At 41.6% G+C, this 83,520-nt stretch carries 70 protein-coding genes, 1 tRNA gene and 1 pseudogene; 29 read left to right on the top strand and 43 right to left on the bottom strand.

The annotated features are described in order from the left end of the window. Positions 1 to 94: 94 nt before the first annotated feature. The 8 genes from BXY_RS05755 to BXY_RS05720 are packed head-to-tail and all read right to left on the bottom strand — an operon-like array spanning position 95 to position 13,663. A complete protein-coding gene (locus BXY_RS05755) occupies positions 95 to 2,470 on the bottom strand; it encodes a GH92 family glycosyl hydrolase (protein ID WP_015531414.1) in 2,376 nt (791 codons plus the stop codon). Beyond that, a complete protein-coding gene (locus BXY_RS05750) occupies positions 2,467 to 3,666 on the bottom strand; it encodes a glycoside hydrolase family 76 protein (RefSeq protein ID WP_015531413.1) in 1,200 nt (399 codons plus the stop codon). Before BXY_RS05750 ends, BXY_RS05755 begins: the two co-directional genes overlap by 4 nt. 3 nt (positions 3,667 to 3,669) lie before the next feature. Then, positions 3,670 to 4,896, bottom strand: coding sequence for a glycoside hydrolase family 76 protein (locus BXY_RS05745; protein ID WP_015531412.1), 1,227 nt, complete (start codon positions 4,894 to 4,896; stop codon positions 3,670 to 3,672). Between the two features lie 12 nt (positions 4,897 to 4,908). Then, positions 4,909 to 6,048: a SusE domain-containing protein gene (locus tag BXY_RS05740; protein ID WP_208946771.1), complete on the bottom strand. Its 1,140-nt coding sequence runs from the start codon at positions 6,046 to 6,048 to the stop codon at positions 4,909 to 4,911. Between the two features lie 29 nt (positions 6,049 to 6,077). Next, positions 6,078 to 7,700 carry a RagB/SusD family nutrient uptake outer membrane protein gene (locus BXY_RS05735; RefSeq protein WP_015531410.1) on the bottom strand — a complete coding sequence of 541 codons (1,623 nt, stop codon included), beginning with the start codon at positions 7,698 to 7,700 and terminating at the stop codon, positions 6,078 to 6,080. Positions 7,701 to 7,711: 11 nt separating this feature from the next. Next, complete coding sequence (locus tag BXY_RS05730; RefSeq protein ID WP_015531409.1) at positions 7,712 to 10,759, bottom strand: SusC/RagA family TonB-linked outer membrane protein; 3,048 nt, start codon at positions 10,757 to 10,759, stop codon at positions 7,712 to 7,714. A 39-nt stretch (positions 10,760 to 10,798) separates the two neighbouring features. Next, positions 10,799 to 11,899 (bottom strand): ROK family protein, encoded by a 1,101-nt coding sequence (locus BXY_RS05725; RefSeq protein ID WP_015531408.1) that lies wholly within the window; start codon positions 11,897 to 11,899, stop codon positions 10,799 to 10,801. 33 nt (positions 11,900 to 11,932) lie between these two features. Then, the gene (locus tag BXY_RS05720; protein WP_134993143.1) at positions 11,933 to 13,663 is read right to left on the bottom strand and encodes a class I mannose-6-phosphate isomerase; all 1,731 of its coding nucleotides are present in this window, start codon (positions 13,661 to 13,663) and stop codon (positions 11,933 to 11,935) included. 142 nt (positions 13,664 to 13,805) lie between these two features. Here BXY_RS05720 and BXY_RS05715 point away from each other — a divergent pair, with 142 nt between their 5' ends. Beyond that, the gene (locus BXY_RS05715) at positions 13,806 to 14,534 is read left to right on the top strand and encodes a GntR family transcriptional regulator (RefSeq protein ID WP_008024915.1); all 729 of its coding nucleotides are present in this window, start codon (positions 13,806 to 13,808) and stop codon (positions 14,532 to 14,534) included. Positions 14,535 to 14,555: 21 nt separating this feature from the next. Here the strand turns inward: BXY_RS05715 and BXY_RS05710 are convergent, their stop codons facing one another. From BXY_RS05710 to BXY_RS05700, 3 genes are all read right to left on the bottom strand, one after another. After that, positions 14,556 to 15,821, bottom strand: coding sequence for a type II toxin-antitoxin system HipA family toxin (locus BXY_RS05710; RefSeq protein WP_015531406.1), 1,266 nt, complete (start codon positions 15,819 to 15,821; stop codon positions 14,556 to 14,558). Beyond that, on the bottom strand, positions 15,818 to 16,147 hold the full coding sequence (locus BXY_RS05705) for a helix-turn-helix domain-containing protein (RefSeq protein WP_032811209.1): 330 nt from the start codon (positions 16,145 to 16,147) through the stop codon (positions 15,818 to 15,820). Before BXY_RS05705 ends, BXY_RS05710 begins: the two co-directional genes overlap by 4 nt. 134 nt (positions 16,148 to 16,281) lie before the next feature. Then, the gene (locus tag BXY_RS05700; RefSeq protein WP_203462475.1) at positions 16,282 to 17,067 is read right to left on the bottom strand and encodes a hypothetical protein; all 786 of its coding nucleotides are present in this window, start codon (positions 17,065 to 17,067) and stop codon (positions 16,282 to 16,284) included. A 606-nt stretch (positions 17,068 to 17,673) separates the two neighbouring features. Here BXY_RS05700 and BXY_RS05695 point away from each other — a divergent pair. Continuing rightward, positions 17,674 to 18,273, top strand: coding sequence for an HU family DNA-binding protein (locus BXY_RS05695; protein ID WP_015531404.1), 600 nt, complete (start codon positions 17,674 to 17,676; stop codon positions 18,271 to 18,273). 37 nt (positions 18,274 to 18,310) lie between these two features. On the opposite strand, the gene BXY_RS05690 is transcribed toward BXY_RS05695, so the two are convergent. Genes BXY_RS05690 through BXY_RS05680 form a run of 3 tightly spaced genes read right to left on the bottom strand, consistent with a single transcriptional unit; the run spans position 18,311 to position 19,278 of the window. Next, on the bottom strand, positions 18,311 to 18,514 hold the full coding sequence (locus BXY_RS05690) for a DUF3791 domain-containing protein (RefSeq protein WP_004299389.1): 204 nt from the start codon (positions 18,512 to 18,514) through the stop codon (positions 18,311 to 18,313). A gap of 9 nt (positions 18,515 to 18,523) precedes the next feature. After that, the gene (locus BXY_RS05685; protein WP_004313519.1) at positions 18,524 to 19,015 is read right to left on the bottom strand and encodes a DUF3990 domain-containing protein; all 492 of its coding nucleotides are present in this window, start codon (positions 19,013 to 19,015) and stop codon (positions 18,524 to 18,526) included. After that, a complete protein-coding gene (locus tag BXY_RS05680; protein ID WP_004313517.1) occupies positions 19,012 to 19,278 on the bottom strand; it encodes a DUF3791 domain-containing protein in 267 nt (88 codons plus the stop codon). Before BXY_RS05680 ends, BXY_RS05685 begins: the two co-directional genes overlap by 4 nt. A 330-nt stretch (positions 19,279 to 19,608) precedes the next feature. On the opposite strand from BXY_RS05680, the gene BXY_RS05675 reads away from it, so the two are divergent. Then, a complete protein-coding gene (locus BXY_RS05675) occupies positions 19,609 to 20,088 on the top strand; it encodes an HU family DNA-binding protein (protein WP_015531402.1) in 480 nt (159 codons plus the stop codon). Positions 20,089 to 20,230: 142 nt separating this feature from the next. Next, complete coding sequence (locus BXY_RS05670; RefSeq protein WP_004299385.1) at positions 20,231 to 20,476, top strand: DUF4248 domain-containing protein; 246 nt, start codon at positions 20,231 to 20,233, stop codon at positions 20,474 to 20,476. A gap of 23 nt (positions 20,477 to 20,499) precedes the next feature. On the opposite strand, the gene BXY_RS05665 is transcribed toward BXY_RS05670, so the two are convergent. From BXY_RS05665 to BXY_RS05655, 3 genes are read right to left on the bottom strand one after another with little or no spacing between them, the layout of a single operon-like run. Continuing rightward, positions 20,500 to 21,870, bottom strand: coding sequence for a TolC family protein (locus tag BXY_RS05665; protein WP_015531401.1), 1,371 nt, complete (start codon positions 21,868 to 21,870; stop codon positions 20,500 to 20,502). Then, a complete protein-coding gene (locus BXY_RS05660; protein WP_015531400.1) occupies positions 21,867 to 25,004 on the bottom strand; it encodes an efflux RND transporter permease subunit in 3,138 nt (1,045 codons plus the stop codon). Before BXY_RS05660 ends, BXY_RS05665 begins: the two co-directional genes overlap by 4 nt. After that, on the bottom strand, positions 25,001 to 26,071 hold the full coding sequence (locus BXY_RS05655; RefSeq protein WP_022275942.1) for an efflux RND transporter periplasmic adaptor subunit: 1,071 nt from the start codon (positions 26,069 to 26,071) through the stop codon (positions 25,001 to 25,003). Before BXY_RS05655 ends, BXY_RS05660 begins: the two co-directional genes overlap by 4 nt. 179 nt (positions 26,072 to 26,250) lie before the next feature. Between BXY_RS05655 and BXY_RS05650 the strand changes: the two genes are divergently transcribed. Then, positions 26,251 to 27,111 (top strand): AraC family transcriptional regulator, encoded by an 861-nt coding sequence (locus tag BXY_RS05650; protein ID WP_015531399.1) that lies wholly within the window; start codon positions 26,251 to 26,253, stop codon positions 27,109 to 27,111. On the opposite strand, the gene BXY_RS05645 is transcribed toward BXY_RS05650, so the two are convergent. Then, positions 27,101 to 28,453, bottom strand: coding sequence for an MATE family efflux transporter (locus tag BXY_RS05645; RefSeq protein ID WP_015531398.1), 1,353 nt, complete (start codon positions 28,451 to 28,453; stop codon positions 27,101 to 27,103). The genes BXY_RS05650 and BXY_RS05645 overlap by 11 nt on opposite strands. Positions 28,454 to 28,558: 105 nt before the next feature. Here BXY_RS05645 and lysS point away from each other — a divergent pair, with 105 nt between their 5' ends. Genes lysS through BXY_RS05630 form a run of 3 tightly spaced genes read left to right on the top strand, consistent with a single transcriptional unit; the run spans position 28,559 to position 32,664 of the window. Beyond that, entirely contained in the window at positions 28,559 to 30,286 is a 1,728-nt protein-coding gene (lysS, locus tag BXY_RS05640; RefSeq protein ID WP_004306657.1) for a lysine--tRNA ligase, read from the top strand. Between the two features lie 26 nt (positions 30,287 to 30,312). Further along, entirely contained in the window at positions 30,313 to 31,308 is a 996-nt protein-coding gene (locus BXY_RS05635; RefSeq protein WP_004299378.1) for an NAD(P)H-dependent glycerol-3-phosphate dehydrogenase, read from the top strand. Between the two features lie 18 nt (positions 31,309 to 31,326). Next, positions 31,327 to 32,664, top strand: a complete 1,338-nt coding sequence (locus tag BXY_RS05630) for a glucose-6-phosphate isomerase (protein WP_008650174.1) — start codon at positions 31,327 to 31,329, stop codon at positions 32,662 to 32,664. Positions 32,665 to 32,821: 157 nt separating this feature from the next. On the opposite strand, the gene BXY_RS05625 is transcribed toward BXY_RS05630, so the two are convergent. Beyond that, positions 32,822 to 33,328, bottom strand: coding sequence for a DUF5035 domain-containing protein (locus BXY_RS05625; protein ID WP_008650173.1), 507 nt, complete (start codon positions 33,326 to 33,328; stop codon positions 32,822 to 32,824). 190 nt (positions 33,329 to 33,518) lie between these two features. On the opposite strand from BXY_RS05625, the gene BXY_RS05620 reads away from it, so the two are divergent. From BXY_RS05620 to BXY_RS05605, 4 genes are all read left to right on the top strand, one after another. After that, the gene (locus BXY_RS05620) at positions 33,519 to 34,340 is read left to right on the top strand and encodes a hypothetical protein (protein ID WP_134993144.1); all 822 of its coding nucleotides are present in this window, start codon (positions 33,519 to 33,521) and stop codon (positions 34,338 to 34,340) included. Between the two features lie 23 nt (positions 34,341 to 34,363). Continuing rightward, a complete protein-coding gene (locus BXY_RS05615; RefSeq protein WP_004312359.1) occupies positions 34,364 to 35,047 on the top strand; it encodes an HAD family hydrolase in 684 nt (227 codons plus the stop codon). Between the two features lie 122 nt (positions 35,048 to 35,169). Then, positions 35,170 to 38,022, top strand: coding sequence for a bifunctional fucokinase/fucose-1-phosphate guanylyltransferase (locus BXY_RS05610; RefSeq protein WP_015531395.1), 2,853 nt, complete (start codon positions 35,170 to 35,172; stop codon positions 38,020 to 38,022). A 545-nt stretch (positions 38,023 to 38,567) separates the two neighbouring features. Beyond that, positions 38,568 to 38,987 (top strand): hypothetical protein, encoded by a 420-nt coding sequence (locus BXY_RS05605; RefSeq protein WP_004306649.1) that lies wholly within the window; start codon positions 38,568 to 38,570, stop codon positions 38,985 to 38,987. Between the two features lie 53 nt (positions 38,988 to 39,040). Here the strand turns inward: BXY_RS05605 and BXY_RS05600 are convergent. After that, positions 39,041 to 39,113, bottom strand: a tRNA-Arg gene (locus BXY_RS05600). Between the two features lie 221 nt (positions 39,114 to 39,334). Here BXY_RS05600 and asnA point away from each other — a divergent pair. Beyond that, positions 39,335 to 40,372, top strand: a complete 1,038-nt coding sequence (asnA, locus tag BXY_RS05595) for an aspartate--ammonia ligase (protein WP_004299370.1) — start codon at positions 39,335 to 39,337, stop codon at positions 40,370 to 40,372. Positions 40,373 to 40,378: 6 nt separating this feature from the next. Next, positions 40,379 to 41,041 carry a uracil-DNA glycosylase gene (ung, locus tag BXY_RS05590; RefSeq protein ID WP_008776256.1) on the top strand — a complete coding sequence of 221 codons (663 nt, stop codon included), beginning with the start codon at positions 40,379 to 40,381 and terminating at the stop codon, positions 41,039 to 41,041. A 155-nt stretch (positions 41,042 to 41,196) separates the two neighbouring features. Here ung and BXY_RS05585 read toward each other — a convergent pair whose 3' ends face one another. Both BXY_RS05585 and BXY_RS05580 read right to left on the bottom strand, forming a co-directional pair. After that, on the bottom strand, positions 41,197 to 43,911 hold the full coding sequence (locus BXY_RS05585) for a putative LPS assembly protein LptD (RefSeq protein WP_015531394.1): 2,715 nt from the start codon (positions 43,909 to 43,911) through the stop codon (positions 41,197 to 41,199). Between the two features lie 89 nt (positions 43,912 to 44,000). Continuing rightward, positions 44,001 to 44,537, bottom strand: a complete 537-nt coding sequence (locus BXY_RS05580) for an HDIG domain-containing metalloprotein (protein WP_004312347.1) — start codon at positions 44,535 to 44,537, stop codon at positions 44,001 to 44,003. A 69-nt stretch (positions 44,538 to 44,606) separates the two neighbouring features. Between BXY_RS05580 and BXY_RS05575 the strand changes: the two genes are divergently transcribed. Further along, positions 44,607 to 45,773 (top strand): exo-beta-N-acetylmuramidase NamZ family protein, encoded by a 1,167-nt coding sequence (locus BXY_RS05575; protein WP_208946770.1) that lies wholly within the window; start codon positions 44,607 to 44,609, stop codon positions 45,771 to 45,773. A 132-nt stretch (positions 45,774 to 45,905) separates the two neighbouring features. Here BXY_RS05575 and BXY_RS05570 read toward each other — a convergent pair whose 3' ends face one another. Then, positions 45,906 to 46,769 carry a BRO-N domain-containing protein gene (locus BXY_RS05570; RefSeq protein WP_015531392.1) on the bottom strand — a complete coding sequence of 288 codons (864 nt, stop codon included), beginning with the start codon at positions 46,767 to 46,769 and terminating at the stop codon, positions 45,906 to 45,908. A gap of 42 nt (positions 46,770 to 46,811) precedes the next feature. Beyond that, on the bottom strand, positions 46,812 to 48,896 hold the full coding sequence (locus BXY_RS05565) for a BT4734/BF3469 family protein (RefSeq protein WP_121960330.1): 2,085 nt from the start codon (positions 48,894 to 48,896) through the stop codon (positions 46,812 to 46,814). Positions 48,897 to 49,294: 398 nt separating this feature from the next. Between BXY_RS05565 and BXY_RS05560 the strand changes: the two genes are divergently transcribed. From BXY_RS05560 to BXY_RS05550, 3 genes are all read left to right on the top strand, one after another. After that, positions 49,295 to 49,903: an HU family DNA-binding protein gene (locus BXY_RS05560; RefSeq protein WP_015531390.1), complete on the top strand. Its 609-nt coding sequence runs from the start codon at positions 49,295 to 49,297 to the stop codon at positions 49,901 to 49,903. A 181-nt stretch (positions 49,904 to 50,084) separates the two neighbouring features. Next, positions 50,085 to 51,431: a TPM domain-containing protein gene (locus BXY_RS05555; RefSeq protein WP_015531389.1), complete on the top strand. Its 1,347-nt coding sequence runs from the start codon at positions 50,085 to 50,087 to the stop codon at positions 51,429 to 51,431. 142 nt (positions 51,432 to 51,573) lie between these two features. Continuing rightward, positions 51,574 to 51,939, top strand: a complete 366-nt coding sequence (locus tag BXY_RS05550; RefSeq protein WP_015531388.1) for an MmcQ/YjbR family DNA-binding protein — start codon at positions 51,574 to 51,576, stop codon at positions 51,937 to 51,939. Between the two features lie 13 nt (positions 51,940 to 51,952). On the opposite strand, the gene BXY_RS05545 is transcribed toward BXY_RS05550, so the two are convergent. From BXY_RS05545 to BXY_RS05520, 6 genes and pseudogenes are all read right to left on the bottom strand, one after another. Then, complete coding sequence (locus BXY_RS05545; protein WP_015531387.1) at positions 51,953 to 52,438, bottom strand: hypothetical protein; 486 nt, start codon at positions 52,436 to 52,438, stop codon at positions 51,953 to 51,955. A 102-nt stretch (positions 52,439 to 52,540) separates the two neighbouring features. After that, the gene (locus BXY_RS05540) at positions 52,541 to 53,593 is read right to left on the bottom strand and encodes a hypothetical protein (protein WP_015531386.1); all 1,053 of its coding nucleotides are present in this window, start codon (positions 53,591 to 53,593) and stop codon (positions 52,541 to 52,543) included. 264 nt (positions 53,594 to 53,857) lie between these two features. Next, positions 53,858 to 54,130: pseudogene (locus BXY_RS05535) on the bottom strand (PDDEXK nuclease domain-containing protein); the annotation flags it as partial. Between the two features lie 202 nt (positions 54,131 to 54,332). Next, the gene (locus BXY_RS05530; RefSeq protein ID WP_004299353.1) at positions 54,333 to 54,800 is read right to left on the bottom strand and encodes a hypothetical protein; all 468 of its coding nucleotides are present in this window, start codon (positions 54,798 to 54,800) and stop codon (positions 54,333 to 54,335) included. A gap of 16 nt (positions 54,801 to 54,816) precedes the next feature. Beyond that, positions 54,817 to 55,512, bottom strand: coding sequence for a tetratricopeptide repeat protein (locus tag BXY_RS05525; protein WP_015531384.1), 696 nt, complete (start codon positions 55,510 to 55,512; stop codon positions 54,817 to 54,819). A 46-nt stretch (positions 55,513 to 55,558) separates the two neighbouring features. Continuing rightward, positions 55,559 to 56,521: a Predicted Na+-dependent transporter gene (locus BXY_RS05520; RefSeq protein WP_015531383.1), complete on the bottom strand. Its 963-nt coding sequence runs from the start codon at positions 56,519 to 56,521 to the stop codon at positions 55,559 to 55,561. A gap of 81 nt (positions 56,522 to 56,602) precedes the next feature. Here BXY_RS05520 and BXY_RS05515 point away from each other — a divergent pair, with 81 nt between their 5' ends. The 3 genes from BXY_RS05515 to dnaA all read left to right on the top strand — a co-directional run bounded on the left by BXY_RS05515 (position 56,603) and on the right by dnaA (position 60,529). Beyond that, complete coding sequence (locus BXY_RS05515) at positions 56,603 to 57,862, top strand: N-acetylmuramoyl-L-alanine amidase family protein (RefSeq protein WP_015531382.1); 1,260 nt, start codon at positions 56,603 to 56,605, stop codon at positions 57,860 to 57,862. 9 nt (positions 57,863 to 57,871) lie between these two features. After that, positions 57,872 to 58,765 (top strand): MlaD family protein, encoded by an 894-nt coding sequence (locus BXY_RS05510; protein ID WP_015531381.1) that lies wholly within the window; start codon positions 57,872 to 57,874, stop codon positions 58,763 to 58,765. 351 nt (positions 58,766 to 59,116) lie between these two features. After that, a complete protein-coding gene (gene dnaA, locus BXY_RS05505; protein ID WP_004299347.1) occupies positions 59,117 to 60,529 on the top strand; it encodes a chromosomal replication initiator protein DnaA in 1,413 nt (470 codons plus the stop codon). 111 nt (positions 60,530 to 60,640) lie between these two features. Here dnaA and BXY_RS05500 read toward each other — a convergent pair whose 3' ends face one another. Further along, positions 60,641 to 61,384: an NADPH-dependent oxidoreductase gene (locus BXY_RS05500; RefSeq protein ID WP_022199219.1), complete on the bottom strand. Its 744-nt coding sequence runs from the start codon at positions 61,382 to 61,384 to the stop codon at positions 60,641 to 60,643. Between the two features lie 284 nt (positions 61,385 to 61,668). Here BXY_RS05500 and BXY_RS05495 point away from each other — a divergent pair, with 284 nt between their 5' ends. From BXY_RS05495 to folB, 4 genes are all read left to right on the top strand, one after another. After that, a complete protein-coding gene (locus BXY_RS05495; protein ID WP_004299345.1) occupies positions 61,669 to 64,212 on the top strand; it encodes an adenosylcobalamin-dependent ribonucleoside-diphosphate reductase in 2,544 nt (847 codons plus the stop codon). 131 nt (positions 64,213 to 64,343) lie between these two features. Further along, complete coding sequence (locus BXY_RS05490; RefSeq protein ID WP_015531380.1) at positions 64,344 to 67,025, top strand: 4-alpha-glucanotransferase; 2,682 nt, start codon at positions 64,344 to 64,346, stop codon at positions 67,023 to 67,025. A 302-nt stretch (positions 67,026 to 67,327) separates the two neighbouring features. Continuing rightward, positions 67,328 to 68,380 carry an acyltransferase family protein gene (locus BXY_RS05485; RefSeq protein WP_134993488.1) on the top strand — a complete coding sequence of 351 codons (1,053 nt, stop codon included), beginning with the start codon at positions 67,328 to 67,330 and terminating at the stop codon, positions 68,378 to 68,380. Further along, the gene (gene folB, locus BXY_RS05480; protein WP_004299342.1) at positions 68,364 to 68,735 is read left to right on the top strand and encodes a dihydroneopterin aldolase; all 372 of its coding nucleotides are present in this window, start codon (positions 68,364 to 68,366) and stop codon (positions 68,733 to 68,735) included. Before BXY_RS05485 ends, folB begins: the two co-directional genes overlap by 17 nt. Positions 68,736 to 68,866: 131 nt before the next feature. On the opposite strand, the gene BXY_RS05475 is transcribed toward folB, so the two are convergent. From BXY_RS05475 to mtaB, 4 genes are read right to left on the bottom strand one after another with little or no spacing between them, the layout of a single operon-like run. After that, the gene (locus BXY_RS05475) at positions 68,867 to 69,391 is read right to left on the bottom strand and encodes a methylglyoxal synthase (RefSeq protein ID WP_004306620.1); all 525 of its coding nucleotides are present in this window, start codon (positions 69,389 to 69,391) and stop codon (positions 68,867 to 68,869) included. Then, positions 69,375 to 70,424, bottom strand: a complete 1,050-nt coding sequence (locus BXY_RS05470) for a glycosyltransferase family 2 protein (protein WP_015531378.1) — start codon at positions 70,422 to 70,424, stop codon at positions 69,375 to 69,377. Before BXY_RS05470 ends, BXY_RS05475 begins: the two co-directional genes overlap by 17 nt. Positions 70,425 to 70,426: 2 nt before the next feature. Next, positions 70,427 to 71,350, bottom strand: coding sequence for a lysophospholipid acyltransferase family protein (locus tag BXY_RS05465; protein WP_120079307.1), 924 nt, complete (start codon positions 71,348 to 71,350; stop codon positions 70,427 to 70,429). Positions 71,351 to 71,353: 3 nt separating this feature from the next. Further along, entirely contained in the window at positions 71,354 to 72,673 is a 1,320-nt protein-coding gene (mtaB, locus tag BXY_RS05460) for a tRNA (N(6)-L-threonylcarbamoyladenosine(37)-C(2))-methylthiotransferase MtaB (RefSeq protein WP_015531376.1), read from the bottom strand. A 110-nt stretch (positions 72,674 to 72,783) separates the two neighbouring features. Here mtaB and BXY_RS05455 point away from each other — a divergent pair, with 110 nt between their 5' ends. Beyond that, positions 72,784 to 74,457, top strand: coding sequence for a long-chain fatty acid--CoA ligase (locus BXY_RS05455; RefSeq protein ID WP_004299337.1), 1,674 nt, complete (start codon positions 72,784 to 72,786; stop codon positions 74,455 to 74,457). Between the two features lie 159 nt (positions 74,458 to 74,616). Further along, positions 74,617 to 74,838, top strand: coding sequence for a hypothetical protein (locus tag BXY_RS05450; RefSeq protein WP_004306615.1), 222 nt, complete (start codon positions 74,617 to 74,619; stop codon positions 74,836 to 74,838). 96 nt (positions 74,839 to 74,934) lie between these two features. On the opposite strand, the gene BXY_RS05445 is transcribed toward BXY_RS05450, so the two are convergent. From BXY_RS05445 to rpsF, 8 genes are all read right to left on the bottom strand, one after another. Continuing rightward, positions 74,935 to 75,843 carry a sugar phosphate isomerase/epimerase family protein gene (locus BXY_RS05445; protein WP_008641009.1) on the bottom strand — a complete coding sequence of 303 codons (909 nt, stop codon included), beginning with the start codon at positions 75,841 to 75,843 and terminating at the stop codon, positions 74,935 to 74,937. Between the two features lie 145 nt (positions 75,844 to 75,988). Next, positions 75,989 to 76,852, bottom strand: coding sequence for a 3-keto-disaccharide hydrolase (locus tag BXY_RS05440; protein WP_015531375.1), 864 nt, complete (start codon positions 76,850 to 76,852; stop codon positions 75,989 to 75,991). 44 nt (positions 76,853 to 76,896) lie between these two features. Continuing rightward, positions 76,897 to 78,384 carry a Gfo/Idh/MocA family oxidoreductase gene (locus BXY_RS05435; protein WP_009040855.1) on the bottom strand — a complete coding sequence of 496 codons (1,488 nt, stop codon included), beginning with the start codon at positions 78,382 to 78,384 and terminating at the stop codon, positions 76,897 to 76,899. Between the two features lie 12 nt (positions 78,385 to 78,396). Then, on the bottom strand, positions 78,397 to 79,509 hold the full coding sequence (locus BXY_RS05430) for a Gfo/Idh/MocA family protein (protein WP_004299332.1): 1,113 nt from the start codon (positions 79,507 to 79,509) through the stop codon (positions 78,397 to 78,399). A gap of 239 nt (positions 79,510 to 79,748) precedes the next feature. After that, positions 79,749 to 81,413, bottom strand: a complete 1,665-nt coding sequence (locus BXY_RS05425) for a DUF6377 domain-containing protein (protein ID WP_008776247.1) — start codon at positions 81,411 to 81,413, stop codon at positions 79,749 to 79,751. Positions 81,414 to 81,494: 81 nt separating this feature from the next. Beyond that, a complete protein-coding gene (gene rplI / locus BXY_RS05420) occupies positions 81,495 to 81,938 on the bottom strand; it encodes a 50S ribosomal protein L9 (protein ID WP_004299330.1) in 444 nt (147 codons plus the stop codon). Between the two features lie 14 nt (positions 81,939 to 81,952). Then, on the bottom strand, positions 81,953 to 82,225 hold the full coding sequence (gene rpsR, locus BXY_RS05415; RefSeq protein WP_002562536.1) for a 30S ribosomal protein S18: 273 nt from the start codon (positions 82,223 to 82,225) through the stop codon (positions 81,953 to 81,955). Between the two features lie 2 nt (positions 82,226 to 82,227). Next, entirely contained in the window at positions 82,228 to 82,572 is a 345-nt protein-coding gene (rpsF, locus tag BXY_RS05410; protein WP_004299329.1) for a 30S ribosomal protein S6, read from the bottom strand. A gap of 160 nt (positions 82,573 to 82,732) precedes the next feature. Here rpsF and BXY_RS05405 point away from each other — a divergent pair, with 160 nt between their 5' ends. Further along, complete coding sequence (locus BXY_RS05405; protein WP_004299328.1) at positions 82,733 to 83,179, top strand: MarR family winged helix-turn-helix transcriptional regulator; 447 nt, start codon at positions 82,733 to 82,735, stop codon at positions 83,177 to 83,179. A gap of 140 nt (positions 83,180 to 83,319) precedes the next feature. Further along, positions 83,320 to 83,496, top strand: coding sequence for a hypothetical protein (locus tag BXY_RS05400; protein WP_004299327.1), 177 nt, complete (start codon positions 83,320 to 83,322; stop codon positions 83,494 to 83,496). The last annotated feature ends 24 nt before the right edge of the window (positions 83,497 to 83,520 follow it).

Raw genomic sequence — 83,520 nt, 5'->3', positions numbered from 1 at the left:
GTTTTGTGTTTTCATGTTTAACTCACTATATTATAAAATGTAGAATCCCCGGTGCCATTGTCAAGCGACATCGGCACCGAGGTAAATAAGCTGTTTATTCAGAACAATGAGGCGGATTTTCCACTCCCCATTTTTCATTCGGTTGATTACCCATTGTGAGTTTCAATGTTCCACCTTTATAGAGTTCATCCCGGTACATCCAACATTGTTCCAGCGGTTTACCGTTCAACGTAGCAGATTGTACATAATAGGCATCCGGTGTATTACCAGTCGTTTCAATCACAAACGTTTTTCCCGTCGCATTCATCGGACTAAGTTTGATTTCAATCTTATCAAACAACGGACTGCCAATCTGGAAAGTCGGTCGTTCACAAGAACCGCCCTGTACATCGAACAATCCCATTGCCGCCATCACATACCAGGCTCCCAACTGTCCCTGATCTTCATCCTGACCGTAGCCATAACCATGCTCTCCGTTTGTTCCGTAAAACTCATCACAAATCAAGCGCGTCCATTTCTGTGTCAGGTAAGGTTTACCGGAGAAATTGAACAACCAAGGAATATGAAGACTTGGCTGATTACCATGATTGTAAGGACTCTCCACACCTGCAAAAGCATAAGTTATCTTACCGCCACCAAAAATAGATTTACGCGCTTCGGTAAATATAGAATCCAACCGATTATTAACCTCCTCTTTACCCACTTTTTCAATCAAACGATATGGATGTTGAGGAACAAAAAATGTATATTGTACAGCATTTCCTTCCTGAAATCCTCTCCATGACTCCAGCGGATTAAAGTTATCAATAAACTCACCGTTAGGAACTCTGGGACGAACCAGTTTCAATGAATCATCAAATAGTTTTTCCCATCCTCTTGATAATTCCATCAAACGGTTGTAATCATCCGTATGCCCCAATGCTTTCGCCCACTGCGCCACAGCATAAGCACTAAAGCAATATTCCAATGTATGAGAAACAGAAAAGGTAGAGCCATCCGGATGTGTGCCATAATGAACACTGTTCTCATAAGGTACATATCCTCTTTCTACAAACTGCTTCACATCCATCTTACCTGCCCCCTCAATGCGGCCTTCCCAGCCTAATTCATTCTTTAAAGCTGCCTGATAAGCCGTTTCAACATCAAAATCACGAATACCACTATTGTATGCACCTGCCAGGGTAATACTCACCATATTTGTCCCTACGCCCGAAACATATCTACTGGCAGCAATACCATCACCTAACCAGCCAGCATCTTTGTATACCAGCAACTGACTGTTAACTAATCCATTGTAGTATTCCGGATAAGCTAGTGCCCAAAGAGAAGTCAAGTTCCAGTAAGCCCCCCAAACTGCATCCGTATTATAATGATTATATATCGGCTTACCTTCTTTTCCCAAAGGTATCTGCCCTACTGTTCCATCATTTTTGGGATAAGCTCCATTAACATCGCTAGCAAGTCCTCTGCCCAACAAAGCGTGATACAATCCTGTATAAAATTTGATTTTGCTTTCATCCGTACCTCCTGAAACCAGAATACGTCCCAAGGATTCATTCCATTTATCCGTAGTTGACTGTAAAGCTTCATTAAAAGTCAAGTCTTTCGCTTCCGTTTCCAGATTCAGTTTAGCATTTTCAATGGAAGTATATGACAAACCGATCTTTACATTTACTACATCATCTTTTTTCGTTTTATAATTCAGGCACATAATAGCTCCTGCACCTTTGATTTCATTTCCCGCTTTCAGAGTACTATCTTGATAAAAAACCTCTACCGATTCAGGAATACGATCTAGTTTTGCATAAAAACACATAGCTACTGATGAACCCGCTTGATATTTCTTCACATATTCCGGTTCCGTAATCACGTAACCTTCAATAGTATTTCCATCTATCTGTTTGATATATGCATCACGCACAGCTCCACTTTCTCCCTGACGATTTCCAATATTCAAAAGAATATGAGCAGCTTCCGTCTCCGGGAAAGTATATCGCTGGAATCCGACACGAGCAGTGGCAGTAAGTTCTGCCTTTACCTGGTAATCCTTTAATAATACAGAGTAATATCCCGGACGCGCCGTTTCATCTTTCTTATCAAAGCGGGAACGGAAACCTTTATCGGGGTCTTCCAGTTTTCCGGGATTTGTTTTTACTTCTCCCGTTACAGGCATCAGTGAAATTCCTCCTATCTGAAACTCATGTAAGCAAGGAAAGCCATCAATCGAAGTATGATTATCTTCATAACCAATAGCTTCCCATCCTTGATTATTACCGTAAGTTCCATTGGTAGAAGCTCCCAGTTTAGCCATTCCAAAAGGCTCCGCAGCCGGAGTATAGAAAAACCAACGACTATGTACAGTTCCAATATTAGGATTCACATACTCTACCAGATTGGGACGATCAGGTGTTTTGCACCCTACAACACCTGCCAGAATCAACAGGCTACCTATCCATTTTAATTTCATCATTTATTTATTTTTCTGTTTGTAACTTCTCCTTTAATCATCGCCACACGTGCATAATACTCCGGCACACACGAAGCATCCAATAACCATTTCGGCTTACGTTTTTCATCAGTCCGCCCTGTCCAGTCATGATACATCAGTCCCGCCTGGTCACGTGCATGTTCCCAAGCATAATCCAGTCCTTTTATCATCGTATCCACATACTTTGAATCCCCCGTAACATTGTACAGATCGTGATAACCTCTAAACAAAACCAAATTAAACCAAGGCAAATCTGCAATATAAGGAATACCGTCTTCCGTATACTTAAAAAACACTTTGTAGCTTCCTTCTGCCAGAAATTTAGCATTATCCAGATACGCCTGCTCACCCGTATAATTATATAAAGCTACAGCTGCTTGTAATAAAGTACCTGTATTGTAAGTATACAAATCCGGGCATACTGCCGAAGTCGTTGTTAACCATGAATTCCAAACGACTCCTCTTTCCGGATCTTTCAGATATTTATCAATCCAATGATAGAACTTCTTTCCCACCTCCAGATAATACTCATCTTTAGTTGCTTCATAAAGTTTTAAAGCCAACACCATCGCTTTTCCGTTAGAACAGGCAGGTTTCTGATCTTTCACTCCTTCCAACCAAGAAACAGCTCCTTCAAAGTTCTCATCCCAGCCACTTAAAATAAAGGTTAATACCTGTTTCGCTTTCTCCAGATAATGAGGATTTTTAGTTACCAGGTAAGAATCAATATAATCAATACCCACTAAACCATTGTCATCATAATAGCGGTCTACCTTTCCAAACTGAACAGGGTAAGCCTGATAACCAAAAGGAACACGCGTTGTATCATAGTAACGCTCCATCGCCATCACCATCGAATCGACATAAACCGTATATTTCTCCGGTTCGATAGTAGCCATCAACACTGCCGAAGAAAAGACACCACTCATAGGCCACAGATAAGAAACTTCCTGCGCTTGCCGGGTGGAATCATTAAAATAAGTCAGATCAGGACGATGACTGCTTGGGTAATATTCAGAGAAGAGGCCGTATTTGGGAACCCGGTAGAGTTCCCAAACACGCTGAAACATTTCTTCTGCCTTATCTTTATTCGGAGTCGTTTTTGATTCTCCGGCACAAGAAAGAAGCACGAATACCGTCGATACAAATAAAGCTATATTTCTAATTTTACTATTCATATCCTATTCCTCTGTCACTGTTTCTCCTTTGTACAAAGCAATCATTCCCAAAGATTCAAGCGCAGCATCCTGCATCAACAACTGTTCAGCACGTTTTGGAGTTGCTCCTGTCCAGTCTTCATAGAACAGTCCGTTTGATAAACGGGCATTTTCGTATGCATAATCCAGGAAGTTGATGAATGTTTTGATATAATTGCCTGCATTTTTATAATAAGGCTCAATATCAATAAATGCACGGATCAGTTTTGTTGTGAACCAAGGATCATGATCGGGATAAGCCAACGCCAACCCATTAAGCGGACGTACAAAATAATTATACGCACCTTCGGAAGAAGCAATGGCACTGTCCAGATAAGTCTGTTCACCTGTTATTTTATATAGACGAACTCCGTTAGAAATCATCACACCTGTATTGTAAGTCCATTTTGTTTTATTAATGGATCCGTCTGCTTGTTTATCATTCCAGTAACAGCCATCCTCCGGATCACGCAAGTTAGTCAACGTCCAAGCATATAAACGTTTTGCCAGAGCCAACACATCCGCTTTTTCCTCTTGAGGACATACAGAATAATATTCAAGCAAGAATAGCGTTGCATATCCATTAGCGCATGTCGGTTTATTCGAATCACCAACTCCCTGCTGTCCTTTCTGGTCTTCATTCCACCAAAGGCCTCCTCCAAACGTATCATCTTCACCAGCTTGCAGGAACTCAACGATTCTTTTAGCTTTCGTCACATAATCTTGATTATTTAGCAAATTAAAAGCCTCTACCAGTTCAATCCCCACAATAGAATTATCATCATAAAAACGTGTTCCACTACCGGTAGTACCATTGGTTTGAGAACCATAACCACCCACAGTTCCATTAGGAGTACGATAATAAACTTCAAACCGGTCTACCATATCTGCATAATTCACATCATAACCTAAGGCATGCAAAGCTGCTGCTCCGGACACCAGTCCGTCATACGGCCACAAGAAAGAAGCGGAATTATCCCCGTCTTTCTTAGGATAATTTTCATTATACAGTCCTTCTGTTGTCCCACTATTGATCCGGTAGCACTGATTAATCAAGTCAAACTGCTCTTTGGCACGTTTATGATAAACGACCTCCTCTCCGGGTTCTGACGGAGCAATCGGTGTAGGCGGGATATATTTCTCTACGTCATCTCCGGCACAGGAGAATAATAGTGCCGGAAGAATTGCTAAAATAGTCTTTATCTTTTTCATAACTTAGTTTTATTAATTAATCGGAGTCACATTAGTAAATGTATGTATCATCAATCCATCCGAATTCGTATCGATAGTGATAGTCGCATGCGTATAATCCAGACTACCTTTCATTTTCCAAAGATGATCCCACTGAGTCCATTGAAATTCATACAAAGCATAGAAAGAAGCAGGTTCTCCACCTACCGGACGTTCGGCACTCACGTCATCACCTCTACCCCAACACATATCACCATTATTTACCGATGCAATAAAGTAATAACGTTCTTCTGTCCAACCTAACCAAGAAGGAGGGTTCGTGCTCGGACGACTTGGGTCTACAAATATAATATCACCCTCTCCCACAAATTTACCATCACCCGCATACTCTAATACAGCTATATCTCCAAATGTTGCTCCCCAAATACAACGAACAGAAGAACCGATTTTTTCCGTGGTCATTGCCATTGTATTAAAGTTCACTGTCAGACGGGTTACTTCTTCGGAAGCAGCGACTGCCGTTTCGCCCTCCCCTTCTCTTAACTTCGAGCTATCATCAATATAATAGCTGAATGTTTCACCTGTAGTAGCAGACTTAAATGATATATTTCCTGCAGATAATTTCGTATAAATCTGGAAAACGCCCTCTTCTACACAACGGAACGGAATTCCCCCCTGTCCACTGTTCTCCGTAGCCGAACCACATAAATACAATTCAGCCGGAATATTATCAATTCCCTCTCCACGAGTTACTGTGATGGTAGCCACCTTGTCGGTTCTCTTCACCACTCCACCTTTCGAAGCATTTACCGTCCATTTTATATCTCCGGTTTCCAAAGGATAAATGCCTGCATTTCTGGCAATCGTATTAATAGTTGCATGAGTGATTGACAAACTGGTTGCAGCTCCCAAATCACTTTTCACCGTAGCCAGCGGCTTTGAAAAATCACCGTCTGCCTTATCAAACAGCACCTCGTACAATACAATTCCGCCATCTGCCGCACCACCTCCTGACCACGACAACACAACAGGCGTTGGAGATGACACATTCAACTGGATAGAAGCAGGGGAACTTAATTCTGTAGGGACTGCAAAATCCGTGTTCAATTCATAATCTTCCTGACATGAAACCATTGCCAGAAGTACTGAACATATCCATAATATCTTTTTCATAATCATTCCTTTTTGAGTCGTTTAACCAATTACCAATTCGGATTCTGCTCCAAATTACCATTCAAGTCACGTTCAGCCTGTGGTATAGGCCACAAATAATGTTTATTTGCATTAAAGGTTCTGTTTTCAACCCGAACGTATCCATCATCCGTACCTACCACATCATTTGTCTTTAGTCCGTGACACCATCCATTCAATACATTGTCCGCAATTCTCCAACGGATAATATCTTTATGGCGATGTCCTTCCAATGCCAATTCCGAACGACGTTCGTTTCGTACAATCTCAATCAGTTTATCTTTAGAAGCTCCTTCCGGGAATTCCAGTGCTGAAGCAAGTGTAAATCCGGCCCTATCACGAATTGGTTTAATAGTTGCATCCCAAGCCGTCTTATCCAGTTCTCCTAATTCTGCCAATGCTTCCGCATTCATCAATAAAATATCAGCATAACGAATCAGAATCGGATTCAAACCAGAATAAAGAGTAGCACGATAAGTGTTATCCCAATATTTCTTAATATAATAACCGGTAGCCGAACAGTCTGAACCTACCCCATAACCATCTTTACCTTCACCTTTCTCACAGTTGATAACAACTTCTGTTCCGTCGGCCAAAGTATAAGAATTTCCGGTGTACATCACCGTTGCCTTCAAACGTGGGTCACGATTGGCATACGGATGACTTTCATCAAACGATGTTCCTGTTTCCTTAATTGTTTTTCCATCCAGCATAATATAACTGTCTACCAACTCCTGCAAAGGAGAAAGCTGGGAATATCCACCTAAAGTGGGCGGCAGGAAAACATACATCATCTGATGTTCACGACTGGTCGGACGATACTGTGCATCCAAAATTACTTCAGAGTTGTATTCATTAGCGATCTCAAACAATCCTGCATAACTAGCCCCTTTATCATCACTGTAAAAGAGTTTAAAGCCTCCCTCTGTCATAATGGTAGAAGTGATATTTTTCACTTGCGTCCAATTACCTTCAAACAAATAGATTTTAGCTTTAATAGCCATTGCCGCCCAACGGGTAATCCGACCTTTATTATCTGCATCATAAGAAGTCGGCAAATAGTTACCATTAATCACTTCATCCAGATCGGCCAAAACATTTGCTATTACAGTGGCTTTGGCTGTACGTGCAATAGACATACTTTCTTTGATAGAAAGCACTTTTGTAGTATAAGGTATATCGCCGAATTTCGTATACAACTCATAATAACTATAAGCACGAAGTACTTTTGCCTCACCAATATAACGTTTCTTCAATTCCGGGTCCAAATCAGGAACCCTGTCTATATTTTCCAGCAACTGGTTACACATACGAATACCCGTATAGCGCCCGTCCCAAACCTGTTTCACGTAAGAGTCGGCTGTAGAATATGAACCATTACCAATATTTTGTGTAAAATCATTAGGTTGCTTGGTATAAGCATTATCCGTCATTGCTTCACAATAAAGCTGTTCGTCCATATTTCCTAAATAAGTATAGCAAGTATTCAACGCCTTGACAGCTGCTTCAGGGTCCTCTTCCCAATAAGTCAAGTCCGTTTCTCTGTCATACGGTGCCGTATCCAAGTCAACACAAGAGGCACCGCCCACTACCAAGACAGCAGATAAAATCAAATTCTTTATAGTTGTTTTCATCACGGTACAGTTTAAAATTTAACATTAAGTCCAAATGAATATACTCTTGCCACAGGATAAGAACGACCACTACCGTCTCCGGTATATTCCGGGTCCCATCCGCCTTTCATCTTCGTGAAAGTCAACGGATTCTGCACACTGGCAAAGATTCTTAAATTCTTGACATAGAGTTTTTTCATCCATTGTTGCGGGAAAGTATATCCGATCTGCGCATTTTTCAAACGCAAGTATTTAGCATCCTGGATCCAGAAATCTGATTTCGCTGCATTATTAGCAGATTCCGCACCCATTGTCAGACGAGGATAAGTAGCATCCGGATTATTCGGAGTCCAGCGATCTTGATGGAAATCCATTACAGGACCTTCATTGTTATTATGGAAAGCCTCTACAGATTCACCACGCATCCACTTGTTACGTTTTCCTACTCCTTGCCACATCATCGAGAAATCAAAACCTTTATATTCCAAACCATAGGTGAAGCCGAAAGTATATCTTGGGAAGTCATTACCAACAATAAAACGGTCATCGTCCGGTTTAATCACACCATCGCCGTTCTTATCCAAATAACGAATATCTCCCGGTTTCGGTGTAATACCTTCCAAGTGCGGTCCTTTCTGACATTCTTCCTCATTCTGGAAAAATCCATCCGAACGATATGCATAGTAAGAGTACAATGGATAACCTTCCTTGATAATTGTCTGTACATCCGAGCCACCGATAATTTCCGTACCACGTGTATCTATTACTTCATTAAAGCTATCCGAAATATTTCCGGCGAAGTTATGCACTACCGGACCAGTCTTCAAACGATAACTTACTGATAATTCCCATCCTCTCGTCTCTACCTTACCTGCGTTCTGAATCGGGGCACCATTACCAAACAATCCGGGAACCGGTAAATTCACCAAAATATCTTTTGTACGATTATTGAAGCAATCAAAAGTAATATTCAAATCATTATTCAACAATCCCAATTCGAAGCCGATATTAGCCATACGGGTAGTTTCCCATTTGAGATCAGGGTTTGTAGAAGCGAATTCAGCCGTCTGCGCCAGCTTGTCGCCGAAACTGATGCCGTTCTTTACAGACACCGTCTGCATGTATTGATAAGCACCAATGCGGTTATTACCAACCAATCCCCATGAACCTCTGATTTTTAGAGAAGGAACATACGGTTTCAGTACAGACCAGAATTTTTCTTCCGAGATACGCCATCCTGCCGAGAAAGACGGAAAGACTCCCGAACGGTTTCCTTTCGCAAAATAAGAAGAATAGTCATTACGGATATTAAATTCCAGCAGATATTTTTCATCATAGTTGTAAGTGGCTCTAGCAAAACCAGAATAGATAGCCCAGTCACTTGCCGAACCACCATTGCTAACTTTATCCCCACTCAAATCACCTACAAAAATATCATATTTAGAATCCTCCGTCAAACGACTGGTAGAGAACTGCTTTTCAGAGAAACCCTCATAAGCATATCCTAATAATCCACCGATAGAGTGTTTCCCTATTTTCGTATTATAAGTCACCATAAGATTGGTAGTGATATTCTTAGAACGATAGAATTGCTCGGTCAACTTATTTTCACTATCTCCCGTACCTTCGAAGGCCTTCCGGTTCTCATGCAAATTATTATTCCAAACACGTCCACCGACACTTCCGATCAATTTCAGTCCTTTATATACTTCCCATTCGGCTTGTATGGTTCCCAATAATTCATCATTCACATTCTGGCGATAACCGCCTTCTTCCAAACGCTGCAAACCGTTTGAGTTACTTCCGGCAGGATAATTATAACTGCCATCCTCATTCTTGATCGGGTAAATCGGCGGCATACGGTTTGCCTGCTCGATAATCCATTCCGTCCAGTAAGCATGTTCTTTAATATCATTACGGGCAAATTGAGAAGTCAAATTCAATGTAAAGTTATTCGTCACCTTATGGCTTACATTCAGACGTGCATTGTAGCGTTTATAACCATAATCAGGTCCCTTGAACATACTGTTCTGATCCATATAACCCAAAGAAGCCATGTAAGACAACTGGTCGTTACCTCCTGTCATCGAAACATTGTGTGAACTTTGAGGAGAATTACGGTGATACAGTTCTTTCACCCAATTTACATTCGGACCGCCATTTCTAAATTGCGCAATCTGCTCGGGAGTGAATTTTGCAGCTCTTCCCGAATTAACAGCCGCTTCATTATACAGTTCAGCGTATACCCACGAGTCTGCTATCTTAGGCAATGAAGTAGGCTGCTGAACACCATACATAAAATCATAAGAGATTTCCACCTTACCGGCTTTTCCTTTCTTGGTAGTAACAAGTACCACACCATTGGAAGCACGTGAACCATAAATAGCAGTAGAAGACGCATCTTTCAAAATAGAAATCTGCTCAATATCAGCCGGATTCAAATTGCCCAGCGATCCTTCAATTCCGTCAATAATCACCAACGGATCATTGTTGTTCATCGTATTCAATCCACGGATATTAATAGAAGGAACACTACCCGGAGTAGAACTTCCCTGCTGAATAACCAAACCGGGAGTCGTTCCCTGCATCGCTTCCAATACATTGGAAATCGGCTTTCCTTCCAATTCATCCGTAGAAACAGAAGACACAGCTCCTGTCAGGTTGACTTTCTTCTGCACGCCGTAGCCTACCACTACCACATCTTTCAAAGTAACCACATCCGACTTCAACACCACATTGATAAACTGGCGGCCGTTCACCGGAACTTCCTGTGTTTCATATCCAATTGAGGAAACTACCAATACCGCTTTTGAAGCAACATTCAGTGAAAAATTTCCATCCATATCCGTAGCCGTACCCGTAGATACACCTTTCACCAGCACGGTAGCCCCAATCACGGGTTCCCCGTCTGCCATTACTTTACCTTTCACTGCGATTGTATTAGATTGCGCATACAGTTTGGAACCAACAGCCACATTCATACAAACAATCAACATAACAGCCAATAATTGCCAACTCGAAAATGCCGTTCTGAAAAGCCGGCGGGCAAATTGCGCGTTCAATAGATTAGATTGTTTCATAACATTTTATATTTGAATTAATAGAAGAGTTATCATATATTATAAGATATTAAGTTGGGACAAAGCAAAGGAATAAGCCCCTAAAGCAACAGCCCTGCTTGCTCCTAATGTAGAAACAGCAATGCCTATTTTCTTGTGACAGGCATAATGCACCTCTCTCTCCGAAAATGGTATTTTCACCATCTTGTCTTTTTCTTCCAGAAATTTATCAAATGCCTCTTTTTCGGACAGATTGAACACCTCCATCTGCAAACAAGGGAAAGAAGCTCCTGCAAATGTGCCGATCTGCCGATTCATCTCATTCATGATTCCCGGAAGTATGTATTTAACCGCTCCGGCCACTCCTCCGCCAATCACCACCAAGCCATCAACAATATTCAATGCACGGATGATAGCATCACCGGCCATCTCTCCCAGTTCGTTAAAACTCCGGACAGCAGCCTGCTGATCTCCCTCTGCGATCCCTTCGGCAATATCATATATATCTTTGGGAGTCAAAGAAGAAGCATCCTTTCCGGTCAATTCCTGATATACTCGCCTGACAGCCCTGATGCTGACACTTTCTTCCGCGATCATTTCGGGATATTTCTTATTCCGCATAATCCAGACGTCGCCGCCGCAACCGTTGTCTCCGGTCAGTAACCGGCTGTCAATCACCACTCCGGCACCAAACCCTGTACCCAGTGTAATTCCGAGCAGGTTCTTATATACCTTACTGCTGCCTGCTTCTTTCAGGCGTTTATTCACTTCGGGCAAAGTGCCTGCCAAGGCTTCGCCATAAGCAAACAAATTACCGTCATTATTAATAAAAACCGGAATACCAAACTGTTCCCTCAAATAAGGTCCAAGTGCCACTCCTCCCCTGAAGGCCGGGAAGTTGGGCAAGTCACCAATAATTCCATGCTCATAGTCAGCAGGCCCGGGGAAAGCAAAACTGATAGCTACCGGAAGTTTCGGCAATCGTTTTTCAACTTCCAGGAAACCTTCTACAAGAACAGACAAGCAACGCTCCAAGTCGTCGGACGCTGCCGGAAGGCAAATAGGTTCCACTATTTCGCGACAGCCTTGTATGGCTGAAAACACGAAATTAGTGCCTCCCGCATCGAGCGTCATTACGATTCGTTCATCATGTTCATACATAGTTTTCAAGATATTAGATGATTTATTTCATTATTAAAAGCGTACGTAAGCTTTGATCGTTACACATTCTTTTCCTGCAGATTTACCATACGGGGCAATGGTATATTCTTTCACCCCGGCAGGAATAATAAATGTTTCGGCATAATGCACCACGAAAGGTTCAAAAGCATGAGTAGGACTCTCAACTACGGCCTCTTCTCCCTCCAACAGATTCAGTACATTTACACTATCGTTTGTGTGATGCAACACCGGTGATGAGAAACGGTGGCGACGAGTTTCGATAAATTCGTTCGGATGCAGTCCGGTACGTTCTTCTATCCAACCTTCTCCGGAAGCGACTTCCGTAAACTGATTGCGAAGGTGTTCATTTACATATTCCGTATCGCGATTCCAGTTGATAACGCATTTACCACGTTCCACATTGATTGGACGCGGTTTTCCATCCAGTCCCAAGCGTTGCCAGTCCCATAGTTTGAAAGTAAAGAGGTTCGGAGTCGAGCTGATTTCAAGCACCATACTGTTGGCACCAGAACAATGAACAGTTCCTCCCGGAATCAGGAAGTGATCGTGTTTCTTTGTCGGAATCTTATTTACGTACTTTTCTGCGTCAAACACCAATTCACCTTTTTGTGCTTTACGCAAATCGCCGATCATCGCTTCTTTGTCCACTCCTGTCTTTACTCCCAGATAAACGACGGCATCTTCTTCCGCGTCTACCATGTAGTAACTTTCATCCTGCGTGTAGTACATACCGAAACTGTCACGGATAAATTGAGTAGTAGGATGCACCTGCAAACTCAAATTACCTCCGCCCATCGTATCCAAAAAGTCGAAACGAATAGGGAAGTCTTTTCCAAAGCGTGCCTCCACCGGTTCACCAAGCAACTCTTTACTTTTCAGTAAAACCAAATCAACCGAAGGCAGTTCAAAGCGCACTCCGTTCACTTCAAAATAAAGGCTGTTCTCTTCAGGTACACAGTCAAAGCACCAGCCGAAATTTTCGCGTTCACGATCCAGGTCGCAAACCTCTTTCATCCATTGACCACCCCAGGGAGCCGGATCGAAGAAAGGAACTACCCGGAACGGTGTGTTCACCGTTGCCTCTACCCCTTTAAAGAAAGTATCCTTATCAATCATCTTCGGTGTCCCGGCCACATGGGTGTCAATCCAGAATTCTACCCTGTCAAACAATCTTTCCTTATACCTATCACATACTCTCCAATCGTTGAAATACCCTCTCTTGTATTGCAAAGAAACGGCATCGTTCCGATTGTCTATACCTAAAGCTTTTACCTCATGCCGACGGAAACGTTGTTGGATTTCCCAACGTGCCATATCCGCATAAACCACCATCGCATCCTGCGGAGCAACAACAGAAGCACCCGTACCTATGATTACAATGGCGTCTTTTGCTTCACTGATTTGCTTCCGTGCAGCAGCCACCTTATCCACATCCAAATAATCTTCCAGCTTCAAATTGGTGACATAGCCGAATAATACATCTTCAGTCATGAAGCGTTCTGTCAACGCTTGAATTTCTTTTTCCGGTTTCATCAAATCACGTACATTCATCACTCTTCCGGAGAATTCTTTTGAAAAAGCATCCAGCACTTCTTCTTCATATACTCCTGTATATAAATCCACAGCCAGCACTTTTCTTGCATCCATTTTCTCTTTTAACATAGAAATGATAGAATCCCACCCCTGAACAAGCATCCCCGTCAGCTTCGTAGAAGGAAATTTATCATAATTAGCTTTTCTCATGTTGATAGCGTTTTTAAATTTCATATGTTCATACATACTTTCAATTGTGCAAATATATAGATTTTATTTTTATTCCAAACAAAACTTGGATTATTTTTTGATAAATCTTATATTTGCTGAAAATAAACCAATCAGGATAGATATGAAATTAGATCATAATAGTGATAAACCGCTTCATATTCAGGCAGAAGAGATACTAAGAAGACTCATAGAATCTGAAGAGTACAAAAACGGGAAGCTATTTCCCAACGAGGTCGAATTGTCTGAACAATTGCATATTTCAAGGAACACATTGAGACAAGCTATCAACAAGCTCGTGTTTGAGGGGCTTTTGGTACGCAAGAAAGGCTACGGAACGAAGGTAGTAAAGAAAGGTATCGTAGGCGGAGTAAAAAACTGGCTTAGTTTCTCACAGGAAATGAAGATGTTAGGTATAGAGATTCGCAATTTCGAGCTGCATATCAGTTTAAAGCGTCCAACCGAAGAAATCGGTACGTTCTTTGATTTAGGTTCCAGTCCCGACACTCGCTGTGTAGTGATGGAGCGCGTCAGAGGAAAAAAAGAATATCCGTTTGTTTACTTCATCTCTTATTTCAACCCCAATATTCCACTGACCGGAGAGGAAGATTATACACGCCCCTTATACGAAATGCTGGAAACCCAATATAATATAGTAGTAAAAACCAGCAAGGAGGAGATTTCAGCCAGACTTGCAGGAGAATTTATTGCAGAGAAACTGGAGATAAAATCCAATGACCCTATATTAATAAGAAAAAGATTTGTTTATGATGTGAACGGAGTACCTATTGAATACAACGTCGGATATTATCGGGCAGACAGCTTTACTTATACAATAGAGGCAGAAAGATAGATAGTATGTTCATACATACATTCAACAACCAAAAGAACTATATGTATCGAAGCGTTGGGAAAATAAATCAATCTCACGCTTCGATATATTAAGCCTGATAGCAATTCGCCTCCAATCTTTCATTGCATCAACTACTTCCGAAATGATTTTTTCAGCCGTATCCCTGCTTAGCATGTAATTTTCACAAGCATCTATCAGAATCACCAAATCCGATTCACAAGAGGATTCAGAAATCAACAGACTTTGTTGATTATTTAAAGTAGGATTCATGTCATACGCCGGAGACAACGTCCATCCCCTGGGAGTTAACAAGAAACCATGATTGCGGAAATGATCATCCGTATTGCCCACACAGATATTAAATGCTACTCTACGATAAAGTTCCTGAAGATTGGCTTCTACATTCGTGCAACCTTGTATTATAAAATCGACAATATCCAAATAACCATTACCAGTGGCAGCATTAGCCCCATCGGTCAATCCCGTCAAAGTCATAGCAGAAGCAAAATGAATACGTTTACCGTCATTTCTCCGGTCAAAACGTTCTGACAGTAGAGTATGATACTTATTTTCAGTAACAAGCACACGGGTCGAAGCAACTCTAATCCCTGCTTTTGCTGCGAGCAGATGACAAAAGTGTTCCCACAAGCCCACATCATAATCATCTTTACGGGACGGAAACTTGGCTATATACAATATTCCCCGCTCATCGGTAACACTGGCTTTCGGGCGTGCGCCTCCAAGAGAAGTCCCCGGCTGAATCAACTGAATCAACCATTTTTTATCAGGTAAAAGATTCAATTCTTCACTTTTTTCTATCTCCTGACTGGCATACATAAGATCCCGGATAGCCGTTAGTGGAGGAATCCGTAACTTATTACTGGTATTAATGAATTCCCCCTCCGGATTCTCTTTAAACCGAAAACCACCCATTCGGGAGAAATCATCAATGCCCACCAAATAGTCAAATGAATTCAGCCTATTTACAGGACGCTTTTCTTCAGCAGCCATCAACTGCTCACGCCTATTAAGCAAAACACGCCCCCATCGATCAGGTAAAGCATCGGAAAAACAACCGAAAATATCTCTACCCTGCCGGGTATATTGTGATCCCGGATAATTGTTTAAATCTTCACTTAAAAACAATTCTCCATATTTTTTCAGCCAATCATTACTAAACTGAAATCCGTACGTTTCTGAACCACGAAGCAGTTCACAACTCAATTCGCCAATCAGTTCAATATCTTTCAGCCAATCAAAATCTGCATATACCCATACCTTTTTCATAAACTATCTCTTTTTTTAGAGGCTCTTTCCCGTTGTTTCAAGTTTAAATCCTGCAATGCCTTACCCAAACTATCCTCTTTTGCCAACAAAAGAATATCATCATCTAACTGTAAAGCATAAAGCACTCTCAAATAAATACCAATAGAAACAGTAGGCAACCCCTTTTCTACCCGTGAAACTGTAAGTTCTGAACAAGTTGCACGTTCTGCTACCTGCGCAATACTCAAATTTCGTCTTAAACGAGCTAATTTTATTTGTTCGCCTACAATCTGCATTTTTTGAACCAACTTGCGAGGAAGTTTAGTTCCCATTGTACTCTTTGTCATACCTATAACCTATCATATAATATACAAAGATAGCATTTATTATTTATTATATGATTGGTTGACAAGGAAAAGATTAGATTATCCGATACGATCCAATAGTATCAGATTCTTTCTATCATTTCATCTATCATTTCTTACCTTAATTTATAAGCGGAATGGCCGGAGAGAATCCGTTCCAAACTTTCATCCACCACACCTATCATCTGAAGTTTGGATAATAAATGATAGTAGGAAGTTTTTCCTACTCCTTCTATTCTCAACAGACTTTTCCAACCTCTTCCCGATACGATTTCCAATAAATCTTTCACCGTTCGAACATCTTGATTATACAAGATATTAGCCAACCGGGTATCAGCTACTTTACAAACAGGCAATTGAAGTATCCACTCCTCCTGCCCAACATTTATATTCTTATTATTGTCTGCCAAAGATAAAAAACGAGCATCGATAGCACGCTTTCGATAAGTAGCCAATATATCTTTCTTCAAATTCAACCCTTTAAGTATAGAGTTATACATTTGCAATGTCTTCCCATAGGTAATTCGATGCCGATCAGCCACTTTCGCTACTGATTCTCCTGTAGAAATTGAATAGAAGATATCGCGGGTAACAGGGTGAAGAATCAATGCTGCCAGTTCACGAATGATTATTTCATATAGAGGTTTACAAGTCTTCTGTGTTCTCAATACATATAGTAGATCATCGTATTTTGAAATGATAAAGTCCCGTTCCAGTTTCTTTTCTTCTACGATTTTAGAAAGGTAACCTGCTTCTAAACCAAGTCTTTTGTGAGCTTCCAGATAAGCATCCAAACTCTCATCATCCAAAAACAACTGATCGTTGATTCGGGAACTCGTAATGTATCCAAGATTTGCCCAATTTCTAAGAATCGTCTCCTGGATGCCGTGTCTTTCAGACATCTGTTTTGTTGTGAGCCAATTTGACATAAAAAAACGGAACTAGATTAATAATATTAACTAGTCCCGTACCTTTTATTATAAAAGAGTACGGAGCTGTCACATCCCGCTAGTAGGAGGTAGTAACGGCTACCCAATGCATACGGGCAGACAGCCCGTACCCTATGAGAAGTCATAGAAGTACAGGCGTCTTCCCAGCATGCATTAAAAAATCCGTTACAATTTCCTACTAGCCGAGGAAACGCACAATCGCACACCACAAAGGCGTGCTACGTTCCAATGACAAAGGTACAAATACTTTTCGGAAAATAACAAGAGAGAGGTATAAATGTTTAGGAAAGAAAACGAATGATGATTGTATAATTAAAGCGTATGTATATAAATAGACAGGCTTCAATTAGTTATCTTATTCAAATAAGAAACCACTCTACAATTAAAGCACCTCTCTCTTGTATAAACTAGCTACTTTTGTAGCACACATCAATTCGTTCCACAAATATGGAACGAAACAATAACAGATGTGGAACTAAAGGGAAACAACTGTGGAACTAAAAGTCAACAGCTGTAGAACGATTTAACAGTAACTATAAAACCACTAAACATTAGTATATGAGTGCAATATATGACTTATTTGAGACTCCTAGTCCAAACAAAGAAGAGAAACAACCGCTACATGCCCGTATTGTCTCCAAAGGAACCGTAGATAAAGAAGAGTTTCTGGATCGTGTCCACAAATTTACCGGTATCAGCAGAAGTTTATTGGCAGGAGCCATGGAAGCCTTTGCCAATGAAGCACGGGATTTACTAGCCGACGGTTGGAATGTAGAAATGGGAAACTTCGGATTCTTCTCTACATCGTTGCAATGTCCGCCGGTTAAAGATAAAAAAGAAATTCGGGCAGCGTCTGTCCAAATGAAAAATATTAATTTCCGCGCAAGTCGTCCATTCAAGAAAGAAGTAGGCGACAAAATGAGGCTGCAACGAGGAGAATCTATCACACGCCCTAAGAAAAATAGTATCTCCCGTGAGACGTGTCGCGACCGCCTCAACACATACTTGGAAAATCATCTATTCATCAGCCGGACAGATTATAGCCATCTGACAGGACGAAATAAAAAAGTGGCTATTGAAGAATTAAATTCCTTTATCACTGACGGAATAATACGGAAAGAAGGGGTTGGAAAGTTGACTGTATATATAAAGGTATAAACTTTTGGAACAAGTAGAATTAAGAGTTACAACAGGATTATTGCTGTTGTAACTCAAGTATGATTTCATCAGTGATGTAGGCATCACTCAATGTTATAAGCGGGTATTGTTTATTAAGAAGCAATGCGTATACCTTACTATTATAGAACAAGTGCAATGCTTTTTCGGGAGAAATATTCAAACGCTCCGCTAATTGCATCACCACACGAGTGTATTTATTCCATACTAATACATCTATCATAAATGTAGTTTATTTTATTGTTACATATTCTTTGAAAGAGAGACACTCGTCAATGAGACGTTGATTGAGAATGCATAACTGATTGTTGGGCTGCTCAAAACGCAAACGTCCTAAAGCTACTTCTTTAGTAATCTGGTTTTCCATGAAATTTTCTATTGTGTCGAAAACCCGATCATTAGCAATACCGCCTTCCACAATGTCGTACTCCAACCATGGCTGTTTTCCTAAACGGCTACTGACAATAAATTCCAACCAATCATTGTTATACCCGTCAAAGTGAAGCCATTTGTATCCGGATGAATTTATCTTTTCAACATCAAGCTCGTATATGTTTACTACAGATGTGCTACCAGGATGGCGTAATGCCATGACAGCTCCCCAACGTTCAGCCTGGGCATAGATATCTGTTACATAGAATCCTTTACCAAAGTCGAGGTTTTCGCGTCCGACACCGACCAAAGGATATTCTACGGCCTGCGTACTACCATGATAGACTTTCATACAAATTCTCCTTTTTCTTTATAGTAGGCTTCCCAGTTTTCAAGAGCTTCTACCAACGTATCGGCTATGTACTCACGACTCTGGGTGTGAAGCATGTCATATCCACTTATCAGGTATTGACGGATAAGATTCAGTTTTTCCAAACGGTTATAGAGAGTAGGAGCCGGAATACCCAACTTCTGGGCGGCACTCTCAATGGCAAAAATCACAAACTCCATGACTTTGCCATCAACAACGGGGGCTGATTGGCTTGAATGTAGCATAGCTATACCTCTATTATCTTAATGTAATATGTACAAATATAGTGTTTATTCTTACAACGTTCATCGTTTTTCGGCATATTTTATGATTATCAAGAACATTTGAGTATCGTGAAACTGATTGAAATATTCCCTATTTGGAAATGGCTATTAAAGCAGAATATATAAGGATCTATAAATCAGAATCATACAAACAAAATAAATAAAAGTGAATCAAAGTACGTACATCTAGGACCGTTAAAGCACCTCCCCGGAAAGTGCCCATAGTATCTTTGCATCGTGATCACAAAGAGAATTGATAAATAAAGTAACTAATTTAAAAAACAAAAAATTATGGCACTTAGATACGTCATTAAAAAAAGAACATTCGGCTTTGATAAAACTAAAGCTGAAAAGTATGTAGCACAAAATGTAATCACCAATACGGTGGATTTCAGAGATTTGTGCGAGGAAATCACTAAAGTAGGAATGGTTCCCAGTGGAGCGGTAAAATTTGTACTCGATGCTTTGATCGATACATTAAATCTCAACCTTAGAAAAGGCATCTCTGTTCAATTAGGAGATTTCGGATGCTTCCGTCCTGGTATGAATTGCGAAAGTCAGGATACTGAAAAAGAGGTAGATAGCGATACGATACGCAGAGTAAAAATCATTTTTACTCCAGGCTACAAATTCAAAGAGATGCTAAGTAAAGTCAGTGTTCAAAAAGCGGTGGCTTCCGATGATGGTTCCATCAGCCCGGAACAAGCGGACCCCAACCCGAATCCCAACCCGGATGACGGCAAAGGAGAAGCACCGGACCCGGCAGCATAAGATTAATCATCAGCCTTTAAAAGCAGGAAAACAGTACCCGCCTACGGGCGGATACTGTTTCCCAAAGTATTCCTGTAAAAGACTTGACAACGCCTTTTTTATTTTGTATCTTTACCACATCTTAAAACATTAAAATATCAACATGAAAGAATTGCCATCAGAAGAGGAAGAAATTCCGTTTCGCATTAAAACTTATAAGAAAAAGGAATTGGCTTGTATGTACAATCCGAACATTACACCCCGTTGCGCCATACGCATATTCACCAAATGGATTAAAATAAATAAAGAACTGCTCCGGTTATTGACTGCCACAGGTTATCATCCGCGTACACGAACGTTTACTCCCCGGCAGGTACAAATCATCACCAGTATTCTGGACATTCCATAAGGATGTCCAGAATACTGGTTTTATCATTGCAGTTGTCCCGCCGCTTTTAAATAAGCCACATAATTCACATACAATTGAAAATGAGTATCCACTTTCGTCTGATAAGCCTGTTGCCAGAGCACTTGCGCTTCCAGATAATCCGAAAGAGTTTCCAGTCCCACTTCATATTGCTTACCACTGACTTTCATATTCTCCTCTGCCTGTTCCAACGAACGTTCGGAAAGTTCCGTTTCCAGCCGGGCCTCATCCAGATTATTGGCAGCTTGCATCAACTCCAACAACATCTTTTCATTGGCATTTTCCTGTTCAAGACGAACTTGTTCCAATTTCACTCTGGCAGACTTTACCTTATTGGTACGCTCGCCAAAATGAAACAGAGGGACAGAGACATTCAGAAATACGGAGAAAGCCCCCTTTTTCATCAAAGTTTCATCATTAACTTCTAATCCGTGAAGGTAATCATAACTACCTCTGACGCCGACACGCGGTAACAGTTCACTACGATTCAGCTTTACCTCCTGCTCGGCAATGGCTATTTGTTTGTTCAAGATTCCATATTCGGGACGGGCGGTAATATCAGAAACCTGCACTTTCCATTCCTGCTCCACTTCCGGAAAATCATCAGATATATCAATCTGTGCTGTCAAAGGGCGTCCGATGTAATGACAGAGATTCATACCCGCAAGACGGAGGGCGTTATCAGCCTTTCGCAAAGAAAGTTCACTCTCGTTGAGCTTCACCTGCACTTTCAGTACATCATTTTGCGGTTTCATGCCATGTCGGTGAGCACTCTTCACATTTTTGAAAAGTTCCGTTAGTAAGGCATGATATTTTTCCGCCACTTTTCTCATTTCCTTGGCTTTCACTAACTGCACGTATGCTTTATCTGTATTCAGAATAACTTCCGAAGTAGTTAAGGCTTCGTTCAAGTGTGCCATTTCTTTTCCCAGTAGTGACATTTTATAGGCGGCACGGATTTTTCCTCCCATATAAAGAGGTTGCTCCACTTGTATACCGCCCGAGTAAACAGTTCCGACCTTATAATCCAGATTCAATCCGGGAAAATAAGCGAAACCGCTCGATACCAGTTCTCCGGTAGCAGGATTGGGCAAGAAAACCGGAAGGTTTCCTCCCGGAACTCCGAGACTTCCGTCCGCTGTGCTATAAATACCCGTTCCGTTGACTGTAAAATTAGGGAAGAAATTGGCTTTATAACTAAGAGACATCAATCGGGCTGCTTCCGTCTGCTTATTAGCGGCAGCCATATCCTTATTATATTTCAGTGCCATTTCACGGCATTGCGCCAGACTTAGTTTTTCTTGCGCGGCAAGAGAAACCGACAGGCCGAACAATACACCCGCTACACTAATGGCTACAAGAATTTCTTTTTTCATTTGTCTGTCTTTTTTATATGAAAGAATAATGCATACAAAATCGGGATAAAAAGCAACGTTATCAACGTGCCGAACAGCAACCCACCCATAATAGAAGCCGCCAACGAACCGAACATGGCATCCGGCAACAATGGAATCATTCCCAAAATCGTAGTCAGCGAAGCCATCATCACGGGACGGAGACGACTTTGCGAACTGTCTATCAATGCCGTCACAGGTTCTACTCCCTGATTAATCTGCAAAGTGATCTCATCCATCAATACAATACCATTCTTAATAATCATGCCGATCAATCCCAATGTACCGACGATAGCCACAAAGTTGAATGTCTTCCCGGTAAGCAGCATTACGGCAACCACACCGACAAATACCAGCGGAATAGTACAAAAGATGATAATCGGTTTCCGGTAATCTTTGAACAGCATAATCAAAATAGAAATCATCAGAATGATAGCAAACGGAAAGTTCTTGAACAGATATTGCATTGACTTTGTACTGGCGTTCCTCTCGCCTTGCCATTGAAGCCGATATCCGTCAGGCAGCGGAATCTGCTCAATCTGCGTGGCAATGGATTGCCGCGCCTTCTCCGTTTCTACCCCCGGAACAGGGGAGCATTGCACCCGTTGGCTACGCTGCCCGTTATAACGGGGAACCACCGGATCTTCCCACTTCACATCAATCCGCTTACTAATTTGTTTCAACGGAGTTGTTCCCATCAACGTTTCCACCAGTTCTTCTTTCGATAGTGTTCCTGTCTTCAGCTTCATCATCATTTCCTGTGTCAGCAAACCGTTCAGAGAAGGAAGAGACGAGAATATCTGCGTATTGTCCAGGTTCTCAATCGGATTTCCGTGTTCGTCCAGGCAACGCAAGTAGATATTATCTTTGTGAATACCTTCATAGAAAGACCCGATAGGGATGCCGCTGGTAGCTGTCAATAAAGAAAGGCTTACATCGTTCCGGCTCAATCCGATAGCACGTGCCGTAGGCTGGTCATACTCAATAGTCAGCACCGGGATCTGTGGTTCCCAGTCCGTAGTAATCAGGTAAACATCCGGACAATTCTCCATAATCTTGCGGGCACTATCCGCCAACTGATGCAAAACAGCAGGGTCAGGACCGGTAAACTGCGCTTCAATAGGGTATTTTTTGAACATCAGGTTGTAGCGGTTCATCTTTACGTAAGCATCCGGATAATGTTGCGAAAGATATTGTTGAATTTCCGCCATGTTATCCACCAAATCATCCGGAGAGGTGAAGTCAATAATCAGTTCACCGTAAGATAAGGAGGGATTGGCTACGTTACGCACCAAGTTATAACGGGCAGGAGTACCACCAATAGAAGCAGTGACGTGTGTGACTTCCGGACGCTTTTTCAAGTAAGCTTCGATTTCCTCCAAGTCACGCGCCACGCGAGTGGAGTTAGTTCCTTCCGGCAATTTATATTCCATATAAAGCTGGTCGTAGACCATATCCGGGAAAAAGCCCTGCTTCATGAAACGGTAACTGAAAGCTGAAAGTAATACCAAAGCGATCATTGTAAACACAAAGCTCCAACGATGCGCCAGACTGAATGTCAACAATGAACGAAGCACGGCATAAATCTTTCCTTCATACACACGCTTTCCGGCAGCAGTTGTCGCAGAGATTTCCGGATGCAAAATCCGGTCGGCCATCAACGGAACGTGCACTAAAGCCAGCACCCAGCTAAGCAACAGGGAAACAGCGAGTACGATAAACAAATCGCGCGTATAGACGCCTGCCGTATCAGGCGACATAAAGATAGGAAGAAAAGCAATGATGGCAATCAGAGTAGCTCCCAGCAAAGGCATTGCTGTCTGCCGTCCGATAGCAGTCATTGCTTCCATCCGGCTCTTCCCGGCTTTCAAATCTACCAAAATACCGTCAATGATAACAATTGCGTTATCCACCAGCATCCCCATCGCAAGCACGAACGAGGCCAATGAAACACGCTGCATCGTACCATCCATAAAATAAAGGAACAGGAAGGAACCGAATACCGTCACTACCAGGCTGATACCGATAATCACCCCGCTCTTGAACCCCATAGCGATCATCAGGATAACGACTACGATAATCACGGATTCTATCAGATTAAGAATGAACGTCCCCAACGAAGTGCCTACGCGTTCCGGCTGATAGAAAACCTTATGACACTCTACTCCTGCCGGAAGGCGTTCAGCCTTTAGTTGCTCCAGTTTCTTTTCCACTCGATGCCCCACTTTAATAATGTCGGCATCCGGAGAAGCAGCCACCATGATTCCTATCGCACGCTGGCGGTCATAAAACAATTCGTTGCGGGTAGGGTCTTCATAATCTTTCTCAATACGGGCAATGTCACTCAACCGCAACTGATCGGCATCATGTCCCTGAATCAGCATACGACCGATGTCCTCCACCGTCTTAAACTTATCACTGACTGTCACCCGGATACGATTATCGCCATTATCATAATAACCAGTATAAGTAGTTTGGTTCTGTCCGTTCAATGTGGCTAGCACTTCGGCGGGTTTCACACCCAAGTTGGCCATCCGGTCTTGCAGGAGAGAGATGTTAATACATTCGGGACGTTTACCGTATAAGTCAACGCGCTCCACCCCATCCAGTTCGCTGACTTCACGTTTCACCAGTTCTGAATAATCAGATAGTTCCCTGTCGGAAAGTCCGTCACCCGTCAAAGCGAAAAACATTCCGTAGACATTTCCAAAATCATCTTTTACAATAGAAGGGCTGGCACCTTCAGGAAGTTCTGCCTGTGCGTTCGCCACTTTACGACGCAGCAGGTCCCAGCATTGCTCTACATCCGTCTCTTTGACAGTCGTTTTCAGTTCTACCTGAATCAAAGAGAGATCATTGTAGGAATAACTTTCCACATTATCTATATTCCCCATGGAGCGGATATTTTTCTCCAGCACATCCGTCACTTCCAACTCTACCTGATGTGCAGACGCACCGGGATAGGTAGTGACTACCATAGCGAGCTTTACCGTTATTTCAGGATCCTCCAGTTTACTCATTTCATAACTGGAATAAGCTCCTCCTACAATCAGTACGGCAATCAGGAAGTAGATCAACTTCTTGTTCTCAAATGCCCATTTACTAATATCAATCATAGCAGTCCTCCCACATTGGTTTCAGTAGCCGGAAGAAGCGGTTCCACCTGTTCTCCCTCTTTTACATGATGTACCCCCGAAGCGACAACCAAGTCACCGGGATTCACTTCTCCTGAAGTAATCAGACATCTGCCATCACTAAGCAGACGGGTTACTGTCACATCACAACGGCGGATAGCGTGACTGGAAGCATCATAAAGAAAGATACTCGTACGCCCGTTCTCACGAAGAATCGCTCCACCGGGAACCGACAGGTTACGCACATCTCCTTCACTACATTCGATAGTTACCATTGTATTCATGCCGGGCGATGGAACTGCCTGTTTATCTTCTTTCTTCAGTTGAAGCCGCATGGTGTACAACTGATTGGCATTTGCCTTAGGGGTGACACTAATCAGTTCCAAAGCATATCTTTGATGAGGATAAATATCGAATGTACAATAATAGCGGGTAAACTGCTGTCGACGAATATATTCCACTGCCGGAAGATTAATCTCTACCTCCGGGCTTCCCTCACTGATGATGGAAACGACGGGCATACCGGCAGCTACCGTCTCATGGGAATCAAAAAGACGTTTCTGCACATATCCGCTAAAAGGAGCATACAAACGGGTGTATGCCAACTGGTCTTTAGCATGGTTATATTTGGCGGTAATCTGTCTCAATCCGTACACGGCCTTATCGTTAGCATCCGGTGTTGTCACATTTTCCTTATAAAGTGCCATCACCCGTTCCGCCTCCGCTTTCACACTTTGATATTCTGCTTCTGCCGCATCCAGCTGAATCTGATAGTCTGTCGGATCTAATTCTGCCAGTAATTGCCCTTTACGCACATAGGCACCGTCATTTACATGCATATACTGAATAGTACCACTCACCCGGAAAGACAGACTTATGTCCTGTGCCGCTTTCACCCGTCCCGGAAACTGCAAAGCTATTTGTCTGTCGGCAGAAAGTACGGTATCAATCTTCACTGCCGGCTTACTGTCTGTGTTTTGTACACGTTGCCCACACGAAGTCAATAGAACTGCTAAAAATCCTGTTAATAAGAAGTCTAATCGTCTCATATTTTCACTTATTAGTTAGTTGTCACAAAAGTATCCCAAGCAAACATGAGGAGAAAGGTTGATTTAGACGAAACATTGTTCTATTTGTACGTTAGCTAAGATAAAAAGCCGAAATAGTTTGCTATTTGTATTTATTTGTTTGTTACTTTGTAAGGAAATTCATTTCAACGAAAAGGAATATGGAACCACTGATGCCATTCAAGTATGTTATAATATCTCCGGAAGATACTTCCATGAAAGAAGGATGCATTATTTCCGAATTCAACCAATGCGGACTTTTCCTCTGCCAGAAAGGACAGGCGGAAATCCTGCTGGGAGGTAGACCATATCAGATTAACAAAAGGAATCTTTTCATATATACTGCAGCCAACCTTCTACAGATACGCCAAAGAAGCGCAGACCTGGAAGGAATCATGATAGAGGTCGATCTGGATTATGTCATACCGATAGTAAACAAAGTAGCCAACTCGGAAAACTTGCTTTATTTGCGGGAAAATCCCTGTCTGTCGCTTTCCGAAGAGCAATATACATTTGTAGAGAACTTGCTCAAATCTGTAGAAAAACGAATTAACAGGGAGAATATCTGTAACAGTTCCCGACAGAAACAACATTTAATTTCTGAATTAATCAAATCCTGGGGACAAGTGATATGCTATGAGTTATTAAACATCTATTTCAACAACGAACCGCAAACACCACTACCACAGGATAAAAAGGATAAGATTTTCCAAAATTTCATGATTACCCTCTATCGATATTATCATCAGGAACGGGATGTTACTTTCTATGCAAACAAGCAATGTCTGTCCGCCCGATATTTTTCTTCTGTCATCAAGGAGAAATCAGGGAGTAGTGCTTTGCAGTGGATTATACAGAATGTCATTACAGAAGCCAAATATCTGCTCGATAATACCGATTTAAGTATTAAGGAAATAGCGACCAAGCTCAACTTCCCCACACAATCATTCTTCGGGAAATATTTCAAGCAGTATGTCGGCATATCTCCTAAAGAATATCGGAACAAACTTATCAAACAGTAACTTTCTTAAACTGCCGGAACTGCCACCACAACATACCTCCGGATATAAGACTAGCCGCCAAATCTGCCACAGGCATACTGGCCCAAACACCCATTTGTCCATAATAATGAGGTAGAATCAATAAACAGGGCACTAAGAATAACATCTGTCGGGTCAGCGACAAGAAAATGGCTTTACTTGCCATTCCGATACTCTGGAAGAAGTTGGAAGCTACCATCTGAAAACCTACAATCGGATAGAAGAACACCACTACACGAAATCCCTTAGACGCAATACTGATTAATTCTGCGTCCGAAGTAAAAATGGAAGATACGATTTCCGGAATAAACATACCTATCAGGAAACCAATCGTTGTCACTACAGTTGCACAATAAATGGTTACTTTCAGTACTTCCGTCACACGAGGATAGAGCTTCGCACCAAAATTATATCCCGCAATGGGCTGCATCCCCTGGTTCAGTCCCAATACAATCATAATAAAGACAAAAACAATACGATTAACAATACCGAATGCACCGATCGCCAAATCACCTCCATGCTCTTTTAATCCCTGATTAATCAGAATCACAATAAAGCAAGACGCCATATTCATCAGGAAGGGAGACATACCGATAGCCAATGAATCCAACACGATCTTCCGTTTCAAACGGAAAATACCTTTTTTCAATCGTATCAGTTCGTCTTTGCGACAGAACAGATGAAGCTGCCAGACCAAGGCGATCAACTGCGCACAAACCGTAGCTGTGGCCGCCCCGCGAATTCCCCAGTCGAATATAAAAATAAACAAAGGTGCAAGTAATACATTGATTAACACGGTCGTGATGGTTGCCACCATCGCTTTCTGCGGATGTCCCGAGACACGAAGCACTGCATTCAGCCCCAAATATAAATGAGTTACCACATTTCCGAGCAAGATAACCTGCATAAATTCACGGGCATACTTCACCGTTTCATCGCTTCCTCCGAAAAAGTAAAGTATCGGATCGAGAAAAGGAAGAACGATTACCGTAAAAGAGATACCTATAATAAGGTTTAATACAAACACATTTCCCAAAACCTGCTGTGCGGTATCATAATCTTTCTGTCCTAGCTTCACCGAAATCAATGTAGCCGCACCGACACCGACCAACGAGCCGAAAGCCGCGGCAAGATTCATTAGCGGGAAAGTTAATGCCAACCCGGAAATAGCCATCGCACCTACCCCGTGACCGATAAAAATACTATCTACCATATTGTAAAGAGAAGACGCCGTCATGGCGATAATTGCCGGAATGGCATACTGCATTAAAAGCTTCCCAATCTTTTCCGTACCCAACGCAGTGGGTGTCTTTTGTCCTGTCATACCTATTAGTTTGAGACGGCAAAGATACAAAAAAGAGGTGGATTACAGGATATATGAGAAAAGTTTCGTATTTTTGCCTCCAAAATTGAGTTAATACGTAACGAAATGAATATATTAGAACTAAGTGAACAGGAAATCATTCGACGCAACAGCCTGAATGAGCTTCGTGCGATGGGTATTGATCCATACCCTGCAGCAGAGTATGTAACCAATGCTTTCTCTACAGATATTAAAGCTGAATTTAAAGACGACGAGGAGCCACGCCAAGTTTCCGTAGCCGGCCGTATCATGAGCCGCCGCGTGATGGGTAAAGCATCTTTCGTTGAATTGCAAGACTCTAAAGGTCGCATCCAGGTGTACATCACCCGCGATGATATCTGCCCGGGAGAAGACAAGGAACTGTACAACTCTGTATTCAAACGCCTGCTCGACTTAGGTGACTTTATCGGTATCGAAGGTTTCGTGTTCCGCACACAAATGGGTGAAATCAGTATCCATGCTAAGAAACTGACTGTACTTGCAAAGTCTATCAAACCGTTGCCTATCGTTAAATACAAAGACGGGGTAGCTTATGACTCTTTTGAAGATCCCGAACTCCGTTATCGCCAACGCTATGTGGACCTGGTAGTGAACGACGGTATCAAAGAAACATTCCTGAAACGTGCCACTGTTGTGAAAACATTGCGCAATGCTTTGGACGAAGCCGGTTACACGGAAGTGGAAACTCCCATCCTGCAATCTATTGCCGGTGGAGCAAGCGCACGCCCGTTCATCACTCACCATAACTCACTGGACATGGATCTTTACCTGCGTATCGCAACAGAACTTTATCTGAAGCGACTGATCGTAGGTGGTTTTGAAGGTGTATATGAAATAGGTAAGAACTTCCGTAACGAGGGTATGGACAAAACCCATAACCCGGAGTTCACTTGTATGGAACTCTACGTACAATATAAGGATTACAACTGGATGATGAATTTCACCGAAAAGTTGTTGGAACGTATTTGTATCGCAGTAAACGGTAGCACAGAAACAGTGGTTGACGGAAAAACCATCAACTTCAAAGCTCCTTACCGCCGTCTGCCTATCCTGGACGCTATCAAAGAGAAGACAGGATATGACCTGAACGGCAAGAGCGAAGAGGAAATCCGCCAAGTCTGCAAGGAACTGAAGATGGAAGAAATCGACGAGACGATGGGTAAAGGCAAGCTGATTGATGAAATCTTCGGAGAATTCTGCGAAGGTACATATATCCAGCCGACTTTCATCACCGATTATCCGGTTGAAATGTCTCCGCTGACCAAGATGCACCGCTCTAAACCGGGACTGACCGAACGTTTCGAACTGATGGTGAACGGTAAAGAGCTGGCTAATGCCTACTCGGAATTGAACGATCCGCTGGATCAGGAAGAACGTTTCAAAGAACAAATGCGTTTGGCCGACAAGGGAGACGACGAAGCGATGATTATCGATCAGGACTTCCTGCGCGCTTTACAATACGGTATGCCTCCTACATCGGGTATCGGTATCGGTATCGACCGTCTGGTGATGTTAATGACTGGACAGACTACCATTCAGGAAGTATTGTTCTTCCCGCAAATGCGCCCGGAAAAAGTAGTGAAAAAAGACGCTGCTGCCAAATACATGGAATTGGGAATCGCAGAAGACTGGGTTCCGGTGATTCAAAAAGCCGGTTACAACACAGTTGCCGACATGAAAGATGTCAATCCGCAGAAGCTGCACCAGGACATCTGCGGCATTAACAAGAAATATAAATTAGAACTGACCAATCCGTCGGTAAACGACGTAACTGAGTGGATACAGAAAATTTAATAAGTTCTTCATCCAAATCCATACAAATGAAATTACCCGGCAAGATAGCGATAATGGGCGGAGGAAGTTGGGCTACAGCCATCGCAAAGATGTGTCTGGCCCAAGAGGACTCTATCAATTGGTACATGCGGCGAGACGACCGCATTGCCGATTTTAAACGATTAGGGCACAATCCGGCTTATCTGACAGGAGTGAAATTTGATACGAGACGCATCACTTTCAGTTCCAACATCAACGATGTTGTGAAAGAATCGGATACACTGATCTTCGTCACTCCCTCTCCTTATCTGAAGGCGCATCTGAAAAAGTTGAAAACCAAGATAAAAGATAAGTTTATCATCACCGCTATCAAAGGAATCGTACCCGATGACAACGTTATTGTATCGGAATACTTCACAAAAGAATATGGTGTGCCACCAGAAAACATAGCAGTCCTTGCAGGTCCCTGCCACGCAGAAGAAGTAGCTTTGGAGCGACTCTCCTACCTGACTATCGCCTGCCCTGATAAAGACAAGGCACGTATCTTCGCACGCCGTCTGGGAAGCAGTTTTATCAAAACATCTGTCAGTGATGACGTGGCGGGTATCGAATACAGTTCGGTGCTCAAAAACGTGTATGCCATTGCTGCCGGTATCTGTAGCGGACTGAAATATGGCGACAACTTCCAGGCTGTATTGATTTCTAACGCCATTCAGGAAATGAATCGTTTCCTGAACACGGTGCATCCGTTGAACAGAAACGTGGATGAATCTGTTTATCTGGGGGATTTATTGGTGACCGGCTACTCCAACTTTAGTCGTAACCGTACTTTCGGAACGATGATAGGTAAAGGGTATTCCGTGAAGAGTGCGCAAATTGAAATGGAAATGATTGCAGAGGGTTACTATGGTACGAAATGTATCAAAGAAATCAATAAGCATCATCATGTCAATATGCCGATACTGGACGCTGTGTATAACATCCTATACGAACGTATCTCACCAATGATCGAGATTAAATTGCTGACTGACTCTTTTAGATAATCTTTAAACAAGAACGATATGATTAGTTTAAACATTGAAAAGACATTTGGATTTATCTCCAAAGAAAAGGTTTTTGCTTACGAAGCTGAAGTAAAAGCCGCACAGGAAATGCTTGAAAAAGGTACAGGCAAAGGTAATGACTTTTTAGGATGGTTGCATTTGCCTTCTTCTATCACTAAAGAACACTTAGCCGACCTGAACGCTACAGCAAAAGTATTAAGAGATAACTGTGAAGTAGTAATCGTTGCCGGTATCGGTGGCAGCTATCTGGGTGCCCGTGCCGTAATCGAAGCTTTGTCTAACAGCTTCACTTGGCTGCAGGAAAAGAAAACGGCTCCTGTCATGATCTATGCAGGACACAATATCAGCGAAGATTATCTGTACGAACTGACTGAATATCTGAAAGATAAGAAATTCGGTGTCATCAATATTTCTAAATCAGGAACTACTACCGAAACTGCTCTTGCTTTCCGTTTGCTGAAAAAGCAATGTGAAGATCAGCGCGGTAAAGAAACTGCAAAGAAAGTAATCGTTGCTGTGACGGACGCTAAAAAAGGTGCTGCCCGTGTTACAGCTGACAAAGAAGGATATAAAACATTTATCATCCCTGACAACGTAGGCGGACGTTTCTCTGTACTGACTCCGGTTGGTTTGCTGCCTATCGCAGTAGCCGGATTTGATATCGACAAACTGGTTGCCGGTGCTGCCGATATGGAAAAAGTATGCGGATCGGACGTTGCATTTACTGAAAACCCGGCTGCTATTTATGCTGCTACCCGCAATGAGTTGTACAGGAATGGCAAGAAGATCGAAATCCTCGTTAACTTCTGCCCGAAACTGCACTATGTAAGCGAATGGTGGAAACAGCTTTACGGAGAATCGGAAGGAAAAGACAATAAGGGTATCTTCCCTGCATCGGTAGATTTCTCTACAGACCTTCATTCTATGGGTCAATGGATTCAGGAAGGCGAACGTTCTATCTTCGAAACTGTGATTTCAGTAGAGAAAGTTAACCACAAACTGGAAGTTCCTTCTGACGAAGCAAATCTGGACGGCTTGAACTTCTTAGCCGGCAAGCGTGTGGACGAAGTGAACAAGATGGCCGAACTGGGAACGCAGCTGGCTCACGTAGACGGTGGCGTACCTAATATGCGCATCGTACTTCCGGAATTGAGCGAATACAACATTGGTGGTCTGCTCTATTTCTTCGAAAAGGCTTGTGGTATCAGCGGTTATTTGCTGGGCGTGAACCCATTCAACCAACCGGGTGTGGAAGCATACAAAAAGAATATGTTTGCCTTGCTGGACAAACCGGGTTATGAAGAAGAATCCAAAGCAATCCGTGCAAAACTATAAATCAAGAACGTTTTATAAACGGTAAACTATAAACAATGAACGGTGAACAACTATGCTATATGCATGGATTTGTTCACCGTTCATTATTATATTCAATTGATTGCAGTTTCCGATTGTACCGCTTATTGCCCGTTGTACCGTTTACTGCTCACCACTTCTACTTCTCATCTTCCACTTTCGTCTTCAAACCGATTTCTTCCTGTGCTCCTTCACATTCGGCTTTGGAAGAAAGATAGAACTCTAATTTCACATCACCGTTCTTATCTACCTGTTTAATGGTCGCAATCACCATAATTTTGGCTTTTGACACCCCATCCTTAAAACGAAGCTGTCCTTTTTCCACATCTGTCAGATTTCCCTCTGTAGATACTTCTGTTTGCTCATAAAAGAGTTTGGTATCCACTTCATCGTCATTCTGAAGTTTAAAGGTTTTCAGTTCTGCCCCATTTCCATCCAAAAGCAGAAAGGCTTTCACTTCATCTCCCACTTTCAAGGCGGGCAGTTCCTCCCTCTGATTCGCATAGTCTTTTTCATCGGAACTGGTATTTTCACCGTCCGATTCGATCTTCGCATAAAGCTTTTCTATCTTGATAACAGGACTTTCCCCACTATCAGAGCAGGCGCCTAAAAACAATGGTAGCAACAATAATACTCTCTTTTTCATGCTATCGTCGAGTTTATAACGTTACAAAAATACACATATTCTTCTAAACAGCAAATAATTATGTAGTTAATCGCTTGGGAGCGTCATTTGCAACTATCTTCCCTTTCTAACTTATCTCTCATTTTTTATCGTTATCTTTGCCTCGTATACAGTTGTAGATGAAGCGAATCAAACTTAAAAAACAAATAGAATGGCAGGAAATTTATTAAAGAAGTCCAGTGGACTCATGCTACTATGTAGCGTATCATTGCTAATGATAGTCATGACCGGTTGTCAGGAAGCCAAACTCAAAACTGTAATCGGGATAGCCAACAAACAGTGTCCGCTGGACATGGGAGAAGTCGGCAATATTACCAGTATCATCTACGACGGGGATAACGTAGTGTACACTCTCAACATGAACGAGGAAATTACCAATATTAAGATTTTGAAAGATAATCCGGAAAGCATGAAATCATCTATCAAAATGATGTTTCAGAATCCGGCTGCTGATGTAAAGGAAATGCTGAAATTGATGGCTAAGTGTAATTCCGGATTACACATGATATTTGTAGGGAATAAGTCGGGCGAACAAGCGGTTTGCGAACTTACTGCCGAAGAATTGAAAGAGGTTATCAATACAAATGCCGACGCGGCACAAAGCGGACAGACAAAGCTTGAAGCGCAACTGAAAATGGCGAATCTGCAATTTCCAATGCAGGCCAGTGAAGAAGTCGTTGTCGAAAAAATCGAAATCATAGGTGAATCGGTTGTTTATATATGCAGTGTGGACGAAGAGTTGTGTCCTATCAGCCAGATTGAAGAAAACGCAGCTGAAGTGAAAGAGGGTATTGTGTCAACGCTAGCAAGTCAGACCGATCCTGCCACCCAGATATTCATAAAAACCTGCGTGGAGAACAATAAAAATATTACCTACAGATATATCGGCAAGGATTCCGGGAAACAATACGATGTAGTTATTCCCGTGTCTGATCTGAAGAAAATGCTCATAAAAAATAAAATATCATCTTAAAAAGATTCCGCAACGTACAAAGTATGAAAAAGAAACTGAAAGCCGTCCTGTTTGACATGGACGGCGTACTCTTTGACTCTATGCCTTATCATTCGGAAGCCTGGCATAAAGTAATGAAATCTCATGGGCTCACTCTTAGTCGCGAAGAAGCATATATGCATGAAGGACGGACAGGAGCCTCTACAATCAATATTGTTTTTCAACGTGAATTGGGTAGAGAAGCCACACAGGAGGAGATAGAAAGTATCTATCAGGAGAAAAGTGTTTTGTTCAATTCATATCCCGAAGCAAAGCCTATGCCCGGTGCATGGGAGTTACTGCAAAAAGTGAAGAAGGACGGGCTGATTCCGATGGTGGTCACCGGCTCCGGTCAGTTATCCCTGCTCGAACGGCTGGAACACCACTATCCGGGAATGTTTCACAAAGAACTGATGGTTACAGCGTTCGATGTAAAATATGGCAAACCCAATCCCGAGCCGTATTTGATGGCTTTGAAAAAAGGAGGGATCAAAGCGGATGAAGCGGTTGTAGTAGAAAACGCTCCGTTAGGAGTGGAAGCCGGACACAACGCGGGTATTTTCACCATAGCAGTCAATACGGGTCCTTTGAACGGGCAAGTGTTGCTGGATGCCGGGGCTGATTTATTATTTCCATCCATGCAGGCACTTAATGACACCTGGGACATGATGACTGAAAATGACATCTAAAAGCTGAAAAGAAAATTTATTCTTCAAAACAGAAGAAAAATATTGAAAAGCAGGAATATAAATAGTATTTTTACGGGAGTTTAATTCGCTTAGATTCTATCTAAGCCAACGCAGATTCTACTATGCAAAAGTTATTATCTTTACCACCCAATTTGATCCATTGCTTCCACGAACTGGAAGAAGTTAACCATACCGATTGGTTTTGTACATCAGACCCCATAGGGAGCAAACTAGGCTCCGGCGGCGGAACCACATGGTTATTGCAAGCTTGCCATCAGGCATTCGCTCCACAAGAGTCTTTCAGCAACTGGATAGGACACGAAAAAAAAATATTGCTCCATGCAGGCGGACAAAGCCGTCGGCTACCCAGCTACGGCCCTTCCGGCAAAATATTAACTCCTATCCCGATCTTCAGTTGGGAAAGAGGACAAAAGCTGGGACAGAATCTGTTATCATTGCAGCTCCCGCTCTATGAAAGGATTATGAATCAGGCTCCGGCCGGTCTGAATACGCTGATTGCTAGCGGAGACGTATATATCCGTTCGGAAAAACCGCTTCAGGATATTCCGAACGCAGATGTAGTATGCTACGGGCTGTGGGTGAATCCTTCATTGGCAACTCATCATGGCGTGTTTGTTTCCGACCGGAAAAAACCGGAGGTGCTCGATTTCATGTTGCAGAAACCTTCTTTGGAAGAGTTGGAAAGATTGTCGAAAACTCATCTTTTCCTGATGGATATCGGCATCTGGATTTTGAGTGACCGCGCCATAGAAGTATTGATGAAACGGTCATTGAAAGAAGGTACGAAGGATATTACTTATTATGACTTATACTCGGACTATGGTTTGGCTTTGGGAGAGCATCCTAAAACGAAAGATGAAGAAATCAATCAGTTATCCGTAGCTATATTGCCGTTGCCAGGTGGAGAATTCTACCATTACGGCACAAGTCACGAACTGATTTCTTCTACTTTAGCCATACAGGACAAGGTACGGGACCAAAGAAGAATCATGCACCGGAAAGTAAAGCCAAATCCGGCTATCTTTATACAGAATTCCATCACACAAGTTTCTCTTTCTGCCGACAACGCCAATTTATGGATTGAGAATAGCCAGATGGGAAAAGAATGGAAATTAGGTTCCCGCCAGATTATTACAGGAGTTCCTGAAAACCAGTGGAGCATAAATTTGCCGGATGGGGTTTGCATCGACATTATTCCTATCGGTGAGAATGAGTTTGTTGCGCGTCCGTATGGATTGGATGATGTATTCAAAGGAGCGTTGGACAAAATAACGACTACTTACCTTAATGTTCCTTTTACCCGTTGGATGGAAGATAGAGGAATTACCTGGGAGGATATAAAAGGGCGTACAGATGATTTACAATCGGCATCCATCTTCCCCAAAGTGGCTTCTGTTGAAGATTTAGGCATATTAGTACGCTGGATGACCTCGGAGCCACAACTGGAAGAAGGGAAAAAACTTTGGTTGAAAGCAGAAAAAGTTTCTGCAGACGAAATATCCGCAAGCGCCAACCTCAAGCGTCTTTACGAACAGCGCAATGCTTTCCGTAAGGAGAACTGGAAAGGATTGGCGGCCAATTATGAGAAGAGCGTATTCTATCAACTCGATTTGCTGGATGCCGCAAATGAATTTGTACGTTTCAACCTGGACATGCCTGACGTCTTGAAAGAAGATGCTGCCCCCATGTTACGGATACACAACCGGATGCTTCGTGCACGTATCATGAAACTACGTGAAGACAAAGATTGTGCCAAAGAGGAACAGGCAGCCTTTCAACTGCTTCGCGACGGTTTATTGGGGGTAATGAGCGAACGAAAGAGCCATCCCATACTCAACGTTTATTCCGATCAAATCGTATGGGGACGCAGTCCTGTGCGTATCGATGTGGCCGGAGGATGGACGGACACACCTCCCTACTCTCTTTATTCAGGGGGAAGTGTTGTAAATCTTGCTATCGAACTAAACGGTCAACCACCGCTACAAGTATATGTGAAACCATGCAAGGAATATCACATCACTCTTCGCTCTATCGACATGGGTGCAATGGAAGTGATAAGGAATTACGAAGAACTGCAAGATTATAAAAAGGTAGGTTCTCCATTCTCTATTCCGAAAGCCGCCCTTACATTGGCGGGCTTTGCACCGGCATTCTCTACGGAATCTTATCCTTCTTTAGCTAAACAGCTGGAAGATTTCGGTTCAGGAATCGAAATTACTCTGCTAGCTGCTATTCCTGCGGGCTCTGGCTTGGGAACCAGTTCCATACTGGCATCTACCGTGCTCGGAGCAATCAATGATTTCTGCGGATTGGCTTGGGATAAAAATGATATATGTAGTTACACATTAGTATTAGAGCAGCTCCTGACCACTGGAGGAGGTTGGCAAGATCAATATGGCGGTGTCTTTTCTGGTATTAAGTTGCTTCAATCCGAAGCTGGTTTCGAACAGAATCCATTAGTACGCTGGTTACCCGATCAGCTCTTTGTTCATCCTGATTACCGCGACTGTCATCTGTTATATTATACGGGAATTACTCGTACTGCTAAAAGTATTTTGGCAGAGATCGTCAGTTCCATGTTCCTCAATTCCGGTCCGCATCTAAGCTTGCTGGCCGAAATGAAAGCTCATGCAATGGATATGAGTGAAGCCATTTTACGAAGTAATTTCGAAAGTTTCGGTCGTTTGGTCGGCAAAACCTGGATACAGAACCAGGCATTAGACTGCGGAACCAATCCACCGGCAGTAGCAGCCATTATCGAAAAAATCAAGGATTACACCCTGGGATACAAACTCCCCGGTGCAGGTGGCGGAGGCTATTTATATATGGTAGCCAAAGACCTGCAAGCAGCCGGACAAATCCGACGGATACTGACGGAACAAGCCCCCAATCCTCGTGCTCGTTTTGTAGAAATGACTCTTTCTGATAAGGGACTTCAGGTTTCAAGAAGCTAAAGAGAAAGCGTTACCATAAGGCCGGTCAATCATCCGGAATCATAAAAAACAAGCTTGGACAGATTCAAACGAAATGTCCAAGCTTTAATTTTTCAATGCCATAATGATCTGTTTTACATGTTGAGACTTGAAATAACTGTAAAGTAAATCATAATAATGATAAAAGCAATAGCTCCGATAATCAGCGCAACACTACCCCATTTCTTTTTTCTAGCTTCTTCCATTCTTATTTATATTTATTGGGATTAATATAATTTATCGTCAAATGTCTACATCTGGAAAGCTATGAACATACTATATCAACATATTATTGTTTACTTCTTCATCGTTACAAAGTTAGCATTTTCTATGGGAAATCAATCAGCTAAAACAACTTTTTATTCTTTTTAGACTAAATTATGCAACTGTAAATAATAACAGGAAACACAATTATCTATCTATTACGACCTTTATATCATGCAAAAGTTGTACATTTGTGCAAGAAATAATTTTGATTGAACACATTATAGATTAAGAAAAAATCAAGAACCTATAAAAATACAAAGATGAAATTGCTTAATTTACTATTAGTTGTTTTGCTGTTTGCCTGCAATGATGACTCCACAGACACTCCAGCCTCAAAAGAGCCTACAAACATTGTTGTAGAAATGGAGCCAACCGCTTCCAATATGACAGATGTTTCCGGCACATACACTCTTCAAGCCAATAAAGAATACAGCGTTCGGGAAGACGGAAAATATAAAATATTATTAGTCAAGAACACTTATAAAGACAAGGAAGGAAAAGAGAAGGATATTCTTTCTTATGGCATTTTTGATGTAGCAAAGAAAGAATATATCTATTATACAGAAGGAATTGATGTAGCTAAAAGGCTAGAAAGAGACTGGGAATTCTATGATGATATAAATAATCCGGCTAACACCAACAAACAATTAGTCTGCACTTCCCGCCCGAAAGAAGAATAAATAGAAAACAAAAAACGCAATTACTAACAGATGAAGTAATTGCGTTTTTTCTGTGACCCCGGTGCGATTCAAACGCACGACCTTCAGAACCGGAATCTGACGCTCTATTCACTAAGCTACGGGGCCATTCTTTCTAAATGCGAGGACAAAAGTATAAAAAATCTTCTCATCTTCCTAATGATTCTTCTTTTTTTATAGTTCTTAAGGTACTTCCCCATGTTAAGACACTGTTATTTTGAAATGCTTTAGAGCATTTACTTTATCAAATTGACAATCTTTTAGAGAATATCCATTACATATATCAATTTTATTCCTATCTTTGCCGACAATTAACATTTAACAAACCTATGAGTTACTTGATAAAACCTAAGAACTATAATCCGCTACTCGACCTCAAACAGACCGAGCTGGGAATCAAGCAAATAAAAGAGTTCTTCCAATTAAACTTGTCATCCGAGCTACGCCTTAGACGTGTGACTGCCCCCCTTTTCGTATTGAAAGGAATGGGTATCAATGACGATTTGAACGGAATAGAACGACCCGTTTCTTTCCCTATTAAAGATCTGGGCGATGCACAAGCCGAAGTGGTTCATTCATTGGCTAAATGGAAAAGGTTGACCTTAGCTGACTATCATATCGAACCCGGATATGGTATTTATACGGATATGAACGCAATCCGTTCAGACGAAGAACTGGGCAACCTGCATTCTCTCTACGTAGACCAGTGGGACTGGGAACGTGTCATCACCAATGAAGACCGGAACGTAAACTTCCTGAAAGAGATCGTCAACCGTATTTATGCAGCTATGATCCGTACAGAATATATGGTATACGAAATGTATCCGCAAATCAAGCCGTGCCTGCCACAAAAGCTACATTTCATCCATTCAGAAGAATTGCGCCAACTTTATCCGGATCTGGAACCCAAATGTCGCGAACATGCCATCTGTCAGAAATACGGAGCTGTGTTTATCATAGGCATAGGCTGCAAACTTAGCGACGGCAAGAAACACGACGGACGCGCACCGGACTATGACGACTACACAACCAAAGGATTGAACGACTTGCCCGGACTAAACGGCGACCTCCTTCTGTGGGACAATGTACTGCAACGCTCCATCGAATTATCATCTATGGGAATCCGTGTTGACAAAGAAGCCTTGCAACGTCAGTTGAAAGAAGAAAAAGAAGAAAAAAGACTGGAACTTTATTTCCACAAGCGATTGATGAATGACACCCTTCCACTATCTATCGGAGGAGGTATCGGACAATCCCGCTTGTGTATGTTCTACCTTCGCAAAGCTCACATTGGAGAGATACAAGCCAGCATCTGGCCCGAAGATATGCGCAAAGAATGTGAAGAACTTGATATACACCTTATATAACAGACTATGAACGTACAAATTGAAGAAAGCTGGAAAGCACATTTAAAACCCGAATTCGACAAAGACTACTTTCGCACACTGACCGATTTCGTCAAAAGCGAATATAGCCAGTATCAGATCTTCCCTCCGGGAAAACTGATCTTCAATGCTTTCAACCTTTGTCCTTTCGACAAAGTGAAAGTTGTAATTATAGGACAAGATCCTTACCATGGACCGGGACAAGCACATGGTCTCTGTTTCTCTGTAAACGACGGAGTGCCTTTTCCCCCTTCATTAGTGAACATATTCAAAGAAATCAAAGCCGACATCGGTTCAGATGCCCCGACCACGGGAAACCTGACTCGCTGGGCAGAACAAGGAGTATTATTACTCAACGCAACTCTGACGGTACGTGCCCACCAAGCAGGTTCACATCAGAATCGTGGCTGGGAAACATTTACCGATGCTGCAATCCGTGCCCTGACAGAAGAAAAAGAAAACCTGGTATTTATCTTATGGGGATCATACGCTCAAAAGAAAGGGGCGTTTATCGACCGCAACAAGCATCTGGTGCTCACCTCTGCCCACCCCTCTCCTCTTTCAGCTTACAACGGCTTCTTCGGAAACAAACATTTCAGCCGTACAAACGATTACCTGAAAACCCATGGAAAAACAGAAATCGCATGGTAGTTGGAGAAGTTGAGAATGGAGAGTTGAGAATAAAGAGTAAAGAGTAAAAAAAATGGCTGCACTATTCGTCGAATGATAGCGCAGCCATTTTTCTTTTCTATATTCTAGCAAAACAATTACACGTCCGAATTTCCACTCTCAACTCTCAACTTATCCTAGTACCACTGAATGTTACTTTGCGTTTGGCTTCTCTGCTCATACTTCAAGTCTTGCAAGATGCTTGCATTCGCACGGATGGTAACATTGTAATATTTCCAGCGTCCGAAAGGAGAAAGACTGGCGGACAGGTTGAAACAGTGCAAGTCACGGGAGATTGTACAAGAAGTCTGCGTAATCTCTTTTGCCTGAAAATCATAGCCCGAGTTGAACGAGAGCGACCAGTTATTAGAAATCTTTATATTTCCGTTTGCATTGATGTTATGCGTATACGTATAAGGATATCGCATGGAATAACGGTTAATAGGCTTAGACCTATCTTCACGGATATTAAACGAATAGCTAAGGCTTAACGACCAAGGCATCTTAAACACCTGATAACCATCCGGGTCTGCCTGTGCTTTCTCTACTTTCTTAGGTGTAGTACCATCTCCTTCCGTTCCGTCAGATTCTTCATCGTCACTATCCTCCGACTTCTTATCTTTTCCTTTTTCATCCTCCTCTTTCGGACCGAACCATTTCTTCCATGTGTCATTATTAAAGGTATAGTTGAAAGAAGAACCATATCCTTGGAAACGCCCAAAACGACCATACGACCATTCTGTACGGTTACTGGTCACTACATTACCGCTTTTATCGAATGTATAAGCATACGTAGCGAATTGGGCATTCATATTGAAAGTATAATTCTTGGTCAGTTTCAGACGGAGGTTCATACTTAAGTCACTCCACGGTCTTTCCTTTGCCGCCATATTATAGGACATATTGGCACTCAAATCATCAATAAGGCTAACTTTCTTGACTGTATCATTCTTTGCGTCATAATACTTCATCTCCAAGTTATTAGCTATCGAGAAACTAACCGTTCCCGACCCCTCACGAGAAGGCACGCCATAAGGCTGATTGGTAAAAGGAGAATAATATTGTGTATTACCATTATAATCGGTATATTCTTCCCAGTACTTGCCAAATCCCGGAGCACCACTCAAACTCACCTGCGGTGTGAATACGTGACGAATCTGTATCTCCTTCTTCTTCGCAAAGATCGGTTTATACATACCATACAATTTCGTACTTAGAGCCAAACTAGCCGAGTAATTGGATACACGATAAAAGCCGTTAAGAGAATCGCCCGGCAATGATTCCAGCCTGTGAGTATCTTCGTTATAATGCTGATTGATTTTACGGGTGTACCATCGTTCTGTATAATTCACAGAAGGATTGACCTGCAAATATTTGAACAGCGTAAAAGTAGCACTGATAGGAATGTTATGGTTCATCGCATTCTCCCATGAGCTTAGTCCGGCTTTGAACAAATGGTCATCTTTAGTACGGATACTGTTTGTCAGACGTCCCGTATAACCAATGGAAATCTTCTCGTACCAACGTTCGGCTCCTGCCGCTTTCTTGCGCTTGAACGGAAACAGACGGCTCAACGTAATATTCAAGTCAGGCAAAGTGACCGCAATAGAAGAGTCACGCATTGTCTGTGCGATATTGGTAGTTCCGGATAAGGTCAGACCGATATCGGGAAAACTACGAGAATAACTAATACTTGATGTTTTGGTATTTTGAGTCAACAACTGCGAATTATAAAGGTTGTTGATATTAGAACGTTCATAACTACTGGTCGAGAAGTTCACACTGGCAGAGAATGTAGTGTTCGGACTGGCTTTAGCATCCTGTCGATGGTTCCATACCACCTTAAAGTCCTTAGCAACTGTATAGTCCGGCATCCCTTTATCTCCAGTCTTGGTGACCTGATAGTCCGCTTGCAGCGTACCGGAATATTTATAGCGTTTATTATAGTTTGTCAATCCAGACAATCTCCATGAACCTTTCGTGAAGATATCTCCCGTTATTTTCAAGTCCATGATATCACTCATGGCAAAGTAATATCCTCCTTCTGCCAAACCGAAACCACGACTGGAGTCATCCATATAAGTCGGCATAATGAAACCGGAAGAGTAACTGCTGGAGAATGGGAAGAAGAAGAACGGCACAGCCAACGGCAGAGGCACATCTTCCACAACCAGATAGGCAGGTCCTGTCACTACATTCTTTTTAGGGCGCACCTTAGCTCTCGTCAGCTGCATATAGAAGTGGGGATGATCGTGATGATCGCAGGTTGTATAACGCCCATGCTCCATGAAAATTTCATCATTGGCCCCTTTCTTCGCCTTGCTTCCGGTCACATATCCTTCTCCCTGCTGGGTGACGATATCAGTAATTCCCGCTTTCTTGGTTTTGAAGTTATATCGGATTGTTTCCGTATCATACGAGGTATCACCTTCTTTAAATACCGGTTTACCTTTTTCCACTCCGGTAGTATCCTTGATACCATAAGCATGCACAGTACTACTATCCAGATTCATCGAAATAACTTCCGCAGCCAGTTCGATGTTCTGATAATTCACTTTTCCGCTACCATAAAGTGTAGCGGCTCCTCCCAAAGTAAAGACAGTGGAGTCGTTGGATTCATAAACAACCGGTGCATCGAGTGGTTGTTTCTTCTTTACCGGTGCGATGGAATCAATGCGTACCGTTACCGTATCTGCTTTCAACGAATCATTTCCCTGAAGGGAATCCGTTTGTGCGGTATTGGAGGCAATCATTCCTCTTCTTCGACGCTGAGACGTAGCCTCATCGGGAAGCATCAGTAAGACAATCAGCAGTATGAATGATATAAGTATTTTTGCTTTCAATGGCGCCATTAACTAATAGTTTACGCTTGAAGTGGCAAAAGTACACAATCTTCACCAAATATGAGTTAGAATCTTCGTTATTTAATTATTTTTTAGTGCTATAAAAAGAGAGAACACCATCTATCAAAGCGGCTTAGGCCTTCTTCACCATATTTTGCAATACTTTGCCGCGCTTTTTCCACAGTTTTCTCTTCATCCAGATGGGTTTTAGAAAAGAATTTATCCGCAAAGCAAATCAATTGCTCTTCCAGGGTAATGGGCAGCATCTCACGATGAGGAACGGGGAGCTGCTGGGCAATGATATCTTCCAACGAGAGTCCGGCTCCCGTATGGCGTTCGCACACCAATGCGTGTTGGGGGAAACCTTCCGCCCGCAAGATTTCAGCTCCCAAATATCCGTGGGCGATATAAGGATGAGTGCCAAAGCACTGAATGGTGGGAGCATCGGTCTGAAAAATTCCAATATCATGCAACAGAGCAGCTTCTTTCACAAAACTCCGGTTTAAACGCAATTCGGGATGAGCATCCAGCATTTTCATTGCTTTTCCGGACACGGCCAAACTATGTATTACTAAGATTTGTCTCTGCTGGGTATTCTCCGGATAATACTTATCAATGATTTCGTATGGATTCATGTGCTTTATTTTTTGCTCTCTTGATGAGAAATTAATATTTTTGTGCAATATTACAAAAAAATTACCGATATGCAAACTAGAGTTTCCTTCATTCTTATATTTTTGTTCATTATGTTGTTGCCAATGCGTGTAAACAGTCAAATTGTCACGGGAGCAGAACAGATGGATCAATATCTGCCGTTGCTGAAAGGAAAACGCATCGGAATGGTGGTCAATCACACTTCTGTTGTGGGAAGAAAGCAGGTTCATCTTCTCGATACCTTATTAAAGAGAGAGGTCCGGGTAGTCAAAGTATTTGCTCCCGAGCATGGTTTCCGTGGTAACGCAGATGCGGGTGAAACGGTGAAAGACGGAAAAGATTCCCACACCGGCATTCCTATCGTATCGCTTTATGGTGACAACAAAAAGCCGTCTGCCGCCCAACTAAAAGATGTCGATGTGATTGTATTCGACATTCAGGATGTAGGGGCACGCTTTTATACCTATATAAGCACGATGTATTATGTGATGGAAGCTTGCGCAGAGAACAAGAAAGAAATGGTTGTACTGGATCGCCCCAATCCGTGCGATTATGTGGATGGTCCGATACTCAAACCTGCCTACCGGAGTTTTGTCGGCATGTTACCCCTTCCGGTTCTCCACGGATGTACCATCGGCGAACTGGCACAGATGATAAACGGGGAAAGATGGATTGCCAACAAGAAAAATCCTTGTTCATTAAAGGTAATTCCAATGACCGGGTGGAAACATGGAGCACCTTATTCACTTCCCATCAAGCCGTCGCCCAACCTCCCAAACGATCAGTCTATCCGATTGTACGCCTCACTTTGTCCTTTTGAAGCCACCCGCGTCAGCGTGGGACGGGGGACAACTTTCCCTTTCCAGGTATTAGGCGCACCTAATAAGAAATACGGAAGTTTCACTTTTACTCCCCGCTCCTTACCCGGTTTTGACAAAAATCCGATGCACAAAGGTATCACCTGTTATGGGGAAGATCTCCGTAATGTAACCGATGTGAACGGATTTACACTCCGCTACTTCTTGGACTTTTATCGCTTATCCGGTGAAAACGCAGCTTTCTTCTCCCGTGCCCGATGGTTTGATTTGCTGATGGGAACTGACAGCGTACGCAAAGCTATCCTCAAAGGAGAATCGGAAGAGGCTATCCGGAATAGTTGGCAAAAGGAATTACAGGATTACAAGGAGATTAGAAAAAAATATCTTCTCTATGAGTAAAAAAACTAGTATCATACTCTCATTCATTTTCATAAACCACTTATAATTAAAAGAATAAGTATGATAGATAACTATTATTTCCGGTATCTATCATACTTAGACCATCAAAAACGAGGTATCTATCATACTTGATCATTCCACGCTCTCTCCTGAAGTTTCATTTTTTTCCCGTTCATCACCAACTTGCAATGCACTTTTTGCATTAAGTGGAGATATAACAGGGCGTTTTAGCTGACTTTCCAATTGCTTGCGAGCAACTCTTGCCACATTTCCTCCATCTTTTGCCACTTCGGCATTTTCAGCAAAACCGGATGGGTTTCTCTCTTTGGACAAATCCGTAGTAGCCGTTTCAGCAAGCATATTAAGGATCAGTTCAGTGTTCGTCATATTATCACGGAGATTTTCTTTCTTCAATCCTTTAAACTGCTTATACTCTTTTGCCGACTTTTCAGCCCATGTCTGATAAATTATATCCGTTAATGCAGCAAACTGAACGCCCTCTTGCATCCCATTTCTTTTCCATTCGTCAGTTAGTTCCTTCCGTACTTCAATTGATTTCAATCGTTGATTAATCCAATTATCCGAGTAACCTAAAGATTTATATTCCATCATCGCCCGATTTATAGTCAGTTCGGGGTCCTGCATTTCATCCAGACGCTCTTTGGCGACTTGAGCCATCCACATCTTAAAGGGCTCCGCTTTGGGCGAGGGAATAGACTGAATTAGACGGAAAAGCTGTTGGGTTGTAGCTACATCTGTCTTATACAGTTTGCCATCGGAAGAGGGTAATTTCAGTTGGTGACAATTTGTCACCAACTCACTACCTTCTGCTTTGAGACGCTGTTTCAACTTATTCCAATACTTGCGTCCATCAACACTTTCTGTTAGCACGCTTACCACATCCACAATGGAAAAATACCATTCCTCCTTTTGGTCATCCCAAACAGCACGGATCTTTTTATCTTCAAATACTTTTATAGCATCTTTTTTAGTCATAGCATTATATATATGATGTAAATAATTAATAAATAACAAAATCTATTCTACCTCCAAAGGTACAACATGATAATACGTACCATACGTTTTCCGTTTAGATTTCACTCCGAGCCGCTGCAAGATACGCCCGAAATAAGAAGCCTGCCTGGCGGAAAATGTCATTTTACTTGCTTTCTGAATCCGGCGCAGAATGTCAATAGCCAGTAACCATTCCCCTTCTTCCTCTTCTTCTGCCCTACGATAATAAACCATAAATAATTGTTCGATGGCAGGAGATTGTTCAAACTCCCGGTTGTTTTCCGTCATGATAGCCTCTTCTTCGGAGTCAAACCAATAACGTTCGTTGTGATAAAGCAACTCCAACGCCTGTGCATAAAGCTGTTCATAATCAATAGGACGCGACACATCTATAGCTCCCGTCATGTAAATACCGATGAAACGACGGCTACCGGAAGTATCCGTCAACAAATCCCGATGATTGCTCGTGGCAATGAACGATGCATACCGGCGAAGCTCTTCCACTGCCGAAGCATTCGGACGACGTGTGTTCACCACCGGCTTTTGCAGAATATGTTTCAGAAAAGCCTGCTGGGTTGGACTAATCTGGTCGAATTCATCCATATTGATAAGCAGAAAGCGATTCAGATACAACTCCGCGTCCCGTTTCCGACTGAAATCAATGCTATCCGTATAGTACGCCTGTAAAGCAGGAGGAAGAAGCATTCTGCAAAAAGTCGATTTCCGATATGCCTGCGGACCAATCAGCAAAGGTGACGTACTGTTGGCATGTTTCTTATCCATTCCCCTCCAATGGGCAACCATATTCAAAAACCACCGACGGAACAACGGCGCCCAATGCGGATTATCACAGGGAACACGGTTGGCCAGTTCCAAAATCCGGTCTTTACCATCCCAGTGAGGCAGATGATACAAAAAATCCTCCACAGGCTGATAAACAGGCACATGGTCGGAATCCAAATAGCGGATTACGTCCCTATCCCACATTTTCACCCCTTCATACATGGCATTCATCGTGATACTCGCCAGCACCCGCTTGTCCACCGGACGAAAATAGAAATTAAAACTATTCCGTTCGCGATATTCCACTTCCGTGGTCAGCGTATTGTATCGAAATTCATAACGGCGCTTCATAAATTCGTCCATCTGCATGGCGAAAAGCTGTTCGGCCGTCAGACTGCTCTTCTTGCCGAATCCCTTGGCGGAACGGTAGACACTTTTCACAGTTTCGCGAATCAGTAACTCGTCCGAAGGGAGCCGGTAGTGCGCCTTTGTCCACCGCACAGTATCTTCTTCGGGGATACCTGCCCGAAAGCAATGCTCCGCCAAACACACTAGTAGCGGTTGCAGATCGTCTCCTTCCCGGTATCCGTCCAGTTCTTCGAGCGCCCTGTTGAATGCAGCGGAGAAAAGCACCGACAATGCTTCATAATTTTCATATCCGGGCGCCATTCGCTGCAAAGGAGAATCAGTTTCCCGCGTTCGTTTGATAAAAGTCGTTTCGGACGGAAGACTGACGGGCTGCTTCATATAAATAGGCATTGCTTTCGGATTGAAATAAAGTTCAGGATCATACGTCAGCCTGCAATATTGTTCGAGCGACGGTTCTTTCAGTTCGATATCAAAAGGCAGTTGTGGCTGATAATATTTCACAGCCGTCTGATAAGCATGCGCGTGAAAAAGTTCCGCTTGCTCGCGTAAAGTCGGCAAGCGGTCATCCGAATAGGTGAACCGTACCCATATCTTTACTGATTTGCCGGAAGATCCGGTAAAAGCAAGGTATGTTTGCGGAAGCTCTTTAACCAGTTCCTTTATTTCGTCGGCTTCCGCCCTTCCCGAAAGGTTATTGACTTCCATCATCACTATGCCGTTATATTCATTCAGGGTCATTACCCCTTCTTTACGGACAAAAGCTGCGGCAGGCATCACTTTGGGAACTTTACGCACCTCTTCAATCGAATTTCCCGGAAGAGTATACCGCAAGACTTCCCTCATCTTTGAGACGGGCTGCGCCTTGACTTCCGTTTTCATCTGCTCCAAAAGGAGCTCCATTTTCAACGTCCGTAAGGTTTTTACCTTGCCATCGTCTCTGACTAATGTTATTCTCATCTTTTTTTATTATTATTTCCAGTAAAAGGAAAGCTGCACTACAGCCATACAAAGATACAACATGCTCTTCGCCCAAACAAATTTCACCGCTTTTATTTGCTACGCCACACGACTTTATTTTACAGAAATAATGCTTACTAAATTTGCGAATAAAGGCAGGATAATGTATCTTTGCAGGCAGTTAGACTTCAGCCCGCATAAGTGTGCCGTACAGCCCACCTATGCGGGCTGTATAGTTTACATTCGTGGGCTGTAGAGCCCACAAATGTGTGCCCAAGAAAAGCCACTGATTCCAGTTGATTATCCAGGCTTCAATTGTAGGTTATCTTGCTGCAAAACAATCATTAAAATGCCTTTCAAAAGGCGTTTTGGCCACATTAACCCATAATAGAAAAGACATGTACGCAAAGTATGATTTTCGCAAAAAACCGTCTTCAAAAGAAGACGAAGACGAACAGCCGTTGTATCCCCGCATCGTATCGAACGGAACCATCGACTTTCAACAAATTGTAAAAGAGATCGCTCAAGCTTCCAGCTTTACGCCGGCAGATATTGAAGGAGTTCAGCTGGCTATTGAAAATAAAATATCCGAATATTTAGTCAGCGGACATCACGTTCAGTTGGGGAACCTTGGATATTTTTCAGCCAAGCTGAAAGCACGTCCGGTGATGGATGCCAAAGAGATACATGCACAGTCCATTTATTTCGATAATGTAAATTTTCGTCCATCATCTTCTTTCCGAAAGAAGGTTCGCGGATTTGTGGAAAAAGCGAAGTCGGGATTTGCACATTCCGCCGAAGTTCCGGTGGAAGAGCGTCGGCGCAGGTTGGAGAGGTTTCTGGATGAACGACCGATGATACGACGCAAAGAGTATACGCAACTGACGGGACTACTAAAGAACAAAGCGCTGAATGAATTGAACGGTTGGGTAAAGGAAGGAGTACTTGACACCATTGGAAGCGGCAGTCATAAAATTTATGTGCGGGTTAATACCATGAAAGATTAAACAGTAAAAACAGTGGAATAAGAATGATAGATACCCATATTTCATGAAGAAAGTATGATAGATACAAAATTTCAGAGACATCTATCATTCTTATTCATCAGATTATAACTATATTAGCAAAAAGAATGAGAGTTATGATAGTTATTTTCTACTCTAAGAACAATCAGTTAATAACAAAACAATGAAAGATAAAACACAAAAAAGCTTCAAGGGAATAGCCCGGACATTACTTCTTGTTTTCTGTTATGCCTTTGGTAGTCATGCTTTTGCATTGGCTTTAGAGCACGAACAAACAGTAGAAATTTATAAAGTAACAGATGTCCCCAATCCGCGTAATGAAAGCTCTTCCAATTGGGTTAGCAATCCGAATCAGATATTGGATGAAAGTTATGTGTGGGAGATAAATAATATGTTGTCACAGTTAGAAGACTCATTGAGTATTGAAGTGGCGGTTGTTGCGCTCTCTTCTATTGGAGAAGATATTCCGGCAGAGTTTGCCCACAAGCTTTTTGAGCACTGGGGCATCGGAAAGAAAGCGGACGACAACGGATTACTGATTCTTTTAGTACTTGATCAACGTAAAGTCACTTTCGCAACCGGATACGGTTTAGAAGGAGTACTTCCCGACGCTTTATGCTTTCGCATTCAACAGAATGAAATGGTTCCGTGGTTTAGAAAAAACGACTTTGACAGAGGAATGACAGAGGGAGTCCGGGCTGTAACATTGGTGCTCTATGGAAGCGACTATGAACCAGTTTCTCAAGGCATTTCTGATAATTACTGGAAAAGTGCCGGCAATACGTTGTGGAATTTTCTGGCAAATCAGTCGCCTATGCTTTGGATATTCTTGATACTGGTAAATGTTCTCACTTATCGCATGAAGGTAAATAAAGCTCACCCCAAAGACGGTTCAGCATTAGCAGCAATCAAAGTCCTGACACTTTACAGCCCACTTGGATGTCTTGTGTTGTTTTTTCCGGTCTGGCCTGCACTTATTGCGGCATCCTTATGGTATAAGTTCTACCAAAAACAACGTGTTATTTTGCAGAGTAAGACCTGCGACTCTTGCAAAGCTGTGGCTTTACAACTTTTATCCAATGAGCTTGCAACCCCTTTATTATCTGCTTCCGAGCAAATGGAACACAAACTAGGTTCTGCCATCCACCGTATTTATCAATGTACTTCCTGCGGCTGGATATTGCGGTATAAATCTGTCGTCGGAAGCGAATATAAGATGTGTAATCAATGCCATACCATTGCTTCCAAGCGTATCAGTCCGTGGAAAACAGTTAAAGAAGCCACATATTCCGATGCCGGATTGGAGGTTGCCGACTATCTTTGCTTAATGTGCGGAGATAAAAAGCAGACAACACAGAAGATTCCCCGCAAGACACCCCCAAATAGTGACAGTCCTAGTAATAGTCACAGTAGCAGTAGTAGTAGTAGTAGTAGTAGCGGCAGCAGTAGCAGTAGCGGCAGTTTTGGTGGTGGACGTAGCGGTGGCGGTGGAGCGTCAAGTAGTTTTTAAGATCGGCTATTCATTTGAAGAAGTCGACTAACCAAACAAAGACGTGGAAACACATCTCACCTGAATATTTTCATAGAAAGATGGTTATCCACTCCTTTATTCTAACTATTTTTGCATAGATAACCGAACATAAAAAAGTGAAATGAATATCGAAGAATTTAGAGAATATTGCCTGTCTTTTGAGGGAGTCCATGAGAAGATGCCGTTTCCCAATGTGCCCGACAAATATAGCCGTGACGTTCTATGCTTTTATGTAGCGGACAAATGGTTCTGTTTCGTTAACATTGAGATTTTCGATTTTTGTTGTATCAAATGCAACCCTGACGAATCCGGAGAACTGCAAACTGAATATACCGGCATAAGGCCAGGATGGCACATGAACAAGAAATATTGGATCAGTGTCTATTTCAATCAAGACGTATCTGATGATAAGATCAAAGAGCTTGTAAGCAACTCCTACGATATTGTAGTTAAAAGTTTGACAAAGAAAGAACGGGAAATGCTATAAATAAAGGGAGGATTCAAGAACCTCCTAAACGTAAATCCTGTACTCTGTTGTCTTTCCAAAAAACAGTGAAATTATAATTTACACCACTATTCCTGTAAAACACAATCTCCCAACTGTCACTATATAGTACAGCCGGCACGATCGTATAGGGATAAAAATCATCCTGCCAGGATCCGTATATTTTTTCTTTATGTTTCTGCTGGCTTTTGCTGGACAGCATGCTATCTAGTTGTTCTGCCATAGGTACCCAGTTCTGCAATAGCACCTGTAATTCCAATAATTGCCTGGAGAACGGAGCAGAAGCGTCCCCTTCTATCAAAACAAGAGTTTCTACCGAGTAAAAAGGCAACTGCACTGCACCACTCCAAAGGTAACATTTATCTCGCCACCAATCACAAACCTTACAGGTAAAGATGCCCAAACCTTCCACTTTATACTCTCTCTTAGTTCCAAACAACTCGTTTATCAGTGTCTTGAATACTTTCATTACTTTTCCCATCGTTTTCTTTTTTTTTAGTATGCACTAACAATGTTACTATGATTTCTGGAATCTTACCGCTTGCCATGTGTGTGTGTGTGCATATTGTTCAATTTTAAGTTTTTATTCTTTGTAATAAGTAAAGATACGCTCGACATAAGGTTTTAATATACGACCGAGCCCCGTGCCAAAATCAACATAATCTTTGAAATTCTTTGTTTCAATCCAGTTGCCATTCGCATCACAGCCGTAGTCTTGGAAGTCTTTGTAGAGTATTTCAAATCCTGGCCGCTCGTCAATCGGTCGTCCTTGTTCATCGTATTTCTCTTGCACGATACTATTACGAACAACGGTTTTCAGTTTACCGTTCGGATAATATTCACGTTTACACCAGGACTCTAACTCTTTATTACCTTCATCGTCAATCCTATATTTTTTCACAACGCGGTTACTATCACTGTATTCATAGATGAAATGCGTTTCCGGCCTATCACGACTCAACAAATCATACACTTGGGTCTGCGCCAACAAGCCATTTGTATCATACTCATAGACTGTTTTTCCCGATAATTCCCCTATATTATAATATTCCCTCTTCTCTACCAACAAATCATGTTCGTTATAATCATATTCGGTCATAGCCGGTTTGTCAATCGTGCCGTCAATCTGTTTGGTTCGGATAAGATTTCCCCTGTCGTCATAAGTATTTATCTCCCCATGGGAATCACTATACACAATTTCCAGTAGTTTTCCGTCAGTATTATACTTACTGACAATCGTACTGTTAGTTTTCGGAAAGCTAAGTGTAGATGTATGTCCCCAAGTCTCATAGGTATAATCGGTCTTTCGGATAATATTTTCTTGTTTATCGTACTCGTTGCATTGAGCAAGATTGCCGTCGATATTGAAATGAAAATGGTAGTGATGTATTCCGTCCTCTTCCCATTTCTCGCCTTTTTTGAATTTCGTCGAAAAGAAAGACGATGTATTTTCCGGACGATAATAATAGATATCCAACGTTTTGACTTTTCCGTTCAATCCCATCCTGCTTTTGTCGTTATTGACAGAATCTATTGTCGGGGGAATGTATTTCAAAGGAGATTGTCGGCAACCTGCAAATATCGATATAATCAAACTTCCTAAAATAACAACGACTACAACGGCTTTATTTTTCATGTTTTTTTGTGTGTTACAATGTTTCGACGCAAAGATAACAAAACAGAACCAGTTCTAAAATATAACTGACGTAAAAGATTACTTTCGTGTTATTATAATATCATCAAAGCATAGTTCCAATGACTGATTATCGGGTTTGTACTCCGTCCAATCTTTCGGATCGCCACTTTCGTTGTCTACCATTAAATGATAATAAGAGAAGCCAGAGTGTGGATCAGGCAAGGTTTGTGCGAAATTGTTAGGCAAAGTTCCCCGATGGCTTTACAGGTCTGCTTTTAAGTAATCCCTTAAGGTGTATTTACTCCAATAGTGAATGGCGCATTCATGTATATAAAATAGCCTTGCTTCCAAAGTCTTAGCTTTGGATATGATTTCGGTATGATGACTAAAGCCGATTGAAAGAAAGTCAGACCAGTTAAATTCATCAGCCACTGGCTGATGAATTTCTACAAGAAGCAATTTTTCATTCAACACCAAATCATCAGCCGTTGGCTGATGATTTAAAACCTTATCCCACTCCTCATAAAAAATACGCATTATAGTTCGTTTATGGTTTGTAGCTCACCGCTATTCGTTAGCACAGGTATTGTCAACAACTTTAACTCCCCTACCAATCCGATACATTTATAAGTTCTTAGGAGTAACGATTCGGCAACAATCAAGCTGCATTGATGTTCTGGGATTTGCATACCGTCAAACAACTCGCATTTTCATAATACGAATTTATAGTAAACTGTTATCAATTGTTGTTTACCTTATCATCAAACCATTTGTAGTCTATAACCGGATATGTATTATAAACACTATCTATATAGAGACGATTCGATAAAATTCTTTCATCTCCATAATATATTGTCCACTTGGCAATATGTTTTTCCTTATCCGACCATTCAAATTTATAATGATTCCCGACTGGGAAGAAATATTCTTCATCAGCCAATTCTTGAACACTATTACATGTATCAATAATCGGCATTTCACTATAAGTAATCCAGATTATAGAATCTCCTTTGAGGACTATTTTTTGAGGAGTTTTAAAATTATCATCTTCTAAATCAGGATAATTATAAACGACATATCCGCTATCCGTCTTTGTCAATTCCATCCACGTTGTTTCATAAACTTTTTTAGGCGTTTCCTGCTTAGATTGTATAGAGCAAGATATTATGCACACAGCAACTAATAATAACTTTACTATATTCTTCATATTCCTTATTTATAGTCTATTTTAAGAGAATGCTATGTTTATCCAACAACTTTAGATTTTGTTGTGCCTGAATTACATAATCGTCATCGGCTCGCCCTTGCAAAATCACGGTCATGAAGTCATTATATGCCTCTTTCTCTTTGCCGGCTTTCCAATAGACATAAGCACGCCAGAAGTAACTGCATACTACTTCATATTTCTGATCAATACAATAATTCAAATCACTATATGCTTTATTAATGCTATCCACATACCAATAGGCAATACCTCTTTGCAAACAAATTTCTTCCAACGCAACATCTTTAGGATCTATTTTATCATAAAATATCACTTGGGCGCATCCGTACACTTCTCGCTTTATTCTTTCTGCTGCATTAAAGTCGTCAATTGCACTTTGGTAATTGTTCAATTCTAAATTTGCGTTTCCTCTGTTAAGCCAAGCCATTATATATGTAGAGTCTTGTCGTATAACATAACAATAGTCTTTTATAGCTTCAGAATATTGTTTTAACGCAAACTTATCGGCTCCTCTGTTTATATAGGCAGGTAGATAAGTCGGGGCATTTTGAATTAATTTATTCCAGACTACAATTGCTTCATGATACTTCTTCTGATTATCAAGACTTACTGCTTCATCAAATAAATTGTTTGTCCTAGAACAAGATAGAAACAACAATGCTATTACAATAATTATACAATTATGTCTTTTCATAATCCGAATTCTGATTTATATCCATTACGATTCTTTGTCTAATGTCTTACGCTTGATTTTTCAATTCATTCTTTCTCTTTTTCCACAACTGCCACGAATTAATAATATTCTGCCACAACACATACGAACCGGGAGCCACAGAAGACAATGGATTCAAATAAGTATGTGCCATCCAAATAGCCAAAATCGTATTCTTTTGTCCCAACGCCTGCCCGCCACTGATACGGTCATTATAAATTGAGCCGATTGTCTTCCCCAAAAAGAACTGCAAACAGCAAGCAATCAGTGCTCCGACAGCAATCATGATTTCCGTAAAACCATCCGCTGGGTCATTGAGCAAGGAATACAATGTCTGCGCTGTTACGATAGCTAAAGACACAGCCCACAAATAAAAAGCAAGTTCATGATAGCCCAATAACTTCTGATGCACTTTTGGCAAACACTTACTCAACAACCAGGCAGCCAAAAAAGGACAAATCAACAACGGAAATACCTTACCTAAAATAACAAGAAACGCCTCCCAAAAAGTGACATCAGGATGCACCTCCACCAAAGGAAAAAGAATAGGCACAGCAATAGCCGCACCGATATTTGCTATCAATGTATAAGTAGTCAGACTGGCTGCACTCCCACCCAACTTGGAAGTAATCACCGCAGCGGCCGTAGCCGTAGGACAAATAATACAAACCATCACTCCCTCTGCTACTATTTTATCAAAGCGATAAAGCAACAAATAAGCAGCCAACGCTCCGCCAATCTGAATCAATAACAACCACAAATGGAGAGGTTTAGGCTTCAAATCACAAGGAGATACCTTACAGAAGGTCAATAGCAACATCGTAAAAATAAGATAGGGAGTCAGAAAAGAAAGGCTGATAAACAGCGGATAACCTATAGCACCTACCAGCATAGCAATAGGTAACGTCCAATTCTTCAAAAACTTAAGCATCGTCGTACATTTTAACTTCGAAGCACAAAGTAACGGAGATTTCAGGAAAAAAGCTACCATTAAACCGAAAAAAACACAAAACTTAATGGCAAATAATGAGTTTTCTACAAATTTCTACTACATTTGCACCGTATTATAGATATGAAACTGAATAGACCGTACATATTATACATATTCATTTGCCTCTGGCTACTTTTTCTACCCTCATGTACTAACCACTTATGGGGGAAGGATTTTGTAGTAGTTATCGACGCAGGACATGGAGGACATGATCCGGGCGCCATCGGCAAAATCTCGAAAGAGAAAAATATCAATCTGAACGTTGCCCTGAAAGTGGGAAATCTGATTAAAAGGAATTGCGACGACGTCAAAGTGATTTACACTCGTAGCAAAGATGTATTCATCCCTTTAGACCGACGCGCAGAAATTGCCAACAACGCGAAGGCTGACCTCTTTATTTCCATTCACACCAACGCACTGGCTAACAACCGTACCGCAAAAGGTGCTTCAACCTGGACACTGGGTTTGGCCAAATCAGACGCAAATCTGGAAGTTGCCAAGCGAGAGAACTCCGTAATCCTCTACGAAAGTGACTACAAAACAAGATATGCCGGTTTCAACCCGAACTCTGCCGAGTCATATATTATATTTGAATTCATGCAAGATAAATACATGGAGCAGAGTGTACACCTAGCTTCGCTGATGCAGAAACAATTTCGCCAAACTTGTAGAAGGGCAGACCGTGGAGTGCATCAAGCCGGATTCCTTGTCTTAAAAGCGAGTGCCATGCCGAGCATTCTGATAGAACTAGGATTTATCTCTACGCCCGAAGAGGAGCGCTATCTGAATTCTGAAGAAGGGGCCGGCACCATGGCAAAAGGAATCTACCGTGCTTTCTTAAATTATAAGAGAGAACATGAACTGCGCCTAACGGGAGTCAGCAGAACGATCGTCCCAACTGAACAGGAAGAAGACAATGCCCCGGCAATTGCCCAAAAGGATACCGAAAGCGTGAACACAGCTCCCCAACAGGAAAAGCTATTGGCCGAAGCAAAAACAAAACCTGCCGCGACAGCCAAAACAGCACCGAAACGCCCAATTGTAGTAGAGAGTGCAACCAATGACAGTGAAATTACGTTTAAGATACAGATACTTACTTCTTCCAAACCTCTCGCCAAAAACGACAAACGGCTGAAAGGACTGAAAGAGGTAGATTATTATAAGGAAGGGGGAATATACAAATATACGTATGGAGCCTCCGCCGATTATAACAAGGTGTTGCGTACGAAGCGCACCATTACGGCACAATTCAAAGACGCCTTTATCATCGCTTTCCGGAACGGCGAGAAAATGAACGTCAATGAAGCGATTGCCGAATTCAAGAAAAGAAGAAATAAATAAAAAGATAAAATGAAGTACATTACAAAAGAAGTCAGAATAGGTATTGCAGGTATCGTTGCACTATGTGTGCTTATATACGGAATTAACTGGCTGAAAGGTATACACATGTTTCAACCTTCCAGCTATTTCTATGCCAAATTTAAAAACGTAAACGGACTCACCAAATCAAGCCCGGTATTTGCCGACGGTGTTCGTGTAGGTATCGTGCGTGACATCTATTATGATTATGCCAAACCCGGAAATGTAATTGTCGAAGTGGAACTGGACACGGAACTGCGGATTCCCAAAGGAAGTAGCGCCGAGCTTGTATCCGAACTTATGGGAGGCGTACGCATGAATATTCTTCTGGCAAACAACCCGCGCGAAAAATATGCCGTAGGAGATACGATCCCCGGCACACTGAACAACGGAATGATGGAAAGCGCGGCAAAACTGATCCCCAAGGTAGAAGAAATGCTTCCGAAACTGGATTCTATCCTCATCTCTCTGAACAATATATTAGGAGACAAGAGCATCCCTGCCACCCTGCACTCGATAGAGAAGACAACCGCCAACCTGGCAGTAGTCAGTTCGCAGGTAAAAGGGCTGATGAGTAATGACATACCTCAACTCACCAGTAAACTGAACACCATCGGAGACAACTTCGTTGTCATCAGCGGAAATTTGAAAGAAGTAGACTATGCAGCCACTTTCAAAAAAATAGACGAAACGCTGGCTAACGTAAAAATACTTACAGAAAAATTAAACAGCAAAGATAACACTATCGGACTGCTCTTCAACGACCCGACTTTATATAATAATCTGAATGCAACAACTGAAAATGCAGCCAGCTTATTAGAAGACCTGAAAGAGCATCCGAAACGGTACGTTCACTTCTCATTATTCGGCAAGAAAGACAAGTAGCAAATTATCGTTATATAGATTTTATCTAAATAACGAAGGGCTTTCAAAAGAAAGTAGATTGCTCTTCAAATGTCTATCTACAAACCGAAATAATATTCCCGTACAAACGTACAAAAGTGAGAAAAAAGGCTAAAATTATATATATAAGACATTAACATACAGATACTTACAAAACTGCAAGAGAGGGTAAACAGAGTGTGTCCGACAACAAACGCATAAGTCATTGAAAGTAAACACATTATTGTTAGCATGAAAAAAACAAGAAAAAATAGATTTGTTTTTTCCGAATAAGATTCCCAATTTTGCAAACGTAGAAGTTTTGCTTAATTAATAAATGTATTAAAAGTTACTATGATTGAATCAAATCATGTCGTACTTTGGAACCGCTGTCTCGACGTTATTAAAGACAATGTTCCCGAGACGACATATAATACTTGGTTTGCCCCTATTGTTCCGTTGAAATATGAGGACAAAACGTTGATCTTACAGATCCCGAGCCAGTTTTTCTATGAAATACTGGAAGAGAGATTCGTAGATCTTATACGTAAGACATTATATAAGGTCATTGGCGAAGGAACCAAGTTGATGTACAATGTCATGGTGGACAAGACTTCGATTCCGAATCAAACCGTGAATCTCGAAGCAAGCAATCGTTCTACGGCTGTTACTCCCAAAAGCATAATCGGAGGAAACAAAGCTCCCAGCTTCCTACAGGCCCCTGCCGTTCAGGATTTGGACCCGCATTTGAATCCCAATTATAATTTTGAGAACTTCATTGAAGGATACAGCAATAAACTTTCAAGAAGTGTGGCGGAAGCCGTAGCGCAAAAACCGGGAGGGACTGCTTTCAACCCGTTATTCCTTTATGGAGCATCCGGAGTAGGAAAAACGCACCTGGCAAACGCAATAGGCACGAAAATCAAAGAAATTTATCCAGAGAAAAGAGTATTGTACGTTTCGGCACATTTGTTCCAGGTACAATATACGGATTCTGTACGCAATAACACGACCAACGACTTTATTAATTTTTATCAGACGATTGATGTATTAATCATTGATGATATTCAGGAGTTTGCCGGTGTCACCAAGACTCAAAACAACTTCTTCCATATCTTCAATCATTTACACCAGAACGGCAAACAGCTTATATTAACTTCAGACCGTGCTCCTGTATTGTTGCAAGGTATTGAAGAACGCCTCCTGACCCGTTTCAAATGGGGTATGGTAGCCGAGCTTGAAAAGCCGACGGTAGAACTTCGCAAAAACATTCTACGCAACAAGATACACCGCGACGGATTACAATTCCCGCCGGAAGTGATCGATTATATTGCCGAAAATGTGAATGAAAGTGTACGCGATCTGGAAGGTATCGTCATTGCTATCATGGCTCGTTCCACTATTTTCAACAAAGAAATAGATTTGGATTTGGCACAACACATTGTACATGGCGTGGTTCATAACGAAACGAAAGCGGTTACCATCGATGATATCCTCAAAGTGGTATGCAAACATTTTGATCTGGAACCGTCTGCCATACATACAAAATCCAGAAAAAGGGAAGTCGTTCAAGCACGACAGATCGCCATGTATCTAGCTAAAAACCACACAGACTTTTCAACTTCTAAGATAGGTAAGTTTATCGGTAACAAAGACCATGCAACGGTACTTCACGCCTGCAAAACCGTAAAAGGACAATTGGAGGTGGACAAAAGCTTTAGTGCAGAAGTACAGGAAATAGAATCGTTACTGAAAAAGAGAAACTGAAATCAAGTATAAAGTATTAAGTATTAGGTATTATCCATGCGGACAGGCTTTATTATGCGGTTTCGCACCAGGGTAATACTTAATACTTTATACTTGAAAAATACTTAATACTTATTTCAAGAATCCTTGCTGGCGAAGTACTTTCAATAGATTTTCGGACATAAATTCGTTATCTTTCTTTGTGTAACGCACGTCCGTAAAGACTTGAGCCAATGTTTCTTTTTTATTTTCTTCGATAAACTGCTTGTTTTCCGGCAACGATTCTTTGTAGGCATAGAGTTTATCTATTTCTTCCGGTGTATAGTCGTGATATTTTTCATCGTGCACGGCAGCTTCCAAAGGCAAGCGGTCTACTTGTGCGGGAATACCGTCCGGATAGCCTACCGTTATTGTGGTGAGAGGGAATACCAGTTCGGGGAGTTGGAGGGTATCGATAATCATTTGTGGATTATAAGTGGTAGTTCCCAAATAACAAATGCCGAGTCCTGCTTCTTCCGCCAGCGTACAAAAAGTCTGCGCAACAAGCAAAGTATCCATAGACGCATTCATAAAAGACATTAAATTATCGTAGCCCGGCACAGCTTTCCGCTGTTCACACCATTTGCTGAAACGACGGAAATCAGCACAAAAAGTCAATACGACCGGAGCATTTTTTACCATCGGCTGATTGAAATGAGCAGGCGAAAGTTTTTCCTTCATTTCCGCATCGTGAGTCACAATCACACTATAAAGTTGCATCCCACCCATCGTAGAAGCACGGAAAGAGGTTTCAAGCAAATCATTTAACAAACTCGGATTTATATCTTTAGGCAGATATTTCCGGATAGTTCTTCTGTTCTTTACGGTTTCAAACATATCTTTTTTTTGCAAAGATATAAAAAGAAAAAAATAATCCACCACACTAGTGGAATAGAATAGTTTTCTTTTTGGAGAACTTTAACCTTTGAACAAAATTCAATTCTAACTGTTTATCAAATACTTAGCATAAACAAATGGAAAACTTGCAACCTGTTAATAAATTAATTCATTTTTATTTTGATAGATGAAAAAACATTCTTAGCTTTGCGCCTACATTTGTTAACGATAAGTAAACTTCTACATATTACTTATTAAAAACGAGATTTAACACAAATTGAATCGTGGAAAAACAGATTTATTCTTACGACGAAGCCTATGAAGAATCTTTACGATATTTTCAAGGCGACGAGCTTGCTGCAAGGGTTTGGGTAAACAAATACGCAGTAAAGGATTCTTTCGGTAATATCTATGAAAAATCCCCGGAAGACATGCATTGGAGAATTGCAAATGAAGTGGCACGCGTAGAATCGAAGTATCCGAATGCGTTGACAGCAAAAGAACTGTATGATTTACTGGATCACTTCAAGTACATCGTCCCCCAAGGTAGCCCGATGACAGGAATCGGTAACGACTACCAGGTTGCTTCACTATCCAACTGCTTCGTTATCGGAGTGGACGGTGCAGCCGACTCTTATGGCGCTATCATCAAAATCGACGAAGAACAGGTGCAACTAATGAAAAGACGCGGTGGTGTAGGTCATGACTTATCACACATCCGTCCGAAAGGTTCTCCCGTTAAAAACTCGGCGTTGACTTCTACCGGTCTTGTTCCGTTCATGGAACGATATTCGAATTCCACTCGTGAAGTAGCTCAAGACGGACGTCGCGGTGCATTGATGTTGAGCGTGTCTATCAAGCATCCGGATTCGGAAGCATTCATTGATGCCAAGATGACCGAAGGTAAAGTGACCGGAGCAAACGTTTCTGTCAAGTTGGACGACGCTTTCATGCAGGCTGCCGTAGACGAAAAGCCGTATGTACAGCAATATCCTATCGACTCTGCCCAACCTACATTCACCAAGGAAATCGACGCTTCTACCTTGTGGAAGAAAATCGTTCACAATGCATGGAAATCGGCAGAACCGGGCGTTTTGTTCTGGGATACGATTATCCGTGAATCTGTGCCTGATTGTTATGCAGACCTGGGTTACAGAACGGTATCTACCAACCCATGCGGAGAAATTCCTCTATGTCCTTACGATTCTTGCCGCTTACTGGCTATCAATCTATATTCTTATGTGGTAAATCCGTTCAAACCGGATGCTTATTTTGATTTCGACCTGTTCCAAAAACACGTGGCTCTCGCTCAACGGATCATGGACGATATTATCGACCTCGAACTAGAGAAGATCGAACGTATCATGACCAAGATTGACGAAGATCCGGAAAACGAAGAAGTGAAACATGCGGAACGTGCACTTTGGGAGAAAATCTACAAGAAGAGCGGACAAGGTCGTCGTACCGGCGTAGGGATCACTGCAGAAGGTGATATGCTTGCTGCTTTAGGATTGCGCTACGGAACGGAAGAAGCAACGGAATTCTCTGAAAAAGTACACAAGACAGTAGCTCTCGGTGCCTATCGTTCTTCAGTGGAAATGGCCAAAGAACGCGGTGCCTTCGAAATATACAATAGCGAACGCGAACAGAACAATCCGTTCATCCAACGCCTGGCAGCAGCTGATCCGAAACTGTATGAGGACATGAAGAAATATGGTCGCCGTAACATTGCCTGCCTGACGATTGCTCCGACCGGAACGACCAGTTTGATGACGCAGACCACTTCGGGTATCGAGCCTGTATTCCTGCCTGTTTACAAACGTAGAAGAAAGGTGAACCCGAACGATACGAATGTGCATGTAGACTTTGTAGACGAAACAGGGGACGCATTCGAAGAATACATCGTATTCCATCATAAATTTGTTACCTGGATGGAAGCTAACGGATACGATCCGGCCAGACGTTACACCCAGGAAGAGATTGACGAACTGGTTGCCAAATCTCCTTATTACAAAGCGACTTCTAACGATGTCGACTGGTTGATGAAGGTGAAGATGCAGGGAAGAATCCAGAAATGGGTAGACCACTCTATCAGCGTAACCATCAATCTGCCGAACGATGTGGACGAGGATTTAGTAAACCGCCTGTATGTAGAGGCATGGAAATCCGGCTGCAAAGGTTGTACCGTATATCGTGACGGTTCACGCTCCGGAGTGCTGATCTCTACGAAATCGGATAAGGACAAGAAAGAAGGACTTCCTCCTTGCAAACCGCCTACGGTTGTAGAGGTACGTCCGAGAATATTGGAAGCAGACGTTGTCCGTTTCCAGAACAACAAGGAAAAATGGGTAGCTTTTGTCGGATTATTGGACGGACACCCTTATGAAATATTCACTGGTTTGCAAGATGACGACGAAGGTATCTTGCTGCCTAAGAGCGTGACTTGCGGACGTATCATCAAAAATGTGGATGAAGACGGTACCAAACGTTACGACTTCCAATTCGAGAACAAACGCGGATATAAGACGACCATTGAAGGATTGTCAGAGAAGTTCAACAAGGAATACTGGAACTATGCAAAATTGATTTCCGGCGTGCTTCGCTACCGGATGCCGATTGAACAGGTTATCAAACTGGTTGGCTCTCTGCAATTGAACAGTGAAAGTATCAACACTTGGAAAAACGGTGTAGAACGTGCATTGAAGAAGTATATTCAGGATGGAACGGAAGCCAAAGGTAAGAAGTGCCCGAACTGTGGCAACGAGACATTGGTTTATCAGGAAGGCTGTCTGATTTGTACTACTTGCGGCGCTTCCAGATGTGGATAATAGTCCTACGTATGTTAATTAATATATAAACAAAAGATTAAAAGGAGTCCGGTGCGGCTCCTTTTATTTTTTATTCAAAAAAATGTCTTATACTTGCAGTGTCTTACATATACAATCAAAATCTAATATATATGATTCTATCATTTAATATTGAATACCGCACCAATTGGGGAGAAGAAGTAAGGATTTCCGGCTTATTTCCGGAATCAATTCCTTTACACACCACCGATGGTATCTATTGGACGGCAGAACTTGAGCTTGAAGTCCCTCAAGAAGGGATGACTATCAATTATAGCTATCAGATAGAGCAAAACGGAATAGTTATCCGCAAGGAATGGGACAGTTTTTCGAGATCTATTTTCTTATCAGGCAGCTCCAGGAAGATATACAGAATCAATGATTGCTGGAAAAATATTCCGGAACAACTGTATCTTTATAGTTCTGCTTTTACAGAAGCCTTACTGGCACATCCTGAAAAAGAGAATATCCCGCAAAGATATAAGAAGGGACTGGTTATCAAGGCCTACGCCCCACGTATCAATAAAGATTATTGCCTGGCAATTTGTGGCAACCAGAAATCATTAGGTCACTGGGACCCGGAGAAAGCAGTATTGATGAGTGATACCAATTTCCCAGAATGGCAGATAGAGCTGGACGCCAGCAAACTTAAATATCCGCTGGAATATAAATTCATCCTCTACAATAAACAGGAAAAGAAAGCAGACTGCTGGGAGAAAAACCCTAACCGCTATCTGGCAGACCCGGAACTGAAGACCAACGAAACGCTCGTGATTTCCGACCGATATGTTTATTTCGACATTCCCGCATGGAAAGGGGCAGGAATCGCTATACCCGTATTTTCTTTAAAATCAGAGAAAAGTTTCGGAGTAGGTGATTTCGGCGACTTGAAACGTATGGTAGACTGGGCAGTAAATACTCGCCAGAAAGTTATTCAGATTTTACCGGTCAACGACACCACCATGACTCATGCATGGACGGACTCTTATCCTTATAACAGCATTTCAATTTATGCTTTCCATCCGATGTACGCGGATATCAGACAAATGGGAACTCTGAAAGATAAAGAAGCGGCATCGAAATTCAGCAAGAAACAAAAGGAACTGAACAGCCTCCCTGCTATTGACTACGAAGCGGTCAACCAAACTAAATGGGAGTTTTTCAACTTACTGTTCCGACAGGAAGGAGAAAAGGTATTGGCTTCCAAAGGTTTCAAAGATTTCTTTGAAACAAACAAGGAATGGCTGCAACCTTATGCAGTCTTTAGTTATCTGCGCGACGCCTACAAAACACCCAATTTCCGCCAATGGCCGAGACACTCTGTTTACCAAGCGGAAGATATAGAAAAAATGTGCCAACCGGGAACGGCAGATTATCCTCACATCTCGTTGTATTATTATATCCAGTATCATTTGCACCTGCAGTTGTTGTCTGCAACCGAATATGCCCGCCAACACGGTGTCGTATTAAAGGGGGATATTCCGATTGGCATCAGCCGCAACAGCGTGGAAGCCTGGACAGAACCTCATTACTTCAATCTAAACGGACAAGCGGGTGCTCCGCCCGATGATTTCTCGATCAACGGACAAAACTGGGGATTCCCCACATACAACTGGGATGTCATGGAAAAAGACGGATACCGCTGGTGGATGAAGCGTTTTCAGAAAATGGCGGAATACTTCGATGCTTACCGGATCGATCATATCCTCGGGTTCTTCCGTATTTGGGAAATACCAATGCACGCTGTACACGGATTGTTAGGTCAGTTTGATCCTTCTTTACCGATGAGCCGGGAAGAAATCGAAAGTTATGGTCTAACGTTCCGGGATGAATATCTGCTACCATTCATCCATGAATCTTTCCTCGGACAGTTGTTCGGACCGCATACCCATTTAGTCAAACAGGATTTCCTTGAATCGGTTGATGACTCCGGACTTTATCGGATGAAACCGGGATTCGAAACACAACGGGAGGTAGAGCAATTCTTCGCCGGTAGAAATGATGAAGATAGTGTGTGGATTCGGGAAGGGCTTTATTCATTAATCAGCAACGTCTTATTTGTTGCGGATAAGAAAGAGGAAAGTAAATACCACCCGCGCATCGGTGTGCAACGGGATTTCGTATTCCGGTCGCTGAACGAAGAAGAGAAAAATGCGTTTAACAAACTATACGACCAGTATTATTATCATCGGCACAACGAGTTCTGGTATCAGCAAGCAATGAAGAAGTTACCCCAACTGACACAATCAACCCGTATGTTGGTTTGTGGAGAAGATTTGGGGATGATTCCTGCTTGTGTATCGTCGGTGATGAATGATCTCCGGATTCTTAGTTTGGAAATTCAGCGGATGCCTAAGAATCCGATGTATGAATTCGGGCATTTAAATGAGTATCCGTACCGGTCTGTCTGCACAATCTCCACTCACGATATGTCTACGTTACGTGGCTGGTGGGAAGAAGATTATCAACAGACCCAACGTTACTATAATGCAACGTTAGGACATTACGGAGTTGCACCGACAACTGCCACCCCGGAGTTGTGCGAGGAAATCGTACGCAATCATCTCAACAGCAATTCCATTCTCTGTATCTTGTCTTTCCAGGATTGGCTATCGATAGACGGGAAATGGAGAAACCCGAATGTGGCGGAAGAACGAATTAATGTTCCATCCAATCCACGAAACTACTGGAGATACCGGATGCATCTCACTCTTGAGCAGTTGATGAAAGCAAAAACACTTAATGATAAGATTAGCGAATTGATTAAATACACAGGAAGAGATCCGAATAAATAGAATAAAAGGTACAAGTAACTTTCAAAAAGGATATTTTCCGGACACTACCGACGCGGATAACACTAGATTAAGAACGCCAAAAATCTATGTGATCCGCGTCATTCGTTTTTCAAGGATATATTGATAACAGAGGTAAAATAAGGAGTTTCAAAACATAGTCTACCGTTTTTTTCGCAATAATATCATTACTATATATCATACTTTTTCGCTTTTCGCATCATTCGTTTATTTTTTCAATGTTCCTCTTTTTATTCCGATTTATAAAGTATCTTTGCGCCGAAAAAGAGAAATTAAAAGAGATAATGGAAGGCAACCAGAGCAGACGTATTGATTTTGTGGACTTAACCAAAGGAGTCTGCATTATCCTTGTGGTAATGGCACATGTTGGAGGGGCCTTCGAACAACTGGATACGAATTCGATGTTATCCTGTTTCCGCATGCCGCTTTACTTCTTTATCTCGGGAGTGTTTTTCAAATCATACGAAGGCCTGTTCGGATTCATCCTGCGAAAAATAAACAAATTGATTATTCCTTTTCTTTTCTTCTATCTAAGTGCATTTCTAATGAAATACATTGTTTGGAAGATTGCTCCGGGGGTATTTCAACTGCCTGTGTCGTGGAATGAACTCTTAGTTGTATTTCATGGACACGACCTTATCAAGTTCAATCCATCGATCTGGTTTCTACTCGCATTATTCAATTGCAACATCCTGTTTTATCTAATTCACTTTCTGCGCGAAAAGCATCTGCCTGTCATGTTCGCTGTGACAATCCTGATTGGTTGCGCAGGATTTTATCTCGGAAAATTACAGATAGAGTTACCCCTGTATATAGATGTTTCCATGACTGCCCTCCCCTTCTATGTGGCCGGTTTCTGGATCCGACGGTATAATTTCTTTCTATATCCCAGCCATCGTTTCGACAAACTGATACCGGTTTTTGTTGTATTGGCACTGGTGGTAATGTACTTTACCGCTACCACATTGGGCATGCGTACCAACAATTATACGGGAAATATTTTTCAAGTATATATCGCTGCGTTTGCAGGAATATTTATGATTATGTTACTTTGCAAAAAAGTGAAGAAGATAAAGGTTGTTTCTTACTTGGGACGATATTCAATCATCACCTTGAGTATTCATGGACCGATACTTCATTTTTTAGGTCCATTAGTCAGCCGTTATATTCACAATAGTTGGGCACAGGCAAGCGCACTTCTGCTTATAACATTAAGCATCTGCCTTCTGCTCACACCCGTCTTTCTTAAAGTGATTCCACAAATGGTTGCACAGAAAGACCTGTTAAAAGTCAAACAAGATCACACTAAAAAGACAGTATATGAAGATAAACAGTAGCTATATCCTTTTGAAAGAAATTCGTTGTTACGCCTATCATGGTGTCGCACCGCAAGAAAATCTGATTGGGAATGAATATCTCATTGACCTGAAACTGAAAGTAGATATCAGCAAAGCTGCCCGGACAGATGAAGTTACCGACACCGTCAACTATGCTGAAGTACATCAGGTGATAGAAAATGAAATGGCTGTTCCCTCAAAATTGCTGGAACACGTTAGCGGACGGATTATACAAAAGCTCTTTGACCAATTCCCCTGTATTGAAGAAATCGAACTCCGGCTTTCCAAACGAAACCCACCGATGGGAGCAGATATAGAGTCTGCAGGAATTGAGCTACACTGCAGCAGGAAATAAGATAATCACAACTGGAAATGAAACATAAATGACGAAATGCAGATAATACGATATTAATAAAGTAATCCGTATCATCTGCATTCCTTTTTAAGCAAGATCTGCTTCTATTTTCACAGCCGTAAACTACCGGCTTATTTTCTCTTCTTTTTTCTTCTATTTACCGATTCTACAGCCTCCGTCACCACAGGTTTATCCTGGAAACGTTTCGTATAACTGGAATAGTCCGGATGAATACGTTCGTAATCAGGATCCATAAATAACGGACTGGAAATAATATGATCTGCCGTAGAACGGTTACAACAGAAAACTATATTTTCTACACCGGCCAAACGGGTTAATGCTTTCACATCCGTATCATGCGGTTGCAGTGTCATGGGATCCGTGAAGAAAAAGAGATAATCAATCTGCCCATCCACAATACGTGACCCCATCTGTTGGTCACCACCTAACGGACCTGATTTTAAAATCGTAAAATCCCACTCTTCATCAGGATGTTTCTCCTTCAATGCTTCCAATATCAAAGTACCTGTAGTACCCGTACAGTAGAATTTATTACCCATCAACAGTTCCGAGTTCCATAGCACCCATTCGATGAGGTCTTTTTTCATTGCATCGTGTGCTACCAGCCCGATGCCTCTTCTAACCTTTGATTCCATTTGCTATCCTTTTAAAATCCGACAATTGAGAGAACCGTTTGCATCCTCTCGCATAAAACTGCCACAAGATACTACTTTTTGTCCGTTCAGGTATCGGATTCAAAGTTTTTTTTCTCATATTCTCTTCACGGGATAAAGAAAATGACGGACATAGTTGTTTATACTCTTTCCGCGCACGTATCACAGCACGAGCATTGTCCCAGTGCCCTTGCAACAAGAAATTAAACGCTGCCACATAATCGAGACAGGCCCGGATACGCATCACTTTATTTAACTCCTTCTGTGGAAGATTCTTATAGAGCATGACAAGATTATTACGGAAATTAAGAAAAGTCTTACGAGGATTCTCTTTTTTAAGAGTAGCTCCTCCTACATGATAGACAATACTTTGAGGTACACAGACAATCTCACGATTCCGCGAACGAAGTCGCCAGCACAAATCTATTTCTTCCATGTGAGCAAAAAAACGTCCATCCAATCCTCCTACATTCACATAATCAGTGTGCCGGATAAACAACGCTGCCCCCGTTGCCCAAAAAACAGGAATCACCGTATCATATTGGCCTTCATCCTTCTCCACAACTCCCATTATACGCCCCCTGCAGAAAGGATAACCGTATTTATCAATAAAGCCACCAGCTGCCCCGGCATATTCGAAATATTCTTTTTGCCGCTGGCTTCGTATCTTCGGCTGACAAGCAGCTACCTCCGGATGATTATCAAGATAAGCAATCATTGGTTCCAACCAATGCTCCGTCACCTCGACATCCGAATTCAAAAGAACTACATATTCTGCGTCGACCTGCTGCAATGCTAAATTATATCCATCCGCAAAGCCATAATTCTGGTCGAGAACAATCGTTCTGACAGAAGGAAATTCCTGTTGAAGCAAAGTAACGGAAGCGTCCGTAGAACCATTGTCAGCCACGCAGACCTCAATCCCCTCCCCTTCCGAATACCGGACGACGGACGGAAGAAAAGTACGGAGCATATCACATCCGTTCCAATTTAAAATTACAACTGAAACTTTCATTGTTATTCCTTCTTCTTGTTCAATTCTTTCTCTTCTAATCGGTCAGCTTCTTCACGAGTCATTTTCCAACGTTTATGAGACCACAACCAATATGCCGGTTCTTTACGAATCGTCTGTTCTAATCTATGAGCAAACATTTCCGTGATTTCTCCTTCTCTTGTTTCTTTCGGTGTTTCCGTCATCAACTTGAACTCCGCTTCACAGTATCCTCTGCACTTCTTACTAAGTTCACAATAGAAAACAGGGAAATTCATCATTTTGGCAATTCGCTCCGCACCATTCAGAAAAGCAGTTTCCTGTCCTAAAAAGGTAGTCCAATATTTATCATATCCACTGGGCCATTGATCAGTAATCAAACCGACTACCATCTTTTTTCCATCATGTTTGAGCTTAATAATTTCACGGGCTGTAGAATGTTTCGGAATATTATACCCCCCAAAACGAGAACGAATACGTTTAAACAACTCATCCAAATATTTATCCCTCAACGGTTTATAAACCTGCACGGGAACATCCCCCGGTTTCATGATTGCTCCCATACCTATCAACCACTCATAATTGGCATAATGAGGAATCATTACTATAATACCTCCATACTTTTCTGTCAGTTCAAGATATTGTTCCGTATTCTTATAAGTCATTCTCTCACAAAGTTCTTCGGCAGACATGTGCAACAATTTCAAATCTTCAAGCATATAATCCGACAAATAGCGATAAAACTTGCGTTCTATCTGTAATCTCTCCGCATCAGTTTTTTCCGGAAATGATCTCAATAGATTTCCCCGAACTACTTTCCGACGATATTTTCCAACACGATACATCAGCAGATAATTAAAATCCGAAAGCATATATAAAACCCGGAAAGGAAGAGCTGAAAACAGCCACATTCCACTGTATACCAACCAATAGATAAGTTTTGATCTCATAACTTATATCAAAATTGTACCTTTAAGTGCTGTCATCTCCTCATTAAACTCTCCCAGACGTACATTAACTACCTGATTATCCAGCGAGTCATCACTTTCCACCTCTACACGAATATAATTCTCCGTAAATCCATGCATCGGAGCACCAGTTTTCGATTTTTCCATCAATACCGGCATTGTCTGCCCGATATGACATGCATAAAAAGCCTGTGTCTTTTGATCCGATAGTGCCAACAGACGCTGACTACGCTGATGCTTCTCTTCCGGAGAAACCACATATTCTATTTTTAAGGCTTGCGTTCCGGGACGTTCGGAATAGCTAAACACATGCAACTGCGTCACATCCAGACCATCAATAAACTGATAAGCCTGTTCAAAGTATTCGGGTGTTTCTCCACGGGTTCCCACAATCACGTCCACTCCGATAAAAGCATCCGGCATCACCTCTTTTATCTTCTTCACTTTCGAAGCAAAAAGAGCAGTGTCGTAACGACGGCGCATTAACTGCAAAACTTCATCGCAACCGGATTGCAAAGGGATATGAAAATGAGGCATAAAACTGCGAGAATGAGACACAAACTCGATAATCTCATCAGTCAACAGATTGGGTTCTATGGAAGAGATACGATAACGTTCGATTCCCTCTACCTGATCCAATGCTTTTACCAGATCAAAGAAACTCTCTCCTGTTGTTTTACCAAAATCTCCGATATTTACTCCGGTCAGAACGATTTCTTTTCCGCCTTCAGCAGCTGCTTGCCGGGCCTGCTCAACCATGGAAGCAATAGTCCCGTTACGACTTCGCCCGCGGGCGAAAGGAATCGTGCAATATGAACAGAAGTAATCGCATCCATCCTGCACCTTCAAGAAGAAACGGGTACGGTCTCCCCGTGAACACGAGGGAGAAAACGAACGGATATCTTTGGTTGTAGTAGTGATAGCCTCTCCTTTTTCATGCTTTTGGAGGTCGCCCAGATATTGAAGTAACTCTCCCTTCTGTTCCGCTCCCAGCACTACATCTACTCCATCTATCTTTGCCACGTCGCCGGGCTTCAATTGCGCATAACATCCGGTCACTACCACAAAAGCATCGGGATGCTGCTTTACCAGACGATGAATGGCTTGCCGGCATTTTTTATCCGCCATCTCCGTCACCGAACAGGTATTTACCACACAGATATCTGCTTTCTCTCCTTTGCGCGCAGTCCGGACTCCTGCCTCACGCAGGATTTTACCGATAGTTGAAGTCTCTGAAAAATTTAATTTGCAGCCTAAAGTATAATAAACGGCTGTCTTATTTTGAAATACAGTGGTATCTATCATAAGCTGTTATAAACACATTAACTTTGCAAAGTTACACATTATTATCAGTAAAACACTTTAGGATACGAAAGTTTATTCCTATTTTTGCACAATTCACTAAAAAACGTGCAATGATTAAAGAGAATTTCATTAAACTATACGAAAATAGTTTTCGTGAGAATTGGGATCTGCCTTGTTATACTGATTATGGAGAAGATACCCAATACACATACGGTGAGGTAGCTGAAAAAATCGCCCGTTTACATCTGTTATTCAAACATTGTAGCCTTCGCAGAGGAGATAAGATTTCAGTTATCGGCAAAAATAACGCTCATTGGTGCATCGCCTATATGGCAACGATCACATACGGAGCGATCATTGTCCCTATCCTTCAAGATTTTACGCCTAATGACGTTCATCATATCGTCAATCATTCCGAATCTGTATTTCTGTTCACCAGCGACAGCATTTGGGAGAATCTGGAAGAGGAAAAATTAACGGGGCTACGGGGAGTATTCTCATTGACTGATTTCCGGTGTCTTTATCAACGCGACGGGGAAACCATACAGAAGTTTCTGAAAAATACCGATAAAGAGATGCATGCTTTGTATCCGAAAGGATTTACCCGTGAAGATGTTCAGTACACCACTTTATCCAATGACAAAGTGATGCTGTTAAATTACACTTCCGGAACCACCGGTTTCAGTAAGGGTGTGATGCTGACAGGAAACAATCTTGCCGGCAATGTCACTTTCGGTATTCGTACCGAACTCCTTAAAAAAGGGGATAAAGTGCTGTCTTTCCTTCCCCTCGCCCACGCATACGGTTGCGCATTTGACTTTCTGACAGCAACGGCTGTCGGCACCCATGTCACTTTGCTTGGAAAAACACCTTCTCCTAAAATTATAATGAAAGCTTTTGAGGAAGTGAAACCTAATCTTATTATTACCGTCCCGTTAGTGATTGAAAAGATATATAAGAATATTATCCAGCCACTCATTAATAAAAAAGGTATGAAGTGGGCACTCAATATTCCTCTACTCGACACCCAAATCTACAACCAGATACGTAAAAGACTGATTGATGCACTGGGAGGACGGTTTAAAGAGATCATTATCGGTGGCGCCGCTATGGATAAGGAAGTAGAAGAATTCTTCTACAAAATCAAATTCCCTTTTACTATCGGTTATGGAATGACAGAATGCGGTCCACTTATCAGCTACGCCCCCTGGGATGAATTTGTACTAGGTTCTTCCGGAAAGATTCTAGATATAATGGAAGCACGTATCTATAAGGAAACCCCGGAAGCAGAAACCGGAGAAATCCAGGTTCGGGGAGAAAATGTGATGGTGGGCTACTACAAGAACCAGGAAGCAACGCAGGAAGTATTCACGCAGGACGGCTGGCTACGTACGGGTGACCTCGGTTCCATGGACAGCAACGGAAATATTTTCATCCGGGGACGACTCAAGACTATGATCTTAAGTTCTAGCGGACAGAATATCTTCCCCGAAGAGTTGGAAACCAAACTGAATAACCTGCCTTTCATTCTCGAAAGTCTTGTTATCGAACGCAATAAAAAATTAGTGGCACTTGTTTATGCCGATTACGAAGCGTTGGATTCTCTCGGATTAAATAATCCGGATAACCTGAAAACAATCATGGATGAAAATCTTAAGAATCTGAACAGCAACGTAGCCGCTTATGAGAAAATCAGCAAGATCCAACTCTACCCTACTGAATTTGAAAAAACGCCCAAAAGAAGCATAAAAAGATACTTATATAACAGTATTGCTGTCGATTAGCATGTTCTAAAACATATAAAAAGGGGAGAAAAGTGCCCAGTTACAAAAAAAAATATAAAAAAAGTTGGCGTTTCGAGAACAACATATTGAAAAAGTACATACCTTTGCATCGTTTTAATAAAGCAATTGATTGTATTACGTTTTTAAAAAGCAAAGAAAATGAAAAAATTAGTTTTGATGGCCGTAGCTATCGTAGCAGTATCATTCGCATCATGTGGTAACAAAGCAGCTGACGCAGCAAAAGCAACTGCAGATTCTATCCGTATCGCTGACTCAATCGCAGCAGTAGAAGCAGCAGCTCTTGAAGCTGAACAAGCAGCAGCCGCAGCAGCAGATTCTTTGAATGCTGATAGCACTGCAACTGAAACTGTAGCTGAATAATTCAGAAACAGCTAGAGAGAATTGAAAGTCTGCCATGCGAAAGCATGCACAGACTTTTTTTTATGCCTTTATCTTATTATTTTAGCAAGCCGCACGTTATTTAGCGTATGAACTTTTCACAAAAGGAGCGTTCAATAAATAATCCAGACTTACTTCTACACTTTCCTCTACCGGAACACTATAACCCTCGATTTCAGCAACGAGATAATTAACGCCTGCAGTTTTTGCATTCTTAAAGATAGCATCAAAACCTACCATTCCACTTTGTCCAATCTCTCTGTGATCTTTCACATGGAATATCTGGAAGCGACCGGGATATTTATTAAAATAATCAACAGGACTGTTTTGTCCGCGAACTACCCAATAAAGGTCCATCTGGAAGAAGACATATTCAGGATTCGTATGTTCCAGCATATAATCATACATTACTTTATCTTCTACTTTCTGAAATTCATGAGCGTGATTATGATATCCAAATGACAAACCTTGTTGTTTGCAACGTTTGCCTATCTCATTAAAATAAGTGCAATATGTATTCAAATCTTTAAGCGTTTTTGGAACATCCATCCAAGGAGCTACGATGTACTTCATTCCTGCAGCTTTATGATCGGCAATACACTGATCCCACCATTGAAGAGACTCTGACAAGTCACCGGAAGCCAATTCTTCTTTGGACAATTGTCTGGTACAATGTGAAGACAAAACTTTTAATCCTGCCGATTCGACATCTTTCTTAAACTGTTGGGGAGTCCGGTCATAAAATTTACCGTTGTTATAATTGGCAGCTTCAACACCGGTATATCCCATGTTTGCCAATTTCTTCAGAAGAGCAGTATAAGTGGGGTCACACTTACCATTTTTATTGTCTACCTTATTCAATATATCTCTGACAGAATAGAGTTGAATAGCTACTTCTTTTTTAGCTTTCTTCTTAGTTTGTGCCGTCATTGCCTGTGGAATCATGAAAAGAGCAGCCAACGCACATAAATAAATTTTTGTTTTCATATAATAGATATCAGGGGATTACAATTATTAGATTTATATAGAAAAAACAGGCACGGATTACACAGACTTCACGGTTACTCTATGGCAATCGCCATTCAAAAAAACGTGAAATACGTGTAACCCGTGCCTTCTTATTACTATTTGATTAGTCCAAAACCTTCACGCGGATGTTGCGGAACCAAACATCATCACCGTGATCTTGCAAACCGATGAAACCTTCGTGATTTTCGCCACCACAGTTATTCAGCAATTCAAATGCCAAAGGCCATTTATCTTCGCTGAACTTACTTGCCTGCAACATATCAGTCCATTGTTTTGTCCACAAATGATATTCAAGTACGTTTTCATCGTTTTGTCCGTGAACAACAGTACCTTTATAAACCATAATCTTAGCCTTGTTCCATTCGCCAAACGGTTTAGAGTTTTGAGGAACTGCCGGAATCATGTCATACAAAGAAGCTGACTGACGATTGTTGTCCTTACCCAATTTAGCATCCGGATGATTGGCATTGTCCAACACCTGATATTCGGGCGCGGAAATATAAATAGGCTCCAGCACATCATTACCGTCTTTATCTTTCGATGTAACTTCCTGAGCTAAATAGAAAATACCGGAGTTACCACCTTTAGAAACCTTCCACTCCATCTCCAGTTCGAAGTTTTTAAACTTGTGAGCAAAGATCAGGTCACCACCATCACCGTCTTGAGCTTCACCGCCACCAGAACCGTTGAATTTGATACAACCGTCTTCAATTGTCCATTTAGAAGGAACACGGTCTTTTCCATAACCACGCCATCCGTTAAATGTTTCGCCATCAAAGATTGTGATATAACCATTTTCATCAACAGGCAAATTCAAGCTATCTGTTTCTGCCGCTTTCAATGATTTAGAGTAAGTCAACGCAACTTTTTGCTCTTCCGGAGCATTTGCTTTCTTCTGACCACCGCAAGAAGCGAAAACGCCTGCAGCAAGACAACAACAAGCTAATGGATAAAATACTTTTTTCATGATATCAACTATTTAATTTTTAATCTTTAATTTTTAATCTACTTTTATCTTGGCATATCAGGCAGTCTCCAGCCTTCACGATAATTATGTTTCACTAATTCAGCCGCAAACTGTTTTGCATTGATCGGATCTGTCCATGTCTTATCAAATGTAGGATGACCATTATGAATCTTGAATCCGTCTTTGATAACAGTACGAATGGTTTCGTTATCACCGATATTTGTAAAACACATGTTAGCTCCATCCCACTCGAGAGTCTTATTCAGAGCTTGCAAACGAATAGCCAATACACCCATTGCTACCATTTCATTCATAGGTCCGGCTTCTGAGAAGTCAGATTTAGTCATGATACGATTAGATTTATCTTCTTTACATGCACGTACCCAATCCATTTCGTGACCACCATTCATTGCTTTAGGAACACGACGGCAAACCTTCGGTGCATTTGGTTTACGACCTGAAAGCAACCAAGGATTCTGTCCATAACATCCGCAAATCAATGTATCTTTTGTTCCGTGGAAAATAGTCAAACCACCACCGCTCTGCATCAGTTGTTTTCCTTCTGGGAATCCTTTCGGACGTTCTGGCATCATACCGCCATCATACCAATGTATTTCCACTTCAGGCATAGCTACTTTCGGCATATTTTCACGAGCAGGGAAAATCATTTTCACGTGTTGTGCCTGTGGAGCACAAGCATTCAACAATAATGTCGATGAACCTTCCACTTTGGTAGGATACTGCAATTTCAATGCTTTAAACGGCTGATGCAAAATATGACAAGCCATATCACCCAATGCACCTGTTCCGTAATCCCACCATCCACGCCAGTTCCAAGGATGGTAAATAGCATTATAAGGATTCATTTTAGCAGGACCTGTGAATAAATCCCAATTCAATGTGCTAGGAATTTTATCAACCTTTTCAGGAACATTCAATCCTTGAGGCCAAATAGGACGGTCTGTTGCACATTCAACTTTCGTTACGTCACCGATTTCACCATTCCAAATCCATTCACATACTAAATCCGTACCTTCATCCGATGCCCCCTGATTACCCATTTGGGTAACCACGCCCGTTGATGCAGCCAGTTTTGTCAACAAACGAGATTCATAAACAGAGTGGGTCAATGGTTTCTGACAATATACATGTTTTCCCATTGTCATTGCGTCAGCAGTGATAATAGCATGAGTATGGTCGGCAGTTGCGATAATCACACCGTCGATAGATTTACCCATTTCATCATACATCTTACGATAGTCCCAGTATTTTTTAGCCTTGGGGAATTCGTCGAACACGCCTTTTGCGTACTTCCAATCCACATCACAAAGAGCCACAATATTTTCAGTGCCCTTTACGTGATTAATGTTGGCATGTCCCATGCCACCAATACCCACAGCTGCAAGATTCAGTTTATCAGTAGGCGAAATATGCCCGTGACTCATACCTAAAATTGTACTGGGAGCAATGGTTATACCTGCTAAAGCAGCGGCTCCCGTTTTGAGAAATTTTCTCCTCGAAATGTTTGACATGATTTTATTTGTTTAAGGGTTAATAATCTTTGGAAGGTTGCCGTGCAACAATCCATATCCATTTTTCATGTTTTTTCTTCGTTCGCGTATTTGCTCCAAAGTGCGCAAATTACCAATAGCGGGCAAATCGTGTTTGCGGGTATCTTTCAAGAATGTCCATGCATATTCGGATGCAATAGCCGAATCGCGCATTAGCGGTAATCGTGAACTGCGTTTTCCGGTTTCTACCGAATCAGCAAACAGGTCACACAACACGTCTATATTCTTGCCGCCGAAAGGTTTCTCTACACGGATGGTCTGATTGACACCGTGTAGGTCGACAACAGCAGTATTGAAGTCATGCGTCATACGCACAACCCCTTTTGTACCTATAATATCTACATACGAATTATGTGTCTGGTCTTTAGATAATTGCCCATAAACAAATCCTTGGGTAATATCAAAAACGACCCCATTTTGAAAAGTTCCGTGACATTGCACCCACCAAGGATCTTTGTAGTTCCACATATTCACTCCCTGGGCATTCCATGTTCTATAATCACATCCTGCATACCAACGGGTAATATCTACGTAGTGCATTCCACAATCATGGAAAGCAGGTCCCTCATACTCATGACCTTCACCTGGTGCCAAGCCGGGAGTCATGTGACAAATACGAATAATAGCCAGCTCTCCGATTTCCCCTTGCTGGATATATTCCTTCATTAAATTATGATACCAGGAATTTCGCAGATACAGATTTACCGTAGAAATGAGATTTGTGTTTTCTGTCATTTCTACAACTTTCCACTCATTTTCCATTGTATCTGCAACTGGTTTTTCTGAAATAATGTGTTTGCCGTAACGAATAGCTTTTTCTATTTGTTCCATCCGCGAGTCAGCCAAAGTGAAAAGCCCGACTACCTGCACACTTTCATCCTCAAAAATCTTTTGATTATCTTCTACTATAATAGAGTTAGGGGAAAGCTTTTTAGCCAACTGACGTGATGCCGGATCGGTATCACAAATATAAGCAATATTCCACCGATCACTTTTAGTCATCGCTTCCCAGTAGAATCTTCCCATCCTACCAAAACCGATAATTCCAACTTTAATTCTCGTGTCTACTGAAGATTGCGTGTTCATAATTAAACATAGTGAATTTAAGTACAAATAATAGATAAAACATCAACTTCTAACTACCAAACTGATGAGCTAAAAACTGATATTGCAAATCTAGCTAAATAAATAACGGCTTATTTGACTTACACTACTTTATGTAGATATAAAAATAGCATTTTTTACTATTAATCAACAACTTAGCTAACTTGACACATCAAAAAAATGTAGATGATTTGGAAAGTATTATAATGTTAAAATGATAATTATGTCTCTTGTGTTGAACTAATTTTCATAATTTCATTCTCAAATTCATCCCTGTCGACGGCTGCCTTATTTCTCATTTTCGTACGATAATTATAAACCGTACTTGTAGAGCAACGGAGAAAGTTCGCTATCTTTCCACTATCCGTAATACCCAAGCGTAATAAAGCATAAATACGAAGTTCTCTATTCAATAAAGCATCCGGTTTTAAAATAATTTTCTCTTCATCTTTCAACAGAGCGTTAAAATCAGAAACAAAAGTAGGATACAAACCCAAGAAGACCTTATCAAAACGAGTATATAAAGCGCTAAGTTCATCGTCGATAAGCGCAGATGATTTTAGCTTCTTAATCAGTTCATCATAGTATTTATTAATAGCTATTTTATACAGCATATTCTGATATTTCTCCATTTTATGGATATAGCTAAAGCATACGTCAAAGAATTCGGCTATATAATACTCCTTTATACTATTAATTTCGCACAACTGATTATTTGTATCATTCAGCTGGCTGTTCATGCTATTCAGCTTATTGTTCAATCGCAAAAGCTCCTCATTACTCTGCGCTAATGCCTGTTTTATTTTCAACGTCTTTTTCATCTGAATATAGATGAAAAGCACCAACAAGAGTAAAAGAAAAAGGATAATACTCGTAGAAATAAGGAAAGTAGTCAAATGCGACCGTGATCTGGCCTGCTCTGCCTGATAAGCAGTATTAATAATAGAATTGAATTTATAAATTTCGATGGCCCGGAAATGAATACCAGAAGAAATAACGTCATCGATAGCGGACTGCGTAAATTTAAAGGCATCGGCTAAATTCTGTTCATCATAGGCTATCAATGCAAGAGATTGCAGGGATGCATTTTCCCGCGTAGCATTCCGTGTATCGGCTATTGCTGACAACATCAGATATTTTTTTTCCTCATCATACTTTTTCTGATGGTGGCATAACCTGGAATACGAATGAGTTATCATGGCATAATTAGGCGTCCCCACTTCTTCTATTTCCAGTAGTTCTTTAAAAATCTCTTTCGATTTCAACGTATCACGCCAAATATAATAAGAAGCCTGGGACATTCGATAATCCCAAGAAGTGTGGTCAATGAGGGCAAAAAGCGAATCCTGATATGCAGCCTGCTGCTTACCATACAGATTGTTGGCGACAGAAATCGAATAGTGTCCCCAAAAACTGGAATAAGTTTGATAATAGTTTATTAATAAATCTCTGGGAAGTTCTGAAGTCTTTATACTTTTCAAAATAATCTCCGCTTCACGGAACCTGCCACACATCGAATATAAAAGACTAAGATGTAAAGACGACTGGTTGGTGAAATAAGGTCTATTCAACTGACGGGAAATCTCAATATTGCGATCAACATAATGAATAGCGGAATCAATATGAAATTTTTTATATTCGTTATATAACCGTAGATTGATTCTATATTCTCCTTCAAGAGTCAAACCAGGACTTTTCAACATACATTTTATCCGGTTTATCCGATCCTCTTTCTCTTTAACAAAGACATGCTTTTCATCTATCACTCTACGTAAAGAATCAGTCAATAGTTTCAACTCATCATTCGCATAAAGAGCACTGCCAATTCCCAAAGCAATCAGCAGAAGCAAAAACCTCTTCTTTAGCAAACAACAGTTGAATTTCATAATAGTAATAGCAAAGATAACAAAAAAAGCGATTCATCCATTCAGAACAAATCGCTTTTTGTATATGAAGTAAATTTGCTCTTATTCAGCAACTACCTCGAAAGGAATCTCTACTGAAACTTCCTTGTGAAGCTTAACGATAGCCTTGTAACTACCAACTTCTTTTACAGCGTCTTTTACAACGATGATCTTTCTGTCAACTTCATGACCCAGCTTAGACAAAGCCTCAGCGATCTGGATGTTACCAACAGAACCGAAGATAGTACCGGTTGAGCTAACTTTAGTTGCAATAGTCAAAGAAACGCCTTCCAGCTTAGCCGCCATAGCCTCAGCATCTTTCTTGATTTTCTCAAGTTTGTGAGCGCGCTGTTTCAGTTCTTCAGCCAACATTTTCTTTGCAGAAGGAGAAGCGATGACAGCTTTTCCAGTCGGGATCAGATAATTACGACCGTATCCGGATTTCACGTTTACGATATCGTTCTTATAACCCAAGTTTACTACGTCTTCTTTCAATATAATTTCCATACTTTTCCTCCTTCTTATTTCATCATGTCAGTTACATAAGGCAGCAATGCCAAGTGACGAGCTCTCTTCACAGCCTGCGCGATACGACGTTGGAACTTCAAAGAAGTACCTGTAATACGACGCGGAAGGATTTTTCCTTGTTCATTCAAGAATTTCTTCAAGAATTCAGGATCTTTGTAGTCGATATACCTAATACCACTCTTTTTGAAACGGCAGTATTTTTTCTTCTTAACATCTACTGACGGCGGAGTCAAATATCTGATTTCTGATTGAACTTGTTGTGCCATGATTAATCCTCCTTTTTGTTTGATTTAACACTTCTTCTTTTTGCAGCGTATTCAGCAGCATACTTATCCATCTTGAAAGTCAAGAAACGGATTACGCGTTCATCACGACGGAAATTAATTTCCAGCTTGTCAATTACAGTAGGATCTGCATTGAACTCAATCAGTTGATAAAAACCTGTAGACTTCTTCTGAATTGGGTAAGCCAATTTCTTCAGTCCCCAGTTTTCTTCATTAATAATCTCAGCACCTTCAGCTTGAAGAACGCCTTTGAATTTTTCTACCGCTTCCTTCATCTGAACATCAGATAAAACGGGAGTTAAAATGAAAACGGTTTCGTATTGATTCATACTTCGTTTAATTAAATAAATAAATTATTTGATTTTAAATGCGGGTGCAAAGTTAGACATTTTATTTTGAACTACAAATATTTAATCTTTTTTTGTATCCGAAGATAGGATTTATCCGGGAAGTGACTTACCTTTGCAAAGTTGTTTAAACAATAATTTCATGATAGAGCAATTCAATTTCGATATCCGGCTTATATTCGCCATATTAAATGGCAAAGTTTCCGCGGCAATCAACCGTAAGCTGTACCGTAACTTCCGTCAGAACGGGCTGGAAATCAGTCCGGAACAATGGACGGTACTCATTTTTTTGTGGGAAAAAGACGGTGTTACACAACAAGAGTTGTGTAATGCAACTTTTAAAGACAAGCCCAGCATGACCCGTTTGATAGATAATATGGAACGGCAACATCTTGTTGTGCGCATTTCCGATAAAAAAGACCGCCGCACCAACCTGATCCATCTGACCAAAGACGGGAAAGAACTGGAGGAAAAAGCGCGTGTCATTGCCGGACAGACTCTGAAAGAGGCTCTTCACGGTATCACTCTCGACGAATTGAGCATTGGACAGGAGGTACTGAAAAAGGTGTTCTACAATACAAAAGATTAGATAGAAGAACTTCTCTCCAAATCATAAAATCCACTAAATCGTGCATTTATAATGGAATTTTTATCCAAATAATTTCGCCCGTTAAAGAATTATGCTTTAATTTGTGACTGGAATATTATAATCTATTAAAATACACACACATGAAAGGTTTATTAAAGAACTTAGGATTGATATTAATCTTGGTCGGAGTAGTCATCCTGCTGGCTTGTTCCTTTACAGGGAATGTAAACAACAACGCCATCCTGGGTACTTCAGTAGTACTTGTAGTACTGGGACTCATTTCTTATATTGTTATTAATAAGAAGATCGCTGATTAATTTCGCAAAATCAATAAAAAATCC

Source organism: Bacteroides xylanisolvens XB1A, from assembly GCF_000210075.1.
Taxonomy (GTDB): Bacteria; Bacteroidota; Bacteroidia; order Bacteroidales; family Bacteroidaceae; genus Bacteroides; species Bacteroides xylanisolvens.
The sequence above is the reverse complement of the archived record's forward strand: the minus strand, read 5'-3'. Positions and strand labels throughout refer to the sequence as shown.

Excerpts from the sequence above, each read along its gene's own strand:
- BXY_RS05755 (WP_015531414.1), bottom strand. The coding sequence starts at position 2,470 with ATGATGAAATTAAAATGGATAGGTAGCCTGTTGATTCTGGCAGGTGTT.
- BXY_RS05750 (WP_015531413.1), bottom strand. The coding sequence starts at position 3,666 with ATGAATAGTAAAATTAGAAATATAGCTTTATTTGTATCGACGGTATTC.
- BXY_RS05745 (WP_015531412.1), bottom strand. The coding sequence starts at position 4,896 with ATGAAAAAGATAAAGACTATTTTAGCAATTCTTCCGGCACTATTATTC.
- BXY_RS05740 (WP_208946771.1), bottom strand. The coding sequence starts at position 6,048 with ATGAAAAAGATATTATGGATATGTTCAGTACTTCTGGCAATGGTTTCA.
- BXY_RS05735 (WP_015531410.1), bottom strand. The coding sequence starts at position 7,700 with ATGAAAACAACTATAAAGAATTTGATTTTATCTGCTGTCTTGGTAGTG.
- BXY_RS05730 (WP_015531409.1), bottom strand. The coding sequence starts at position 10,759 with ATGAAACAATCTAATCTATTGAACGCGCAATTTGCCCGCCGGCTTTTC.
- BXY_RS05725 (WP_015531408.1), bottom strand. The coding sequence starts at position 11,899 with ATGTATGAACATGATGAACGAATCGTAATGACGCTCGATGCGGGAGGC.
- BXY_RS05720 (WP_134993143.1), bottom strand. The coding sequence starts at position 13,663 with ATGAGAAAAGCTAATTATGATAAATTTCCTTCTACGAAGCTGACGGGG.
- BXY_RS05715 (WP_008024915.1), top strand. The coding sequence starts at position 13,806 with ATGAAATTAGATCATAATAGTGATAAACCGCTTCATATTCAGGCAGAA.
- BXY_RS05710 (WP_015531406.1), bottom strand. The coding sequence starts at position 15,821 with ATGAAAAAGGTATGGGTATATGCAGATTTTGATTGGCTGAAAGATATT.
- BXY_RS05705 (WP_032811209.1), bottom strand. The coding sequence starts at position 16,147 with ATGACAAAGAGTACAATGGGAACTAAACTTCCTCGCAAGTTGGTTCAA.
- BXY_RS05700 (WP_203462475.1), bottom strand. The coding sequence starts at position 17,067 with ATGTCTGAAAGACACGGCATCCAGGAGACGATTCTTAGAAATTGGGCA.
- BXY_RS05695 (WP_015531404.1), top strand. The coding sequence starts at position 17,674 with ATGAGTGCAATATATGACTTATTTGAGACTCCTAGTCCAAACAAAGAA.
- BXY_RS05690 (WP_004299389.1), bottom strand. The coding sequence starts at position 18,514 with ATGATAGATGTATTAGTATGGAATAAATACACTCGTGTGGTGATGCAA.
- BXY_RS05685 (WP_004313519.1), bottom strand. The coding sequence starts at position 19,015 with ATGAAAGTCTATCATGGTAGTACGCAGGCCGTAGAATATCCTTTGGTC.
- BXY_RS05680 (WP_004313517.1), bottom strand. The coding sequence starts at position 19,278 with ATGCTACATTCAAGCCAATCAGCCCCCGTTGTTGATGGCAAAGTCATG.
- BXY_RS05675 (WP_015531402.1), top strand. The coding sequence starts at position 19,609 with ATGGCACTTAGATACGTCATTAAAAAAAGAACATTCGGCTTTGATAAA.
- BXY_RS05670 (WP_004299385.1), top strand. The coding sequence starts at position 20,231 with ATGAAAGAATTGCCATCAGAAGAGGAAGAAATTCCGTTTCGCATTAAA.
- BXY_RS05665 (WP_015531401.1), bottom strand. The coding sequence starts at position 21,870 with ATGAAAAAAGAAATTCTTGTAGCCATTAGTGTAGCGGGTGTATTGTTC.
- BXY_RS05660 (WP_015531400.1), bottom strand. The coding sequence starts at position 25,004 with ATGATTGATATTAGTAAATGGGCATTTGAGAACAAGAAGTTGATCTAC.
- BXY_RS05655 (WP_022275942.1), bottom strand. The coding sequence starts at position 26,071 with ATGAGACGATTAGACTTCTTATTAACAGGATTTTTAGCAGTTCTATTG.
- BXY_RS05650 (WP_015531399.1), top strand. The coding sequence starts at position 26,251 with ATGGAACCACTGATGCCATTCAAGTATGTTATAATATCTCCGGAAGAT.
- BXY_RS05645 (WP_015531398.1), bottom strand. The coding sequence starts at position 28,453 with ATGACAGGACAAAAGACACCCACTGCGTTGGGTACGGAAAAGATTGGG.
- lysS (WP_004306657.1), top strand. The coding sequence starts at position 28,559 with ATGAATATATTAGAACTAAGTGAACAGGAAATCATTCGACGCAACAGC.
- BXY_RS05635 (WP_004299378.1), top strand. The coding sequence starts at position 30,313 with ATGAAATTACCCGGCAAGATAGCGATAATGGGCGGAGGAAGTTGGGCT.
- BXY_RS05630 (WP_008650174.1), top strand. The coding sequence starts at position 31,327 with ATGATTAGTTTAAACATTGAAAAGACATTTGGATTTATCTCCAAAGAA.
- BXY_RS05625 (WP_008650173.1), bottom strand. The coding sequence starts at position 33,328 with ATGAAAAAGAGAGTATTATTGTTGCTACCATTGTTTTTAGGCGCCTGC.
- BXY_RS05620 (WP_134993144.1), top strand. The coding sequence starts at position 33,519 with ATGGCAGGAAATTTATTAAAGAAGTCCAGTGGACTCATGCTACTATGT.
- BXY_RS05615 (WP_004312359.1), top strand. The coding sequence starts at position 34,364 with ATGAAAAAGAAACTGAAAGCCGTCCTGTTTGACATGGACGGCGTACTC.
- BXY_RS05610 (WP_015531395.1), top strand. The coding sequence starts at position 35,170 with ATGCAAAAGTTATTATCTTTACCACCCAATTTGATCCATTGCTTCCAC.
- BXY_RS05605 (WP_004306649.1), top strand. The coding sequence starts at position 38,568 with ATGAAATTGCTTAATTTACTATTAGTTGTTTTGCTGTTTGCCTGCAAT.
- asnA (WP_004299370.1), top strand. The coding sequence starts at position 39,335 with ATGAGTTACTTGATAAAACCTAAGAACTATAATCCGCTACTCGACCTC.
- ung (WP_008776256.1), top strand. The coding sequence starts at position 40,379 with ATGAACGTACAAATTGAAGAAAGCTGGAAAGCACATTTAAAACCCGAA.
- BXY_RS05585 (WP_015531394.1), bottom strand. The coding sequence starts at position 43,911 with ATGGCGCCATTGAAAGCAAAAATACTTATATCATTCATACTGCTGATT.
- BXY_RS05580 (WP_004312347.1), bottom strand. The coding sequence starts at position 44,537 with ATGAATCCATACGAAATCATTGATAAGTATTATCCGGAGAATACCCAG.
- BXY_RS05575 (WP_208946770.1), top strand. The coding sequence starts at position 44,607 with ATGCAAACTAGAGTTTCCTTCATTCTTATATTTTTGTTCATTATGTTG.
- BXY_RS05570 (WP_015531392.1), bottom strand. The coding sequence starts at position 46,769 with ATGACTAAAAAAGATGCTATAAAAGTATTTGAAGATAAAAAGATCCGT.
- BXY_RS05565 (WP_121960330.1), bottom strand. The coding sequence starts at position 48,896 with ATGAGAATAACATTAGTCAGAGACGATGGCAAGGTAAAAACCTTACGG.
- BXY_RS05560 (WP_015531390.1), top strand. The coding sequence starts at position 49,295 with ATGTACGCAAAGTATGATTTTCGCAAAAAACCGTCTTCAAAAGAAGAC.
- BXY_RS05555 (WP_015531389.1), top strand. The coding sequence starts at position 50,085 with ATGAAAGATAAAACACAAAAAAGCTTCAAGGGAATAGCCCGGACATTA.
- BXY_RS05550 (WP_015531388.1), top strand. The coding sequence starts at position 51,574 with ATGAATATCGAAGAATTTAGAGAATATTGCCTGTCTTTTGAGGGAGTC.
- BXY_RS05545 (WP_015531387.1), bottom strand. The coding sequence starts at position 52,438 with ATGGGAAAAGTAATGAAAGTATTCAAGACACTGATAAACGAGTTGTTT.
- BXY_RS05540 (WP_015531386.1), bottom strand. The coding sequence starts at position 53,593 with ATGAAAAATAAAGCCGTTGTAGTCGTTGTTATTTTAGGAAGTTTGATT.
- BXY_RS05530 (WP_004299353.1), bottom strand. The coding sequence starts at position 54,800 with ATGAAGAATATAGTAAAGTTATTATTAGTTGCTGTGTGCATAATATCT.
- BXY_RS05525 (WP_015531384.1), bottom strand. The coding sequence starts at position 55,512 with ATGAAAAGACATAATTGTATAATTATTGTAATAGCATTGTTGTTTCTA.
- BXY_RS05520 (WP_015531383.1), bottom strand. The coding sequence starts at position 56,521 with ATGGTAGCTTTTTTCCTGAAATCTCCGTTACTTTGTGCTTCGAAGTTA.
- BXY_RS05515 (WP_015531382.1), top strand. The coding sequence starts at position 56,603 with ATGAAACTGAATAGACCGTACATATTATACATATTCATTTGCCTCTGG.
- BXY_RS05510 (WP_015531381.1), top strand. The coding sequence starts at position 57,872 with ATGAAGTACATTACAAAAGAAGTCAGAATAGGTATTGCAGGTATCGTT.
- dnaA (WP_004299347.1), top strand. The coding sequence starts at position 59,117 with ATGATTGAATCAAATCATGTCGTACTTTGGAACCGCTGTCTCGACGTT.
- BXY_RS05500 (WP_022199219.1), bottom strand. The coding sequence starts at position 61,384 with ATGTTTGAAACCGTAAAGAACAGAAGAACTATCCGGAAATATCTGCCT.
- BXY_RS05490 (WP_015531380.1), top strand. The coding sequence starts at position 64,344 with ATGATTCTATCATTTAATATTGAATACCGCACCAATTGGGGAGAAGAA.
- BXY_RS05485 (WP_134993488.1), top strand. The coding sequence starts at position 67,328 with ATGGAAGGCAACCAGAGCAGACGTATTGATTTTGTGGACTTAACCAAA.
- folB (WP_004299342.1), top strand. The coding sequence starts at position 68,364 with ATGAAGATAAACAGTAGCTATATCCTTTTGAAAGAAATTCGTTGTTAC.
- BXY_RS05475 (WP_004306620.1), bottom strand. The coding sequence starts at position 69,391 with ATGGAATCAAAGGTTAGAAGAGGCATCGGGCTGGTAGCACACGATGCA.
- BXY_RS05470 (WP_015531378.1), bottom strand. The coding sequence starts at position 70,424 with ATGAAAGTTTCAGTTGTAATTTTAAATTGGAACGGATGTGATATGCTC.
- BXY_RS05465 (WP_120079307.1), bottom strand. The coding sequence starts at position 71,350 with ATGAGATCAAAACTTATCTATTGGTTGGTATACAGTGGAATGTGGCTG.
- mtaB (WP_015531376.1), bottom strand. The coding sequence starts at position 72,673 with ATGATAGATACCACTGTATTTCAAAATAAGACAGCCGTTTATTATACT.
- BXY_RS05455 (WP_004299337.1), top strand. The coding sequence starts at position 72,784 with ATGATTAAAGAGAATTTCATTAAACTATACGAAAATAGTTTTCGTGAG.
- BXY_RS05450 (WP_004306615.1), top strand. The coding sequence starts at position 74,617 with ATGAAAAAATTAGTTTTGATGGCCGTAGCTATCGTAGCAGTATCATTC.
- BXY_RS05445 (WP_008641009.1), bottom strand. The coding sequence starts at position 75,843 with ATGAAAACAAAAATTTATTTATGTGCGTTGGCTGCTCTTTTCATGATT.
- BXY_RS05440 (WP_015531375.1), bottom strand. The coding sequence starts at position 76,852 with ATGAAAAAAGTATTTTATCCATTAGCTTGTTGTTGTCTTGCTGCAGGC.
- BXY_RS05435 (WP_009040855.1), bottom strand. The coding sequence starts at position 78,384 with ATGTCAAACATTTCGAGGAGAAAATTTCTCAAAACGGGAGCCGCTGCT.
- BXY_RS05430 (WP_004299332.1), bottom strand. The coding sequence starts at position 79,509 with ATGAACACGCAATCTTCAGTAGACACGAGAATTAAAGTTGGAATTATC.
- BXY_RS05425 (WP_008776247.1), bottom strand. The coding sequence starts at position 81,413 with ATGAAATTCAACTGTTGTTTGCTAAAGAAGAGGTTTTTGCTTCTGCTG.
- rplI (WP_004299330.1), bottom strand. The coding sequence starts at position 81,938 with ATGGAAATTATATTGAAAGAAGACGTAGTAAACTTGGGTTATAAGAAC.
- rpsR (WP_002562536.1), bottom strand. The coding sequence starts at position 82,225 with ATGGCACAACAAGTTCAATCAGAAATCAGATATTTGACTCCGCCGTCA.
- rpsF (WP_004299329.1), bottom strand. The coding sequence starts at position 82,572 with ATGAATCAATACGAAACCGTTTTCATTTTAACTCCCGTTTTATCTGAT.
- BXY_RS05405 (WP_004299328.1), top strand. The coding sequence starts at position 82,733 with ATGATAGAGCAATTCAATTTCGATATCCGGCTTATATTCGCCATATTA.
- BXY_RS05400 (WP_004299327.1), top strand. The coding sequence starts at position 83,320 with ATGAAAGGTTTATTAAAGAACTTAGGATTGATATTAATCTTGGTCGGA.